Origin of the sequence: Paenibacillus durus ATCC 35681 (assembly GCF_000993825.1) — a bacterium.
GTDB classification, from domain to species: domain Bacteria; phylum Bacillota; class Bacilli; order Paenibacillales; family Paenibacillaceae; genus Paenibacillus_AQ; species Paenibacillus_AQ durus_B.
The window spans coordinates 4,320,614-4,435,956 of record NZ_CP011114.1; the positions used below are offsets into that span (position 1 = coordinate 4,320,614).

Sequence of the window (115,343 nt, forward strand, 5' to 3'; positions counted from 1 at the left end):
CCAAGCTTTGACTGTAGGCTTCCTGCTCCAGATCTCTCATCAGCGACTGTGGACGCTTAAGATCAAGATCGTTGAATACACTGGTCCAATCAGTAAAGAGCTCGGCCGGACGAAGACGGATGGTGAGCTCGGCCGGAATGTATTTCCCCCAAGTGCTTGAATCGATACCGGCTGGCCTCATACTCCCACCTCCATTTTGATCTGGCAAGAATCAGGACGTTATCTTAGAAAATCAAGCAATGACGTCTGCATAATTCTCGCACCGGTTGATAGCGCCGACTGGAGAACGACTTCTTTCATCTTTAAGTCGGTAATAGCCGTCGGCACATCGACATCAGCCACATTCGCCCGCATTTCCTTCAAATTTGCCTGCTCACTCGTGATCCGATTCTCCATCAATTCGAAGCGATTCATGCGCGCCCCGATTTCCGCCCATCCGAGTGAGAAGCGGTCGGCGCTATCGTCGATCTTATCCAAACTGGCGCTAATACCGGCTGAATTGTTAGCGTCCAGCGCCGTAGCCAAATCATCCAGCACTTGAAATGCATTATCTGTTCCCGCTTGACCAAATATTTCTTCTCCCGTAATGCTTACCGGCACCTTTACCGAGGGGCTGACATACAGATAGAACAAGCCGGAGTCCGTTGGTTCTGAAGCTGCATTCGCTACAGTATAGGGAGCCTGATCCGTTTTTTGACCATTGAACAAAAACCGTCCATTGTACGTGCTGTTCCCGATAGTCACAAGCTGTTCTTTAAGCTGCTTAATCTCCAAAGATATAGCCTTTCGCTGCTCAGCATCGTAGTTTCCGTTCGCTGCTTGAAGCGTAAGCGTACGGGCGCGCTTCATAACGTCGGAAGCCTGCTGCAGAAGAGTGTCCATTGTTTTCAGGATTTCCGTCCCGGTCTGAGCGTTGTTCAAAAACTCGTCACTCCGGTCAAGATCGGTGTCGTACCGCATTTGGTAACCAACTCCGATCGGATCGTCACTGGGCCTAGTGATCCTCTGTCCCGTTGCCAGTTGGTTTTGGCCCTGAGTCATACTCTCGTTAATGTTCCGCAAATTACCCAAAAGCTGCATATTTTGCATGGACCCTGTTACGCGCATATCTGTATCCTCCTAATCCTAGCGTCCTACGATCCCCATACTATTAATGACTTTGTCGAGCATTTCGTCTACCGACGTCATAACACGCGCGGAGGCGTTGTAAGCTTGCTGAAACCGAATCATATCCGATAATTCCTCATCCATGGAGACGCCGCTTACAGACTGACGCTGCATCTGCAGGGCGGTTGTCAAATTCGTTTCATTCTCGAAGTTTCGCTCAATGTTTTGGGCGCGAAGTCCGAGATCCGCTGTGAGCGCCCGAAAGAAATCATCCGTCGTCCCCTGAGACAATGAAGTCAGGTTAGCCGGAAATTGGAATACAGCATCCCTTAAACCAACAAGTGCGATTGCGACATCACTGTTTCCACGGATCGTCTTGTTGACGCCACCGACCGTTTCATACTTGGAAGAAGCTGCGATTTTGTCCGTATTATTGGCGATCTCCGGATTCACCGCAATGTTATCGATCGTGAAAGGTCCGCCGCCTGGGGATACAAAGAAGGGGATTCCGGCTGTAGCCGGATCGGACAGTGTATAACCCAGTTCATGTAATCCGTTAAACCCGTCTACCTCAACGGTCATCGGCGAAGTGATCCTGGAGCCTGCCGGAATTGTAGTTCCCGCAAGAATGGTCGCCCCGCCTTCCAGGGTTACGTCATTAAGAGCAGTCATATCTGCCGGCGTGACATATCCGTTGTCAAGTGTGACTTGGACCTGGCCGGTAACGAGCGTCTGAATCATTCCGTTCAATTGGTTGCGGATTGTATCTGTTTCCTGAAGCGATCTGACATATCCATTCAGTTGCCCTGCCGTAGCGGTCTGGGCATTGGCGGCAGTCAGAGCGGTTGTATCGGCGCCGTTCACGACATTAACGCCGGCAGACGTAATACTAACCATCCCTTCGGTATCCTCCACTACTTGAACATCAACAATACTTGACAATTTGTCGATTAACAAATCCCGCTGGTCACGGTAATCGTTAGCATGGTCGCTAAAGCTTTCGTTGTTCCGTATAATCGTGTTCAGCTGGGCAATATTGTTGATCAAATCGTTCGCCTCTATGATCTTCTTATCAATATTGGCGTTCGTATCTGTAGTCACATTTGTAAGAGACTCGCTGATATGCTTAAGGGTATCGGTGAAATTCTGCGCCGTTCCGACCACTGCAACGCGGGCGCTCAGGAGGGAAGGGTCACGGTTGAGTGTTTCCCAAGAGTTCCAGAAGTCGTCCATGACACTGCTAAGGCCGGTGTCCGAGGGCTCATTGACGATATTCTGGATAGCGGTCATGGTTGTGTTCAAGACGTCGTAAGAACCAAGCGTCTGATTCTCCCTTCGATATTGAAGGTCCAGATAGCTGTCTCTTACCCTTGTGATGCTGTCATACTGGACGCCCGTCCCCAATTGTCCGGGGGCCTGGCTCTTCGTCATACCCATCTGCCATATGGGTCTGGAAGCCGAGATATTAACTCTTTGACGGGTGTACCCTTCCGTATTGGCATTTGAGATATTGTGACCCATCGTCTGCATGCTTGCTGTATTAACTAATAATGATCTTTTACTGGTCTCCAGACCATGGAATGTAGATGTCATGTGTTAAACAACTCCTTTATGGGTCTAGCTCTATCTATATCATTAAGCTCTGGCATCAAAGATACCGTTGCGTTTAGGAGTCCGAACGGTCGGGGACTGATCCGGCCGGGTATAGGTTGACTCTTCCTCCCCGACTAGGAGATTGAGGGAGAAATCAATAAAAGATAGGGACTGGGAAACCAGATTCTGATTCAAATCATTTGCGCGCTTAAGCTCCCTCAAGGTGCTAACCAGCATCTTCTGTGCGTTCAGCAGACGGGCCTTCTCTTCGGGTTCGAATACAAGCCGTGAAATTTCCGATATGGTAAGGTCTAAATGAGATTTGATCCCTTTCTCCCGCATAAATGCATGTGCCATTTCCTGCCGAACCGCTTCCTGATTCTTAATCGCTTTAAGAAGTCCGGATTCGCCCATAGTCGTACGCGTCAGCTCATCGAAGTCGTTGTTGAGAATCGCCTGCTTTTTATGCTCGGAAAGTTGAAGAAGTTTCTCATTGAGCTCATTTAACGATTCCAAAGAGTTAATCAAGTTCTGAAGGGACATTGTCACTATCCTCTAGTCTTGTGAAGACTTCTTGAAATATGGGAGCAATTTCTCGGCAAGATCCCGGGCCTCTACATGATAAGTGCCGGAAGATACGCGGTTCTTCAGGTCCTCAATCTTCTGCGCCCGTTCCGCATTGCTTGTCTGCTGAGCGCGCAGCATCTCAAGAGCTTCTGTGGATATGGAGACTTCATCTTTCTTCCGCGCTTTCCTTACGTTATCAATCGTGCCCGACTCCACAGCTTTCTGATAAGAATTTATCCCGTTAATTCTGCCAGTATCGTTGATTTTCATAAATATCAGTTCCACCTTCCTTGCATAAAATAAAAAAACCGATAACCTTTAATAAGTTTATCGGGCAGGGTTGAAACATTCTTTATAGCTGTAAAATTATATTTTGAAAGCTTATATATTCCGGTGCTTTTCTACAGCGTGATATGCACCCCCCGGTTTCTTAGCGGAAGGGTCATCTGCTTTGCTCTTCTGGGACGAATTCATTAAATCCTTCGTTAGCCGGCTCCGGCAGCTATCGCACATATGACCCTCGCGGATCAACGTACCACATACTTCGCATGGATACATCATATTCGGTGCGTTGGCGATGGAGATTCGCCCTTCCTTAATGAAACGGGTGATTTCCTTAATAGATACCTCTGTAGCATCAGACAGTTCCTGAATGTCGGCTTCTTTATTTTCCCGAAGATACTTCGCACAAGCCTCATACTGATGCTCCAGTTCTTTAATACAAGGCTGACACAGCTCCATGACATTCTTGACATACAGCCGGCCGCACCGAGGACAATTGTCGAGATTCATAATAGGTGCCGCCCCTTTCCTACATTATGCACCGTAAAATAATTCCTATACACCTTAGATTACATGATTTAGTGAAATTAGTCCATCATCTTCATGTATGACCTCACGTTGTCCTGCAGCGTTTGGCCAATATTGCCAGCATTATGCCATAAAACTGAGTTGAAATGGTACTGATCTCGATCTATGAGCTGTCTGAGATTGCGCGATTCGCTTGAATTTCCGTTAAGAGCGCGCCCAGGTCAAGCTGTATATTTCAGCGGGGCGGCCGCTCTCCCCCATCGCTTGACGTATAACTTCGGCACATGCACGTATTGTGCTGCCTGTCGTATAAATATCATCCACAATGATGATCCGAAACGGCCGGCAAGCAGATGTTCTTCGGTTGCTGCCATAAATAAGATAGGATGAGGTAAATAGGAGGGGGGAAACTCCCTTGTCCAGACGTTTCGGCGGCTGCAGCAGATGCTTGAGAGCCCCCCTTGCGTCAGGGTTGACCCCAAAAGCTTCTCTCATGGAAATCAGCCGCTCCGCTCTCCCCTTAAAGCTCTGCTTACCGGTATGATGCGCGCGGACAAGCAGCTCCACAACAGGGATTTTGCGGTGAGCCGATATGTACTGGGCCAGTCTTTCTGCCTGATTGAAGCCGCGTTCGGCGAGCCGGAGACCGCTGACAGGAACGGGAACAAGCAGATCCGCACTCCACTTAAGCTTCGCTTCAGCCTCGATTTCGGCCTTAAGCATACTGTAGGCGTTGTCCAGCATCCGCGAAAGCGGCTCGGCATATTTTTCGTCGCCCCGGTATTTATACTGGCTGAGCCATTGACGCATCTCGCTGCTGTAGGCGACCGCGCTTCGGTTGCGGATAAGTAAAGAACCGTCTGCCCCGCGGGCGCAGTCCGGACAGCCCACATGGCGGCCGCACTTCCGGCAGCGGGGCTTGCGTATCCAAGGAATAGTTCGCGTACACACTTCACAGATTCCGGGGAGCACGGTTGACAGGTGTCCCAAACGTCCGCATGATAGGCATTGCTCCTGTCTAGGGGCCAGCAGGGAATGGGCGGCGCGCAGCCAGCGGTCCATATTAACCAGAAATCTCGCCATTTAAAGACCCTCCTTATGAAGATAGCCTTTACTTCGGGCAATCCGGTTCATTGTCCGAATCTGCGCGCATGCGCCCCGCTGCGAACGGTTCCACTGCGCGGAAGCGAACACAACCCGGCCCTTGGGGTCGTCCTTGGAGCGGCCTGCCCGGCCTGCCATCTGCACCAGAGAAGCCTCATCAAAGAGCCGGTTGTCCGCATCCAGCACGAAGACATCGCTTCTCGGCACGGTAACTCCCCGCTCCAGAATGGTTGTTGTTACGAGCAGGGAAATTTCCCGGCGGCGGAATGCGGTCACCTTTCCGGCCCTTTCGGGGTCCTGCGATGAGGTTCCTTCAATAACGACGTCTGGCATAGCGCGGCGCAGGAGCTGCAGCAGCGGGTCAATCTGCGCGATGCGGGCGGCAAACAGAAAAATCTGCGCCTTCCGTTCAAGTGACTGTCTTAGCGTCCTTAATAGCTTTAGCGGCAGCCGTCCGCGCTTCAGGCAGTCGGCAACTGAGGGCATCTTCAAATGAGCCGGCACCGGAAGGGGAAACCCGTGGAATCGGACGGGAACTCTGGCATGCGCCAGCCTTCCCCGGCGGACTTCCCGCTGCATTTGCGGCGGCGGCGTAGCCGACAAGTAGATGAAGCTTCCTCCGGGCTTACTGGCCCCCTCGGCGGCAAACGCGAGCATGGGATCGTTATGGTAAGGAAAGGCGTCCAGCTCGTCGATAATGACAAGATCGAAGGCCTGATGAAACCGCAGCAGCTGATGCGTGGTCGCGAGGGCCAGCCGGCCCTCCGCCCAGCGGTCTTGGCTGCCGCCGTAGAGCACGGCGATGCTCTCCGCCGGGAATGCCTTGGCGAGCCGAGGCGCAAGCTCCAGCACGACGTCGCGCCGCGGCGTCGCTACGAGCGCCCGCCCGCCTGCGGCGAGCACTGCCTCAAGGAGCGGGAAGATCATTTCTGTCTTCCCCGCTCCCGTCACCGCCCAGAGCAGGAACCGCTCGGGGCGGCGGGCGGCGGAGCCCGCGCGCGGCTCCGCCAGAAACCCCAGCGCAGCGCCGGCAGCCTCTGCCTGCGCCGCGCTTAGCCCCCACCGGCGCATAAGCCCGGCGGGGTCCATGGCGGCCGTGCCCCGCACGGCCGGAAGCGCTGCACCGCGCAGCAGCAGCGCGCAAGCCCGGCTGCGCCCGAGCGCGAGGCAGGCCTCGCAGTAGGCGCAGCCGGCAAGGCCGCACGCGGCGCAGGCCGTGCGGCCCGTGGCGGCGCTGCCGCAGCGCAGGCAGCGCGGGGGCGCGGCGGCTTCGGTGCGCCGCGCGGAGCGGACGAGCCGGGCTGCCCAGCCTGCGGCCCGGGCAAGCACGCCTCCCGCTCCTTTCGCTCTCACCATTTGCCGGATACTCGCTCCGTGCACCTCACGGCCCGCTCCCTTCGCTCTCACGATTTGCCGCTTACTCACTCCGTACACCTCACGGCCCGCTCCTTTCGCTCTCACGATTTGCCGCTTATTCACTCCGTACACCTCACGGCCCGCTCCTTTCGCTCTCACGACTTGCCGCTTATTCACTCCGTGCACCTCACGGCCCGCTTCCTTCGCTCTCACGATTTGCCGCTTACTCACTCCGTGCACCTCACGGCCCGCTTCCTTCGCTCTCACGATTTGCCGCTTACTTACTCCATGCACCTCACGGCCCGCTCCCTTCGCTCTCACGATTTGCCGCTTACTTACTCCGTACACCTCACGGCCCGCTCCCTCCGCTCTCACGATTTGCCGCTTACTCACTCCGTGCACCTCACGGCCCGCCCCCTCCGCTCTCACCATTTGCCGCATACTCGCTCCTTGCACCTCACCGCTGGCTCCATTCCCTCTTACGATCCCCCGCCAACCTGCACCATGTGCCTCGCTCCCCGCTTTTCTATGCGGAAGCTGGCCGACAGCCGCCTCCAAGTGAAGCCGTCCCTGCAAATACGCCAGCTGGGCCGCGCTTCTCCAGTGGCCCAATAGCCCGGGATAGCGCTCAGTAAGCAGCGCCGCCATCTCGGATTCGAGCAAGGAGCGGCCCGGCAGCGTCTTGGCGATCCAATCTGCATCCTGCAGCAGTTTCTGAGGGGAAGGGAGATCCTGAAGGTCCGTTCGAGCCTTCGCTGACTCTTTTTCCAATATGCTTGTATACATGTCCCCGCTTCCCCGCAAACCGCGCTTCTCATTTTCCAGCTCCGGTTCAAGAATTGTCCGCGCATAGCGCTTCCAATCCGTTTCCTTCCACCGCTCCATTTCTTCTGCGTAACAGAAGCTTGTCCGAAGCTTAACCGCTAGACCCAGAGGCAGGGAAGTCCCGAGGAGAATCCATTTTTCCGCCTCACTCGCTTCCCGGTTTCCCCCGCCGTATAAATGTCCCTCCCACCACAAAGCATCGACTCTTAGATCGATAGATATGCGTAGGCTCCAGCCACCTCTTTGTTTTAACGCGTATACTGCCGCCTTCATGACCACACCTCTTTTTTAAATAAATCGTTCTATCGCTCTCACTTCACTCCAAAACGTTCTTGAACTTATACCGTTACATCCGGCCCATCTTGCATTCTCCCTAAACCTATACTCCTTGTTCCTTCCCCCTTCAGCCCACACAAAAAAGCACACTCTCCCTTATTCGGAAAGTGTGCTTCACCTATAACCCTCATATTGAATTGTATCCATAACCGGATATATTACTATAAACCGCCGCCTCTTGATTGACATCCCCTGCTTCCTACAGCCCGCATGAACGGCAGGGGAATTGGCTGCTCCGGGAACCGCAAGTCAATCACAGTTTCTTTATCCTGCTCCGCTGACTGCGCTTTCCTATCTTCTTGAGAATAACTGTCCTTGTACTCCATCATCCGCAAATCCAGAGAACAACCGCCATCCCGCAGCCCGGAAACGATCCAATTCGTCCCGTCACTCGAGCCATCATCCATAAAGGTTACCCGCAGCCGTTTTCCCGTTAGGAAGGATTGGAGCACCATCGCGCGGATTACCCCCTCGATCACAGATTCATGATTGCGGGCGATCAAAATATAGTGGATCCATTTTCCCGACTCACGGGCGGTTTCTCTCATTCCCCGGGACTTTAGCGCATGCACACACACTACCGCAGATGCATATACAGCTCCGATCCAAATCAACTGGGCTATCATGGGGATGCACCTCCTCTTATACCAACACTATATGCCGGTAAAAAAGAAGAGGTGACTGGCGCCGATTCTCGAATACTCCGCTGTAACCAGGCAGGAATATGCAGGCTGCTGCCCTTGGTAACCCGCTCTTTTCAAACAGAAATTTGTAAGCTCTGGGGTCCGCGCAAAACTCCTGAGTTTACCTCGCAGCAACCCCTTATTTTAGGGTACTATTTACAGCGTTACCCAGCCATATTTGATCGAATTGATAACGGCCTGTGTCCGGTCGTCGACTTCCATTTTTTGCAGAATGCTGCTGACATGGTTCTTAACCGTCTTTTCGCTGATAAATAAATATTCGCCAATCATCTTATTGCTCTTACCTTCGGCCATTAAACGCAGCACTTCGGCTTCACGGCGTGTCAGCGGATTGTTGTCCCCCGCCACAAACTTGACGCCTGCTTCCTTCACGGAAGTCTCCGCCATCGCGCCCGCTTCATTCAAATAGGTCATGCGCCGCAGTTGATTAATCAGTTTGCCTGTCACTTTAGGATGAATAAACGCATGCCCTTCGAAGACCGAACGGATGGCATTGATCAGCGACTCGGCTTCCATATCCTTGAGAAGATAACCGTTGGCGCCTTTGCGCAGCGTCTCAAATACGTAACTTTCATCATCATGGATGGACAAAATAATCACTTTAACGTCAGGGAACATTTCCCTCAGCTTTTCCGTTGCCTCCACACCATTCTCGACCGGCATGTTAATATCCATCAGCACGATATCCGGCTTGGTCTGGTTGCAGAACTCCAGCACCTGAATGCCGTCGCCGCACTCGCCAATGACCTCAATGTCTTCCTCCATGTTTAAAATGCGCTTAAGTCCTTCTCTAAACAACTGATGATCGTCCGCCAAAAGTACTTTAATGGGTGTCTTGCCGGAATTCTGATTCTCCATTATTTTACTCCTTTCCCTTCTCCACATTCGTCGGAATATGGATAATGATGGTTGTGCCTTGATTCTCGGCAGATTGAATTTCCATTCTTCCTTCCAGCAGTTCTACGCGTTCGCGCATTCCAACCAGTCCGAAGCTCTCTCTGTTGACCTGTTCCGCTTTCATTTCTTGCACGTTAAAGCCTATTCCGTTGTCCTTGACGACAATCTTGATCAACTGTGCCTGATATGTAATTTCCACCAATACGTAACTGGCACAAGCATGCTTCGCGACATTGGACAGCGCCTCTTGAATCAGCCGGTAAACGGCTGCTTCCATTGCTGACGAAAGACGATGCTCCTTGCCTCGCGTTTCAAAAGAGGTTCGGATCTTGTTCTTCTCCTCATAATCATGAACATACTTGCGCAGCGTGGGGATAAGTCCTAAATCGTCCAGTGCCATCGGTCGCAAATTAAAAATGACTTTACGCATTTCTTCCAGGCTTGAACGTACTTGCCCTTTTAAATCTATTATTTCGTCCTGCACCAGTCCAAATTCCTGCTTTACGAGCATTCTTTCTACAATTTCTGTTCTGAGTACCAAATTTGCCAACATTTGAGCGGGTCCATCATGAATTTCACGGGCAATCCGCTTGCGTTCCTCTTCTTGAGCCAAAATAATTTTTAGCCCAATGATTTGACGGTTCTTTGCCGATTCAACAATCCGCGTTACATGTCCGAGTTCGCCGGACAAATACTTTAGGACCACACTCATTTGCGAGCCGATCGATTCCGCCCGTTCCACCGAGTTCTCAACGCTCCGGGCTCTTTTCTGCAACTCGTCGCGTCTGTTCCGTAAATAGGCTTCTCTTTCCCTTGCCATCATAAGCTCAAGCTGCAGTTCCGTCGCCTTTTCGTATGCGATTCGGATATCCCGTTCTGTATAACGAACAAAATCACGGCTGACTTCGGTCAAGCGGATACGGGACCGGCGGTAATCCACCTCCAGCTTGTCAACCTTTTGCAAGGTTTCATCCGTCTCCTCCCGGACCCGCTGCAGCTCACTGGTGAGATTTGCCAGTTCTTCACGGGCAGTCTGCAAAATCTCAAAAATCTGGTACTTGCTGTCTTCCATTACATTGATCGTATTCTTGATGACTCGGTCAATGGCATCGGTTTGGAATTCCACGGACAATTGCCCCATTTCTGTCGAATCATATAAAGGCGAACCTTTATATTAACATATCATGATTCGATAAGAACGGTCTTCGTTTTTTGTTCCCATTTTACGGTTAATCCAAGCTGCTCCGAAACTAAACGAAGAGGGACTAAAGTCCTGCCTTGTAGGAGTATAGGCGCTACTTCGGCGCTTTGCCGTTTTCCGTTTAGGATAAACTCCTTTTTATTTACTGTAAGGTCAAGCGCTTTGGAGCCTCGAAGCACCATGATCTTACGGGTTGCCGGATCCCAGGACGCGCTGCCGCCAAAAGCATCCAGCACATAACGGATCGGCACATAAGTCGTTCCATTCTTCACCAGCGGCGCCGAGTCGATGGCCTTCTTCGTCCCGTTTACCGTTAATGTCTTTTGTCCGATTACCATGACCGCCGTTCCTGACGGCAATCCCGCTTCACTGGAAAGCGAAGGCATCGTGAAAGCAATGTTATCAAATGCCACAGTGCCGGTCTTGGCCCGCTCATCCTGCCCTTCCTCGACATTAACGACATACAGCCTTTTTAGTGTTGCCGGGAATTTCATGTTTGAGCCCGAAAGGTCAATGTTCAATGTCTTCCATCCGGTCCAATCAATGGTTTTAGCCAGGTCCACATAAACCGTCGCTCCGCCATTGTCCGTAAATTCGGCCCGCAGCCAGTTCAGACTCTTGTCCCCCATTACATCAAGCGTCATCGAGGTGGCCGCTGCTGGTACCGGTTTCCCCGTTGTGCCGTTGAGCTGGGCGTAAGCATACATCTTGCCCGTACCCGCTGTCATGTCGTAACCAAGCGACAGCACTTTCGAGCCCGCGTGATTGTCGCTGCCGTCCGTAATGGCCGCCGATCCCTGCACGCCCGATGCATTGGTTGTAAAGGCAATCGGATAGGTAACATTTTCAAAATCCTCCCATGGGATAGCCGCTGCCTTCGTCAACACCATTACCGTGCTGAATCCGTCATAACGCGCGATGGCATAACCGGTCGTGACTCCCGGGTTCACCGTATTCACCGTCAGCTTTCCATCCTGTACGCTGCCCTGAAAGCCGACAAACTCCCATTTCAAGGCAGAGCTCGGCACGCTAATCGAAGCGCCGCTGTTCGTGACTGCGGTTACCGGTACCGCAATGACGGTTCCTTCCTTCAATGGAGCGCTTGCTGTTCCCGCCTTTAGACTGGACAGGTCGTCACTTCCCAGAACAGTAACAGTCGTAGAGGCACTTACTGATCCGCTAGCCGCTGTCAAAGTCGCTGTTCCCGGCTTCACCGCCGTCGCTTCGCCTCCGTTAACGCTCACGCTGCCGCTGCTTGACTTCCAGGAAGGATTGGCTGAAGCGACGTTGACCGGATTATAATACGTGTCGTAGCCTTTCAACGTAAAAGCCGCCGTCTGCCCGATCAGCAGGACGCTGCTGCCGCTGATTTTAATCCCCTTTAATTCCCCCTGCGGCGCGTTCGTATAGACGCCTAGACCGTTCACAACGCTGCGTTGTTCCGTACCGTACTCCGTATCGAATGTCAGTGTGGTCTCCGTTTCAGCCAGAGGACGGTCAACCATTGTCGTCGAGCCGCCGCCGTCGAGGTTCAGCCCTTTATATACACCAATAGTTGTCATAAACGATTGCAGCTCTGATAGCGACATGCCTGAGCTGGCATCATTTTTCTCCGCCGCGATGATGTACACGTAACGTCCATCCTCGGAGTATCCAAGCGCGGTTCGTGCGCGATAACCGCCAATACTGCTGACTGAACGGGAAAACGCCGTCGCTTTGCCCTTATCGACCAGAATCGTATGCCCTCCAATCAGCATTTTGAGGCTGGCCGGATCAATGGTCTCTCCAGTCGCTTTCGATTGCAGCGAATAGGTCGCCGTCAATGGCTGGCCAATTGCCAAATGATCGGCTACGAACTTTGCTGCTGTCCCGTGTGTCCGCAAAATATATGCCCCCGTCGGCACAGCCATTGGCAAAGCGGTATTTTTGTCAGAAATTTGTGTAATGATTCCATTTTCGACAAGCACCTCTGTCGGGGAAGTCGAACTGTTCTTCGGCCGATCCTGCGCCGTCCAAGCATCCGTATAAATGTAGGCTGCGTTGGCATGGCTGTAAGTGGACGTTCCGCCCTCTGGGCTGTAAGCTCCCTTGTTAACCCCGGATAAGGCAAACTGTGCCCCATCTGCCGCCGTTATCGTTCCTGTGAACGCAAAATCATCGATTACCGGCTTATTATCCGTCGTTAGGGCAAAAGCATAGAGACCGTTCAACTGTGATGGTGTCGATACCAGCGTTCCTCCGGACACTTCACCTCCAATCGGCGCTCCTTCGCCTCCAGTATTGAAATAATCCCCATTTACTGCCGCCACCGCCCCTGTCTCTCTGGCCATCCCGCCTGTACTCTGGCGCGTAGTCAGCTTTCCGTTCTTGCCGGTCATTACATCAATAGAGACATATGGATTGTTCAGATCCACGCGAATGACATCCGCCAGACCGGATGCCTTGCTGCCGGAGCGCGTCACGGTATATTTATATTTTAGCTTTGTGGCGCCCGAGGTAATGATTTCTTCGCTCACTTTAGCAGCCGTAAAAGAAGAAGCGGCCACCGCAATCGAAGCATTCCCTTGTTCAAGCAGCGGCAGCTCGCCGCCGATCACCGGCATAATCCACAGCACACCCGCGAGTGAAGCCGCTATCCATTTGGGAGCTGAGTGTCCCTTATTATTCCTTTCCTTACCCGTACTTGCCTGATCTGATGAGCAACTACTGTTCATTCCAAGTAACTCTCCCATCCCTTGTATTCCCATTACTTTCTCCCGGCCTGAGAGGAACCGGCTGCGATATTGCTTTCAGGGGAGGCACCCCATTTTTTAGTCTACACTCTTAATAGACTAGATTCTGCTGAAAAAGTTACGAAATTGATAGAAAATCTCTGAACTTCGTTGTTTCCGGCAAGAAAAAAGCCTTCTGTAGAGACAGTTCAATAAGACTTGTCCGTACAAAAGGCCTTTTTGTTCACTATTCGTAGGCGCTGCCGCCTGATTATTAAATTATAAACCCGCCTGCTCCCTAAGCAGCGCTGCTTTGTCGACGCGTTCCCAAGGCAAATCCAAATCCGTACGTCCGAAATGTCCGTATGCAGCCGTCTGCTTATAAATCGGTCTGCGCAGATCCAGCATGGAAATAATTCCGGCAGGACGCAGGTCAAAGTTATCGCGTACCAATTTCACGAGCTGATCTTCACCGATTTTGCCAGTGCCGTATGTATCGACATTGATGGAGACCGGATTGGCTACGCCAATCGCATACGCCAGCTGAATTTCGCATTTGTCGGCCAGGCCGGCAGCGACAAGATTTTTGGCCACATAACGCGCGGCATAGGCAGCGGAGCGGTCGACTTTCGTCGGATCTTTACCGGAAAAAGCGCCGCCGCCGTGACGGGCATATCCGCCATACGTATCCACAATAATTTTCCGTCCGGTTAACCCTGCATCTCCTTGCGGGCCGCCGATGACAAACCGTCCCGTTGGATTGATAAAATACTTGGTCTCGCTATCCAGCAGCCCTTCCGGCACTACCGGCAAAATCACATGCTCCTTGATATCCGCCTGGATCTGTTCCAGCGTAATTTCCTCCGCATGCTGTGTGGATACTACGATCGTATCTACCCGTACAGGCTTTTCATCCTGATATTCGATCGTAACCTGGGTTTTGCCATCCGGTCTCAAATAATCCAGTGTACCGTTTTTGCGCACTTCAGCTAAGCGGCGGGCAATGCGGTGCGACAAAGCAATGGGCAGCGGCATCAGTTCAGGTGTCTCATTGGTTGCAAAGCCGAACATTAACCCCTGATCTCCCGCGCCAATATTTGCGGTTTCTTCAGCAACCTGAGCAGGATCACGATCTTCAAGAGCTGCATTAACGCCTTGAGCAATATCTGCGGATTGTTCGTTTAACGAGGTCAGTACGGCACAAGTATTGAAATCGAAGCCATATTTGGCTCGTACATATCCGATGTCTTTAACCGTACTGCGGACAATGGAAGGAATATCCACATACTCGGACTTTGTGCTAATTTCTCCAATTACGAGGACAAGGCCGGTAGCTACCGATACCTCACAAGCTACGCGTGCATAGGGATCGTTGGCGAGGAACGCATCCAGAACCGCATCCGAGATCTGATCGCAAATTTTGTCCGGATGTCCCTCCGTTACCGATTCTGAAGTAAACAAATGACGTCCTTTTACAGGCATGAATTCAACCTCCTATTTAATAGGTAGAAACTGCTTGGTCATTCCTCATTTTTATTCTTCTTGAGTAATAATTCATATAAGTTCAAGGTTTAACCCTGCAAAAAAATCAACCTTTTCCACATGGAAAAGGTCGGTTTTCCTCAAAAGTCATATTAACTTATTTACGTGTGAGTGTCAAACAATGCCCGATCATCTGCACCAGATTTATATTATGAGAAAAGGGCTTGCTCGGCCTGTATAACAAGCCGCTTCGTAATTTCACCGCCAACAGAACCGTTATCCCGAGAAGTGAGATGTCCGAGATATGGAGTCTGTGAGCTCAAAGGAACTCCTTCCAGAGCACCCAACTCGGAAGCGAATTCCGTATCCGCTCCTGCTCCGTACACAGGACCGTAAAGACCAAATTCGGCTGCAATTTCAAACTTCATCTGCTTCAGCATTTCCCGGCTTTCCGGAACAACTGTGCGATTGCTGCGTGCCATAAACTGCACCTCCTGTATTTTGTATAGATTACAGAAGTATTGTGCGCAGCCCGTCTTACTTGCAGCCGCTGTAATGTTTGTTGGTTCTGGCAAAGGAGGCCTTACTTTCAAGTGTATCCCTCAAAGGAATGTTATGCTGGAGTTTATAAAGAGCAGATGTACATGTATAAAAGATAACCAAAAAGCCAATCCTTAAATTAACTTTCCTCTAAGGCGGCCAAGGGATTACTGTAACGTGTAGCCTCCTCGAACCATTACAACAAGACCGAGGGTCTGCCCGGATTGAACTGTAATTCCTCGTCCCTTTCTAGGAAAAGACAATAAGTGATTCGATGGCGCTGGCTGGCCTTTCGCCAGATCTTGGCCGTCCGTCAAATCGGCTACACCGTTTGAATCCAAAGAATAGATAACGGCCTTGCCTGCTCTGACAATAAACTCAGCTCCGGCTGATGCGATTAAGGTCTGACCCGGCTTAACATCGACTATGACGCTCTGATTGCCGCTGTCTCCCGTCCCTGTTGCCGGAGAGGCTGTGGGAGTCGCAGTTGGTTTAGCAGTTACTTGCGATGGAGTGGCAGCCGGCGATTTGGTAGCGACCGGAGACGCAGCTAAACCGCCTTGCAGCGCCTTTTGAATCTGCTGATCGACATAACTCTTGGTTACCACAGGATCGTCTGCAGTTCCGGGCTGATTCCCGACATCAGCTCCCTGCGCCGTATTGCTCACAATCGAGCCAGCCCAGACACCACCTGCAAGCAGTACAGCAGCAAAGGTTATTTTCCATAGCGGCTTCATGGAGTTCCTCCTTCTAATGTAGGTATAAAAAAAGAATAGCCTCCGAAGAGGCTATTCTTGCTTCGGTGAGGAAGCTTATTTTGCGGATACTTCAGTTCCAGTTGTAATATTGTTTCCTTCGATGTCCTTAACTTTATTTTGATAGTTAAGTACAGCGTCGTCTTCTCTAACTTTAACAGTAATTGTATTAATGGTATTACCGTTAAGGTCTTGAGTACCAGCAGTTTTGTCAATTTTGTCGAATGTAACGTACCACTTGTCAGTGCTGGATCCAACATTAGTGAAGGTCTTTGCAGCAACTTTATCACCGTTGATACGGAACTCTAAGTCAGAAGCGGCAATGTCCTTAACGTTTTCAGAGAAGGTCACGATCAATACTGCAGAGTCAGATGTTGATACAGCAGCAGATGTAAGTTTAGGAGCTACTCTGTCATAGAGTTTAACCGCAACTTCGTTTTGGGACTCAACACCGTTACCTGCGGTATCGGCAATACCATTAGCAAGGAATTTGTAATCCTTAGTTTCGTCAATAGAAGATCTTGGGATATTGATATATGCAATTCTTGTTGTAGCATTATCAGCAGCTGGTTCCAAAGTGATGTAAGTACCAGTTGGCAATGCCTTACTATCTACAGTGTAGCTATTGTTATCACGAAGAGTAGAAGCATTAATACCAGTATTATCGGAAACTGTTACCGCAACAACAAAGTCGGTTTTAGTTTCTTCTTTGTACACAATGCTAACCACTTTTGGTCTTTCAGAATCAGTAGAAGTTGCACTTCCAGTTACAGCAAGAACTGTTGCAGCCAATTTGTTTTTCGCAAAGCTGGCATCAGTAACCAATCCTGCAGGGAGACGAAGCGTGTGCGCTCCAACTACTGCTCCGGCTGTAGCATAAGTCAATGATTTACCATCTTTTGATCTTACTGTAGGAACCGAGCTAAGCGTTCTTCCCACACCAGTAGTATCATTAATCAGTGTAAGTCCACCTACAGAACTATCTGCGTTCACTTCTTCAGAGAACTTAACAACCAAACCAGCACCGCTCTTGTATGTGGCACTTACTACTGTTGGTGCTACTGTATCTTTAGTGAATGTGATTGGTTGTGTTACAGCAGTTCCCAGGTTGTTGCCAATGGTATCACGTACAGTTGCACCGAATACGATGCTTCCTGTAAATGTTCCAGTAGATGGCAAGGAAGTTAATGGAGATCCCAGCTTGAATACTTTAGGATCGCTGGTCGTATTGATTGTGAATACACCTTTGCCTTCGCCGTTAGCATCAAGCAAACGAACATTACCAACCAATGAATTGTAGTCAACTGCTTTGTTGAATACAACTTCAACCGCTTTGTCACCAATAGCTGTTACTTTTTGAACTACAGGCGCCTGTACATCGGAAGAAACTGTCACAGATGTTTTTACAGGGTTTGGAGTTGCCAAGTTACCAGCATAGTCAGACAGATTGGTCAAAGATACGTCATAAGTTGTTCCGCTGTTAAGCGTACCAGCAGTAAGCGTCACTTCATCCAATGGTTGGTAAGTGTCGCGGCTTACGCTTGCAGAAGAACCGTTGACATAAGCGATCAATCCCGCAGTTTTAACAGGCTCGCTCAATTTAACATATACTTTATTAGTAGTTGTCTTCGCAACGGAAGATACAGAAACTACAGTAGGAGCAGTTGTGTCGGCAACAGGCAGCAGCGTAGTGTAAGCAGGGATTGCTTCGCCAGCAGTTGTTTTCACCGCGTCACTTACTACTACAGTATATTGGCCTTTAAGGAAGTCATTATTAGCCAAAGTCAGAGTAGCTTGTGTTCCATCATCGCTAAGGACAACTTTAGCGTCTTTGGCTGAATCTTTTTGCTCGCCTACTTTAGTAATTTTAACTACACCGTCAATTACAACGTTGCTTTCAACCAGCGTGTCAATATCTACCGCACGATTAAATTTAACAACTACTTGCTTAGCGTTAGGAGCCGCTACGGAAACGACTTTCGGCGCTTGCAGCGTTACTTTAGTTGTGTAAGCAGTATTGTTGTAAGTAAAGTTGATTGTTGTTTCAACACCAGCTACCAGTGCAGTAGTCAGTGTTACAGTTGTCGTAGTTTTATCGGCAAAAGTTACAACTACGCTAGTCGGGCTTACAGCTTCAGCCGAAACAATTGCCGGAGCAGTAGTTGCAGTAGCGACAGCATAAGCAGTTTCTACTACCAAGGAACGAGTAGCGTTAGCTTTGAAGTTTTGGGTTGCAGCGATGTAGCCTTTATCGATTACGGCTTGAGCGTAACCTTTGGCCCATGCGGATGCGTTGTTGTTGGTAGTAGCAGGGGCTTCCAGTTTCAGAGCGCGGAACAATACTGTTGCCACTTCTTCAACTGTTACTTTACCGTTGTAGTCGAAGATACGTTTTACATTGTCTTTACCTTGCATCAGGTTAGCTGCAGTAACAGCTTCGATGTAAGGAACTGCCCAGTTCTTAGCGTTGTATCCTTTGTCTTTGTAAGACAGTTTGTTGGAAACTTCGCTCAGGTTGAACAGCTTAGTAACGATCTTCGCGAACTCAGCGCGAGTCAGATCTCTTTCCAGATGAGCTTGGCCGTCAGGGTATCCGTTCAGGATGCCTTTAGCTGCCAGAGCGTCGAATTTAGATTGCGGGGTTGTTGCTGTTTCACCAAATGCTACAGAGGCAAACATCGAGAATGCCATTGCTGTAGACAGTGCTACGGACAAAATTTTCTTCATAACCTTTTTTTCTCCTCCTTGAACATTCATGAACTGAGATTCTTGTTTAGTTGGGTAGCTCATGTCACTCATTAGCCGATGCACCCCCTTTCCCGAGTTGAGCAAGTTAAGTATAAATAATGTCTGTGACGGGTATCACAGAAACTGGTAAACCAATTCAAGACACAACAAGACTAGATTCCTAATCCACCTTAGTATTATACAATGTGCCTAAAGTCACGTAAAGCTAATTTTTCCAATTGGTCTAAGTAGCTTTACAGCCATCCAAATATCCTCTGTTCGAATGGCTCTACATCTTTAACGCGTGAGTTTCGTAAAAGTTGCGGTTCATACAAAAAATAATTCAGAAAATTTATTTCCCGCGCCATGCCAATAGATGAACCAACTGTATGTAATTAAAACGATTATTAATCTTGGTTAAACTACCGGCAATCGGTATATCGCGGGTTCCTTTTAGGTGGTCATTAAGTAATGCTAATTTCTTTAAATGCTATGTAGGCTCAATCCGCTTCAAGCTTCTAGATGTTATTAAAGTAAAAAGAGTGCCGAAACCGGCACTCCAGTCATCACCAAAGTTATCTGATCTTCATGGAAAGCTGAATCAGCTCTTGCCGCTTCTCCGGGCTGGAATTTACGTTATTATATAAGGCGTCAATCGCATCGCGATTCTCACGATAAGTTTTCTCGTGCTTGATTGTAGAATGAGACCAGTCGATCAGCGCATTTTCCGCAATAACAAGGTCATTGTATGCATCGTGGAATCCGGTCGCTTGAACCAGTTCCTCCATGACCTCCTGAGTGATTTCCTGCAGAGCGCGTTTCGCCGCGATTTCCTTTTCCATTACTTTTGCTGTATTCTCAAACTTGTTCTTAGCTTTCATGTAATCGAGCTGAGCTTTTGATAAAATCGGTTTCATCTAGCGTTCTCCTTCTTGCTTGAGTGTGTTCTTGCACCTTCTTACGTCATTGTATCGTAAAGTAAGCCATATTTCAAAGAATTGTAATTGGAAATTGCATAACAGAAGCCCCCTCCCCAAATCGGGGAACGGGGGCTTCCTTCACTTCGAACGTAATCCGGGTAGTTGCAGCTTATAATTTCTTCATTTTAACCATCATGCGCTGTGCCATTACCGCTGCGTCGGCGCGTGTGAAATTCGCCTGCGGGTCAAAGCGGTAAGTCGCCTTCTTCTGACCGGCTACCAGTTTATTGGCAATACCAGAAATAATGCCCGCCTTGTTCACCGCCAAAATGGACGGAATGGAATAAGAAGATTGAATAGAACCCGTGTCCGTGAACAGCTTCTGTAAGGCTGCTCGGTCCTTATCTATGGTACCCAGCTTGAGATTCATGACTCTTGCGATCATTACTGCCGCATCCTCCCTGGATAGCGTAGCATTAGGCGAGAAGAGTCTCGGTGCCGTGCCCTTGATAATTCCTTTACGGACAGCTGTTTCAATATAGCGGTAATCCCAATGATAGTCACTGTATTTGATTACATCAGAGAAAGTTAATTTATCGGGTTCATAATCCAACTGAATACCCATTATTTTGACCAGCATCGTCGCAAATTCTCCACGAGTGATATTTTCATAAACACCGAACTCATTGGAATCCTTTGCGTTCATGATCCCTTTAGCCATCATGGTCTCAAGTTCAGTACGCGCGTACGGATGCGAGACAATATCATCGTAGCTGTAGCGGAGACTCAAGACTGCATAGTAGCCGAAACCATCAAATGTCGCAGTAATTGTCTTGCTGCTTGTATTAATCTTTCCGCCCATGTTATACCAAGTGCCGTCAACATTTTTCCAGACGGAAACATTAGACGTAGCAGCGTTAGCCAGATTTGAATCGTATTTCAGCGTAATAGTTCCCTGCTGAGTCGGTTCAAGCCATTTCCCCATATGACCAAGGTAAAATTCATTCCCGGTCTTGTACGGATGCGAGGAAACCACGGTATCATAATCATTAATAGAAGTATTGTTCACAAAATAACCCGGATCGATCCAGTATAGATTGGACGCATAACCGTAATGCAGCTTGGGAGTCAAATAAGTGGTCGCCAACGAGTTGGCGCTGACTTCTTTCAGCTTACCATCCAGAACATTCCCACTGCTATCGGTTTCTCCTACCGGATTATACTGTTTGACAGTACGTCCATCCTGCTTGTCAGCAATACCCAACAAAATATATTGTTGATTAAAGAGATTGATTTGACGGGTATTGGTTGTTCCTGGGGCCGGCGTCGCATCCCGCAGCAGTGTACCTTTCGGGAAGTTGAGCGTTACAGCATTCTGGAATGCGCTCAGTTTGCCCGATGTATTCAGCGTTGTTTTGAGCTGCGCTCCTTGAAGAACTTCATCCGAATAAGTAACACTAATCGAGCCGTTCGTTTTTTGATTACCTGTAGTAACTGTAAACTTAATAGTATTTAAACCCTTCTTCAAGCCCCTTAATTCTGTACGGAAAATATCATGCTCGCCTTTGACCAATGCCGTCTTGCCAATTACAATGCTGTCTGCACCTTCGGCTTGAATGCTGACATCAAGGAAATTCTGCTTAATCACACTTTCATTCGGGAGCTTGGGTGACAAAATGGTGTATGGCGGTACTTCACGCGTAATTTGCAGCGTCTGAGATACCGTCGAAGTCTGCAGACGTGCGGTTACTGTAATGGTTCGCAGACCGGTTGTCGGAAGACTCTGCCCCCGCAGTGTAAATGTTCCGTTCTCACCTGCAGGTACTGACAAGTTTACAGTTGAAGGAGCATAAGTCCAGGTTGAACCGCTTCTACTCGCTACAACTTTCTGCGTACCGTCTACCATGATGACAATCTGCTCGGCATTGCTGGCCACAAACTGAATATCAGCGCTCGTCTGATTGGTTGTGTACTGAAGATTAGCAGTCTTTACAAACAATTGATCCGGATCGGTCGTCTCGTTAACCGGAAGCGGAACAAGTCCCGCCAGAGACGGCAAATTATCCGGGAACAGATACACGGTTACGCTTGTGGATACCGGTACCCCGTTAGCCAAACCAGTGATGGTGATTTTGTTAGGTCCGGAAACGAGTGCGTTACCCGATGTACTGAAACTAAATTGGTTATCAGAAACGTTCATGGGCAGTGCGCTGGTCGATCCGTTAATCGTAATTTTGGCTGACCCCAAATCCCCTGTAGGAAAATTGACCAGTTGTCCTGTTACGGCTGTGAAGTCATTAGCGTTCTTGAAAACCTGGTTATTATACAGATTCGTTAACTCGATGTATGGGGCGGATACATAATTAACCGTATAAATTTTAGAATCAAGGATATTACCGCTGCCGTCCTTCAAATCAATATGAAGCGTCTGTTCTCCGGTAGGTAGACTATTGATTTGATATACTCTGTAGCCGTCAGGGGTTTTATGAGAAGTCTGGCTGAACGCTGAGCTGATAACCGGGCTCCCATTCTGATACGTCGTAATTGAAAGTTTACTCACAACATTCGAGTCGTCAGTGCTGCTCGTCTTAACAAGCAGCCATAGAGGCATTTGGAACAAACTCGAATTATCACTAAACGCTCCGGAAGACATATAGGTAACAGTGGTATTAGGTGCAGTTCCACTTACACTAGGACTGTAAATCTGCTGTACATCCGTAATATACGCTGTTGCGGAGTTTCGGAAATCAAACTTGACCGGTGTAATGCTTTTGCCGTCATAGCTGCCGTTAAAAATAATGGTGTATGCGCCATTGGCTGAAAGAGCCGGGACAGCCGCATCAGAGGTATAATTAAAGGTAATAAAGCTCCCTGTTGTCGATGGAGTCGATGATACAGTCGCGGTTCCCGTGAACACATCGCTGCTGTTGGTTGTATTGCGAACGGTAAAAGTCAGTGCCGAAAGATTCGGAACACTAGAGGTGTCAGGCACTTTAAACGTGATGGAACCGCTAAGATTTCCACTTGCCGATGTTACCACATTACCGGTATCCACCGCCGTAGTACCAATTTTCGTATTATGAGGCGTACCTGATCCAACCGGAGCATAGATTACTTCGCGCGAAACGGAATAGGTACGTGTGCCGCCATCTGTCGTAGCCACAAAGGTCAGCTTGTTATATCCCACCGAGAGCGGATAATCGGCAATAACAAAAGTAGTGCTGCCGCCATTGTACATTTTAGAGGAGTTAATCATAACCTCAGAAGCGTTCGGCGCTTCAAGTGTCAGTGTCAACCCTGGAGTGTTGACCAGTGTAGGAGTACCCTCGCTCAACTGCTTGCCGTCCGGCAGTGCAATATTATAAATCGCGGGTACGTTGGAGAAATTAACATAGGCCTCGCCGCTGGCAAGACTGCCGTCCGAAGTTACGCCGTAAACCGTAATGCGGTTAAGTCCTTGGCTCAGCTTGACGTTCGGAAATGTAAAGAATTTTTCATTTGTGATATTCGGCTTCACGTCTGCGCCGCTCGCGCCGGGAACTTCCGTTCCATTCACAATACTGTCCACCTTATAATAGATACTGTCCGGGGATACACCATTAAATGTACCCTCAACATCAACTGTACTTGTGTTCACATTGGTTGGAGAGCTTTGGCTCGTACTGAATTTGGTAAAAGTAAAATATTGCCCTACCGCGGCATACGCCGCTCCTGTTGCCGAAAGAGTCGACAGCAAGATTACAGCCGCCAAGATAAAATTGCCTATCGACCTGATTCTTTTTTTCACGTTTGAAACCTCCCACTGCTATTTTGATTTTCGATCCAGGAAGTGACACTTACGCGCTAGTCCACCCTCTTACTTTTTATCGGCCAGTCTCAACCTAATAATTAGCAAATATTTAGCATAAATAAAAAAACCTCATTCCAATGAATGAGGTTCATCACTATATTAAGTTAAAAGCCACGCTGTACTCCGAAAAATCAGGATTTCGATCCCTTCTCCGCGCTCACTTTCATAAACACCCGGGAAAGGAAATTCAGCAGCGGTTTTTTCGTTTGCCCAACCAAGCCAATAATCTCGGCGCCGATCTGCAGAACGAAGAGCATGATACAAATAACTACAAAAGTGACCCAGTTCGCTTCGTACAGAGCGGATGAGGATTGAATGACAGCCAAAATACCGAAAAAGGCAGCAATTCCGTATATGATAAGCACCGTCTGCCGATGGCTGAATCCAAGCTCCCGGAGACAATGATGGAGATGACCTTTGTCCGGAGCAAAAATCGGCTTCTTCTGCAGCTTGCGACGCACAATTGCGAAGAATGTGTCCGAAAGCGGCACACCGATAATAAGCAACGGAGTAATAAAGGAAACGACCGCAATTTGCTTAAACCCGAGAAGCGCCAGCATCGCCAGACAGAATCCGAGGAACAGCGAGCCCGCGTCGCCCATAAAGATTTTGGCCGGATGGAAGTTGAAAAAGAGGAATCCCACAATGCTGCCGAGAAGCAGCAAGCAAAGCATGGCAACCATTACATTTCCCATTAAAAAGGCCATCGTTGCAATAGTAGCTATAGCAATACCCGAAACGCCGGCGGCAAGCCCGTCCAATCCGTCGATCAAATTAACAGCGTTCGTTACGCCAACAATCCAGAAAATCGTAAGCGGGACGGCGATCCAGCTTTCCAGCGATGAATAAGTATTGTTAAAAGGAATATTTACAAAGTCCACGGTAATATTAAAGCCGAACACTACGATACAAGCGGCGGCAATTTGACCGAGCAGCTTTATTTTGGCCGATAGCTCAAATCTGTCGTCAAGGCTGCCAAGGAGCACAATAAGTCCGCCGCCGCTAAGCAGCGCCTTAATGAAATTAACATCCCGAGTGGAAAAATCGTAAGGAACAAACGGCGATATGGCAAGCAGTCCTAACACAAACGCCAGAAAAATGCCCAAACCGCCAAGGCGCGGCATAATTCTCGTGTGCACTTTGCGGGCATTCGGAACGTCCGTGGCGCCAATGGCAAGAGCGAATTTCTTGACAAGCGGCGTCAAGCATAGTGCCAGTCCCATGCAAACGATAAATCCGGCGATGTATATGATTAACATTGGTTCAGTCAACCCCCATTTCTCTACCGCATTGAATTATACTCTGTTCCAAAAACAAATTCCAATTCCGTTTTCAGGCGATTTTCGATATATATTCGGGGAAAAACCGTGTTTTATCTATTATTTGTTACTCTATCTCTTTCCCGCATCACTTTTACTGCGAATTTCGGGAGCGCAAGCATTCTTTTGTATCTCGTCGGCTCTTTAAGAAGACGGTAAAACCACTCCAAACGGAGTTTTTGGAATGCTAGTGGCGCACGCTTCGTTCTGCCGGAAATAACATCAAAGCTTCCGCCGACCCCCATCATGACCGGAATGGCAAGACGTGATTTGTGCTTCGCAATCCAAGGTTCCTGGGTATCCGCGCCGCGGGCGACAAATAAAAGGTCGGGCTCTGTTTCCAAAATCCCGGTGATGACCTCTTCATCCTCCTCCGGACCGAAAAAGCCGTCACGAAATCCGGCGATGATCATTCCCGGATATTGCCTTTGCAGCCGGCTGGCCGTTTCCTGAATTACTTCCGGGGTTGAGCCAAGCAGATACACTCTCCAGTGATAGCTTTCTCCAACTCTCATCAATTCATGTAACAAATCGAACCCTGCCACACGCTCCTTAACGGGGCTTCCGCCGCGTTCGGCTGCCCAAACCACTCCTGTCCCGTCGGGAACAACCAGCTCAGCGGAGGTCATAATATCCATATAGGTCGGATTTTCCAAAGCGGTCATGACCATGATCGGATTCGCTGTTATGACCTGATGCGGCGTCCTGGAACGAACGGCTTCAATTAAATAGGAGACCGTTTCCTTCATATCCATTTTGGACACCGGTATACCGAAAATGGTTACCGTAGGCAAAGCGCCTGCGTCTTTCACTGTAGATCACCCTTTATGCCGTAAATATTCAACAATTTGCCGAGCGGGAGCTTCCGCTTCGAAGATTAATGAGTCAATCAGCGTTTCCTTTTCCCGCCGCCAGACCTCCCCATCCTTTAAGAGCCGGATTATTTCCTTTCCAAGTGCTGCACTGTCCAAGGAAGCCGTTGTGCCGACGGGGAGGCAGTTGATGCGGTCTAAAAAGTGGTCAATCTTAGGATCATACGATATCCCGATTAGCGGCACGCGGCGTCCTGCGGCGTAAATAAGACTGTGCAGCCGCATTCCGAGCAGCACACTGCATGCTCCAACTTCCCTCAGCATCTTCTGCGGATGATCGGCGTCTTCGCAAAGGCTAACGACACTCCCGGTAGCAGCGATGTCGCCCCCAAGCTTGTCCATACAATACTGCGACGCTTCCGTGTCGGAGGGAAGATGGAACGGCAGAAACCTCAGATGGACCGGAAGGGCGCGGCAGACCTGCCGCAAGCCCTCTACGATGGCATCCAGCTCCCGGCGGTCCTTCTCCCAATAGCGAACGGAAATGCCGACGACCGGAAGATCCGGGCTTACAGAGCCTGAATTAGTGACAGATACGGGTTCAGCTCCGTACGTCTCAGCAGGTTGTCCCACTAAATCGCTGCCGGCAGCCATTTCCTCGGGCAAGGTCAGGCCCATCACAGGATCAGGAACGACATGCACATCAGACTGGCGAAGCCCCATAGTCATAAGCAGCTGCCTGGATTGTTCGTCACGCACGGATACGTAGGCGCATTTACGGAATACCGATTTGATCATAGGATGGAACCATCTCCGCTGCACCGGTCCGATTCCTTGCGCATATACGAATGTCGGCTTACCCATCCATTGGGCAAGCTTGATAACACCGAGATAATACGGAATGGATTTGGCGCTGGTTACATCCTGCAGCAGGCTCCCTCCACCGCTGATTAGCCCCGCGCTCTCTCTGATGACCCGGCAGACATCAGCCAGCTTCATACGGTGGACGGCTTCGACGCCGTAGGTGGCGGAGGTCCATTCCGGATCGATGGACAACACTATCGGTTCAATGGCAATGCCCAAAAGCTCGGATTGGCGCTTTAGAGCATTAAGAATGGATTGAAGCACCGCTTCATCACCACTGTTGCGGAAGCCATAGTAACCGGATAACACTATTTTTTGAGCAGGGGCGACCATCGTTTCCAACATCCTTCCACAATTTGCCACACGATTACCGCAATCACACCCAGGATGAGCCCCAGCCCAAGTCCCAATAGACCACGGACAAGCGAAATCAGAACAGGCGAGTGAATATGGGCGAACGTATCCACCATCGATAATTGGCCAATAACGGCGACTATCATGAGATAGGCTGCATTCCGATATTTAAGAGCCAGGAAGACGCCAAGAATAAACAATGGATGAGCGAGCATAAACTCCTTGCTGCGCGGACGAACGCCGAAGGTACTTTCCATGAAGTTTCGGAATACCAGTTCATAAGAGCTTGCGGTGCCGCTGTTGCCGGTGCGGCTTAAATAGTACAACCCGACCACGCCAAGCACCGCAGCCGCAATAACCATCGCCAGCGTGACTGGTGTTCTTAGAAGCTTACCCGTTTTATTAAGAGCAAAATCACCACGGTATAGGAGCACATAAACGGCCACCAGCCCGATCGGCGCAATATGCAGCAGACTGACGCCGCGGAACTGGTTCAGTACCAGACTGTAAGTAATATTATTCAGCAGCGCGATCACGAATGGCACCGCACTGAGCGAGATGACAGACGTCCTTACGTACAAAGCAAGACTTTGGATCAGGCGGCGCTGCGGGTTCATAGGTGCGGAGCCCGAAAAACCTCCCGAAGCGGCAGCATTGTCCTTTCCGGCGGTCGTCAGCTGTGGACCCCACTTATTGATTTTACGGACCGCGAGAACCGTAGCAACTGTAGGTGCGCTGATGGCTACCGCTAACGCGAGCGCCTGCTCAAACAGCGTAGGTTTCACCAGCAGCAGTCCCGCGCTTCCGACCAGACCAAGCACCCATGCGAGCAGCGTCAGCCATGGAATGAAGTAGGAAATCGTCAGCGCAACCATTGCCACGGCTCCAATAACGGCGACCAGCTTGAAATAACGCTGGAATGGCGAATCAACGACATCAAAAGCGGTAGCCTGACCTAACGTAAAGCCGTTCTCCTTGATCTTCTCTACTGCTCCGCCCGGCTCACTCAAGCTGGTAATCAAATTCTCCAAAGAATCGTCGATCTGCGCCTTGTCAGTATTTCTCGTCGGTGCGGTATTCAGGTAGAGCATGCGGATTTTGCGGTCCTTTGTGGCAAGCGCGAAGCGGTCGATAATAACATCCGGCTTCAGCGTTGAGTCCTTCTCACTTAGCGAATACAGCCGGACTACATTGTAATCAAGCATATAGGCGAGCTTGTTGAACCCTTTTTGCTGCTGTTTGAGATTCTCAATGGTCGCTATGCCAATACCATGCTGTCTCAGCAGCTCAGCGAAGGAATTAAGGCTATTTTTATCCTCGTTATCGTTGAATCCTTTGACCGAATCGCCCTCAAACAGGATGCGTTTAACATTAAGGCTTTCAAATCGTTCGATCAACTGCTTCATCGCTTCTTCATTATAAGGAAGTGTATCCACAAGACGGGGGACGATTTGAAATCCCTTGTTATGCAAACTGGTAAGTACAGCCTCGTCCGGAGCCATTGGCTTCAGGAGCGCATCCTCCAGCGGAGTCTTTATGATCAAACCTTGCTGCCCGCGAAAGCTCCAGTCTTCCGTCGCAATTCCAAGGCTGCCAAACGTACTCTGGATTGTGGGCTTGAGCTCATCACTGTTAGCTTTGCTAGTAAAAAGCACATACGTATAATTTTCGTTCTCCGGTATGACGCCGTCCGTTAAGTTGGCAATATCCTGAGCGCCCCATAACATAACGCGGCGGGCTTTGCGGTAATCCCCGAGCGTACTTTCATATACAGCCATACTCTGTACGCCGGCTTCTTTAAGCCGATCCAATTGCTGGGATATATAGTCCTGCGGATTGGCCCGGTAGCTTGCGGCATCCACAAGATCCCGGTAGTCGAACACGATCTCCACCGTCTTGGATGATTTCTCTGTCTGCAGACGGTCGTAGACGACCGGTAAAGCCGCAATCAGGCCCATCACCACGATAATCCATAGCCACTTTCGGGAATTTAAGTTCCAATGCTGCCATTTTTGCTGCACCAAAAGCTCCTCCTCTTTACATAACGAATCTCCATTACAAAAGACAACCCCACAAAGTGAGGACTTGGCTTCGAAGCCTGCTCAGGTACTTTGCGGGGTCCCCGAAAAAAGAAACGGCTTCGCCCTCCATATGGAAGGGCAGCACCCGTTTCCCGTAAAAGAGATTCAAATCATCCTGTTAATTGCTGCCGCCGTCGACTCTCCCCATAACTTCCCGGGTAAGTGCGGCAATCTTAGATTTGGCATCTTCAAGTGACTCACCGCGTACGGCAAAATACACTTTGATCTTAGGCTCAGTGCCCGAAGGACGCAGGCAGAACCAGGAACCGTCGGCGAGCAAATATTTTAGCACATTCTCCTTCGGAAGCCCAGCCAAACCAAGAGAGTAATCCTGCACTTCGCTTACGGTAATGCCCGCGATTTCCTGCGGCGGGCTTTGCCGCCAATCACTCATGATGCCCTGGATTTGGGCAACCCCGTCTTTGCCTTTGAGTGTACGGGATTCCAAGCTTTCGAGGAAATAGCCGAACTGCTCATACAGCTCTTGAAGCACCTCGTAGAGGGTCTTTCCTTGAGCTTTGTAATAGGCGCCTGCTTCTGCGATCAGCATCGAAGCCAGCACGGCATCCTTGTCCCGGGCATAGTTGCCGGCAAGATAGCCATAGCTTTCCTCATAGCCAAACAGATATGTGTAATCGCCTGAGGCTTCGAACTGGGTCATTTTTTCACCGATATATTTGAAGCCCGTCAGCGTGTTAAACACGGTCGCTCCGTAGTGGCTGGCGACGGCAGCGCCCATCTCACTGGTCACGATCGTCTTGACTACGGCGCCATTGCTTGGCAGCTTGCCCAGTTCCTGCAGCCGGCTCAGATAGTAGTGGATCATCAATGCGCCGGACTGGTTCCCCGACAGCACGACGAATTTGCCCTCATGGTCGCGTACGACGGCGCCCATCCGGTCCGCGTCCGGATCTGTACCGATGAGCAGATCAGCACCTAATTCCTCGCCAAGCTTTATCGCCAGCGTAAAGGCTTCCCGCTCTTCCGGATTCGGCGATTTCACCGTGGAGAATTCGGAATCCGGCTGTTCCTGCTCCGGCACGACAAGCACATCGGTGAAACCGATCTTTTTCAATACGCTGCGCACCGGCAGATTGCCTGTTCCATGCAGCGGCGTATAAACGATTTTGAATTTACTTCCAAGGCCCCCGGCGATTTCCGACCGGCCGACACTGACTGCCGCCACCGTATCGGTATAGGCCTCGTCTTCCTTCTCGCCCAGCCAATGCAGGAGCCCGGCAGCTTTCGCTTCTTCTTTAACGGCGCGCTTGACCGCGCTGAAGGAATCTACTTTGAATATGTAGTTGATCACCTTCTCAGCTTCATCCGGTACAAGCTGACCGCCTTGAGCATTGTATACTTTGTACCCGTTATATTCCGGAGGATTATGACTCGCCGTAATGACGACACCGCCTGTTGCTCCCAAATGGCGAACACTGAAAGACAGCTGCGGCGTAGAGCGAAGGGAAGGATATAAATAGGCTTCAATCCCGTTGCCGGCCAGAACCAGTGCCGTTTCCAGCGCAAACTCCGGGGAGAATCGGCGGGAATCATGAGCAATAACGACAGATGGCCGGCCTTCGCCCTTATGCTGGTCCAAAATAAAATTAGCAAAACCCTGGGTCGCTCTTGCAATGGTGTACCGGTTCATCCGGTTACTGCCTGCGCCGATTACGCCGCGCAAACCGCCTGTCCCAAATTCCAAATCCCGGTAGAAGCGTTCTTCAAGCTCCTGCGGATCATTGTTCAGTCCGCGAAGCTCCTGCTTGGTGGTCTCGTCTACGGATGGGTCTTGCAGCCAGCGTTCCAGGGTTTCTGCAGCTTTTGGACTCAATTGGGTCATAGAAAATCTCTCCTTCTCAGGTATGATTTAATTAAGCGCAAACATTATTTCGCCTTCGGCCACAACCTTGTCTTCGACTTTAGCAACAGCTTTTCCTTTGCCAATGCTTCCTTTAAGCCGCGTAATCTCCACTTCCAGCTTAAGGGTGTCTCCCGGCACAACCTGTCCGCGGAAACGGAACCCGTCCAACCCCGCCAAAAAGCCGATCTTGCCGCGGTTGGCTTCAACCCCTAAAATCGCTGCTGCCCCAACCTGCGCGAGAGCCTCGGTAATCAGTACACCAGGCATAACGGGGTAGCCTGGAAAGTGCCCTGTAAAAAAGGGCTCGTTCACCGTGACATTTTTAATGCCTACCGCCCGTTTCCCCATTTCGATTTCGATAATTTTGTCCACCAGCAGGAAAGGCGGACGATGGGGGATAATTTCCTGAATTTGATTGACATCCAGCATATGGCTTGCTCCTTCCAGTTCGAGAGAAAGGCCTCGAAAAAACAGCCCCTCGCTATAAAAGCACTTTATTTTTGCCGGAGTGCATAAATATAGATGCTTTTGGCAAAAACTATACTTATCCTTCACCGGCTGCAGAAGTGGAGGTTGAGATAAGGGGCTTCTCCCGCTGTAAAGCGGAGAGGGCCCTTTTTGATCTCGAAAGCCCCCCATCATTATACATTTTCCAGTATAAAAAAGAAAACTCCCTCATACAAGGGAGTTTCGCATAGCGGTTCTTGCGCCATTATGGGGCAAAGACCAGATCGTATACATGCTTCCACGTGCTCCAGTGAAACACATCGCTCAGTTCCTTTTTGCCGAGGACAACGTAGCCCACTGCCAAACCGCCGCCAAGGGCAAGCAGCAGCAGCAAAGGAATCAGAAACCACCTAACGACTGTCCATTTCGATCGTTTGCGCTTGATCGGCACGTTATCTTCTGTCAGTTGTTCTTGTGTCAAACGATCTTCTTTCTGACGGCTCATCGCTTCACCTACCCGCGCATGTTATTTGCCAGGCCAAGCATTTGATCGCTGGAGGAAAAAGCCCGGGCGACAAGCTGATACGTCCGCTGAATCTGCATCATCTCCGTCATTTCCTTGTTCAGATCAACGTTGGACTGCTCAAGCCAGCCGGAGCGTACCGCCACTTCGCGGCGCTCGCCCGCCGTCCGCTGCACGAAGGCTTGTCCAGCCGTCACACCGTCCTTAAGGACAAATCTTCCGCCGTCAACTGCCTGAAGCACCTCGCTGTTCTTCGGTTCCACAAGCATCAGCCGGCCAGCGACTGTCGGCTGATCGTTCTCATTCCTCTTCATCAGGACGGCTCCGGTCTCATCAAAGGCTACGCTTACTCCGGCCGGTACGGTCAGCGGGTTGCCCTGCGCGTTCAGCACCGGATGGTTCTCATTGTCCACCAATATCATTTTACCCTGATTCGCTGTATCAGGCGTGAAATGAAAATCGCCCTGACGCGTATAGGAAGTGACGCCATTAACCTGTACAGCGAACAACCCGCTGCCCTGCAGCGCCAAATCGCCGGCATTGCCAGTCTCCTTAAGCGCTCCCTGTTCCCAACTGGTAGTAACCTGGGGAATCCGCATCCCAAAGCCGATATCAAAGCCCAAAGGCATGCTGCGCCCCTCAAGCTTATACTCCCTCGACTGCTGCTGTACCCGGGTCAGCACATCTTCAAAGGCTCCGTCTTTGCTCTTGTAGCCTGCCGTATTAATATTGGCAATATTATCGGCGATAAGATCAAGGCGCTGCTGGAGACTGACCATCGAGACGGCCGCGCCGATTGTCGAATTGTTCATCGGTCATCCCTCCTATACTCTGCCGACATCATTTACAGCCTTTTGCAAGCTGCTGTCGTAGAATTGGATCACTTTCTGGTTCGCTTCATACGCCCGGTAAGCCGCGTTCAAATCGACGGTAACCTGCGTTACATCCACATTGGAGCCTTCAATATATCCCTGGCGGACCTGCATATTATCTCCCGCAGCCGCATACCGGATTCCCGCCGCCTGCGGATCTTCTACGTGGAATACGCCATTGCCGTCACGCACCAGGTTCTGCGGCTTGGTCACAATGCTGATTCCAAGACGGACGCCGGTTTGAGCGCCGGTTGCATTAAGAAGATTGCCTTCCGCATCAACCTTGAGGTTGTCCACCGTACCGTTTAACACTACCGGTCTGCCATCGGCGCCAAGCACCTTATATCCTCCGGAACTCAGCAGTTCACCGGCAGGACTTACAGTAAAGCCGCCGTTGCGCGTAAAAAGTGTATTTCCATCATTATCCTGAACGGTGAAAAAAGCCTGCGGCTGGTGAATAATCTCACCAGTATCACTTATATACTTACCCGATGCGTCAAAAGGTATATTGGCGCCCGTTGCGGGATCAGCCAGACGCAAGTCGGCCGATAGCGCAAAATCGGTTGTCTTGCCGCTTTCGACCAGATCGCCTTGCACAAATTTGGACATCGACTGCTCGGCGAATACCCCTGTGTTTATTCTGCCAACCGGCTTCACCATCCCGCCCTGCATGGCGGAGATCAGCACATTCGGAAATGAATGGTTGATGCTTTCAACCTGCTTATACCCTGTCGTATTCAGATTGGCGATATTTTGCGTTGCCGTGTCATGTCTGCGTTGCTCCGTAACCATACCGGCAGCAGCCGTATATAAACCTCTTATCATAAAGGCTTTTCCCCTTCCTAAACCGCAGAAGTCTGAACTCCAACTTACAAACCTTTATTTATATATCGGCTGCTCAGAACTTTTTCTTAACTACCTTGTCCAAATGATCCAGCAAAATGCCCGTTCCTTTCACGACGCAGTGCATCGGGTCTTCCGCCACCCATACGGGCACATGCAGCTCTTCGGAGAGCAGCTCGCTCAGTCCGCTCAGCAGCGCTCCTCCTCCGGTCAGCACGACGCCGCGGTCAATGATATCAGCCGACAGCTCCGGAGGCGTCCGTTCCAATACCGTCTTCGCCGCAGCCACAATGGACGACACCGGGTCCCAAAGCGCCTCCCGCGCTTCGATCGAGGTGATCGTCAGGGTCTGCGGAAGCCCGCTTACCATATCACGGCCGCGAATATCCATTTCGGCCTGTATGCCGCCAGGACGCACATTCCCGATGGCCAGCTTGATATCTTCAGCCGTCCGTTCACCGATGAGCAGTTTATATTTCTGCTTGATATATTTTAAAATGGATTCGTCGAACTTGTCCCCCGCCACTTTGATGGAGGAGGCGGTAACGACGTCGCCCATGGACAATACGGCTACATCCGTCGTTCCGCCGCCGATGTCGACGACCATATTTCCGCTAGGTTGATAAATATCCATGCCCGCTCCGATTGCTGCGGCCTTCGGCTCCTCTTCCATGAAGACTTCCTTCGCCCCGCTGCGCTCCGCCGCTTCACGGATCGATTTCTGTTCGACAGAGGTAATATTCGTAGGGGCGCAGATCAAAATGCGAGGACGCGCATACCAGGTACGGCCTCCCACGCGGTCGATGAAGTATTTCAGCATCGTCTCCGTAATTTCAAAATCGGCGATAACGCCGTCCCGGAGCGGACGAATCGTTGAGATGTTTCCCGGGGTGCGGCCGACCATACGGCGCGCCTGTTCTCCCACCGCAAGGACCTTCTTCGTGTCGCTTTCAAGCGTGACCACGGAAGGTTCATCCAGAACGACTCCTTTTCCTTTAACATGAATCAGCACATTGGCTGTGCCGAGATCGATTCCGATGTCCTTGCTAAGCATAATGAAAGAGCCCCCAAAGTAATTATTTTAGATGAGAGAGATGAGTTAGTACCAAATTTAAAATTACCATACTTTAGGGGAAGACTTCAATGATATTTTATGGTTTTATCGCTACGGCCACCTCCCGCTTCTTCCCCGTGTTTTTCTTATATTTGATTTTTGTGGCCTCGCCCCCCCGGAGATGACGGATGGATTTGTGGTATTCAAGAATGTGCTTCACCTGATCAGCCAGATCAGGATTGATTTCCGGCAACCGCTCGGTTAAATCTTTATGCACCGTGCTTTTGGAAACGCCGAATTCTTTGGCTATGGTCCGGACCGTATGCCTGGTTTCCACGATGCAGCGTCCGATTTTGATGGTGCGTTCCTTGATGTAATCGTGCACGCTCCCGCCTCCCAACTGTGGATAGTTTGGTACATTATATGAGTGGCGGGCCTATATATTCGCGCTTTAGCGGGATGACAAGCCGGGGCAGGCTCATTTTATTTGCGGGACAACCGTAAAATAGCCCTAGAAAGCAGGGACTATGCTCCTATGCCGGAAGACGTAACATTAAGAAGAAACGCCTAACGGCGTCTTTTTAAGACGCAGGTACGTTTCTCGTAAAAATATAAGACCAAACGATAAGCGCGAAGCTTATAAAGTCTTATATTTGAAAAAAACAGGAGGACGAGCGTCCCCCTGTCTTGCGTTAAACTATGATCTTGCTTATTTATTTTGTGCTTTTTGCGGAAGCAGTTCCGCAGGATTGACGGGCTTACCGTCCTGGTGCACCTCAAAATGCAAGTGGTTGCCCAGATCCTTCTCGATTTCATTGCGACCGGCTGCAGCGATCGTGTCACCCTGCTTCACCTGATCGCCCTGCTTCACTTTGGCTTCGCCGAGACTTTGGTAGACCGTCTTCAGGCTGCCTTGGGTCACCTCAATCACTGTGCCGAGCGTAGCCACGTCTTCAACCCGGGTTACTTCGCCGCTGATAGCCGCCTTAACGTCAAATGTCTTCTTGTCTTCGCGGGCAAAATCGATGCCGGTATTGGGCGTAAAGGTATCGCCGTTCTGCACCATAGCCTCGACGTGATTCTGTTCCGTGCCATTCTCGTCATAGTACGGCTTGACGACTTGCACATCGCTTGGGTTGGCCACTGGCCAAGCCAGGCTCTCCGCCGAAGCGGTAACCTCCAGCGCATTCGGATCTTTTCCTGCATCCGCAGCCCCGGCCGTATCGCCGGAACCTCCGACATCCTCAGAGACAACGGCGGCGGTGTCTGTCGAAAGCGGCTTTTGGCCGGCATCCTGATAGACCCACACCAAGGTTAGTATAATTGCCGCTGCCGCTGTATAGACTGCCGGAAATACCCAACGTTTAGAGAACAGTTTGTTCAACGAAGAAGGCTGGCTGCCGGCTTCTCCCGGTTTGGTTTTGAGAGAATCCTCATTGGACGGTTTGTTTTTGTCTTGTTCATTCATTTGCTATCACCTCAGTAACCAGTGTTACCGGGCGATTCGCTTTTATACGTTTCTTTCACTTTATTTTTTCAAAAGAGTTGAGACTTGCGTAAACGATATTCCGCTGTAATAGTGTTTGAGAATCTGCGTTGCCGTGTTGCCCTGCTTCGCCATTCCATTCGCTCCCCATTGGCTCATGCCGACGCCGTGACCGCTGCCATAGGTGGTAATGGCAATCTTGCCGTTACCCATCGTCCAAGTGAACTGGCTGGAGCGCAGCCCGAGCTTCTCCCGCACTTCGCGTCCCGTAAATACCTGGCCGTCAATCGAAATCTCTTTAACCCGGTGGCCTGCGGTAACGGACAGCACCTCTATCCGCGGCGCGTCCGTGAAGGTTCGTTCTGCGGAGACCGGCATGACCTTGCCCGCCGCAGCGCCCGAAGGGGCGAATACTTTCTGCGCGCCTGGTCCGAAGCCCCCCTTGATTCCCAGCTTCGCTTTCAACTCGGAAACGCTGAAGGTCGCGGTAACCTTAAGCCCCGGCGTTACTTCCTTGTCCCAGGGACTCGCCACGCTGCGTAAGTAAGGAACGGCCGCCTTCCAATAATCCTCCGAGTTCTCCGTGTACCCTCCGCTCGAGGCGAAAAAAGAGGCCGTAATCGGCTCTCCCTTGTACGTCATCACGATGCCGCGCGTCTCCAAGGCGGCTTGACGGAGCTTGGCCAGGTCGGCGCTGCGGCCGGCCTGCGCCCAGTCCCGCTGCAGCACAGCGGACGAGACGTAAGCCTGATGGCTTACGGTGTCGGTCACATCCGCGGCCGCTGCGGGAACCCCGCTTCTGTCGCCGGCCAGCAGGCGGCGGACGATAAAGGTGCGGGCCGCGACGGCCTGCGCTTTGAGCGCTTCGAGCTCAAAGCCGGACGGCATTTCGGCCGCGATCACGCCGGTGACGTAGTCCTCCAGCGGCAGGGTCTCGATTTGTCGGGTGCGCGACAAATACACGGACACCTTCGGCTGCGGGGCTTCCGCCGCAGCCGGTTCCGGCGCCGCCGGAGCGGCGGTGCGCTGCGGCGCGTTCGGCGCAGCCGGCGGCGCCGGGTCGTGCTGGCGCTGCTGCACGACCGCAAGCGGCAGCAGCAGCGCCGCCAGCAGCGGCGCTGCCAGCCAGGCGGCGGGCACAAGCCGCCCGGTCCACACGCGGGCCGATAGCTTGAATCTCCGGCGCCCGGGTCTCCACCGCGCCGCTCTGCGGCGCCAAAGGCGGAAATCTTTCATCTCTTCCGTCTCCCTTCTCGTTTGTCCTCATACTTCATATTATGAGTCTCGGACAATTGCTAGAACGAAGCATTCGAGAGAAAGAAGAGTTATATCCATGGCAGAGACTTAGGCAGAGACTTAAGCAGTGGCCTAAACATAATAAAGAGACCCGGCCGCAACGGACAGGTCTTTTCTCATTGTAATCTTCAATTTATTTTTGTCAGAGAGTTAGACCCAGGTCGGTTGAATCTGAACCTGAAATCTTGGCTTCGTCTCCTCGCTCTTCAGAGCGGCGTTCCTTGCCGTTTCCGGTTTGAGCGATTCTTCTTTGGCTGCTTCCACTGAGCTTTCATCCAGCGTAACGCGCCAAATGTCCGCACCCAGGCCAGAGAGCTTCTCTGCCAGATGCACATAGCCGCGGTCGATATGATGCGTGCCGCCCACTTCCGTCGTTCCCTCTGCAACCAAGCCGGCCAGGATCAGCGCAGCGCCCGCGCGCAGGTCCGTTGCGCAGACCTTCGCTCCAACCAGTCGGGCATTGCCGGTAACGATGGCGGAACGTCCTTCGATCTTGATTTCCGCGTTCATGAGGTGGAATTCATCCACATGCATAAAGCGATTCTCAAAGACCGTCTCCGTAATCACGCTCGTTCCTTCTGAACGAAGCAGCAGCGCCATCATCTGGGACTGCATGTCGGTAGGAAAGCCCGGATAAGGCAAAGTCTTCACATCCACAGCCTTCAGCGGCTTGTCACTGATAACACGGACGCCGTTCTCATCCGGAATAATCGTCACGCCCATCTCTTCCATCTTGGCAATAACCGGACCGAGATGATCGGCAATGGCGCCTTCCACATACACATCACCGCCCGTAATCGCCGCAGCCACCATATATGTGCCCGCTTCAATCCGGTCAGGAATGACATGATGTCTTACGCCGTGCAGACGCTCTACCCCTTCAATACGGATAACGCCTGTGCCCGCACCGCGAACGACAGCGCCCATACTGTTCAGGTAATTGGCCAAATCGACAATCTCCGGTTCCTTCGCGGCATTCTCGATCGTCGTCACGCCTTCGGCCAAAGCCGCGGCCATCATGATATTCTCGGTTGCGCCTACGCTGGCAACGTCCAGATAGATCTTTGCCCCGCGCAGCCGGCCATTGCTCTTGGCTTCGATATAGCCCTGCCCCAAGCTAATTTCGGCACCAAGTGCTTCAAAGCCCTTCAGATGCTGGTCGATGGGGCGCGTTCCGATTGCGCAGCCGCCCGGCAGAGAAATACGCGTATGACCAAGCCGGGATAAAAGAGGTCCCATCACCAAAAAAGAAGCCCGCATTTTGCGCACCCACTCGTAGGGCGCTTCACAAGTCGAGAGCTTTCGGGCATCCACCTGAATAATATCATTCTGATATGTAACTCCCGCCCCCAGAGATTCCAATACTTTACTGATTGTTAATACATCATCTAGCGGAGGAGCGTCAACAATAACGCTGTCTCCTTCTTCAGCCAATAAAGAGGCGGCTATGATCGGTAGTACGGAATTTTTCGCGCCGCTTACTTTTACGCTCCCGGTCAATCTTTTGCCACCGCGGACGATAAATTTACTCATTTTTCATTTCCCTCCGCGTCCATTATTTTCTCTGACATTGATATCATTCTCCATATCCTTGCTTGTTTGAGTACAATTACATGTAATAGTCATTTGTAAAATACTTCGATTCCGCTGCTTGGCCCCGGATTAGCGCGGGACGCTTGTTTAGATTAAGTTTTAACATAAAAAAATGTTATTATGCGGACCGCCTGTTCAATAAAGCATATGGCGAATTTGAGCGCTATATCCCAAATAGTCCAGCAGAAAACCCGCTACAAAATGTCCCAGTACGATAGCCAGCAGCAAATGAAGCAGCCGCCCTTGCGGGCTCTTGGGATATCTTATGATCAAATCCAGCTTAAGGTTCTGCAAGGCCCACCAGGATATTGCAACACACAATAACGACACAACCATCGACATCAAACCGCTAATCCCTATAGAACCGGTAAGTTCGGCTGTCATCCTTTCATCCATCCTAAACCCCCAACCTATGCTTGCTCGGAAATCGACTCTTACATCATACTTGCGTAATGAAAAAGAATCCAGTACTTTTGCAACTTTTTTAGTTAAAAGTCTTGAGGAAAACGCTCTTATTTTTAATGTCCACTCAGAAATTACAAAATGACATCAATCGTTAAATTATTGTCACCTTATATCACTGGAATTTCAAGTAAAAAAGCAGCCCGGCGCAAGGCCAGACTGCTTCTCATGTTATTTTTGTCCTTTTTTGGTGGACACTTTAATCCGTGTAACCGCACGCTGCAGTGCAAGCTCAGCGCGGCGATGGTCAATCTCGTCCTGCTTGCCATTGGACTGCAAACGGCGCTGTGCGCGTTCTTTGGCCGCCTCGGCGCGTTCAAGATCGATATCGCTGGGCAGCTCAGCACTCTCAGCCAGCACGGTCACTTTATCCTTATGCACTTCGATAAAACCGCCATGCACGGCGACTGTCGTCGTACCGTCGTCCGATTTGATGATCATCGGCGCAACCTGAAGCGGAGTTACAAGCGGAACATGTCCCGGCAAAATGCCCAGATCGCCATCTGCCCCCCGTACGGTCAAGCTGTGAACCTGCTTGGCGTATACGAGGTGATCCGGCGTGACAATTTCCAATAAAAAAGTGTTCACTTCGAATTCCTCCTCAAACCTTCAGGTTACAGCGTCTTGGCCTTCTCTACAGCTTCTTCGATCGTACCTACGAACAGGAATGCCGCTTCCGGAAGATCATCATGCTTGCCTTCCAGGATCTCCTTGAAGCTGCGGACCGTTTCATTGACTGGTACATATGCACCTTTGAAGCCGGTAAACTGCTCTGCCACGTGGAAAGGCTGCGACAGGAAGCGTTCCACCTTACGGGCGCGGGCCACGATCAGCTTATCTTCCTCGCTCAGCTCATCCATACCAAGGATGGCGATAATATCTTGAAGCTCGGTATAGCGCTGCAGCAATTGCTTAACGCCCTGAGCCACATTATAATGCTCTTCGCCTACGATTTCCGGATTCAGCATACGCGAGCTGGATGCCAGCGGGTCTACCGCCGGGAAAATACCTTTTTCGGAGATTTTACGCTCCAGGTTCGTCGTCGCGTCCAAGTGGGCAAACGCTGTTGCCGGAGCGGGGTCAGTGTAGTCATCCGCCGGCACGTAGATCGCTTGAATGGAAGTAACGGAGCCTTTTTTGGTGGAAGTGATCCGTTCCTGCAATTGGCCCATTTCCGTAGCCAGCGTAGGCTGGTAACCTACCGCCGACGGCATGCGGCCCAGCAGAGCGGATACTTCGGAGCCCGCTTGCGTGAAGCGGAAGATGTTATCGATAAAGAGCAGCGTGTCGCGGCCTTCCACATCGCGGAAATATTCCGCCATCGTCAGACCCGTCAGCGCCACGCGCAGCCGCGCGCCCGGCGGTTCGTTCATCTGTCCGAACACCATCGCCGTCTTCTTAATAACGCCGGAATCCGTCATCTCATGGTACAGGTCGTTACCTTCGCGTGTGCGTTCGCCGACGCCCGCAAATACGGAAATACCGCCATGCTCCTGAGCAATGTTGTTGATCAGTTCCTGAATCGTTACCGTTTTACCAACACCCGCGCCGCCAAACAGGCCGATTTTACCGCCCTTGGCATAAGGGGCGAGCAGGTCGATAACCTTGATCCCGGTCTCCAGAATTTCCGCTTGTGTCGACAGCTCGTCGAACGTCGGTGCAGTCCGGTGGATCGGGTTCTTTTGCGAAGCGCCAATTACCTCTCCATTGTCAATCGTATTGCCCAGCACGTTGAATACCCGGCCAAGCGTTACATCTCCGACAGGAACCGAAATTGGGGCTCCTTGGTCTACTGCATCCAATCCGCGAACAAGTCCGTCCGTCGAGGACATGGCAATACAGCGCACCAGATTGTCGCCGAGATGATTGGATACTTCAAGTGTCAGCTCGTTCTGGCGTCCTTGTGCTGCGTCGGCGCCGATCTTGATCGCATTGAAGATTTCGGGCAGTTGGCCGCGTTCAAATTCAATATCGACAACCGGACCCATAATACTTACTACGCGTCCTACGTTCATCTATGTTTCCCTCCTTGAAAACTGTTACCCAAGAAGAAACGGCTGCGCCGTCCTTTTATAGGTCGGTATCGCTTTCTCATAAAATACAAGACAAGAATAAGCGCTCAGCTTATGCCTACCTTATATTTTAAGACTGCGCGTTCGCACCCGCTACGATCTCGGTAATTTCCTGCGTAATTGCCGCCTGACGGGCACGGTTGTACGTAAGCGTCAGATTTCCGATCATTTTCGAGGCATTCTTGGTCGCACTGCCCATTGCCGTCATCTTGGCGCCCAGTTCACTGGCTTTCGCGTCAAGAATGGCGCTGTAAATCAAAGTCTCCGCATATTTCGGCAGCAGAACCTCTAGTACGCCTTCCGGCGACGGTTCATATTCATAGCCCGCTTTAAGCTCATGACTTTGAGACTCCTCCACCTGTCCTACTCCGTCCATCGGCAGCAGCCGCACTACAGTCGGAACCTGGCTGATCGGATTCACAAACACGTTATAACAGATATAGATCTCGTCGAACACGCCTTCCTCGAATTGTCCCACCGCCGCATAGGCGATCTCCTTGATATCGGCAAAAGACGGAGTGTCGGAAAGCTCAGTGACTTCCTCGACAATCGGATAGTTGCGCCGGCGCAGGAAATCCCGCCCCTTGCGGCCGATCACAAACAGGCCGTATTCATCCTTAGAGCTGTGACGCTCCTGAATAAGCGTCGTCACCTTACGCAAGACGTTGGCATTCGAGCCTCCGGTTAGGCCGCGGTCTGAAGTAACGACAATATATCCGGTCTTCTTGACGGGACGGCTTACCAGCATGGGATGCTGGATTCCTTTTGTGCCGGCAGCGATATTCGACACGACTTCTTTCAGCTTCTGCGAATACGGTCGGGCCGCTTCCGCCTTCTCCTGTGCTTTTCTCAGCTTGGCGGCGGCGACCATTTCCATAGCTTTGGTGATTTGTCTGGTGTTCTGAACGCTTTTGATTTGCCGTTTAATATCACGCATGCTTCTTGCCATGATTTCACCACCTATAAGCTTTGGCGAAGCCAAAGCTGGCTTCGTAAGCATAATCTTTTTTGCTTTGGCGAAGCCAAAGCCGGCTTCGTAAGCATATGCCAAGCTTAAGAGAAATCCTCAAGCCCGGCATACTCTTAATCTTTTCTAATTAATTTGCGTCCAAGGTTAATCCTTAGCTGGCCGCAAAGCCTTTTTTGAATTTCTCGATAGCAGCCTTCAAAGCAGCTTCGTTATCAGCCGTCAGGTCCTTCGTTTCCGTGATGGATGCGGCCACTTCCGGCACATTGCTGTCCATATAGGAAAGGAATTCTTTTTCAAAGCGTCTTACATCCTTAACCGGAATCTCATCCAGATATCCTTTGACCGCCGTGTACAAGCTGATAACCTGATGCTCAACGGAAAGAGGCTGGTTGACTCCCTGCTTCAGAATTTCCATCATCCGCGCACCGCGGTTCAGACGGGCTTGAGTCGATTTATCGAGGTCGGAGCCAAATTGGGCAAAAGCCTGCAGCTCACGGTATTGGGCAAGATCCAGACGGAGCGAACCGGCAACCTTCTTCATCGCTTTAATCTGCGCCGATCCGCCTACGCGGGAGACGGAGATACCGACGTTAATCGCCGGACGCTGGCCGGAGTAGAACAAGTCCGATTCCAGGAAGATCTGGCCGTCAGTAATGGAAATAACGTTCGTCGGGATGTATGCCGAAACGTCGGAAGCCTGTGTCTCAATGAACGGCAGAGCGGTCAGTGAGCCGCCGCCAAGCTCGTCGCTCAGCTTCGCGGCGCGTTCCAGCAGCCGGGAATGGAGATAGAATACGTCGCCAGGGAACGCCTCGCGGCCCGGAGGGCGGCGGAGCAGCAGGGACAGTTCGCGGTAAGCGGCGGCCTGTTTCGACAGGTCGTCATAGATTACCAGAACGTGTTCGCCTTTGTACATGAAGTATTCGCCCATCGCGCAGCCCGCATATGGAGCGATATACAGCAGCGGCGACGGTTCGGAAGCCGACGCGGTAACAACGATCGTATAGTCCAGCGCGCCGTGGCGGCGCAGTGTTTCCACGACCTGTGCCACTGTGGATTGTTTTTGTCCGATAGCAACGTAAATACATTTCATGCCGTTGCCCTTTTGGTTGATAATGGCGTCTATGGCGATTGCCGTCTTACCGGTCTGACGGTCGCCGATGATCAGCTCGCGCTGACCGCGGCCGATCGGAACCATGGAGTCGATGGCCTTGAGGCCGGTCTGCATCGGCTCATGAACCGATTTACGCTCAATAACGCCCGGAGCGTTGTTCTCGACAGGACGGAATTCCGTCGTCTCGATCGGTCCCTTGCCGTCCAGCGGCTGGCCGAGCGGGTTAACGACACGGCCGAGCAGAGCTTCGCCAACGGGAACCTGCATAATGCGGCCCGTACGCTTAACTTGGTCGCCTTCGCGGATTTCCGTATACTCACCAAGGATAACGACACCGACGTTGCTTTCTTCCAGATTGAGCGCCATGCCTACTACGCCGTTGGAGAACTCGAGCAGTTCGCCCGCCATCGCATTTTCCAGACCGTATACGCGGGCGATCCCGTCGCCGACTTGAATAACGGTTCCGATTTCGGTTACTTCAATATCGGATTTATATTGTTCGATTTGACTTTTAATCAAAGTGCTGATTTCTTCAGGTCTGATGCTCAAGTACGCTCACCCCTATCTTCTGTGCTTATCGTTAAAGGATTTTTCCAGACGTTCCAGCTTGCCGGCAAGGCTGCCGTCGTACAGCGTATCGCCGATGACTACTTTAAGTCCGCCCAGCAAGCTTTTGTCGACTACATTGCTAACACGAATCTTGCGGTCGGTCAAAGCCCCGAATTCTTCCGCGACAGCTTTCTTCTCCTGCTCGTCCAGCTCATACATGGAATACACGGTAGCGTCGGCAAGACCCAGGCTCTCGCCTTCGATCTTGACGTAGCTGTCCAGCAGTTCGGAAAGGATGCTCATTCTCCCGCGCTCTACGAGAAGTTCAAGCGTGTTGATTACAACATTCGACAGCTTGCCTTCAAGGGTTTGCTTGAGCACCGCCAGCTTGTCCTCCCCCGAAATTTTCGGAGTGCTGATGAATCTTTGAAGATCGTTATTCGAAGCCAGCGCGGAAACCAGGGCTTTCAGCTCTTGCTCGACTTCCAGCGTCTTCTTCTCTTCAACAGCCACCTCGAACAATGCCTTCGCGTATCTTTTGGCAACTACCGTATCCTGGCTCATGATCTGCCCCCAACCTCTTTGAGGTACTTATCAACGAGCTCCTCCTGCGCAGCATCCGAGCTGACTTCCTTCTCAAGCAGCTTGGATGCGATTTTTACGGATGCCGAACCAAGCTCGCTGCGCAGCGCCTCGACGGCCTTGTTTTTTTCGTTCTGAATGTCGCGGACAGCCTCATCCTTGATTCGGGCTGCTTCTACCTTGGCCTGCTCAAGCAATTGTTCGGTTTGCTTGCTGCTTGTCTGTCTGGACTGCTCGATAATGTCATAAGCTTCTTTGCGGGCTTCTTGGAGAGCCTGCTTCTGTTCCTCAACGTAAGCGACCGCCTGCTCCCGCGTCTGCGAAGCTTCACTCATTTGCTGCAATACCAGCTCGCGCCGTTTCTCCATAACGGAGAACAGTGGACCGAAGGCATACTTATTAAGCAGAAAATACAAAATCAGAAATGCAATCAGCGCCAGGACGAGCGATGTGATTGAAAAATGCACTTAAGGTCACTCCTTTCCGGTAACGTTCGTTAAACAACTCCATGGACAAGGCCCCTGAGCCAAAAAGAAAGCGCGGAGGGCCGTGGCCTTCCCCGCCAATAGTATAAAGCTTGTTTTAGGCGCCCGCATAGAAAATGAAGGCCAAAACGACACCGATAATCGGCAGGGCTTCTACCAGAGCCACACCAATGTACATTGTTGTTTGAAGCGTTCCTCTAGCCTCAGGCTGACGGGCAATACCTTCAACCGTCTTGCTGACAATCAGACCGTTACCAATACCTGCGCCAAGTGCGCCCAAACCTATCGCGATTGCTGCTGCGATATATGCCATAACTCCCATTTAATGAATCCTCCTTAAAATTGTGTGAAATTTATATTTAAAGATCAGACGTACTTGCGTGCGCCTTGATTGAAACTAATGATCCTCATGCGTGGCTATCGCCTGTGATATGTACAGGAATGTCAGCATGGTAAAGACAAAAGCCTGGATTGAACCAACGAAGATACTGAAGCCCTGCCACACCATAAGCAGCGGGATGGAGGCGACAAAGCCGAAAATCCCGAGAGAGCCCAGCTTGACGAGCTGCGCAATCAGCACTTCCCCGGCGAAGATATTGCCGAAAAGACGCATACCGTGTGTCAGCAGCTTGGAGAACTGCTCAATCAGGTTAATCGGCAGGAAGACTGGGAACGGTTGAAGATAATGCTTGAAATACGCTTTCGTGTTGCGAGTAATTCCGAGAAAATGGACAATAAGGAAAATTAATCCAGCCAGTCCCAAGGATACGGCAGGATCGGCTGTAGGCGATTTCCACCAGCTTACTCCGACTTCTGCTTCCCCTGCCGGATTAGCGGCATGGACCTTATGGAGTTCCTCTACAACATTTACAAGCGGTTGGTTAAAGAACGTCGCTTTGCTGGCATCGTGGTACTCGGTAACGATACCGAACGGCAAGCCAAGCATATTTCCGACAAAAATAAACAGGATCAGCGTAAGTCCAAGACTGAGGAAAGGCTTGCCTTTCTTCAAATCCATGGTGCTGGACATCATCCCTTGTACAAATTCAACGAGCCATTCCATGAAGTTTTGCATTTTGCCAGGGTTCTCCACGGAAAGATTTCGCGTCCCCAAACGAGCAATAATCAAGACGATTGCACAAGTAACGATCAGCATCAGCACGATGGACAGATCAAATTCAAATCCACCCAGTTCAATATTTGGTGATAAATGCATGTTTCTCACCCCTTTCCGTCAGTATGTTTGCGTTCCTCAATTTGCAGCAAAATAAAGCCCATGATGGGAAGTACGAAATAACCGGTTGCAAGACTGGCGCATACCGCGATTTCATTGAAGTAATGAGGAAATTCAAGCGCAAGTACAACCGCCAATATGGAGGTGGCTATTCTCCACCCGAAACCCAGTGAAGCCCGGGCTTTGCTTTCACCGGAGGCGGATTTTGCAATTCCTTTCACTTTGTGCGCCATGTAAAAAACATTAAGACAGCTTACGCTAGCGCCAAGCACGATACCATGAAGGACGGTGCGGCGATGGGGCATCAATTCGGCGATGATAGCACAAACCACGATAATTCCCGCGATGGTCATAAACATCAGTTTGTTCATTCTGGCTGCATCATTCATCGCTATCCCTCGTCACTTTTTTAATAAGACTCACAATAGCTGCGGCTCCTGACAACATGCCGAAAAGAACACCTAGACCAACCCACAAACCTTGGTTACCCCACATGCTCCCAAGCCATTTTCCGAAAAAATATCCGCCTATGGTACAGCCGGCAAGATCTACACCGATGGCACTGACAAGACCCATAGCCTGTAAGGATTTGCGCAATTTTCGGTTCTCGTCATTCGGTTGTTCAGGCTGTTTCATAGCACCCCACCCTTGGAATTCCAATTCATTTTACTGAATGTAACAAGAGTTTGTCAACGTGTCATAAACAGGCTTGAAAAACAGCTGGAAGTATGAAAAAAATCACAGTAAATCATTCCAAAACCATATCAACCGTACAGTTGTACTGTATGCTTACAAAAATATTTTCAAAACTAAACCTCTTCTGATTCCAAACCATTTGTGAACATTCTGTGAAATGGGTCAGGGCGCTCTTCAATAACTCCGAAGTGGTGCAAAATCGCATTGACAATACGTTGCGACGCTTTGCCGTCTCCGTACGGGTTGGCGGCCCGGCTCATGGATTGATAGAGGTCTTGATCCGTCAGCAAAGCATGTGTCCGTTGATACACCTTCTCCTCGTCCGTACCTACCAGTTCCAGCGTTCCAGCCTCGATGCCTTCCGGGCGCTCCGTTGTGTCGCGCAGCACGAGAACAGGAACTCCGAAGGAGGGAGCTTCTTCCTGTAAGCCGCCTGAATCGGTCAAAATCAAGTGGGTATGCGGATAAAAATTGTGCAAGTCCACGACATCCAGCGGATCGATCAGCTTAATTCTGGGATGCCCGCCTAAAATCTCGTATGCCGGTTCCTTAACCGCAGGACTCGGATGCACGGGATAGCAGATGGCGACATCTTCAAATTCATCAGCAATCCTTTTGACGGCACGGAAAATATGACGGTGCGGTTCGCCTTGAGATTCCCTGCGGTGCGCCGTCATCAGAATAAGTCTTTTTCCTGCAGCCCATTCCAGTACCGGATGCCGGTAGCCCGGCTGTACGGTATATTGAAACACATCGGTCACCGTATTGCCTGTGATATAAACACTTGATTCTTTTTTGTTTTCATGTCTCAAATTCCCCGCCGACCAGTCGGTCGGAGCAAAGTGGAGATCGGCGATCACACCGGTCAATTGACGGTTCATTTCTTCAGGATACGGAGAGAGCTTGTTCCAGGTTCTAAGCCCCGCTTCCACATGCCCTACCTGTATTTGCTGCAAAAAGGAAGCATAGCTCGCTAGAAATGTCGTCAGCGTGTCTCCGTGGACAAGCACCAAATCCGGCTTAGCTTCCCGCAGCACGGGTTCCAGCCCCGCAAGAACACGAATGGAAATCTCGTTCAGCGTCTGCCGGTCCTTCATGACGTCCAAATCGTAGTCGGGCACAATGTTAAATACTTCAAGCACCTGATCAAGCAGCTGCCGATGCTGCGCCGTGACGCAAACGAGCGATTCGATATGCTCGGGATGCTTTTGAAGCTCAAGAACCAGAGGAGCCATCTTGATCGCCTCGGGACGGACGCCGAAAATCGTCATAACTTTAATCTTGGACATAATCCATATCCTTTCTTCTGCTGCTTCTATTTGTTACTTCGTTCCGTACAGCCGGTCTCCGGCATCACCAAGACCCGGTACGATATAGCCATGATCGTTCAGATGATCGTCAAGCGCGGCGACATAAATGTCGACATCGGGATGAGCTTCCTGAACGGCGGCAACGCCTTCGGGAGCGGCGATCAGATTCATCATCTTGATCTGCGTACAGCCGCGGTTCTTGAGCGAAGTGATGGCCGCGATCGCGGACCCGCCAGTCGCCAGCATCGGATCGATGACAATCAGTTCACGCTCCTGCACATCCGTAGGCAGCTTGATGTAATATTCGACGGGCTGAAGCGTTTCCGGATCACGGAACAGGCCGACATGGCCCACCTTCGCCGCCGGAAGCAGCTTTAGAACGCCCTCAAGCATCCCAAGGCCGGCGCGCAGGATCGGGATAAGTCCCAGCATTCTGCCGGAGATCACCTTGCTTTCGGTTTCAGCAACCGGAGTCTGCACAGTAATTGTTTCCAAAGGAATATCTCGCGTAATCTCATAGGCCATCAAAGTTGCTACTTCATCTACATGCTCTCTAAATTCCTTCGTATTGGTTCGCACATCGCGTATAAAAGTCAGTTTGTGCTGAATCAAAGGATGATCGCAAATCACCAGTTTTCCCATTCGTTTGTCCCTCCGGTAGCAGTAAGTTTTGTCCAGGCGAGCCCGGGCTAACTCTTTCTCAGCTAAATCCTGTATATTATATCATCACTGATGGCGCATTTCATCTAGCAAAGGAGGGATTGCCGGTCCGGGAAAATCGGAGTTTCAGCTTTTAGTCTTTCATCGTTTATTTACATTTCCCATTTTCAGGTTTTGCATACTTTTCACATTTTTTTCACGATATTTCATGAAAATTAGTTGAACATTCTCATTCACTTTCTGCAACTTTCATATATTTACCACGCGTTTCTGTGAACATTCTGTCAAAAAAAGCCCCGGCAAGCCGAAATCCGGACATGCAGGGGCTGTAAACGAATCGCCGGTCGGCAGTGGACCGCACCGCGTTTCAGTGATTAGTACTGCAAAGAAGGGTAAATTGGAAAGCGATCCGTCAGCGCGGCGACCCGGCGGGCAGCGTCTTGCAGCGTGGCCTCATCTTTAGGATTCTTCAGCACAGCGGCGATGAGCTTGCCGATCTCGGTCATCGCCTGCTCATCCATGCCGCGCGAGGTAACCGCTGGCGTACCGATCCGGATGCCGCTTGTAACGAACGGGCTGGTCGGATCGAACGGAATCGCATTTTTGTTAACGGTGATGCCAATGGAATCGAGCACTTTTTCCGCATCCTTGCCGGTAATGTTCAGATTACGCGTATCAACCAGCATCAGATGGTTGTCGGTTCCGCCAGAGACGATATTGACGCCTTCGCCGATCAGAGTTTCTGCCAGCACCTTAGCATTCTTCACCACATTCTCCGCATAAGTCTTAAAAGACGGCTGAAGGGCTTCGCCGAAGGATACGGCTTTGGCCGCGATGACATGCATCAGCGGACCGCCTTGCGAGCCCGGGAATACGGCCTTGTCAATCGCCGCAGCCCACGGCTGTTTGCAGAGAATCATGCCGCCCCGCGGACCGCGCAGCGTCTTGTGGGTCGTCGTGGTCACGAAATGGGCATGCGGAACAGGGCTCGGGTGTAGTCCCGCAGCTACCAGACCGGCGATATGCGCCATATCGACCATAAACAGCGATCCGACGTCGCTTGCGATCGAAGCCAGAGCTTCGAAGTCAATCGTGCGCGGATAGGCGCTTGCGCCGGCGACGATCAGCTTCGGACGATGCTTGAAAGCGGCTTTGCGCACTTCGTCGTAGTCGATAAGGAAGGTATCTTCCTGAACGCCGTATGCGACAAAGTTATAGAGAAGGCCGGAAGCGTTAACCGGGCTGCCGTGCGTCAGGTGTCCGCCGTGAGCCAGGTTCATGCCGAGCACCGTATCTCCAGGGTTGAGCGCGGCGAGGTACACAGCCATGTTCGCCTGCGCGCCGGAGTGCGGCTGCACGTTGGCATGGTCGGCGCCGAACAGCTGCTTGGCGCGGTCACGGGCCAGATTCTCCACGATGTCCACATCTTCACAGCCGCCGTAGTAACGTTTACCCGGGTAACCTTCGGCATATTTATTCGTCAGCACGGAGCCCATGGCCTCAATGACAGCCTCGCTCACGATATTCTCCGAAGCAATCAGCTCGATATTGGCTTTCTGACGCTGAAGTTCCAGTCCCATCGCTTTCAATACTTCCGGGTCACTCTTGCGCAATTGTTCCATTTTTGTTGTTTCCTCCCTGAATTTAGTTTATGAGGTGGGGTTATTCTTCCCTAATCACACAGCTTCGACCCGCCGTCCTCCTGCCGCCGGTACACCGCGCGTTCGCCGCCGATCAGCGGCGGTCTGGTGTAGGCCGAGTTAACGCGGGCTTCTCCGATATAGCGCAGCGATGTCCGGAAAGGCACCGCGACGCGCCGAAGATGCATTCCAATAAGAGTCTCACCGATATCGACGCCGGCATGCGCCTGCACCGTTTCAGCCAGCACAGGATCGGTCATCGAGCGGTATGCCGCTGCGCCAAGAGACCCTCCCGCTCCGGGAACCGGCACTGCCGATACCTCGGTCAGACCGAACTGCTCCAGCAGTCTTCGTTCCATCACAATCGCCCGGTTCAGATGCTCGCAGCACTGATATACGGGTGAGAAGCCAAACTCCTCGGCAGCCCGGCGGACGCCGGACAGCAGCTGCTGCGCTACCTCAAGCGCACCTCCGGTGCCGATCCGCACGCCGGCTACCTCGCTCGTGCTGGCGCCGACAATGAGCACTTTGCCTTGTCCAATTCCGCCGGCTTCCGCCAGTTCCCGCAGCACGAGATAAGTCTGTTCGGCAATAGACGGATCTGCCTTGGCAGCGTGTCCGCTCCCGGACAAATCCTTGGCCGAAGGAATAAGTTCCTTCGCCCGATCTTCGTAATGTTTCACCGCTTTACCTCCTAAAAGAGAACCAATGTTGTCTTATACAGATCAGGATGATATGCGCGACTCTTATCAATTTCAAACATTCAAACAAAAAAGAGCAGTCCGCAGACAGCTGCGGAATTGCTCTTTCGCCCAGGCGACCGGCCGTCTACTCCGGTGCTCCATCGTGGTTTATCCACACTTGTCGCCAGTTACACCGGAACCGATATATTTGTCTATATCTTAAATCATCATGCTCGGAAAATCAACCATCTCAAGAAGAAAGGGGCTTGCCGTCCGTTCGGGGAGACATTTTACAAACGGCGTAAGGCTTCAAGCTTATCCAGCAGCCTGTGAAGCGACGAACGGATTTCAGCGGCCGCATATTCATAGTCCTCGCGGCTTCCGCCGAACGGGTCCATGATATCCGCACTCGGAATCCGCTGGCGGATCTCGATGATCCGCTGCAGGTCGGCAGCCTTCGGTTCTTGCCCCAGCGAAGCGGCCAACTCCGTTCCGGCATAGAGACTGTCCAGCTCTTCCAGGTCCCTGCGCACGGTTTCCTCATCCTGCACATATTCCTTGAGCGTATGCGTCTTGGATACGGCGTTCGGAAAATAATGCAGCACATGCCTTTTATGGCTCTGGGTAAGGGTCAGCACCAGATCGGCCCAAGTGAGGAGTTCACCCGAAAGCTGGGAGGAAGTAATATGATCATTGATACCCTCATCCCGCAATATAGCCGCCGCATGCCTTGACATCGACGTTCCGGCGATCGCGGACACCCCGGCTGACCGCACCTCCAGATCAAATCCCCGCTCCGCCGCCAGTTTGCGCAGAAGCCCTTCAGCCATCGGACTGCGGCATGTATTGCCGGTGCAGACGAACAAAATATGAAGCATGCAGATCACCTCCATGGGATAACTCTTTTGCCGCTATTGTATCAGAAGATGAACAGCAAGCCAAACCCAAGCAAAATCGCCCCGCCGAGCGCCTCCCCGTATTCTCCGAGTCCACGACTCACATGCCGTCCAAGCAGCAGTCCGGTGATCGACATCAGCCCCCCGCAGGCCCCGAAGGCCAGCACGGTCAGCAAGACATTGCTCACAAATACGCCAAGCGAAACGCCGACCGAGAACGAATCGATGCTAACGCTGAGAGAAATGAGCAGCATTCCCCACAGTGTGCGGTGGTCCACCCCTCTCATTCCGGCTCCCTCTCCAGTGCGGAACGAACCGAGCATCATGTGCCCGCCTAGCGCAACAAGCAGCACCCCAGCGGCAATCCCCGCAACCCGACCCAGTAAATGCCCAACATAGCTCCCGGTAACAAGTCCCAGCAGAGGCATCAGCACATGAAAAAAAGCAATGAGCAAGCTCATTTGCAGCACATGAAGAAGACGGATGCCCTTCATCCCGATTCCTACGCCAAGCGAAAAGGCATCCATTCCCAGAGCGAGCGCCATGATTGCAATGGTTACGATCTGGCCCCATCCGGCCGGTACCTCTCCCATGCCCATCACCATTACCCCCAAGTCCGAATATCTTGTACAATCACAATATGCGGACAAGAAGGCAATCATGCTGTCATCTTAAAAATAGCAGGGCTATTCGGCGTCGATCACGCGGCCTGCCGCAGCTTTCATCAGCCGATTCATGATCGCGGAGCCGAGACCCGTCTCCGGGCAGGCCTCGGCTAAGATATATGTCGCCCCCGCTTCATCGAAGCGCCGCAGCGCGGCATAAAGGGAGCGGGCAGCCGTCTCCGGCGAGGCCAGCGGGCCAAGCGAGACGACGCAGTCGGCGGCGCCGGCGGGATACAGGGGCAAATGCTCCTCGAAGAGGAGCATCCCCGTCGTCTCGCCGCGCTCGCGGGCCGACGCGAGAAGGCCCGCCGCCGTCTTCGCCGCGCCCGCCGGCGAAGCGCCGCGCACAACGCCGAGCCAGCCCTGCGGCGCGTAGTGCGCGTACTTCATGCCCGGCGCGCGCGGAGCCGGGCTGCTCTTCCCCGCCGCGTCCGGGGCGGCGGGGTGGGCCATAGCCTCCGCAGCTTCCTGCGGAGGCGTGAAATCGGGCGCCGCCGAAGCGCCCGTGACGGCGGCGTCTCCGGCAACGGCGGCGAGCTGCGCCGCCGTGATGCCGCCGGGCCGGAGCACGGCGACGGAGCCGTCCGGCTGCACCTGCACGACGGTCGACTCCAGGCCGACGCCTGCGGCTCCGCCGTCCAGCACGCCGCCGATCTTGCCGGCAAGATCGTCCAGCACATGGCCGGCTAGCGTCGGGCTCGGCCGCCCCGAGCGGTTGGCGCTGGGAGCGGCAACCGGACAGCCTGCCGCCGCCAGCAGCGCCAGCGCCACCGGATGGTCCGGCATCCGCACGCCGACCGTGTCCAGGCCCGCCGTTACGCGTGGCGACAGCATGCCCGGACGAAGCGGCAGCACCACAGTCAGCGGACCAGGCCAGTAGGCGTCCATTAAGGCCGCCGCCGCTGCGGGCACATCCGTCACAAGCTCTTTAAGCGCCGCCCGGTCGGCGATATGGACGATGAGCGGATTGTCCGAAGGACGCCCTTTTGCCTGGAAAATCGCCTCGACCGCCTCCGTATTACGCGCGTCCGCTCCCAGGCCGTACACCGTCTCGGTCGGAAAAGCGACCGTATTCCCCGCCCTCAGCATCTCTGCCGCTTCCGTAATCGCCGCAAGGTCCGCCGCGCTATCGCTCCGCTCCCGTCCGGCTTCCCTCTCCGCGCAGCTCAGCTTCCAATATTTTGTCTCCATGTTCATAAGCCCCCGTTGCAAGACAGTCCCGCATCATGAAACCTTCGGTTTAAAGCCTGCTTTAGATGCTTTGCGGGACTGTGAAATAGTTGATTCTCTTGATATCCCAAAAATAACGGCCCCACCGCGTGGGGCCGCTTATCTATATGAAAATAGTAACATATCCGGCCGCAAAACAATAGAACCTATGCCCACAAGCCCCTGATCCAGCTTCCGATTTTGAGCAGCAGCTCCCAGACAAAGAACCTTACTTTTGGCTGCTCTGCGGGAGCTTCAGCTTGGACCGCACCATCCGGCTGCCGATCCGGCGACAGATCTGCCTGTGCCGCCTTCGTTTTTGCAGCAGCGCCTTTTCCATTCGCGGATACCTTCACGGACTTGGCCTTGGCATCGTTGGCAGGCTTGGCTGCCGCATCGCCCGATCCTGCGTCGATAAAGCAAAGCGGAGGGAACAGTACGCACCACCAGTTTTGTCCTTCTCCTTTTCCAAGTGTTACACGAAGTGCTTCATATTCTCCGGCGGGATATACCGTCCCTCCGTACAGCTTGGTCGGGAACGGAACGACACCCAGCTCCACCTTATAACCGTAGCCGATGCCTCGCTTGTCCAGTTCATTGCCCACCAGCTTATTCAGCTCCGGCAAATGCTCGCGTATTACGCCACGCGCCTGATCGAGACTCTGCGGGTCCTCTAGTTCGGCCACCCATCCATTCATCTGCGCCACAATTTTATCGCGGAGCTGCCGCTTCATTAGTTGATCCTGCGCCCCGTCCGAATTAGCGAGAATCCGCAGACGGATCGACTCCTTCGGAATCGGGCCGCCGCTAACGGCGGCATCCGTTTTTTGCCCTTCCCAGGCCATCACGACAAACATAAGGATGCAAATTAAAATAGCAGTATACGTAAAGGTCTTACGCAGCGAATCCCCGTCGATTCCTTTTTTGGCGTTCATGTTGGGATACCCCTCTCCACTCGGCTTCATGTCAGTCAGTATCCCCGGAAAGCGGAGTCCGCAAACCTATGAATCTATTTATTTTTGCAGTGCTCATGTACTCGGTTTATAGAGTATGAACACTACTTCGAGGAGGTCAAGCGCGAACTCGGCGTCCCGGTTGTATACAACGCCGACATTGGTCATGTACCGCCGCAGCTGACGCTCGTTAACGGAGCCTTGACGGCAGTGGACGCCGATAGCAAAACAACCGCCAGACCCCTTGCAAGGGAGTTCTGACGGTTGTTTATTTTTTCATACAAGTAGTTTGGGGAATCACGCCTCATCCTTGTTTGGCCGGTGCCGAATAAGACGCCTTTGGCAAATCTTCTTCTTCCTCTTGCCCGTGCAGCTTCACGCTCATCACAAGCCCGATACTCGCCATATTGATCAACAGCGAGGTGCCGCCGTAGCTGATAAAAGGCAGCGTAATGCCGGTCAGCGGCATAAGTCCGATAAAAGCTCCGATATTCTCAAAAATCTGGTATAGCATCATGGCAACGACGCCGACGATAAGGAACGGTCCGCCTCTGTCCTTGCATTCTAGCGCGATCAGAATCATCCGATGGATCAGTATAAAGTATAAGAGCAGCAGGACGGCGGAACCCACAAAGCCGAACTCCTCGGCAATCTGAACAAATATCGAATCGGCATATGTGTAAGGCACCCGATTGGCCTGAACGGTACTTCCTTTCAAATACCCTTCGCCGCTCATGCCTCCTGAAGCAATGGCCAGCATTGCATTTTTAGTTTGATAGCTGGCATCGGATGAAGCGAGTTCAGGCATAAGCCAAGGATCGAAACGGCTTACCAGATGCTCCCTGCCGATCACCTTTTCAATAAAAGCCACGGATTGGTCGTGATAATGAGTATAACTCCAAATTCCGCCCACCGTCGTTGCGGCAATCAACAGAATACCGATAAGGGCATGGGTAAATTTAATATTGCCGATCCATAGCAAGCCGAACAAAATGATAATGTAGCTCAATGCGTTGCCCAAGTCGTTCTGGGAAATCACTATACCGAATGGAAGGAGCGTCAACAGGCCAAGAGGGATCACATCGCGCCAAAACCGCAGCTTCTGCTTGTTCTTCAGCACTAGTACGGACGCCAGAAACAGAATCAGGATCAGTTTAAACAATTCAGCCGGCTGAATGCTCAGCTGGCCTATTCCAAGCCAACCTTGCGCCCCGTTGTGGGATGTGCCGATAAAGCTGACCAGAATCAGCACTCCGATTCCGAAAAGGTAGATATAAATTCCGTATTTGACCAGCAGCCGATAATCCAGGAACGCCAGGCCGAAAAAAGCGACAAATCCAAGGATGTAGTATCTAAGCATTTGGATCTGAAAACCATCGGTACTCCGGCCGTGAGTGACGCTGTATATCGACATAATGCAGATGACCATAAGCGAGATTAGAATAAAGACGATGACCCCGTCAATTTTTTTTAGCTTTTGCAGCATTTCCTGCCTCCTTGCAGTGTGTTCGGCCTGTACAGCGGAGTTTAGGGGCAGTTAGCCCCCTCTTTTAACATTGTAATGGGATCGGCAAAAGAAATCCAATCATCGCAAGGATGCTTGGATGGACAGCCGGCGGCTGGCCTATATCCGCCCCCATGACCGCTTATCGCGCAATGCCGATCACATGGCGCGGAATTCCCGCGAGATCGGGTATGGTCACGATCTCGTTCCAATGCCCGGCCGCCGCCAGCAAGGCGGCCACCTGCTCCGCCTGCCCGAGCCCGAGCTCGAAGCCGACGAGGCGCGGCGTAGCCGGGAGCAGCGGCAGCTGCTCCATCATGCGGCGGTACGGGTCAAGCCCGTCCTCGCCGCCGTCTAGCGCGGTGCGCGGCTCATGGTCGCGCACTTCGCGCTGCAGCCCGGCGATGTCTCCGCCGGGAATATAGGGCGGGTTGGAGACGAGAATATCCGTCTCCACGCCCTTGAACGGCTCGAGCAAGTCGCCGAGCCGCAGCTCCACCGCCGCGCCGAGACGCTCCGCGTTGTGGCCGGCCACGGCCAGGGCCGCCGGCGAGATGTCGCCGGCGAGCACCCGCCACGCCGGCGCTTCGGCCGCCAGCGTGACGGAGATCGCGCCGCTGCCCGCGCCGATGTCGATCGCGGTCAGGCGGCGCCCCGGGCGCGCCGCAGCGTATTCGCCACCTGCTGCCCGCTCGCCCGCATCGCCCGTCGTTTCGCCCGGCTCACCCGCATCGCTCGCGCTCGCTGCCCGCTCGCCCGCATCGCCCGTCGTTCCGCCCGGCTCACCTGCACCGCTCACGCCCGCTGCCCGTTCGCCTGCATCGCCCGTCGCTCCGCCCGGCTCACCTGCACCGCTCACGTCCGCTGCCCGCTTACTCACACCGCCCGTCGCTCCGCCCGTCTCACCTGCACCGCTCACGCCCACTGCCCGCTCACTCACACCGCCCGTCGCTCCACCCGGCTCACCTGCACCGCTCACGCCCGCTGCCCGCTCACTCACACCGCCCGTCGCTCCGCCCGGCTCACCTGCTCCGCTCACGCCTGCGGCACGTTCACCTTCATGCTCCGCCGCTCCCTGCGGCCACAGCTCCGCCGCATACCGCAGCACGGCTTCGACGAGCAGTTCCGTCTCCGGCCGGGGGATCAGCACATCCGGCGTTACCTCGAAGGAACGGCCGTAGAACTCCTGCTCCCCGGTAATGTACTGCACCGGCTCGCCGCTTCCCCTACGGGTCACGGCGGTCTCCCACTTCTCCCGCTTATCCGCAGGAAAGGGGTCGGCCATAGCCATATAGTATGCGGCGCCGGATAATCCCAGCACATGCTCCAGCAGAAGCTGGGCGCTACGCTGCGGCTCGCTGACGCCAAGGCCGCTCAAAAAAGAAGAAGCCTCCGCAAAGGCTTCCCGGATGCTTTGCACCTGCGGCATAACATAGTCGCTCCGTTTCAAAGCATTATTCTCCTTTTTCCATCAGCTCGGCCTGCTCCGCAATGGAGAGCGCCGAAATAATCTCTTCAATCTCACCGTTCATGACCGAATCCAGACGGTGCAGGGTCAGGCCGATCCGGTGATCGGTCACCCGGCTCTGCGGGAAGTTATAGGTCCGGATGCGTTCACTGCGGTCACCGGTGCCGACCTTGCTCTTCCGTTCGCCAGCGTACTTGGCTTCTTCTTCCTGACGCATCATGTCGGAGATGCGGGCGCGCAGCACTTGAAGAGCCTTCTCCTTGTTGGAGTTCTGCGACTTGCCGTCCTGACAGGTCGCCACGATTCCCGTAGGAATATGCGTTACGCGCACAGCGGACTTGGTCGTATTGACCGACTGGCCGCCCGCGCCGCTGGAACAGAACGTATCCACGCGGATATCCTTGTCAAGAATTTCGATGTCGATTTCTTCAGCTTCGGGCATTACCGCCACAGTGGAGGTGGAGGTATGAATCCGTCCGCCGGATTCCGTTGTCGGGATGCGCTGCACGCGGTGCGCGCCGCTCTCGTACTTCATTTTGCTGTAAGCGCCCCGGCCGTTAATCATAAAGATAACCTCTTTGAAGCCGCCCAGGTCATTCGTGTTGGCGTCCATCAGTTCCACGCGCCAGCCTTGGGTATCCGCAAAACGGGTGTACATACGGTACAGGTCGGATGCGAACAGTGCCGCTTCGTCACCGCCAGCAGCCCCCCGAATTTCCACAATGACGTTCTTGTCGTCGTTCGGGTCCTTCGGCAGCAGCAGGATGCGGATTGTCTCCTCAAGCTCGGTCTGCCGTTTCGACAATTCCTCGATTTCCATCTTCACCATTTCGCGCATTTCGTCGTCGAGCTTCTCGCCGAGCATCGCTTTGGCGGCGCCCAGTTCTTCCATTACATTTTTATATTCGGTATAAGCCTCATAGGCGGGCTGCAGATCGGATTGTTCTTTGGAATAGTCCCTCAGTTTCTTACTATCGCTTGCAACATCCGGATCGCAAAGCAGTTCACTGAGTTTCTCATAGCGGTCCGCCAGAGATTGCAATCGGTCCAACAAGGGAATTCACCTCTCCTAATTAAGGTTTACAAATTTAAGGTCTGATGCATTGTAGAGTTTTATGGTAAAAAAAACGTCTATACCTTATAACCGTAAAGGGTATACACGACTTTATATTATATCACGAATCTGCCGATTTGGCTACATTACGTCCTCTTCATGCCCGCACCCCAAGGCAGGGTCCCAAATCGTAAAAAAAGCCATTCCGCGTTAATGACAATATCCCCGCGAAATGGCCTTCGTCCGCTCCCGCCAGAAGATAGCTTCGCTCCATCCGCGAAGGTTCTCCGCCCGTCAGAGGCAAACATTATAACCGACAAGCTTTATACGTTAAACCGGAAATGCATAACGTCGCCGTCCTGCACGACATAATCCTTGCCTTCGAGACGCAGCTGGCCTTTTTCTTTGGCTCCATTCATAGAACCGGCGGCGACCAGATCGTCATAGGCCACTACTTCCGCCCGGATAAAACCGCGCTCGAAATCAGAGTGAATCACGCCCGCCGCGCCCGGCGCTTTCGTTCCTTTGCGGATGGTCCAGGCGCGAACCTCCTGCACGCCCGCCGTAAAGTACGTATACAGACCAAGCAGCTTGTAAGCCGCTTTGATCAGACGGTTGAGGCCTGACTCCGCGAGGCCAAGCTCTTCGAGGAACATCACCTTGTCGTCGCCTTCCAGCTCGGCGATTTCCGCCTCCACCTTCGCGCTGATCGGCACCACCTCGGCGTTCTCGGCGGCGGCGAATTCGCGCACCTGCTTCACGTACGGATTCTCTTCCGCCGTTGCAACCTCATCCTCGCCCACATTAGCCGCGTACAGCACCGGCTTCAGGGTCAGCAGATGGAGATCGCGCACAATCAGCAGTTCTTCATCTGACAGCTCCACGCTTCTCGCGGGCATATCGTTATACAGCGCTTCTTTGACGCGCTCCAACACTTCTACTTCCTGGGCGTATTGCTTGTTGCCGCCCTTCATGTTTTTGCGGGAACGGTCGATCCGCTTCTCCACGCTCTCTACATCGGCCAGAATCAGCTCCAGGTTAATCGTCTGGATGTCGCTGATCGGATTTACTTTTCCGTCGACATGAGTCACATTCTCGTCCTCGAAGCAGCGCACGACATGGACAATGGCGTCCACCTCGCGGATATGCGCCAGGAACTTATTGCCCAGCCCCTCGCCTTTGCTCGCCCCGCGCACCAGTCCGGCAATGTCAACGAACTCAAATGCGGTCGGCACTGTTTTGTTCGGCACAACCAACTCGGTCAGCTTATCCAGACGCTCGTCCGGCACTTCCACTACCCCGACATTCGGGTCGATCGTACAAAAAGGATAATTAGCCGACTCCGCGCCCGCCTGTGTAATTGCGTTAAACAGCGTCGATTTTCCGACATTTGGAAGACCAACAATACCCGCTTTCAAAGCCATTTATATGACAACTCCTATTTTCCGTTAATTGACCAATAATCCCAGTGATCTAAACTATTATATATTAGAACAAACGCCCCAGCAATACCGGAGAGACTTACGGGAGACGAGAAACAACACGGCCCGCCCGGAATAAGGAACCGTTCGAACCCAGACGATGAACCTTCCGAAAATACACACTCAAGTAACGGACCTCTCATACCGGACAACAGGCCTCCATGCTGCGATAACGAATCTTTTTTGGAAACGCTATACTCCGCCGATGTTCCATCCGCAGACTGAACATTGTGATAACGAACCTTTACCCGGTGGAACGAACCCTCGTATCAAAATAACGGACTAGCCGCATCCATTCAGGCCGACAGATCCTTCACACAGAAGCGTGTTTTTATTCTGGCAGCGCCGAAACCTTCTTAATCATCATAGCTTATGTCCTTACCACGAAGACTTATCAGCAAAATGTCTTTCAAAGCGTGGACACTCCCGCCAAATCGACATATACGTGACTCAGCAGCGTTCATGCAGAATTTCGCCTATATATTGAGTAGATTAGATTACTACCATCAATATATTGAATCTCGCTGCGGAAGTGTCAACCTATTGCCCATGTCCACCTTTTAAAAGACACCGCGCTAAAAATGTCCTCACCGAAAGGACACCGCATTTAAGCACTCATAAAATACCATCCGCTGCTCCCTTGGACAAGCACCACACCACGCGATGAAGGCGGATTTCAAGCGGCAAATATGCCGCACATGAATGTTGGATGGCAGACCACAGACAATAACCGGATCAGCTTCAAAAACTATGAGCCGGCCAGTTCCAGCACTTTTTTTACAGCGGGATCGCCCATTAAAAAGGACCTCCACTTGGAGATCCTTCGTTCCATCCTGCGATTATAGGCGGTGCCGATCGCGGCAATCATTCATCTACAGCTCTTTCGACATCGTAATGTCGGTTACGCCGTAGCCCATTTTTTTGTACAGCTCGAATGCGCGGTGGTTCTGGCCGAATACATGCAGTCCGATTTTGCGGACATTCATGCTGCGGGCCTCTTCGTCGAGCGCCTGCATGGCCTGCTTACCGTAACCTTTGCCCTGAAACGGTTCAAAAATATAAATGTCGTAAATAAATGCTTCGCGGCCGCGGCTTCCTTCAGTAACGTTGAACCAGATGTATCCAACAGGGGTATCGCTCTCTTCCTCGACGACCGAGTATAGATAAGCGCCTTCGGTATTCAGTCCGGCGGGCAAAAAGCGCGTCATCGCCTCTTTGGACTGCTTCAGCGCGTTATCCGGTTCCCAGGCTCCCGATTTTACCTTCTCCTCGGCAAAGTCGCTGGTCGATTGACTGAGGAAAAATTGAAACGTCGCTTCGTCCATTTGAACCAGTTTTATCATGATTAGACCTTCCTTATTTCGGTATTCATGCCCTTGTTACGGGCATCTGAATTAACATTCGCCTTTCGCTTGGGAGGCCGGAATGAACAGCACTCCGCACCCGGAAGAGCCGGCCGGCGCTCCCGCTACGCGCGCTAAATGCGTATAAGCCTCGGCGTGCCGCGAAGGGCACCCACGGAGGAGACGCCGATGCCGAACATCGCCGTCCTCAGCTCCAGCTCGGCCTGCTCAAGCGCCGCCTCCAGCGCCGCCTCGGATTCCACCGCCGGGCCGAGCAGACTCCGGCCGAAGCCGGCCAGATCCGCGCCGAGTGCCAGCGCTTTGGCGGCGTCGACGCCGCTCTGTAATCCCCCGCTGCCGATCAATGCGCCTTCAGGAGCAGCGGCGCGCACGTCCGCAATGCAGTCAGCGGTCGGGATACCCCAATCCGCAAACGCCTCGGCGGCGGCGCGCCTCACCGGATCAGCGCTGCGGAACTTTTCAACCTGGCTCCATGACGTTCCACCCGCTCCGCTCACGTCGATGAACGACACCCCGGCGCCGTACAGCTTAAGCGCCTTCTCGCCGTCGATGCCCCAGCCGACTTCCTTGACGCCGACCGGAACCTCCAGACTGTGGCATACCTGCTCGATCTTCCGCAGCAGCGAGCCGAAGCCTGTGTTCCCTTCCGGCTGGAACACCTCCTGAAGGCCGTTCAGATGCAGCACCAGCCAATCGGCTTCGGCGATTTCCACCGCCCGGCGGCAGTCGCCTGCATCAAAACCGTAAGACAGCTGAACCGCTCCAAGGTTCGCGATGACAGGAACGTCCGGGGCGTGTTCCCGCACCCGGAACGTAGATTCAAGCTCCGGGCGCTCCAATGCGGCCCGGATCGAACCTACACCCAGCGTCCAGCCCCGCCGCTGGGCCGCCTCGGCGAGTCGCGCGTTAATCTCTCCGGTGGCGGCGCTGCCGCCGGTCATCGAGCTGATCAGCAGCGGGGTCCGCAGACTCCGGCCGAGAAACAATGTGTCCAGCGTTATATCGTCAAAGTTCAGTTCCGGCAGCGCATTGTGCCGGAACCGGTAACGTTCAAAACCTGTAGTAACTCCTCTGCCGCCTACGTCTTCATTCAAGCACAGGCGTACATGCTCGATCTTACGCTCCCCCGTCTTTCCTTCGAGAAGATGCGGACGGGAGCCCGAAGCCTTGGCTGTCGTCTTCATTTCGTCATTCATTGTATTCGGCACTTGGCCTTTCCTCGATATATTTGTTGCCGCGGTCATATTATAACACAATTGGCGGCTCGGCCAACTTAACGCCAGCACAATTTGGGCGATTATCCCCTTACAGCAGCGGCGACATCAGCCTTGCGGCCGATTCCAGCAGCCGCACCAGCAGCCGCTTGTCCATAAACTTCTCGTGGACAATCTGCGATGTGGACAGCAGATCGCGCTCGAAATCGGAGACGATGCGTTTGACGCTCTCGGTCTGCAGCAGCAGCGCGTTCACTTCGAAGTTCAAATGGAAGCTGCGCATATCCATGTTGGCCGTGCCGATGGTGGCGATTTCGCCGTCGATGATCAGCAGCTTGGAATGAATAAACCCTTTTTCATACTCAAAAATCTTGACGCCCGCTTCCAGCAGAGCCGGGAAATAGGAATGAGACGCAAGAAACGGCAGCCATTTGTCCGGCTTGGCGGGGAACAGCAGGCGCACATCCAGCCCCGAAAGAGCGGCCACTTGCAGCGCCGTGTAGATGTCCTCGTCGGGGATAAAATACGGCGTGGCGATCCACACCGACTTCTTGGCCGAGGTGATCATGGAAAAGAAAATATTTTTGAGCGTCTGCCTCTCATTGTCCGGGCCGCTCGCGATAATCTGCACCGCCCCGCCGTCCCCGGTGTACCGAAGCTGCGGCGACAAATAATCCTGCTCCAAAATCCGCTCGCCGGTGGTGTGCATCCAGTCCAGCAGAAATATAATCTGCATCGTCCGCACCGCCTCGCCCCGCACAAGCATATGCGTGTCGCGCCAGAAGCCGTATGTTTTGCTGCGGCTTAAGTACTCATCCCCCACGTTGAGCCCGCCCATAAAGCCGACATCGCCGTCGATGACCACTATTTTGCGGTGATTCCGGTAGTTGACCCGGCTGGAAAAAAAGCTCTTGGATCTGCCGTACGCCGCCACCTGCACCCCCGCGTCGCTCAAAGCCTTCAGGAAGCTCCGGGACAACTGGATGCTGCCCACGGCATCATACATGAAGCGGACCTTGACGCCGGCGCGGGCTTTTTCAATGAGAATCTGCTGAATTCTGGTCCCGATCTCGTCAGCGCGGAAAATATAATACTCCATGTGGATATGGTGCTTCGCCTGGCGCAGCTCCAGCAGGAGCGTCCCGAACGTCTCCTCGCCATTCGTCAGCACCCGCGTCTCCGAAGAGAAAGAGATCGGCGAACGTGCCAGACGCTGCGACAGGCCAAGCAGCTTGCGCTGCGTGGCGTTAAACATCGACCAATCCTGATGCAGGCGCAGGGCGTCGTTCTCAATCCGCTCATAGGCCATCAGGTCGCGTTGGGCCTTTTTGTCGTATTTGCGGCGCTTGAACACATTTTGCCCGAATAGGAAATAGAACACGAGTCCCACCACCGGAATCAGCGCAAGCAGCAGAATCCAGGCCATCGTCGTCGACGGGTTGCGGTTCTCCATAAAAATGGCAAGTCCGATCGAAACGACCGTCAATGTGGAAAAAATACTGATGATCGTGCCGCCGGTGCTGCCGAAAAAGCCAAAGCCAAAATAATAAAAGGCGAGCAAAGCTCCTATGATGATCGTTGACTGTATTCCTCTTCTCATTGACACCCTACCTCTGCAATTGATCACAACAGCTATGGAATACCATCATACATTTTACATGATAGATGACTTTCTTCCTATCATCATCGACATAAAAACTATAAATACGACAAAACTGTAACCTGATCCATGCGTTTTCATCATAAAAATCAAAGAGCGGGCGAGCCCGCTGCCGTACTTGACGCAGATACGCTTCAGCATTGTCGTCCGGGCCGCAGCAGCCGCATAACCGGCAAAAAGCCATCCTTCGCTTTAACGATGAGGATGGCTTTTATTTTGGTGCACACGGCCTTGCATTGAGGCCGACTCAAAAAATGCCCGGAATCTCCAGGCATTCATCTCATAAATTATCGCTGGCAGAGACCAGCGCTACCTCGCCGCCGCTGCGCTCTCCAGATAAGCTTTCCAGGACTCTAGCATATGTAGATCATAAGGAAGAAACTCCTCCAACATGCGGGATAATCCCCGGTACAGCGGGCTGTCGGTCGCCGAATTCAATCTTTCGCAGAATTCAGGCACCCAGAGCAGCAAATGCTCCCTGAGGAAATTCTCCTGGGTGCTCAGCTGTTCCATCGCGCTTCGGGCGGAAAAGCTGTTATACAGCATACGATCGTGAAGCACGGCCATAAACTCCAGCTCGATGGCAATGTGATCGTCGGCTTCGTCGCCGCATTTTTTGAACACGATGCCTGCTGACGCATACACATCGGAAATGACGTTGCAGAATTCCTCCGCTTCTCCAAGCAGGGCCGCTTCTCTCGGCTTAAAGCCGATCACGGTTTCGTCACGCATCAACCGGTCGTATTCCGCAGCCTCTTTCTCGCAGACCTTAAGAAGATCATGCGGATTCTGGCTGTGCAAGTAGCGCTTCAGCTCACGCCCTCCCTCCGACATCTCCGCAGCAGCGCCGATTTGCCGGTTGCTGCTCCACTGCGCGATTCGCGACAGAGTCGGTCTTCTTCCGAAAAAATCAGTAAACAGCTGGTATATCAATCCCCTGCATTCCAGCCAATGGTTGAAGGCTTCCGAAACGTTAAGGGGAGGAACGGTCACTGTGGTCATTTACAAAATGCCTCCTTTTAATAATCCGTCACCGCACATTCTGCGGCTCGATAATGAAAAGTTATCACGGCTTTATATTTTTATTATAGCCCAGGTTGAAAACGCTTTTCGTGAGCATTCTATGGCGATTGGGTTGAATTGTCGCATTCCTGTCAAATTTACTCCTCTTCTTGTACTTCCTTATGCTACTATTTAAAAAATTGCCAAAGAGTCTGCATTGACGGCATTACTGATAATCTTTAAAATTTGAAATATTATACCGAACGACGAAAGGGGAAAAATCCCGCTATGGAACTGCTGACAGACCCTTTTGGACGCGTACACGATTATATGCGCATTTCGGTTACAGACCGCTGCAATCTGCGCTGTATTTATTGTATGCCTGCGGAAGGAATGCATTTCCAGCCGCATGACGAGATCATGAGCTATGAAGAAATCACCGCTGTCGTGAAGGCGCTCGCTCCGGCCGGACTCCGCAAAGTGCGCCTTACCGGCGGTGAGCCGCTGGTACGCAAAGAATTAGAGCGGCTGGTCGCCATGCTGTCCTCCATTCCGGGCATTGAGGATATTTCACTTACCACCAACGGCCTGCTGCTGCCCGCCAAAGCGGCGGCGCTCAAGGCAGCCGGTCTTTCGAGGGTAAATATCAGCCTCGACTCCCTGCGGCAGGAGCGCTACTCGATGATTACGCGCGGCGGCGATGTAGCCAAGGTGCTGAAAGGAATCGAGGCGGCGCAAGCCGCGGGGCTCTCGCCCATTAAGCTTAATGTGGTACTCATGAAGGGCATCAACGATGACGAAATCAAGGATTTTATCGCCCTTACTCTAAATCATCCGCTGAATGTGCGGTTTATCGAATATATGCCGATCGGCAGCGCGACCGACGCCTGGCGGCAGTCGTACCTGCCTCTGGAAAGAGTGCTCGAAGCCTGCCGCGAAGCCGGATGGGAGACTGAGAAAGCCCATGCGCCTGCCGGAAACGGCCCGTCCCAAGACAGCCGTGTCGTCGGCGCTAAAGGCACATTCGGTCTGATTCATCCGGTAAGCGAGCATTTCTGCGACAACTGCAACCGGCTGCGCCTTACGGCAGACGGCCATATCAAAGCCTGCCTGTACTGGTCCGACGAATACAACGTGCGGCCGCTGACGAATGATCCGGAGGCCGTCCGCGGTTTATTCCGCAAGGCACTCGGAGGCAAGCCCCATAACCACGAAATGGCGCTGGCGCTGGAGAAGAAAGCCCAGAGCCATACGCCTACGAGCCGCCGCATGTCGCAAATCGGCGGTTAAGCCGCAAGCAGGCTCCACAGCTGCCGGGCCATATATCCGGCCATCGCCCACAGCAGCAGCGCCGAGGCAATGTTCAGCGCCCGAACCAGCCTGCCGGAGGGGTCGGCCTTGCCGAGCGCGCTTCCGGCGGCGGCTAAGGCCATGAACCACAGCCAGGACACCCCGGCGGCGGCTGCGGCGAACGCCCAGCGCTCCGCGCCGCCGTACTGCAGGGAGCTTGTGCCGATCACGCCCACTGTATCCATCAGAGCATGCGGATTCAGCAGCGATACCGACAGCGCAAAGGCGATCTGCTCTTTTGAAGGGAGAATAACGGCGCGTTCACCCGCCCGGCTCCCCCGCAGGATTTTCCAGCCCATCACGGCCAAAAAGACGACTCCCGCCCCGTAAATGAAAGGCGTCAGCCAAGTTAGCGACAGTACAGCCAGGGACACTCCCCCTACGGCTGCGAAGATCAGCAGCGTGTCGCACAGCGCCGCCGTTATTATAGCGGGAAGCGCCCCTTTGTATCGCGGTTGCAGCGCCCCTTGGTTAAACACAAAGATATTCTGCGCTCCAAGCGGCAGAATAAGGCCAATAGCCAATACCATTCCATGAATGACCGCTTCCATCAACAACTTCCTCCCTTATGCAAGGCAATTCGCCGCGTTCGCTGCGGGCCTTTAACGAATATTACATCCTTTCCGGCCTTCCGAGACCATCCAAATGCCGGGCAGTCAACCCAACCAAATGAAACATCTGCTGTCAATCATGCTATACTGTGGTCAACTTACCGGAACAAGCGAGTAAATTCTTTAATCAGGGAGGTTCTTTTCATGCAGACCCGGGCACCGCTGCCTTGCAGCAGCCTCGATCAGCGCAGCGCCAGCGCTTCTTTAGCGGATTGGCGTCCGGACCGGGACTCGCCGCTGCCGATATACGCGCAAATTGCCGGATATTTCCGGGCCAAAATCGGCGGCGGTGACTGGCCTGAAGGCATGAAGCTGCCGCCGCAGCGCGAGTTGGCCCGTCAGCTTGGCGTCAACCGCAGTACGGTTGTTGCCGCACTCGGCCAGCTGGCTGCGCTCGGGCTCATTGAAGGAAGACAAGGAGGAGGCACAAGGGTAGCGGGGAAAGAGGGAACGCAGAAGACGGCGGGAAGCTGGAACGATTACGTGGAGGAAGGCATCCATTATCCCAATTTGCCGGCCGTCCAGGTGATCAACCGTCTGGAATTTAGGCCGGAGCTGCTTCGGCTCGGAACCGGGGAGCTCGCCCCCGAGTTGCTGCCGGACGAGCAGATGCGCTCCATTCTCGCGGAGCTGACCCGTGAAGAGCTGCCGCTGGCGTATGAGGAGCCGCTCGGCAGTCTAAGGCTTCGGCGGGCGGTCAGCAAAGAGCTCGGGAGAACCGGCATTCAGGCGGAGCCGTCCTCGATTCTGATCCTCTCCGGGGCGCTTCAGGGCATTCAGCTTATCTCTCTCGGGCTGCTGCCGAAAGGGGCGGCCGTTCTATTGGAGAAGCCCTCTTATTTGTATTCCATTCATTCTTTCCAGTCGGCGGGGGTCAAGCTGTACGGCCTGCCCATGGACGATCGGGGTCTCGTAACGGAAGGGCTGGAAGCCCAGGCAGCCCAAGCCAAGGCGGCGCTGCTGTATACGATACCGTCCTTTCATAACCCGACCGGTATTCTTATGGACGCGGAGCGGCGGCGGGAACTGATGGAGAAGACGGCGGCGCTGGGACTACCCGTGCTGGAGGATGGCGCCTATCAGGACCTGTGGCTGGATGCGCCGCCGCCGCTGCCGCTCAAAGCGCTCGACCGGAATGGACAGGTGCTCCATCTGGTCACCCTGTCGAAATCCGCCAGTCCCGGACTGCGGATCGGCTGGGTGACCGGGCCCGAGCAGGTGATCCGGCGTCTCGCGGATATCAAAATGCAAACGGATTACGGCGCAAGCTCTCTCTCGCAGCTTGCGGCGGCCAAGTGGCTGGAGGACGGCTGCCACGAACGGCATACAGGCGCCCTGCGTCTTATGCTGCGCCAGCGCCGTGATCTGATGCTGGAGCTGCTGGAGCGTTATTTTGCTGGACTGGCGGAGTGGAGCAAGCCTTCCGGCGGCTTCTATGTATGGCTGCGTCTGAGCAAGTCCCTCCCGCTGCCGAAGCTGTTCCGCGCAGCGCTTGCGGAAGGGCTGCTGCTGAACACCGGCGATCTGTACGACCGTTCGGACGCAAGGCATCTGCGCCTTTCTTACGCCTATGCCTCACCATCAGGACTGGAACAGGGGATTGCCAAGCTGGCTGAGCTTGTCCGCCGGATGGAGCGGCTATCCTGAGACCGAGAGAACAGCCGGAACCTGTGCGATCCGGACTTTCGCGGCTTCTTCCTTCACCGCAGCAGCATTTTGTATGGGGGTTACTCCCGCTCCCGTTCTTCCTTCACAGACAGCGGCAGCGTCACGATAATCTCAGTCCCCTCGCCAAGGCGGCTCTCGGCGCGGACTTCTCCAAGGTGAAGATCGACAATCTTCTTCACCAGCGACAGTCCCAGTCCGCTGCCTCCGGCACCCGCGCTTCTTGCTTTGTCCGCCTTGTAGAACCGCTCGAAGATGCGGGGCAGGTCCTCCTTGGAGATGCCCGCTCCGGTATCAGAGACAACAACCTCCGCTTCCGTTCCAATCAGGCGCGCCGTTATCATGACCTTCCCGCCCGGCGGAGTAAACTTGATGCTGTTATGCAGGAGGTTGTTCCAGACCTGGCTGAGCAGGTCTTCGGCCCCTGTCACCGTTACTTCAGCAAGCTCCGCCTCCACTTCGATTCCTTTGCCCATCCACTGCGGCTCGCAGGCCAGCAGGATGTTCCGGAGCTGCTTGTCAAGACGGTAGGGCTTCGCTTCTAACGGAAAGCTGCCGGACTCCAGCACCGACAGCTTGAGCAGGCTGTCGCTAAGGCCCGACAGCCGGGCGCTCTCGGCCTCGATAATATCCAAGTAGTGCTCCCGGGTTTCCCGGCTGAGATCTTCGCGGCGCAGTGCGCGGGCGAAGCCGCGAATGGAAGTGAGCGGCGACTGAATCTCATGCGATACATTCGAGATGAAGTCCTGCCGCATCGTCTCCATCCGGCTCAGCTCGCTGGCCATTTCATTGATTCCTTCCACGAGTTCGCCCATTCGTCCGTAGCGTTCGACATCTTCCACCTTGGCCGTAAAATCCCCTTTGGAAATCCGCCGGACGGCATTCAGAATCGGGGAATAAAATTTGTTCTGCTTCCCATACGTAATCAGGGAGATCAGTCCGCCAATGCAGAACAGAATGAGAAATCCGAGCAGCATGCCCAGCAGCTGTGACACATAGACGGATGAAGGAGCGCCAAATCTCTGGAACAGTACTCTCAAGATGAAGTAGGAAGCCGTCCACGAGATGATGAGGGACGAAAAGCCCGCCAGCATTCCGAGGAATCCCCGGACGGCTCTCCCCAGCCGCTTCATTCCACGCCCTCCGGCCGGCTGCCGGGACCGTTCCTGGCGCGGACGGCGGTTCCGGACCGCCCGCTCCGGAGCCGCCCGCTCTGACGCTCGCTTCCGCCGCTTCATTCCGCACTCTCCAGCCGGTAGCCGAGACCGCGCACGGTGCGGATGGCGAATCCGTACCGCTCGCTCGGGAAGCGTTCGCGCAGCCGATTGATATGCACATCCAGCGTGCGTTCATTGCCCTCGAAGTCATAGCCCCAGATCTCCTCGATCAACCGCTCGCGCGCCAGCGTCTGTCCGGGGTAGCTCGCCAGCCTGAACAGCAGCTCGTATTCTTTCAGGGGCAGCGTCAGATCGCCGTCATTGGATTGAATCTCGTAGGTTCTGCGGTTCATCTTCAGCCTGCCGACGGTTACGCTCTGGGCGGCGGAAATCTGATACCTTTTCAGCAGCGCCTTGACGCGGGCGATCAACACGGGCGGCTCAAACGGTTTGACGAGATAATCGTCGGTCCCAAGCTCGAAGCCCTTCACAATCTGCGACGTTTCGCCTTTGGCCGTGAGCATGAGCAGCGGAAAATCGTAATCCTTCCGCAGTTCGCGGCAGAGCTGCCAGCCATCCATGTTCGGCATCATGACATCGAGAATCACCATGTCGGCGGTGTGATCCGCGAGAAAATCCAGCGCTGCTTTCCCATCGGAAGCCTCGGACACTTCCATGCCTTCAGCTTTCAAAAATACGGCTACCAACTCGCGGATGTGCGGATCGTCGTCCACCACCAGTATTTTGGCCATGTCCGGCACTCTCCTCTCCTTCGCCGTGTTCCCGTGATTCCGTATTGGCCGTCTGAAGCTGCTGCTGCGCAAATTCGCGGTAGAGGCTGTGCTCCCGCAGCAGTTCTTCGTGTCTTCCCCTGCCGGTAATCTCGCCCTTTTCCATAAAAAGAATCTGATCGGCATTCACCACCGTGGACAGCCGATGCGCGATAACAATAGTCGTCCGGCCTTTCATCAGATTGGACAGTGCCTTCTGCACGACCGCTTCGGATTTGCTGTCTAGACTTGAGGTGGCTTCGTCCAGCATCAGGATTTTCGGATCTCTCAGCAGCGCCCGGGCAATCGCAATCCGCTGCCGCTGTCCGCCCGACAGCTTCACGCCGCGCTCGCCGACTTCGGTGTCGTAACCATCCGGCAGCTCGTCGATGAAGGTGTCGGCATACGCCATCGCCGCTGCCTGCCGCATTTCCGCCAAATCAACCTCCCGGTCCAGCCCGTAGCGGAGATTGTCGGCAATCGTTCCGGCCAGCAGCGGGCTTTCCTGGGAGACGTAGCCGATTCCTCTGCGCCAGGAGGACAGCGAGAAATCCGTAATCGGCTTGCCGTCCAGCCGGATTACGCCTTCCTGCGGCTGATAGAACCGTTCAAGCAGGGAGAACAGCGTCGTCTTCCCGCCGCCGCTCGGGCCGACAATCGCAGTCACCTCTCCCGGCGTTATGGAGCAGCTTACCCTATTCAGCACTGGCTCTCCCGCCTTGTATCCGAAGGAGACATTTTCAAGCGTAATCGGCAGCCGCGACCCTCCGGCCATCTCTTCCCCTTCGTAATTCTCTTCTTCATGCATCAGCATCTCCATCAGCCGCTCCGAAGCGCCCATCGCTTTCTGAATTTGGGTGAAGAAGGTGGTTAGTTGGGTCAGCGGCATAATGATCTGGATCAGATAGAGGATAAAAGCGACCAGTTCCCCCGCCGTCAGCGCGCCGCTCGACACCTGCATTCCGCCGTAGCCGATAATGACCACCAGCAGCATCATAAAAATGAGCGAGACAAGCGGAGTGATCCATGCGCTGACCTTGCCTTCGCGTATGCCGTAGGAGAGCAGTTTCGTAATGACGCTTTTTCCGGATTCGTATTCCCGGCGTTCCGCTCCGGACGCCTTGACCAGCCGAATTTCCGACAGCACACCGCTGAGCACCGCCGTAAAGGAAGCCGTCTCATCCTGCATGCCTTTGGAAATCTTGTACATCATCCGCCCGAGCGGCACAAGGACAAGCGCCGAAAGAGGCAGCACGGTGAACAGGACCAGCGTCATTTTCCAATTCAGATAAAATAGCACTGAGATCGAACCGACAATGGAAATGATGCCGGTGAACAGGCTGGCGGCATGTTCCGATACCAGCGTCTTGATAATTCCCGTATCGCTTGTCATGCGGCTGACGCTTTCGCCTGTCCGGATGTCGTTATAATAGGTGACAGGCAGCAGAAGGAGCTTGCGCCATAGACGTTCCCTTAAGCCGGCAACCATTTTCTGGCCCGCATAGTTCAGCAGGTAGACGGATATGCCCGCGGCGGCGGTCTGGGCGATGAAAGCGCCGGCGATTCCGGCGATCTGCAGCCAGCTTACCGAAGCCAGCGAAAATCCGTCGACCAGCCCTTTGGTAAACATCGGGATGACCAGCGACACCAGCGTGGAAATGACGCTGAGCGTAATAGCCAGGGCAAGCAGACCATACGGCGGTTTCGTTTCTTTAAGCAATTTGAGAAATGGACGGAGGTTCTTTCCGCCCCTAGGCTTTGTTGAGGTTGTCATTGATAATCCTTCCCTTCATGGCGAATAATCACAAAATACTCCCTCTTTGTAAACAGAAGTTAAACTCGCCACTCTGCGGCCGCACGGTAATCCTCCGGAGTATTGATATTCAGCAGCGGGGACGGCCCTCCATCCAAGGCGCCCGTAAAGCCCGCTTCCGGTACATACAGAACCTCCATACTTTCCAGCCATTCCATGACCTTTAACCTTCCGTGCAGCAGGGCATTTTCCAAGCCGGGAAGGACATCCTTATGGTACAGCCCCAGCAGCGGCTGCGCTTTGCCTGACTGTGACACCGGCACCACCACAAGCGGCCCGGAGCCTTCCCCCGCTGAATCTGCGTCCACACGCTTTTCGTCCCGCTTCAAAGTGTCCACAATGTACCGCATAAACGCCGCGGAGGCAAACGGCAAATCGCAGGGGGCGGTCAAATACCATTCCGCGTCCAAAGCGGTCATCCCCGCATGAAGCCCCGCCAGTGGACCGCACCCCGGGAAGCGGTCCACAGCCTGCGGAAGCCCCAGGAAGCGGTAACCCTCCCGCTCCTCCGGCCCGCAGGCGATCGTGATCGGCTCCGCGACTTCCCCGAGCGCGGCGGCAACCCGGGCAATAGCGGGAATGCCCCCGAAATCCAGAAGAGACTTATCGGCGCCCATCCGTCTGGAGCGGCCTCCGGCGATCAGAATACCGGCAATATGCATAACGTCACCGCCTTTTTTTTGACAAAAGTATCTTACTAAATGGAAGTATAATCCTTAAAATCCTATAGATTTAGCAAAATAAGAAAATGCTGGTTTGTACACCTTTTCAACAAATGTTACGATGATAGCAGCGGCTATGACCGGCTCTTATTTATCATACACGGCATTTACGGGAGGAGAGCACCCAAGTTGCGGAAGAATACTGGAAATCCATCAACCTTCACATCCTTGAAATGGTTCAACTTTTTCCTATACGGAACAATGGTTCTATTCACCAGTTTCTTCCAGCTGTATCTGCAGGACGTAGGGATAAATAAGCTGGAAATCGGTGTCTTAATGTCGATCGGACCGCTCGTGTCGGTCCTCGCCAACCCGTTCTGGGGAATATGGACCGGCCGATATCAGAATAACAGAGGCGTCGTATTGCTGATGCTGGCAGGGACGCTTGTGTTCTCTCAGATTATTTTTCAGGCAAATACATATGAAACGGTCTATACTGCGATAATTCTGTTCTATTTCTGCCAGACCCCGCTGTTCGCGCAGAGCAATACGCTCGTCTTAAGCTATATCGAGGGAACGCCTCTACGCTTCGGCTCCTTTCGTCTCTTCGGATCGCTTGGCTGGGCACTGACGGCTATAGCCGCGGGCCCGGTTATTCAGTATGGCGGCGTCTCGGTGCTGCCCTACCTGTTCGCGGTCCTGCTGGGCTTATCCATCGTATCGCTCGCCGCCATGCCTAAGCTGCGCAGCTCAATCGGACCAGCGCCTTTGCCGCTTAGAGGGTTCGGCCTGCTGTTCAGGAATCCTTATTTCCTGTTTTTTATCTTTTTCGGCATGCTGGTAGCCATTCCGAACACCATAAATAATACGTTCATGTCGCTCTATATCAATGATATGGGCGGCTCCAAGACGATGATCGGCCTGGCCGTGTTCCTCTCCTCCATCCTTGAAGCGGGGGTGTTCATGCTGTGCAAACGCTATTTGCGGCGCAAAATTTCCGTTCTCACCGGCTGGCTGGCGCTGGTCAGCGTTCTGTTCGTGCTGCGGTGGTGGCTGATGTCTCAGGCAACGCTTCCGCTTGAGGTGGCCTTTATTCAAATTTTACATTCCATAACGTTCGGCGGCTTCTTCTACGTAGGGACAGAGTTGACGATGCTGCTTATTCCTGCACCGTACCGCTCCTGCGGGCAGGCTCTCTACACCTTGTCCTGGGGCGGAATTTCCGGCATGATCGGCGGTATTCTTGGCGGATGGCTGTTTCAGTATCTCGGCGCCCAGAGCATGTACGAATTCTGTGTCTTCCTGTCACTCATCGGCGCGCTGGGGTACGGAGGAATGTGGCTTTTTGTCAACAGAGGCGGTTACCGGCATACCTCGGCGATCCATGATGAACTTGAAGAGGGCAGCGTTTAGCGTGCATTTATTAAGAATTTCCCGTCATTTTTTTGTCCAGCTGCTCCAAGACGAAAGGCCATGCCTGCTCGTGCGCGTTTCTGGAATCCTCATTATAAAATCCCGTATGTGTAAGACTTAGCAGCGTCCCGCTGTTCCGGGGAACCAGCTCGACTGTGACAATAGTCTCGGCTCCCCCGGTCCCCCCTTCTCCCGTAACCCATGTCAGTTCAACAAGACGGTCTTGTTCGAGCCTAATAAACCGGCCGTAGTGGGGATGCCTCCGCTCCACGCCGTCCGTCCCGCCGGGGGAAGTGGTCTCAAAAAAGAAGACGGTATTGACTTGACCCTGCATGATCACCGAACCAGGGGCTGCAAACCAACGGTCGAACTGCTTGGTCCACGCTTGAAAAAGAACTTCAGGCGCTGCATCCATCTGCCGCTCCACTTTTAAAGAAAAAGCCATCGAATCCTCATTCCTTTCTCTTCAAGTTATTAAACGATTAAACACTTTGGATTGCAAAAAAACGGCTGACACGCTTTCGGGCGGCAGCCGTTTCTCTTATGATCTGAACTTTAGCCCTGCTTCGGCGGCTGATACGAGCTCTTGAGCGAAACAATCAGGTTGAAGACAGGTTGACCAGGCTCGGAGTACCGGCTGTCCACGTTAAAGTAACCATGCCGGAAAAATTGGAACTTGTCCTGCGGTTTGCTGTCCTTCAGCTCGGGCTCCACGAAGCCGTGCAGGATTTCAAGCGATTTCGGGTTCAATTGGTCAAGGAAGGACCCCGTCCCCTTATCAGCGGCTTCCTGTCCTTCGGCCTCCCCTTCATTTTCGGTTTCCTCCGCCAGAATCAGCGGCTCATACAGGCGGAATTCCGCAGCAGCCGCGTGGCTCGCCTCCACCCAGTGCAGCGTTCCTTTCACCTTGCGGCCGGTAAAGCCGCTGCCGCTCTTCGTTTCCGGATCGTAGGTGCAGTGCAGCTCGGTTACTTCGCCGTTCTCATCCTTGATTACTTCGTTGCATTTGATGAAATAGGCATGCTTCAGGCGCACCTCATTGCCCGGGAACAACCGGAAATATTTGCTCGGCGGATTCTCCATAAAATCGTCGCGTTCAATGTAAATCTCGCGGGAGAACGGAATTTGCCGGCTGCCCATTTCCTCGTTCTCACTGTTATTTTCCGCTTCCAGCCATTCGACCTGACCCTCTGGATAGTTGGTAATGACGACCTTGAGCGGACGAAGCACGGCCATCGTGCGCGGCGCCTTCAGCTTCAGATCCTCGCGGATAAAATGCTCCAGCATTTGCAGATCAACCAGGCCTTGGCTCTTGGAGATGCCCGTCTCGTATACGAAGGCGCGGATCGCATCCGGCGTGTACCCGCGGCGGCGAAGACCCGATATCGTCGGCATCCGCGGATCGTCCCAACCGTCGACATGCCCTTCATCCACCAGCAGCCTCAGCTTCCGCTTGCTCGTCACGGTCTGCGCCAGATTCAGGCGGCCGAATTCATATTGATGCGGCGAGGCAGGCATTTCGCATTCAGCGATAACCCAGTCATAGAAAGGGCGCTGATCCTCGAACTCCAGGGAACAGAGGGAATGCGTCACGTTCTCGATGGCATCCTCAATCGGATGCGCGTACGCGTACATCGGGTAAATGCACCATTTGTCGCCCGTGTTGTGGTGATGGGCATGGGTAATGCGGTAAATGACCGGGTCGCGGAGATTGATGTTGGGCGAAGCCATATCGATCTTGGCGCGCAGCACCTTTTCGCCGTCCTTGAACTCGCCAGCACGCATGCGGCGGAATAGATCGAGATTCTCTTCGACGCTGCGGTCGCGGTACGGGCTATTCTTCCCCGGTTCGGTCAGCGTGCCGCGAAGCTCGCGGATTTGGTCCGCGCTGAGATCGTCGACGTAAGCCTTGCCCTTGTTAATTAATAGCTCCGCCCGCTCGTACATCTCTTCGAAATAGTTGGAAGCGAAGCGCAGATTCTCCCAATCATAACCGAGCCATTTCACATCTTCCTCGATCGATTTGACATACTCCGTATCTTCCTTCAGCGGATTCGTGTCGTCAAACCGCAGGTTCGTCTTGCCGCCGAACTCGTCGGCCAGCGTGAAATTGATCCAAATCGCCTTGGCATGTCCGATGTGGAGATAGCCGTTCGGTTCCGGGGGGAACCGGGTGACGACTTCATTCACTTTGCCGGAGCGGAGATCTTCGGTAATGACATTTTTAATGAAATTGGAGGGGGTGCTTCGGTTCTCCACAGCAATCAACCTTTCATTCTATAGTTCTTGTCCTTGTTCTTGTATAAACATGTTTCCTCTTAATATACCCGTTACGCCGGGATTGTTCAATAAAATGGCATACCCGCCCAGGGCGCCGGTTCCCTTTGACTTCCCGCCGGTCCATGGAGTAGCATGAGGTTCAGAAGGAGGCGAGCGGATGAAACCGATTAAAATGCCACAAGAGCATCGGGAAGCGATGCTTGATCATATTCAGGAATTTTTCGAGCTTGAACGCGGCGAAAGCATCGGACGCCTCGCGGCGGACAACCTGCTGGAATTTTTCTTAAAGGAGCTTGGACCTACCGTCTATAACCAGGCGCTGAGCGACTGCCGCACCCTGACGGCGCAGCGGATGCAGGGGCTGGAAGAGGATATTTATGCCCTGGAATGGAAAGAAGGGCGGTAATAACCGGGATTCATGGTTTGCAAAGAGCACGGCAGAAAAAAAGGGAGGCTGCAGTTTGTTCCATTTTGTTATTGATGATGAGCTTGTGCTTAAGCCGCTGGCGGCTGAGCATGCCCTGCCCATGTTTGAGCTGGTCGACCTCTCAAGGGTCCGTCTTAGCCAGTGGCTGCCTTGGGTAGACAGCGTGACGGAGCATGCTCATATCACAAGCTATATTAAGAACGCCGTTAAGCAAGGCAGCGAGAACGGCGGCTTCACCGCGGGCCTGTGGGTGGGCGGCGAATTCGCCGGCGTTATCGGATTTCATGAAATCGATTGGCATAACCGGTCAGTCGGCATCGGCTATTGGCTTGGCGAGGGCTATTGCGGCAAGGGATACATGACGAGTGCCTGCCGGGTATTTATCGACCATGCCCTGATGGAGATGGAGCTGAACCGGGTAGAAATCCGCTGCGCAACGGGTAATACGCCAAGCCGGGCTATTCCCCAGCGCCTGGGTTTCGTGCTGGAAGGGGTAATCCGGGAAGCCGAGCTGCTGCCGTCAGGCTATGTCAATCATGCCGTGTACGGCATGCTGCGCAGCGAGTGGAAGATGCTGAGATAGCCTCCTGGGGTAAGGCTGTCGCCGACAGAAGAAGCCCCGTAAAAACGCGGGGTCGAACGCTCATATTGGTAAATCAGGCTTTCGCCTATTATTCAGCCGCGTCCAGCCACGTCTGAAACTTCAACCGGACGACGGATGAAAGGCTGCTTAGCCTGACCAGCTCTTCAAGGCCTTGCTTGTCCCCGCGCCCGGCTTCCATCATATGCAGCACGCGCGACACCGGCACGCCGCCGTCACCGGAGGAAATCTTCACGACCCCCGAGCCGGATGCCAGTTCCCCTTCGCGCAGCACCCGGAAATAGAAGCCGCTGAAGCCCGTCTTCAGCACCTGCGCGGGCATATCCGCCGGACCGTGCTTTTGCGAGAGCTTAAAGCAGGGGTAGCGGGGCTGGCTCACCTGAAGAAGCGCGCCGCCGATCTCGTAGATGTCCCCGATGCACACCTCCGTTTCGAGCAGCCCGACGGTTGTCGCATTTTCCCCGAAGGCGGCGTAGTCCAGCTTCTTGCCCAGCCACTCTTCCCAGTAGGCGTAATGCTCCGACGGATACACGCAGACGGCTTTGTCCGGTCCTCCGTGATTGACCAGATCGGCTTGTCCATCCCCGGTCAGCCCGCCGGCGGACACATGCACAGGCCCCTCCACAGGCGATTTGTAGATGCCCGTCTCCAGCGATTTTCCGCGATAAAGGGCCGTAACCGGCATCCCCACATTCAATGATATGATCTTCATGACCATCCCCGCTTTCATTTCGTTTCATCGGTGGCTATCCGAGACGGCAGCTCATAAATACCTCGTCCACATAGCGGCCTGCAAGATAAAATTCCTCCCGCAACCGCCCTTCTTCATCGAACCCGCATTGCTCATAAAATGCCAGGGCCGCAGCGTTGCAGGACAGCGCGCGCAGCCGAAGCTTGCGGATGCCGCGCGCAGCCGCCAGCTCCTTAACGGCTTCGATCAGGCTTCGGCCGATTCCGAGTCGCTGCCAACCTGGATGGACAGCGATATGAATCTCATAGACATGCCGGTTGCTCTTCATTCCGGTAGGGCAGCCGAAGCCGACATAACCGCACAGCGTGTCCCCTTTCACCGCCACAAGCTGGGAACCAGGAGGCGCATGCAGCAAATAGTCCTCGCTCGACCGCCATGACAAGGCCGCAGGAGCCGTATCCTCCGTCCATATCAGATGATCCAGCATAATCAGCTCCCGAACGTCGCGAAACTCCGAGAACCGGATGAACAGTGTCTCTCTGTCTATGTGAAGCATTTTGGTATCCCCCTTGCTTATAAACGGCGCATAGAATAAACGCCGATTTATTGAAGCTTCCCTCTCTCCCTGCGGTTAAGCCGACTTCGACGATCCTGCGGATTCCGCAAGCAGCGCACGGCGGTTGCCATGCGCATGAATCAGGAAAAATCCCGCCGACAGCGCCGCCATCCCGCACGCCAGCCAAGCGGTAGGGGCCAGTCCCCCTTCATCGTACAGGCTGCCCATGAAGAAAGGCCCCAGCACTCTGCCGACCGCGCCGATTCCGCCGGTCAGCCCAAGATAGAACGGAGCGCCCCGGTCGGCATGCTCCGAGATGAATGCCGGCATGGCCGGAGAAATGAGCATCTCCCCAAGCGTGGTCAGCAGCATCGCCAGCACCATGCCGCTGTAGCTTGGCAGCGTCAGAATGACGGCATAGCCGCTAAGGTAGAAAAAAGCGCTCGCCGTCATTTGCGCCGCCGCTTCGGCCGCGAACCAGCGCCTGATCAGGCTCACCAGCGGCTGCGCCGCGAAGATCAGGATGCCGTTAAGCGTCCACAGGAAGCCGTAATATTTCTTCGGCAGATCTTCCGAAATAATGAACGGCGACACGCCCGTATTCCAGATGGAGTTGCCGATCAGCAGAAACAGCGACCCGAGAGCCATGAACAGATAAATCCGGGTGTTGCCCAGCAGCTTCCAATTGGATACTGGCCGTGACTGCGCCTTCTTGGACTCAGCCGGAACGGTTTCTTGCACGCCGCCTGCTTTTCTCAGGTAAACAAAGAAAAAGACGGCAAATAGAGCGGAAGTCGCGCCATTCATCACGAAGCTCAGCATATAGGAAATATCGGCCAGAAATCCGCTCAGCGCCGTTCCGACTGCGACTCCGATATTGTTCGCGACATAGACGATATTGAACAGCTCGGCCCGCCGCCCGGCGAACCGGAAGCCGATGAATGCCTGAATAGCCGGCATGGACAGCGCATTGAACAGACCGACGAGGCCCATTGCAATCATGAACGCCGTCCAATTGGCGCTTGCCGCAGGGAGGGCGAACAGGGCCAGCGCATTTAGGGCCAGCGCGCCGACAATCAGCTTGTTCACCCCGACCTTATGATACAGTGAGCCGCCGAGCAGCTGCCCGGCAATGCCGCCAAGCGATTGAATCAGAATAACGAGTCCGGCGTCCTTCATGCTCCGTCCGAGCTCGTCAAATACATACATCGTAACAAGCGGCCACATCAGCGCGCTGCCGGTCGCGTTAATCAAGCTTGCGATCAAGAATACCTTGACTTCTCTAGGATAGTTGTCCAAAAACCTCATTTGCCTATACATCCCCTGTAATCTACATGTCAGTTAATGCTATCTAGTATTACGCCTAACTGACGCTTAGGGCAAGCCTGTGCATTGACGCTTTAACGCAGCTCAACTTGGACCGTTGCGGAGAAAAAGGTCGCTCCCTTCCCCATATCGCTCAGCCGGTCCGGGGTAAGCACATTGCTTCGCTGCGAACGGTCTTTTCCTTCCCACCATAGCCCCTGGCTGATGACGATGCCGGGCAGCATCCGGTCGGTTACCGCCGCCCAAATCTGTATCATGCCGCGGTCGTTATACACTTTGACCTCATCCCCTTCGGCAATTCCCCGCTCCGCCGCATCCGTGGGATGAATTTGCAGCGTGGGCCTCTTCTCCAGACTTTGATGCTTCCCGATGTTGGAGAAGGTGGAATTGAGGAAATTATGGTTCGGCGGCGATATGAACATAAGCGGATATTTATCCCCTTCATCCGGACGCCGGATGCCGTCAAAGCCTTCGACAAGCGGAGTATAGGTTGGCAGCGGCGGCAGTCCCGCATTCTCGAGCGCCCGGGAGTACAGCTCAATTTTGCCGGATGGCGTGGGCAGGTTATCCAGATACCGTTCTTTAGGCGTCATATCCAGTTTGACGTGCCGCTCGGCCTTCAGCCGCTCCAGCGTCACTCCGTTCAGATACGGATTGCGCGGATAGTCCAGCGCCTCGCGGATCATGTCTTCCTCGCTTTGCCCGAAGGCTTCCTCGTCAAAGCCCAGGGCCTTTCCCAGCAGTGAGAACAGTTCGACATTGCTCTTGCACTCTCCCGGGGCTTGTAACACCGGCTCCTGAAGCTGGATATAATGATGCCAGTAAGAACTGTATAAATCGGTATTCTCAAAAGTCGACGTTGCGGGCAGCACAATGTCAGCGTATTTGGCTGTATCCGTCAGAAAAAGATCATGCACGACCGTGAACAGGTCTTCGCGCGCGAATCCGCGCCGCACCCGGTCCGCGTCCGGCGCGACGACGAGCGGATTGCTGCAGTAGACGAACAGCCCCTTGATCGGCTGCTCCGTCATTTCCAGCGCTTCGCCGATCCGGTTCATATTAATGCTGCGCACCCGCGGGTTCGGGCGAAGATCAGGACGCTCCAGCGCCCGGGAATTCATCCCGGCATACCCGCCGTTGCCCTTGGTCGCGCCTCCCCCCTTCTTCAGCCACTGTCCGGTCAGCGCCGGCAGACAGGCGATGCTGCGCACCGCCATGCCTCCGTTGTCGTGATGCTGAAGCCCGTTGCCGATGCGGATAAAAGACACCGCCGCCTCTCCGTACAGTTTACCCAACCGTTCAATGTCTTCAACTGGGATGCCCGTAATGGCCGCCACGGCCTCCGGCGTATACTCTTCCGCCTGCTTCCGCAGTTCTTCATGCCCCACCGTGTAAGTCTTGAGGAAATTCGCGTCCGTCATCCCGTCGCGGAACAAAATATGCATGATGCCGAGCGCCAGCGCCGCATCCGTCCCCGGATAGAGCGGCAGGAACCAGTCGGCCCACTGCGCCGTGCGGTTCTTATGAACGTCGATGACGATGATCTTGGCGCCCTTCTTCCGGGCCTGCTCGGCCAGCACAACCTGATGCATATTAGTGCTGACGATATTTCCGCCCCAGACGATGATCAGATCGGCGTTCACTGTATCCTCCGGGCTTGTCCCGCCGTTGAAGCCCATTGTATATTTCCAGCCCGCACTTCCGGCGGCATTGCAGATCGTCTGCTCCAGGCGGCTTGCTCCAAGCGCGTTGAAGAACCGGCGATCCATGCCCTCCACACTGAGAACGCCCATATTGCCGTAGAAGCTGTAAGGCAGAATGCTCTCCGGCCCGTATTCTTCTGACAGGCTGCGGAATTTGCCGGTAATCTCGGCAATCGCCTCATCCCAGCCGATCGGTTCGAATAGGGCCTCCCCTTTGCGTCCCACGCGCCGAAGCGGGGTTGTCAGCCGATCGGGATGATGGACGCGCTGCGCCATATTCCTGACTTTATTGCAGATGGCCCCCCTCGTATCCGGATGCTCGGGATTTCCTTCGACTTTTACAATTTTTCCATCTTTCTTATGCACAAGAAGCCCGCAAGTGTCGGGACAATCCAGCGGGCATACCGCCGAAAATACACCGTTCTCCAATTTCTCCATACCCGCAGCCCTCCTTATTTTCACTGTTGTTATTGTATAATTTAACGTTCTCTTGCGTAAAGGCGAATTGTGCAGGGAAACTGATTCATTCCGGCAATTGCCGGGTAATAGAAAGCATGAAATACTCCCTATTGACTTCGCCGTAAGCATCGGTTTCGTTCCCCCGGACCGTTGGCTGTTACGGCGAACTTTGTTTTGTCGTAATTGTCTGCCGCATACGGACATAAAAAGGCACCGCTCCACTGGGAACGGTACCTTATTTAGCCGGATATTCTTATAATTTAAAGTCGACTATTGCCGTAAAATCTCAGGAATTATGCGTGTTTCTTCACACCTGCAGACGCTACGCTGTCCAGCGGTTGAACCGCTGCAGGGGATTTGCGCAGGTAGGCGTTCCAGTAGGCGCCAGCTACAAAGAGGGCTCCGCCTGCCAGGTTGCCCAGCCAAACCGGCACGAAATTGCCAAGGTACTGTCCCCAAGAAAAATGGCCTTCGAAAATGGCCGCCGGAATCAGGAACATGTTGGCGACAACGTGCTGGAATCCAATGGCGACGAAAGCCATGGTCGGGAACCAGATACCGAAAATTTTGCCGCTGAAATTGTCGGCGCCGTAGGACAGCCAGACCGCCAGCGCGACGAGCCAGTTACAACCGATACCCGAGATGAAAGCCTGAAGGAACGTAGCGTCCAGTTTGTGTTCCGCCAGTTCAACCAGCTTGTCAAGGTAGACGCCGTCGGCGGTCAGACCAACGACATGGCCGAAGAAATAAGCCACAAACAGTGCTCCCACAAAATTGCTCAGCGTAATCAGAATCAGATTCTTAATCGTCTCTCCGAACGTAATCTTCTTGGAAAACAATGCGAGCGGCACAGCCATCATATTGCCGGTCAGCAGTTCGCCCCCTGCCAGAAGCACGAGAATGAGTCCGACCGGGAACACCGCCGCCCCGATAAAGCTGGCGATAGATCCCCATTCCTTCGGCGCGCTGGCAATGACGCGAATATCAAGCAAATACCCTAGAGCGATGAATGCTCCTCCCAAAAAGCCAAGGATAAGCACGGTGAGCAGAGGGTTGTGAGCCTTCTTGATTCCGTTTTCCACCGTCACTTCGGCTATTTGCTGCGGTTTGTTATAAGCCATGTTTCCTGTCCCCTTCTAAAATTTACTTTAAATTTTTGCTTTAGGTCTCATTGTAGCGCTTCGCCCCTCACATTTACGTGATAATTATCACTTGAGAAAACTAACAAGTGAAAATTTTCACTTCCGTGTCAAAATTTAAATCGCTTCCGGCAATTGGAAAAATCATGCATGCAGATACGCGTTTATTCCTGCGGATAAGCAAAAAACCGGGGCCGCCGGGCTCCGGTTTTCAAGCGATATTTTCAGTAGCATGTATTTAAATAAGGAAATTTACCCGTTATACTCTGACCGGCTGTCTGCTCTCTATAGTCTTCGGCAGCGCCTGAAGGCCGACGGTGTTCAAGAAGTTCCATGGCTTGTTGTAATGCGGCTGGAAGAAGAAATCGATGAAGGCAAGCTGGTCGACCGTCATGCCGTTCTGAATGCAGACCGAAATCGTATTGATCGATTGTGTCAGATCCGCCTTGGACATGATCTGCGCTCCCAGAATACGGCGTGTGCAGCGCTCAAAGACTACCTTGAGCTGAACCGCCTCGAAGGTAGGCATGAATTCCGGACGGTAGTTGTCCGTAATCATCACTGCTTCGGCGTCGATTCCCTCGTTCTTTGCGGCGGTTTCGGTTAAGCCGGTTCCGGCAATGTTGTCCTCGTAAATTTTGATGCCCGAAGTACCCTGGGTACCCATATATGGAATTGTGTTGTTCACCAGATTGCGGGCAACCAGCGTACCCATCCGTACGGCGTTAGTCGCCAGCGGGATATAGGCTTTTTTACCAGTTGGATTGTAGTGAATCGCGCAGCTGTCTCCTGCTGCAAACACATCCGGCGCGCTGGTACGCATATACTCGTTCACGATAATCGCTCCGTTGCCGAGCATATCGACCTGCCCCTTCAGCAGTTCCGTATTCGGACGGAAACCGATGCAGAGGATGACCAGATCGGCTTTGTATTCGCCTTTGTCGGTAACGATGGTCGTGACTTTACCGTTCTCGCCTTTGAAGGAGCTGACCTTTTCGCCCAGCGCCAGTTCAATGCCGTGATCCTTTAGAGACTGTTCAATCGGATTCGTAAACTCGGGGTCAAGATATTTGCTCAGAATGCGCGTCTCGGCGTCGATCAATGTAACCTTTTTACCGTTAAGCTGGAATGCCTCGACCAGTTCGACGCCGATGTAGCCTGCTCCAACAACTGCGATATGCTTAGCGTGCTGCGCTTTTTCGATAATCGTGTTGGAATGTTGGAAGTTTTTCGAAAGCACAATGTTATCAAGTTCAATTCCCTCAAGCTTCGGCATAATCGGCCAAGACCCTGTCGTTACAATCAGCTTGTCGTAGGTGTCGTCGAATTCCTTGCCTGTGCTTAGGTCGCGGGCGCGCAGCGTTTTGTTCTTCGTATCAACGGAGACTACCTCATGGCGCATTTTGGTCTTGACTCCAAGCTCGGCCAGCTTCTCCGGGGAGGAATAGAACAGCCCCTGCGGGTCCTTCACCACGCCTCCGACATAAAGAGCGATGCCGCAGGACAAGAACGAAATGTTGTCGTTTCGCTCATACACGGTAATCTCGGCCTCCGGATACAGCTGGGCAGTGTTGACAATCGCGGCGGTTCCTGCGTGGGTACAACCGATAACAGCTACTTTCATGATTTCTTCCTCCTCCAATTTTGAAAATTCTCTTTTTTATGGGATATTAAGTGAGTGTGACTTATTTCACTTAATGTCATCATTATATTGTGATAATTATCACGTTTCAACCCTTTTTCGCTTTTTTAACAAATCGTTCACATTTAAACAATATTAGGCAGTTCCAAAAAAGTTTGTTTTAGTTTGCCCGCTTGCCCGCACATTATGTCAGTGACAGGTTAAGCAGCCAGTCTCTCGGTACACCGTATCATCAAGCGATTTGCCGGCGGTAAGGGAGGAATTTCAATTTTTCTGTAAAAAAACCCCCGGATTCGCTGGCGAACCCGGAGGTTTAAATTTTATACAAAATGTCAAAAAATTCACATTATAAAAGGCCGATCAGTGTACCTTCTCTGTCAATCTGTATACCCTCGGCAGCAGGCTTGGCCGGCAGTCCCGGCATCGTCACAATGCTGCCGGTAATCACAACGGCAAATCCCGCCCCCAGCGAGAGCGTTATGTCGCGAACCTGAACCGTGAAGCCCTCGGGCGCTCCAAGCAGGCGCGGCTGGTCGGAGAAGGAATACGGCGTCTTGGCCATGCACACCTGCAAATGGCTTAAGCCCAGCCTTTCGATCAGCGCCAGACTGCGTTTGGCCGCCGGACTGAAGGCGACATCGGCGCCGTGGTATATTTCTTTGACAATTTTTCCAATCTTAGATGGGATATCCAGATCGTCCTTGTACAGCGGCGCATAGGCGGATGTATCCGAGCCGGACAACAGCTTCTTGAGCGCGGTGGCCAATTCCAGCCCCCCGGCGCCGCCCTCGGCCCATGCCTTGGAAATGGCGACAGGCACATTTAGACGGCGGCAGGCCGCCAGCACTTCCTGAATTTCCGCTTGGCTGTCGCCTTCAAAATGATTGAGAGCCACCAGCACCGGAACGCCGAATTTCCGCAGATTCTTAATATGCCGCTGTATATTGGCAAGTCCGGCAATCAGCGCCGCCCGGTTCCCGGCATACAGCTCACTTTTAGGGACACCGCCGTTATACTTCAGCGATTTCACCGTAACGACCAATACGGCCGCAGAAGGCTTAAGGCCTGCCTGGCGGCATTTGATGTCCATGAATTTCTCCGCTCCAAGATCGGCGCCGAAGCCTGCTTCCGTCACGACAACTTCGCCCAGCTTCAGCGCGTAACGGGTGCCGATCACACTGCTGCAGCCATGCGCGATATTGGCAAACGGTCCGCCATGCACGATGACCGGCGTACCCTCCAGCGTCTGCACCAGATTCGGTTTAATCGCCTCTTTCAGCAGGGCGGTCATGGCGTCCACCGCTTTCAGACTGCCCGCCGTCACCGGCTGCCCTTCGCGGTCATAGCCGATCAGCATCCGGCCAAGGCGTTCCCGCAAATCGGCCAGATTATCGCATAGGCATAGCACGGCCATGATTTCGGAGGCGGTGGTGATCAGAAATCCGCTCTCCCGGACCGTCCCGTTGCCGTCGCCAAGCCCTGTCACGATGCTGCGCAGACTGCGGTCGTTCATATCCATAACCCGTTTCCATACGATCTTCTGCGGGTCCAGCCCGAGCTCATTGCCCTGGAAGATATGATTGTCAATCATGGCCGACAGCAAATTATGGGCGGATGTCACCGCATGGATATCACCCGTAAAATGCAGGTTGATCTCATCCGCCGGAATAATCTGCGCTTTTCCGCTGCCTGTCGCCCCGCCCTTCATGCCAAGACAAGGACCAAGCGACGGTTCCCGCAGCGCAGCCACTGTCTTGACGCCTGCTTTGTTCATGGCCTGCGCCAGGCCAATGGTCGTCAGCGTCTTGCCTTCCCCCGCAGGGGTTGGATTCATTGCGGTGACCAGCACCAGCTTGCCGTCCGGACGGCCCTTGATCTCATCCCACAGGGATGGAGCCAGCTTGGCCTTATATTTGCCGTACAATTCCAGATGATCTTCATGAATTCCCGTCTCTGCCGCAACTTCCGTAATTAACTTCATGCCCGTATACTAACCCCCTGAAACATAATTTCCTAAACCTGTCCGCCAGCCATCGTATTTCATCAGCATGCCGTACATTAAGCTTCTTATTACAGGATACAAGGTCCTCGAGAAGCGTCAAGCCTTATTTTCAGGCTTTATCCCGTTATCTAATTAACTCCATACGACAAGAAGAAACGGCTGCGCCGTCCTGTTAGCAGCTTAAGCTTCCGAAGTAGCGATACGAGTATCGCTTTTAGGTATCGTTTCTCGTAGAAATATAAGGCAAATGATAAGCGCGAAGCTTATACTTTCTTATATTTTGAAAAAAGCCTTCCGGAAAGGGAAAAACCGAGTTCCGGAAGGCTTCGATGCGAGTTCACAATTACCGACCGCGATGCTTGTCCTTCGCTTTCTTGCGGGCGATCTCGCGTTTGCTTTCGACAAGCTCTTCCTTGCGGGCTTTATTCATCCGGGATGAATCCAGCTTGCGCTTCGTAAGTTCCAGCCTGACGGCTTCCTGGCTTAATGTGCCGCTGCCCCGGCCTCGGGACTCCCTGGCCGCTTCCCTCGCACGCCGCTTCGGATTGCTGACGCGCAGGGCCGGCTTGGGGACGGCCACTCCGCAGGATAGACCATCCGTTACCTCTTGAAGCCGGTAAAGAACGAATTCCCAAATTTCCTGCGGCGTTGGCTCCGCGCCAAAGACGTACCGCCCGGCCTTGACGACTCCGTTCTCTTCAATTTCAACAATTCCGACCCAAAAAGGATCCTCGAAAAATACCGTCAATTTCATCGGTATTCCCCCTCTTTTCAAAAATACGAAACGAGGGACATCCCGAGGGGGAAGGTTACTGACACGGAGGTATTGGCGGTGGGGGGCAGCGGATATGCATACCTCCCGCCGCGCCGCCTCCATGCGTCCGGACTACCGACCGGAGCTGTGTTTTTACGTTTCCCTTTCATCTTACCTTATCCCCGGCGAATTTCAAACGCGGTTATTGACAAATGTCAGAACGAAGACATACGCGGGGTTAACCCGCAGGCTTCCGCAATGAGCTGATACGATTTCAGCTTGTCCGAAAAGCGGTGCATGACACTTCCGATCATCACTTCCTCGCACCCGAACCGGTCGCAGAGGTCATGCAGCTGATTTCTGATCTCTTCCGGCGAGCCGACCAGCATGGACCTGCGGCTCTCCTGAACGATATGCTTTTCGTAAGGCGTGTACGGATAAGACAGCGCGTACTCGATGGAGGGGGTCGGCGCAGACACATGCGTCTTGTCCAGCAGAACCGCCGAGAGGTCCATACTGGAGGCCAGCCGGTCGGCCTCTTCCGCTGTCTCCGCGCAGGCCACGAACACGGCGACCATTCCTTTGGGCTTAAGCGACAACGGCGATGGGCAAAAACGGCTGCGGTAGGCTGCCATCGCCTCTTCCCCATCATGAGCGTTAATAAAGCGGGCAAAAGCGAATCCCGTTCCAAGCCCTGCGGCCAATAATGCGCTGTCCTTGCTTGAACCGAGCAGCCAAATTTCCGGCGCCGAACTGCCGGTTGGCATCGCTTGCAGCCCCGCGAAGCGGTGATGCAGATCCGCCCCGTTATGCAGATAGGCTATCAGATCCTTGACTTGCTCGGAAAAATTGTCCGGGTCCGCCTTTCCATATTCCTGCAAGGCCCGGACGGCAAGAGCGCCTCCGCCGGCGGCCCGGCCGATCCCCAGATCAATCCGCCCGGGATATAGAGCCTCCAGCACGCGAAAATTCTCCGCGACCTTATACGCGCTGTAGTGCGGCAGCAGGATACCGCCCGAGCCGATCCGGATAGAGGAGGTAACGGCTGCCAAATGCGCAATAAGCACCTCCGGACTTGACCCGGCAAGACCGGGCGCAAAATGATGCTCGGCCACCCAGAAGCGGGAATAGCCGAGCTTTTCGGCCTCCTGAGCCAAAATGGCGGTCTGCGCAAGCGCCTCGGCCGGCGTGCTGCCCTCCGATACCGGCGACTGGTCAAGCATACTGAGCTTAATCATAGGCAGACTCCCTTTCCATGAAAAAGACGACGGACTCCTTGCAAAAGGCTGCTGTCATCTTTTTCTTCAAATTCGCTTGTTTATGTATTATAGCTTCCGGTCCATAACCTCAAAAAACCCTCCCGGCAAGCCGGAGAGGGTTGAACGCTTGATTCTCCTTTTCCTTAGACCCGTTCGGACAACGCCAGCTTAACCAGCATGGAGGCAAGCTTGCTGCGCTCCTCTTTGCTTCCGACCCTCCACAGCTCCAGAAGCAGCATCTCCTCACTGTTGCGCGGTTCCTCATGAGCCGCCAGGTAATCCGCCACCTTCTCCGCCGCCTGAGCTAACTGCGCCTCGCCGAAGCCGATTTTTCTAGCCAATTGAATCCGCTTGCTTAAGTAAGTGCGGAATGCGTCGAAATTACTCAAGATTTCTTCCCTTTGCCCGGGTTCGATCCGATTGAGTGTCTCCTTCACCAGTCCGATTGCCACGCCACCGTCTTTGCTCACAACATGGTTATGCTCGGACATGTCGCCAGCCTCCTTTAGCGCTAATAGCGGTTTTACACTATTTAACCGGACCGGGTAAAGGTGAATCAAGGTCAAACCTTATTTGGATACCGGCACAACGTTATAATATTCCTCCAGCGTAATGCCTCGTTCCGCGATGGAACGGGCGGCTTCCTTACCCACATACCGAACATGCCAAGGCTCGTACATATAGCCCGTGGAGGCTTCCTTGCCTTCCGGATAACGGATGATATAACCATACTCCGGCGCATGCCGCGCCAGCCAGTCCGCTTCCTTCGTTCCGGCAAAACAGCTCTCCGCCGCGCATGTGCCGTCCTTGCCGGAAAGGTCGATCGCCAGGCCCGTCTGATGCTCGCTGTATCCGGGAACGGCGCTGTAGGTACGCGCTTTATCCTCTCCGTCCCGCTCCGCATAGGCGTTGAACAGGCCCTGCTGCGTCTTCTCGGAGCGATAGGCGGAGACCCCCGCCAAATACACGCCGTCCCGCTTCGCGCCCGCGAACATCTCCTCAAGCGCATGAGCCGCTTCCTTGCGCATCATCCGCTTTTCGATCTTTTCCTTAAATATAAACGGAACGTTGGGATATACCAGATCGGCCGGCTTGTAATTATCGGGCAGCCCGTACTGCTTGTTCACCATGACGCCGATGCTGTCCGGCTCCGTCGCTGCAAGCTGGGCCTCGCCGCCGCCCTGCGTCGCCGGGGAGGCTGACGGGGCGGGCGATTCGCCAGCAGGCTGCGTCCCTCCACCGCCCTGCGCCGCCGGGGAGGCTGACGGGGACGGCGATTCGCTAGCAGGCTGCGTCCCTCCGCTGCCCTGCGTGTCCGCCGGGGAGGCCGACGGGGACGGCGATTCGCCCGGGGGCTGCGCCGCCGCGCCATTCAGGCCAGGCTGATTCACGGATGCGGCCCCTCCGCCAATAGATCTTGCCGGTGATGTATATTTCCCTATTCCCCAGCCGACGGCGATAACGGCCAGGAACAGGAGGGGAATCCATAAGTTTTTGCGCATGATGCTTTCCTCCTTCATAACCGGTAAAGCTGAAGTATAACTATATAGACAGGCCTAGGGCGGCAAATGTTGCAGCCGCCCCCAGTGCAATTCCTGCCAGGTTGTCGTTATCCTGGCCCCGCTTAACGGCCGCGTCTGCCGCCTTTGCGGCCCGCTTCGCCGCTGCGTCCGCTGCCCCGGCCGCTAGGACCGGAGGCGGCTGTGCCGGCGCCGCCGTGCCTGCCGCCGCTCCGGGCCTGTCCGCCGCCAGAGGACGGCTTACCCTGCGACGGCCCGCGCCCGCCGTGCGCGGCGCGTTTGTCCGGCGCCGCGCCATCCTGGCGGCTCCGGCGTCCCGCTCGGCGTCCCGGCTCCGGCCGCCCGCGTCCTTGCCGCGGCCGCTCGTCCGCGAGCCGCCAGCGAACGGCCCGCGCCCGGTCCGCCCGGCCTCGCGGGCCTCGCCCGCACGGGCGCCGCCGCCCGTGCCCGTGGCGAATTTGGCCTCGCCGAATTCGCCCTTCTCAAAGCGGCGGCGCTCCAGCCGCTGCGAAATGCCGCGCTCGATCATCTCAAGCCCGGCGCGGTCGCGCGGCGAGGCGAAGGTGATCGCGAGCCCCTTGCCCCCAGCCCGGCCGGTCCGGCCGATGCGGTGGATGTAGCTGTCCACGTCCAGCGGCATGTCGTAGTTGAAGACATGGGTTACGCCTTCCACATCAAGGCCGCGGGCAGCGACGTCCGTTGCGACGAGAAGCTGAAGCTTCGCCTCCCGGAACGTCTTCATGACCGCCTCCCGCTTATTCTGCGACAGGTCGCCGTGCAGCTCGTCGCAGTCATAACCTGCTTCCCGCAGAGCGTCGCTCAGCTTCGACACCCGGCGCTTCGTCCGGCAGAAGATAATGGCCAAATACGGCCGGTCCCGTTCGATCAGCGCCTTAAGCGCCTCTTCCTTGGTTCGGTCGGTACATTCGATGACCTGCTGGCGGATATTGTCCAGCGGAATCGGAGAACCGCTCTTGATCACAATGTCGAGCGGCTGTTTCATATAGCTGGCCGCAAGCTGCTTGATCGGCTCCGGCATGGTCGCCGAGAACAGCATCGTCTGCCGCCGCGAAGGGATTGCCGTAATCACGCTCTCTACCTCGTCCAAAAAGCCCATATGCAGCATCTGATCCGCTTCATCGAGCACCAGCATATTTACTCCGCCCAAAGCCAGTGTCCCCCGGCGCATATGGTCCAGCAGCCTGCCCGGCGTGCCGATAATGAGATGCCTGCCGCCTTCCAGCTTGCGCAGCTGCTTCTCCACATCCTGTCCACCGTACACCGCCAGAATCTTGATATCGCTCTGGCGCGTAAGCTTCCGCGCTTCCTCCGTAATCTGGAGCGCCAGCTCCCGCGTCGGCGCCATGATCAGCGCCTGCGGAACAGGACGGTCCGGCCTGATTTTATCCAATATCGGCAGCAGAAAAGCCAGCGTCTTGCCCGTGCCCGTCTTTGCTCTTGCTATAACATCCAGCCCCTGCACGAGCGGCGGAATCGCCTCCGCCTGCACCGGGGTAGCCTGTACAATGCCATTCCCTTTAAGAAGCGCGGTCAGCGCCTCTGAAACTCCCAATTCTTTAAAGCCCGGCAATTTCATCACCTCGTCATTTTCAAATATATTACAGCGCGTGAATTCGCTTCTGAAGCATCCTCCCGGCACCCTGAAACACCATTTACATTAAAATCGGAAGAACTCCGGCAGGAGCTCTTCCGTCCTTGGTTCTTCCTATTTTAACCGTAATTCCCGCCGCCTTAATCCTCTTGCTCTAAAACCGCCCCGATTTAAAAATCGAGTACAGCAGCCAGATGAACATCAACAGCGCAACCACCGAGCCGATCTCGACGGTAGGAAAATTCCACAGCACGGACGGTTCCCGGCGCAGCGATGAACCGATAATCAGCCCGACCATAATAATGCTGAAGGCCAGCAGCACAATGCTGAAGGAGAGCCGGTTGCCAATCCGGTCCAGCTTGCGCAGCAGGCTTTGCAGTTCGGGCACGCCGACCTCCACCTTCAGCCTGCCCTTGCTGATCAGCGCCGACAGCTGTCGGGCTTGTCCAGGCAGCTCTACAAGGCTTTCGGCAAGCTCCGCAACTCCGCCCCACAGCTTGCGCTGCAGGCGGCTGCTGCTGAAGCGCTGCTTCACAAGCTGCCTGCCAAAAGGCTCCGCCATTTGAATGATGCTGAAGGAAGGGTCCAAATTGCCCACGACCCCTTCCAGAGTCAGCATCGTCTTCCCCAGCATCGCCAGATCGGGCGGAATCGCCAGACGATGGCGCCGGGCCACCGCGAACAGATCATTCAGCGCTTTCCCAATGCTGACCTGGCTGAACGGGACGTCATAGTATTCCTCTCTCAGCCGGTCCATGTCCTCGTAGAGCGCAGATTGATCCGCATCTTCCGGAATGACGCCAAGGCGCAAAATCGCCCGTACCATAGCTTCCGTATTTTTGCGCATCAGGGCGATGATGAGGCTCGACAAATGGTCCCTTGTCTCCTCGCTCAGCCTGCCGACCATGCCGAAATCTATCAGCGCAAGCTTTCCGCTGTCCGTCACCATCACGTTCCCGGGATGGGGGTCGGCATGAAAGAAGCCGTCGATAAAAATCTGCCTCAGCATAATATCCACCAGACGCTCTGCGGTATCCTTAAGGTTGACCCCCCTGCTCAGCAGCGCTTCGCGCCGATTCAGCGTAATCCCCTCGACAAACTCCATCGTCAGCACGCGAGAGGAAGAGTAATCCCAGTAAATCGCCGGAATATAGACCGATTTATTATCTTCAAGCTGCTGCGCGATTCTCTCGGCGCTCCTGCCCTCCTGGCTGTAGTCCAGCTCGTTCATCAGCGATCTGGAGAATTCCTCCGCCATCCGGGAGAGACTGTACTGCCTTGCCCAACCCAGCCGCCTCTCGGCAAGCGCCGTCAGATCGCGGAGAATTTCCAGATCGCGGCTCATCATGCGCATCACGCCGGGCCGCTGAATTTTGATGGCCACCGGCTGCCCGCCAAGCAGAACGCCGCGGTGGACCTGCCCGATGGAGGCGGCGGCGAGCGGCGTCTCTTCAAAAGAGTCGAAGATCTCACTGAGCGGCTGATCCAGCTCCTGTTCCAGGATATTCATGGCCGTTTCCGCCGGAAAAGGCGGCACATCATCCTGGAGCTTGACCAATTCATTAATGATCGATTCCGGAAGCAGGTCCGATCGTGTGCTGGCAACCTGGCCCAGCTTGACAAAGGTCGGCCCCAAATCCTCCAGCACCAGCCGGATTCGCTCTCCCAGCGTCCGGCTGGGGTGCTGGACTTCCTGCGTTACCAGCCGGCGCGGAAGCGACAACACGCGGTACAACCCCAGTTCTTCCACCATAAAGCCGAAGCCATGGCGCATCAGCGCCATGGCGATGGAACGGTAACGTCCGGCATGTCTAATCCGGACCATTTTAATCGGTATGCGTATCCGGCGCGATTTCTTCCACCGGCACCGGCTGCGTTCCTTCTCGGGATAGGCCCTCCAGTTCAGCCAAACGCTGCTCCAGAACGGCTATCCGTTCCTCCAAAGCGGAGATGTCGCTTTTTGCCGGAACGTTCAAGTCTTTAAGCACGCGCTGCACCTGTTCCTGAACCGCCGATTTTAACGCGCTTCGTTCTTCTTCGCCCCGCTCAATCAGCCGCTCAACGAGCGCCTTGGATTCCGAGGGAGCCACTTCCCCCCGCTTGACCAGCTCATCAACGGCTTTCTCCACCTTTTCCTTGCTGACAACGGTGAGTCCCACTCCTAAAGAGATCGCTTTTTTTAACAAATCGCTCATAGTCTCTTCCTCCTTGGATTCCGTCTTGCTGTAGGTCTCAGGCAACGATTAGATTATACCTTACCGGGCGGGGGCGCACAAAAGGAAGATTTTCTACTTCCGAAGCGGAATGCGGGCCGCCCATGTGGCTGCTTGCAGCAGCAGGGTATGCACCGCCGGATGGCGGAACGTCGGCTCATGATGTCCCGGCATCAGATAGACGACCCGTCCAAGGCCATAGCTGTGGCACCAGCCTGCCGGCCACCACTGTCCGCCCGCCTCGAACTCGAGCAGCACCGTCTTCTCCGTAAACGGGTCGAATTCGTAGCGGTACGGCTCTTCTTCCAGCGCAAAGCTCCCGACCCCTTCCGTTATATCATGCTCGCGCGTGCGGAATTCAAGCGGTCCGTATGGCGGATGCCCGGCAAATCTGGCGCCGATCAATTGGGCAAGCTCATTCCGGTTCGCAAGGGACACACCTGTATGCAGAACAATGAGTCCGCCGCCGCCGGCGACATAGCTCAGCAGTCCGGCCGTCTGCTGCGGAGAGACCGATTCATTCCACAGCTCGTTATATGCGATGCACAAATCGTAGCTGCTCAAATTTTCGCTCAGCAGCATTTTTTTATTTTCCGTACACTGGACGGTCATCAAATCGTTTAATATATGGCTGATTTGCTTATCCACACCCTGAAGCGGATGGAACCTCGGATGCGTGTATTCGCCGATTAGCAGACATTTTCTTTTATCCATAGGGGCCTCCCCGTTTAAGTATCGTCGTCGATCCATTCATACTGCCTATATTTTAAGGAAAATGATGCCGAATGTCCATTCAAGGAAACGGCATACCGCTTCCGCCGGACCCGTCAGGGCGATATAAAAAGAGCATTCCCGCCGGGTTTGGGTGCGGAAATGCTCTTTATTCGCATTGGCATAGCAGACTGCCGGACTAGCTCCGGGCAGCTAAATAGCGGCCAAGCTCCACGATCATGCTGCCCATCCGTTCCTGCTCCGGCATGATGATCCGCTTCACCCCCGCCTCCTTCAGCGCATCGGACGTAATCCGGCCCACCGAAACCGCAAGTACTCCGGTCTCAAAAGTGTGAAGCATCGCCTGCAGCTTGCCGCAGCTTAGTGCGTATTCAGCCAGAAAGCGTATCTGCGGAGCGCTGGTGAACGCAACGGCATCGACCTTCTCCTCCGTTATCTCAGTCAATAACCGCTCAAGATCCTCCTGCTGCGGAGGCATATGCCGATACGGCAGCACCTGCCGAACCGCTGCGCCGGCTTCTTCGAGCCAGGCGTTCAGCCGTGGGGCGGGATCGCCGTGCAGCTGAAGAATAACCTCCTTGCCCCGCAGATCGAAGGGCGCAAGGCCGCGGATGAGACCGGTCGTACTTCCATCATCGTCGCGGACATCCGGAACAAGCCCTCTTTTCTTCAGCGCGTTCACTGTCTTGTAGCCCCGGGCCGCGATCATCGAGCCTGCCAGAGCTTCTTGCAGACGCTCCTCGATTCCCATGTCTTCCGCCGCCTTGAACAGCGCATCCAGTCCCATGCCGGTTGTCAGAATCGTCCAGTCGGGAGGATTACTCGTCCAAGACTCCAGCCCTTGACGGAGCTCTTCGCCGTCCAGAAACACGGTGCCCTGAGCGGGCCGCAGCAGTGCGGTGCCTCCCATGTTGCTTACCAGCTTCGCCAGCTCCTCCGATTTGCGCGGACCGGCAAGGGCGACGGTGATGCCTGTTAATTGATCTGCCATGATGCTGCCTCCCTTTTTCTCTCCTTGCTTCTTGCCTAACAGTATACTTGCAAGGAGACTCAAAAAGAAAGCTCTAGCTGGCTATCCCGGCTTGACTTCCCCCATCCGCCGAATCATTCCCGGGCTCCACCGGTTCTTCGTTAAGCTTATCGGCGGCAGCGGAATCATACAACTTGAAGCGGCTGACCAGATTTTGCAATTCGTCGGCCAGACGGCTGAGATCCGACGATGACGAAGCGATTTCCTCAACCGAGGCGAGCTGCTGCTGCGCTGCGGCCGAAATCGTCTCCGTGTTCGCGGAGGTTTCTTGGGAAATGATGCGGAGAACTTCCATCGCCTGTTCCATACCGTCCGCTTCCTGTGACAGGGTGCGAACCCCTTTGCCCATCACTTCGATTTTTTCCGCCGCACCCTTGACCGCTCTGCGGATCCGCGAGAAGGAACGACCGGTCGTATCGACGGCCATAATTCCTTCAGAAACCTTCTCTTTGGCATTGTTCATCGTTTCTATAGCTATCTTCACTTCGCTGTGAATGGAAGAAATAACCTCCGAAATTTGACTGGCCGATTTCTCCGATTCCTCGGCCAGCTTGCGGACCTCCGCAGCGACGACTGCGAAGCCGCGGCCTTGCTCCCCGGCTCTTGCCGCCTCGATGGAAGCGTTAAGCGCCAGCAGGTTCGTCTGCCGGGCAATACCCGTAATGATGCCAACGATGCCTACGATGCGGCCGCTGCGTTCATTCAGCTTGTCGATGACTGCTCCCAGTTCCTCAACCGTCTCGTGGATGGCATTGATTTTGTCGACGACCTGAATGACTGAATCGTTGCCCTCCGCCGCTGAGCGGGTAGTTTTATCCATCATCACCGTTACTTCATCCATATTGGCGGAAATGCTCTTTACCTCTGCGGTAGTCGCGATCGTGCCTTCCATCCCTTGGTTTATACTCTTAACCTGCTGCTCGCTGCCGGAAGCTACTTCCTGAATCGCAATGGTCACATGCTCGATCGCCTGGGTCGTCTGCTCGGCACCGGCCGTCAGTTCGGCCGCCGAGGACGATACATTGTCGGTCATTTCCCGAACGCCAAGTATCATCTCCCTGAGACTTGCGACCATCGTTTTGAAGTTGGAGGCCAGTTGACCGATTTCGTCCTTTCCGAAGGAACCGATATCCTGGGACAAATCCCCCTTGCTGATCACTTCCGTCGCTTTGCTGAGTCTGCTCAGAGGCAAGAGCAAGGAACGTAGAATAAAGAAAATCGGAACCAGCCCAAGCAGCAGGGAGGCTAAAATGACAATAAGGGCAGTCGTACGGATACCATCGGACGCGCCGGTAATTTCACTGGTGTTGATTGTGCCGGCGATTCTCCATCCGGTCAGCTTATTAACCATGTAGGTGAGGCTTTTCTTCCCTCCATTAAAGGCATATTCGAACGTGCCGGAATCCTTCTTGAACATTCTTGTTACAAAATCCCGGGAAGATACCTCGCCAAGAGGCTCCGTGGGATGCATCACGAACCTTTTGCCGCCGTCCATAATCATGATATAACCTTTCTTGCCGACCTTAAGATCGACCAGACCCGCGAGCTGCTTCAAATTCAATTGAAGAACAAATACACCGCTTCTATCTTTAAGCATAGAGGATAAGGAGACAACCGTCTCCTTATTTGTGTTAGTAAAAACCGGTGAGATCACTACACCCTTTCCTTTTTTGACGGCGCTCACATAAGCGTCCTCAAGGCGAGGGTCGTATCCGCTGGGCGGAGTGGTATCGGAGGCTTTTATAACTTGGCCCGTTTTTGTCGTTACGTATACCTCCAGCACATCGGGGTGTAACGCCGCGTATTCCTTCACTCTTTCTTTCAATTCGGCGTAACCTTCCTCGATCGTCTCGCTATTGGTCCCGATTGAGGAGATGGCATCGATAAAATAATCTACGTCGTTTATTTTGGACTGAATATTCGAATTAATGATCTCATTGACAGCCTCGACGCTTTCCTGCGCATTAATGATAAGCTGATCCGATACAGCGTTTCTGGCTGTCCAAAAAGTGATCGTTCCGATGATGATGCTTGGTACCATCAATACAATCAGATAAGTGGCAATTAATCTTGTGCGCAGAGTCAAGCCGGCCTTGACTTTCTTTGGCATTTTGTCTGTTCCCCCATTCAACTGGATAAATTAGGCAGCAAAGAGTTGAGTAATATTATGATATATCGGCAATCATTAGCCATAATTCTACTGTTTCTCCGGGATTCCCTCATAAAAATATCCAGTTGATCCATAAACGGACACAAATAGGGCTTCTCGGCCTGACAGACCGGAAAGCCCTATTTAAACTTTGCCCTGGCATTAGGGCGGACATTTAGCGGTTGGTTCATCGGTTCAGTTAATAGCCTTATTTCGGCAGGCAGAACAGATGCCTCCAAAGACGACATGCGCATGTGCGATCGTATAACCGGTTTCTTTCGCAACGGCCTCCATCCAGGGCTCCGGCACATGACTCATCACTTCATCCACCGCTCCGCACCGCTCGCAGATAATATGCTGGTGGTCGTCCATTCTCGCATCGTAACGGCTGGCGGCCTCTCCCAGCTTCAGTTCTCGGATCAATTGTTTATCCGCGAGATAGCGGAGCGAATTGTAGACTGTGCCATAGGCAAGATTATGCCCCTTCTCTACCAGACGGTTCATAACCTCCGCCGCGGTCGGATGGTCATGCGATTCGCGGACAATATCGTAGACGGCTTGGCGTTGGGAAGTCAGATTAAGATGTCTCACTTCGATCATCCTTACTTTATTTTTAGATCAAGTATAAATCGTTGGCGTATTCCGGTCAATATTCCGATCTCAAGCCCGAAAAAGACTTCCCGGTTGCTTGAGGACCGTAATTGTTGCTAAAAATTCGATTGTTTTCGACAATTTTCCGCAACATTCTTCAGCATTTTTCAGATAAAATAAGCGAGAGCCGCAATTGGAAACGGCCACTTCATCCAAGGAGCTCCTGATACTGTCATGATGATAATAAAAATGATCAATAGCCTATTTGCCAACTTTTGCATACTTGTTACTTTCCTCTTCCTGTCAGGCATGTTGTCCAAAAAGTATACCGTCATCGGCCGCTCCAGCAGCAGGGCCTCCAGCATCGTCATCGGACTGCTCTTCGGATTGTTCGGCATGATTCTGATGGAGTATTCCTTTCCGGTCGGGCCGGGAATCTATGCCAATCTCCGTCATTTAACAATTGTTATTGTATCCGCCTATATCGGCTGGCTCCCCGCCATAATTTGTGCGGCGGTCTTAGCCGTAAGCCGGGTACTTATCTATGGCTTGGTCGATACTTCGGTATCGGCGTTCGTCTCCCTGGTGCTTATCGGTCTCTGCTGCAGCTGGATTTCCGTACTCCGCTGGTCGCGCATGCGCAAGGTAATGGCCGGAAATTTGATTAGTATGGCGATCTGCCTCGCAGGATTTATTTTCACTCTGAAAGACCTCAAAATCATTATGGAGTTCTTTCCGCTGCAGCTTGGCGTCACTCTTGCCGCCGGACTGGCCGTTTATTATGTAGCCGAATATATTCAACGTTCCAACGATCTGTATGCCCAGCTTGAAGTGCGGGCCGCTACGGACTATCTGACCAATCTCAATAATTTGCACCAGTTCCACCGCCATTTGGATACAGAGATGGCCCGGGCAGAACGGCATGGGGAAAGTCTGTCGCTGCTCCTTATCGATATCGACCATTTCAAGAATATTAACGACACCTACGGCCATCCGGCGGGAGACGCCGTTCTGAAGCAGTTGGCCCGCCGTCTCTGTAATCATTCCCGGTCTTACGATATCGTATCCCGCAACGGCGGTGAAGAGTTTACGATCCTGCTCCCCGACTGCCCACTCTATCAGGCGCAAAAGGCCGGAGAACGCATCCGGTCCGCCGTGGAGAATGACCGTTTCTTGCTGCCTTCGGGCATTAAAATCCATCTCACCGTATCCATCGGGGCCGCATCCTATCCGGAAAATATACAGGATGCGGACGGCGACCTGCTTAGCCAATACGCAGACAAAGCACTCTATGCAGCCAAGAACTCGGGGAGAAACAAGGTTTGTGCCGCCGACACATACTTTGAAGGCTGAGGAAAGCGCCATTTGATGATTTGCATGACCTCCTACCGTCGCAGCTGCCGGGCCGATTTCTGCATGAATGCGCTCCGCAGCGAAGTTTCTTTTACCTATTTAGTGGTAATAACTGAAACGACGACTGTATAATTAGGGAGGAATACGTGATGGACCCAGAAAATAAATGGCCAGAAAATCTGCCCAAGCTTCCGGAGTCGCTATGGAGAGGAACGACGGAGCTGCCCTCTTTTCCCCGGCTCACCGAGGACCATGCCACCGACATCGCCGTAGTAGGCGGCGGCATAACAGGTATTACCACGGCTTATCTGCTGGCGGACGCCGACTACAAGGTCACGCTGCTGGAAGGAAGCGAGCTGCTCACCGGCACAACGGGCTTCACAACCGCCAAGATTACGGCGCAGCATGGCCTGATCTACAGCGATCTGACGAAGAGCTTTGGCGAGGACAAGGCCATAGCCTATTTCCGCTCCAACAGCGAGAGCCTGGAATGGATCGTCGAGACGGCGGAGAAGCTCGGCATATCCTGCGGCTTGGAACGCGAGGATGCTTATGTGTACGGCTACCCGGACGACAAGAAGACGTTGAATCAGTTGGAGGCCGAATTTGAGGCTTACCGCAAGCTGGGACTGCCGGGGGAATGGGTGGATGATGTATCGCTACCTATGCGTATTGGAGGCGGAATCAAGCTTCCGGGACAGGCCCGCTTCCATCCTCTTGCGTATCTAAAGGGGCTGCTTGAGGCTTTTCTGGACAAGGGCGGGATCGTCTATGAGCACACCACGATCAGCAGAGACGTGGAGAATGAGGAGGGCCTGACGCTCTTTACCGAACGGGGACAGCACCGCATCAAGTGCCGCCACGCGGTATCGGCCTCCCACTATCCCTTCTATGACGGGGGAGAGATGTATTTTGCGCGCCTGCATGCGGACCGCGCGTACTGTCTGGCTTTCGAGCCCGAAACCGGCTACGAAGGTGGTATGTACTTAAGTGTCGGCCAGCCCCGGCGGTCCCTTCGCGCGGTTGAGTGGGAAGGCAAACGGCTGGTCATTGCCGCCGGCGAGAGCCATAAGGGGGGACAGAGCGGCTGTACGATCAAGCATTATGAGAATCTGGAGGTCTTCGCCAGAGAGCTGCTGGGCATCCGCCGAATTCCATACCGCTGGTCCACACAGGATCTGATTACGGTCGACCAGGTCCCTTACATCGGCAAAATGTCGAAGGACAAGGAAATTTATGTCGCCACCGGCTTTGCCAAATGGGGAATGACGAGCGGCACGCTGGCGGCGCGGATGATTGCCGATCAGATTCAGCGTAAAAGCAGTCCCTATACGGAGCTTTACGATCCGTCCCGGTTGAATCCAAATCCGGGAATCAAGAATCTTCTAGTGCAGAACGCCAATGTCGTCAATGAGCTTATCACGGGCAAGCTGGAGTTCACGTTTAAGAAGATTGACGATCTGGGACTGGACGAAGGCGGAGTCGTCCGCCATGATGGAAAGCGGGTCGGAGCGTACAGGGACTCCGAAGGCGGGGTTCATCTCGTAGACAGAACCTGCACGCATATGGGCTGCGAATGTCAATGGAACGAGAGCGAACGCTCCTGGGACTGCCCGTGCCACGGCTCCCGTTACTCCTATGACGGTGAAGTAATCGAAGGACCGGCGACCCTGCCGCTGGACAAACCGGACCTCTGATGTTTATTGGACACCCCGGTTAACCGGGACAGAGACAAGAAACTTATTAGAGTTAAAGGAGAGGAAGAAAACAGATGGAACTTAGAGGAAAAACCGCAGTCATTACCGGCGCCGGCAAAGGCATCGGCAAAGCCCTGGCGCTGACGCTTGCCAAAGAAGGCGCCAATCTGGGATTGATCTCCCGGACCGCCGCCGATTTGGAGGCTCTGAAAGCCGCCATCGCCGAAGCATACGATGTGAAAGTGAGCATCGCCGTCGCCGATGTATCGGTCCGTGAAGAGGCAGAGCGCGCGGTGGCCGCCATTCAGAACGATCTTGGCACGTTTGATGTCCTGATCAACAACGCCGGCGTCGCCAACTTCGGCACGCTGGTAGACATGGACCCGGAAGAGTGGAAGCGTCACATCGACATCAATCTGTTCGGCGTCTACTACGTTACCCGCGCCGCGCTGCCTTCCATGATCGAGAAGAAAGCAGGCAGCATCATCAACATCTCGTCCACGGCGGGAGAGCGCGGCTTCGCCACCGGCTCCGCCTACTGCGCGTCCAAATTCGCGCTGATGGGCATGACCGAGGCGCTCTTCCAAGAGGTGCGCAAGTTCAACATCCGTGTTACCGCGCTGACGCCAAGCACGGTCAATACCCCTCTAGCGGTGAATGCCGGTCTGCCGATCGGCGACGAGGACCGGATGATGCAGCCCGAAGATGTCGCCGAGCTTGCGCTGACGGCGCTGAAGCTGCCGGACCGCGTATTCATCAAGACGGCGGGCATCTGGACAACCAATCCGCAATAAGCTCTTGCCTTAAGGCCCTTCATCCATTCTTAACGGGAGGTTTGAAGCTATGCTCGTAGTTACGAATACGATTAAGGTCAAGGAAGGCGCCGGAACAGCGCTGGCCCAGCGGTTCACCTACGCCGGCGGCGTGCAGGATATGCCGGGCTTTGTCCGCATGGAGGTATGGCATGGCAGCGCCAAAGAGGGCGTGGAAGAACTGAAAATCTGTACGGTGTGGGAGAATGAGGAAGCATTCAAAGGCTGGACATCCAGCGAAGCCTTCCGGCAGTCCCACCGGGGCGCAGGCGGCCACGAGTCTATTCTCGGCGCTTCGCTCGACAAATACGAGTTGCTGTTCAGCCGCACTCCCGGCCAGTAAGCCGGGGCAGCTAAGGCCCGGCAAAAATAAACAAGCGCAGAACCGCTTTCCCTGACAGGGATGAGCGTTTCTGCGCTTGTTTTTTTATGAACGCTTAAACAGCATCCGACAGCTCGCCGTCCGAGAACTGGCTGTTATACAGATCGGCGTAGAATCCGCCTTGCGCCAGCAGCTCTTCGTGTGAACCCTGCTCGATGACGGTGCCGTGGTTCATCACGAGAATCAAATCGGCGTCGCGGATAGTCGATAGGCGGTGGGCAATAACAAAGCTGGTTCTGCCCCGCATCAGTGTGTTCATCGCCGTTTGAATTTGCACCTCCGTCCGGGTGTCGACGCTGCTTGTAGCTTCGTCCAGAATCAGGATCGACGGGTCTGCCAGAATGGCGCGGGCAATAGTCAGTAGCTGTTTTTGCCCCTGCGAAATATTGGAGGCCTCTTCATTCAGCACGGTGTCATAGCCCATCGGCAGCGTGCGGATGAAATGGTCGGCATGCGCCGCCTTGGCCGCCCGCACCACATCCGCCTCGGTCGCGCCTTCGCGTCCGTACGCAATATTGTCGCGGATCGTACCGTTGAAGAGCCACGTATCCTGCAGCACCATGCCGAACCGGGCGCGGAGCTCGCTGCGCTTCATGTCCGTAATATCCACTCCGTCGATCAGGATCTGGCCGCCGTTCAGCTCGTAGAACCGCATCAGCAGGTTGATGAGCGTCGTCTTGCCCGCTCCGGTTGGCCCTACAATCGCGATAGTCTGTCCCGGCTTAACCTTAATGTTCATATCTTCGATCAGTATGGCGTCTTCCTTGTAGCCGAATTTCACATGGCGGAACTCAACCGCTCCCTCTTCAGGCCCAGTCTTCCCGGCCATGACTGCTGACGTTTCGGGGACTTCCTCTTCCTCGTCCAGCAGTTCAAATACGCGTTCCGCGGAAGCGATAGTGGACTGAATAATATTGGCGATGTTGGCCGTTTGAGTAATCGGCATCATGAACTGGCGCGAATATTGGATGAACGCCTGGATGTCGCCGACCTCGATCATTTTTTTGGTGACAAAAATCCCGCCGACCACACAGACCAGCACATAGCCCAGGTTGCCGATGAACATCATCAGCGGCATAATGATGCCGGACATAAACTGCGCGCGCCAGCCGGAATCGTAAAGCTGCTCATTGATCTGGTCAAATTCCTTGAGCGATTCCCGCTCCTGTCCGAACGCCTTCACGATCCGGTGACCCGTGTACATCTCCTCGACATGGCCATTCAGCTGGCCGAGCGATTTCTGCTGTCCGACGAAGTACGTTTGGGAACGCTTGGTGATGCCCACAATCGCCACAAAGCTGAGCGGCAGCGTAATGATCGTGATGAGCGTCAGCCACGGGCTGATGGTCAGCATCATGACAATGACGCCGATAATCGTAATAATCGATGTTATAAGCTGAGTCAAGCTCTGCTGCAGCGTCGTGCTGATATTGTCGACGTCGTTGGTTGCGCGGCTTAAGATTTCCCCATGCGTCCGGGAGTCGAAATATTTCAGCGGTAGCCGTTCCAGCTTGCTGTTGATCTCTTCACGCATGTTGAATACGATGCTCTGCGCCACGCCGGCCATAACATACTGCTGCACGTAGCCGAAGATGGCGCTCAGCAGATACAAACCGGCCAAAATAAGCAAAATTTCATTAATATAGCCAAAATCAATGCTTGCTCCCGGCACACCCTTCATTCTGCCAAAGACACCTTCGAACAGCTTCGTTGTCGCCTTGCCCATAAGCTTCGGGCTCAAGATGCTGAATACCGTACTTAGGATGGCCGTAATCAGCACAACCAGCAACAGCATTTGCTTCGGGCGCAGATACCCGGCCAGCCGCCGCAGCGTTTTTTTGAAATCCTTGGCTTTTTCCGGCGGCAGCATCATGCCGCCGCCTCCGAACCCTCCAGGTCCTCCTCTCCGTGCCGGCGGCTGGGCGGGACGCTTATATTCCTGTTGGTTGTCACTCATGCGATTTCCTCCTCTGACAGCTGCGAAGCCACGATTTCACGATAGACATCGCTGCTTGCAAGCAGTTCGCTGTGGCTGCCGATACCGGCAATTCGGCCTTCTTCCAGCACGATAATCCGGTCCGCATCCATAACGGTGCTGACCCGCTGGGCGACGATCAGCACAGTCGATTCAAGCGTCTCCCCTCGGAGAGCGGCGCGGAGCTTGGCGTCGGTCTTGAAGTCAAGCGCGGAGAAGCTGTCGTCGAACAAATAGATTTCCGGCTTCCGTACGAGCGCCCGCGCGATCGAAAGCCGCTGCTTCTGTCCGCCGGAGACATTGCCGCCCCCTTGGGCGATTTCCGAATCGAAGCCTTCTTTCATCTCGGATACAAACTCCAGCGCCTGAGCAACTTCAGTCGCATGCCGGACCTCTTCATCCGTAGCCTCTTTCATACCGTGCCTGATATTCTCTTTCACAGTGCCGGTGAACAGTACTGCCTTCTGCGGCACATAGCCGATCTTGGCGCGAAGCTCTTCTTGGGTCAGGTTCCGTACATCAACCCCGTCGACCAGCACCTCGCCTTCAACCACATCGTAGAAGCGGGGAATAAGGCTGAGCAAGGTTGATTTGCCGGAGCCCGTCCCGCCGATAATCGCCGTCACCTCTCCCGGGCGGGCGCTGAAGCTGATATCCGATAAGGCTGGCTGTTCCGCACCCGGGTAGGAGAACGAAACGTTCTTGAATTCCACACAGCCGTGAAGAACCGGTTGGCCCTCCAGAGAGGTCTTGCCTTCGGGATCGGTGATTTCCGGCACCATATCAAGCACCTCATTGATACGAATGGCGGAAGCCGAAGCGCGCGGAATGAGCACGAACATCATGGAAACCATAATAAGCGAGAACATGATCTGCATGGCATATTGAATGAATGCCATAAGCGAGCCGACCTGAAGTTCGCCGCTATCAATCCGCATGCCGCCGAAGTACAGAATGGCGAGCATGGAGAAGTTCATGACGAACATCATCATCGGCATTAGCAGAGCCATAATCTTGTTGACCTTAATAGCCGTATCCGTTAAATCTCTATTGGCCGCGTTGAAGCGCTTCTGCTCATGCTGAATCCGGTTGAAGGAGCGGATGACGCGAATACCGATCAGATGCTCGCGCAGCACCAGATTCAGCTTATCCAGCTTGAGCTGGTTCGCCTTAAAGAGAGGCAGCCCTTTTAAGCCCACGTAAGAAATCGCCAGGGCAAGCACCGGTATGACGACGACAAAAACGAGCGAAAGCTTGGCATTCTCGGACACTGCCATAATAATGCCGCCGATCATCATCATCGGAGCGCCGATCATCATCCGCAGCAGCATCATCAGCACCGTCTGCACCTGGGTAATGTCGTTCGTCGTCCGCGTAATGAGGGAAGCGGTCCCCAGTTGATCAAATTCGGTCAGCGTAAAATTTTCTACATGACTGAACACCCGCGAACGCGTGTTACGCCCGAATCCCATAGCTACTTTAGCCGACAAATAGCTAGCAATGATGGAACAAAGCGCGCCGCCGCCCGCCACCAGCAGCATAAATCCGCCGATTTTCCAAATATAAGCCTGGTCCTGCTGCACAATCCCCTTATCAACGATGTCGGACATCAAGTTAGGGAGGTACAGATCGCCCATCGACTGCAAAAATACAAGCAGAAGAATGACGGCAATCGGCAGCGAAAAAGGCTTTAATTGTTTGAATAGCTTAATCATTGCTCTCATCTCCGTTCGTTGGTAACCGTTCAAGGTCACATCTATTCTCCTGGGTGAAGGTGTGAACTTTCATAAGAAGGTCCGCCAGCCGGTTGCTGTCTTCTTCGCCCAGATAATCCACGAGCTTGCTTAAGATCGCGTCCCTATGCTTTTTCGCCTTTATCGCAACCTCGCAGCCGCGTTCGGTCAAATTGACGCGCACCACTCTCCGGTCCTCCGGATCGGCCTGCCTGAATACCAATTCCTTTGCTTCGAGGCTGTTGATGAGCTGGGTAACTGTCGGCGGCATCAGCCCCAGCAAGCGGCTAATTTCCGACACCTTGAGCCCTTGTTTTCCAAAATGGGTATTTCGCGCGATGCACATCATTAATGTAGTCTCACTGGGTTTATTCCCTTCGGCGGCATGCCTCCAATGCGCCTTATGCAACTGCTGCAAAGCGAACAGCAGCTTACGAGGCACTTTGCTGTTATCATCTTCTTCTATCCCAATGTTGTCCCTCCCATGCGGGTATTCCCGTTTGATTTAATTAGCACATCTAATAATTATATAGTTTATTATTTAGGCATACTAATTATATTTTCGCCTATGTCCGTTGTCAAACCTTGAAATCGCTATTATTTATTACAATTTGGCGCATTCAAAGCTAAGCGGTTAATTCCTCTATTTAAAAAAGACCCTCCCGCCGTTCTGGCGAAAAGGTCTGGAATTATTGGTATTGATGAAGCTAATTCATCGTTCTCCTCGAATTGGAGCCATCACTCCTATGGCGACTGCTGCTCTTGCGCGTGCGAAGATTTTCCATCATTTTGTTCTGCGCAAGCAAGATATAGCTGTCGAGGCGTTCGCTTAGCTCAACAACAGTACGGTCGCTGAGACTCCGCTCTTGGGCAACCTCCAGCAGTTCGCATCTGAGGCTCTCTATAGTTATAGACAATTCTTCTTCCCTGAATTCTCTCAGCACTGCGTCACCTTCTCTCTATTACCTTTAAACTCTATTATAATTCATGATGCCAAAAAAGCATATTTTGCAGAAAAAGAAAAATATGTCGATGATCCAACTTTTTCATGATAATCGTTTAACCGTCCGTGCAAAGTTACCTCTCCTTCAGCAAGCCCTGGGCAAAAGCGATCCACTCGCGGGCGGCAAAGGACAAGTAACGGTCTCTTCGCCAGATCATGCCAAGCTGCCACGGGATGGCCGGCTCGGTCATTGTGATTACGGAGATGCGCGAACGGTCCATGTCGCGGCAGATCGTCTGCGGCAGCAGCGCGATGCCGAGCCCGGCGGCCACCATCTGGGCGATCAGATCCCACTGGGCACTCTCGTAGACAACCATCGGCTGAAATCCCGATTTGACGCATTCGGCAATCACGCGGTCATGCAGGGCGAAGTCCTCGCGGAACAGCACAAACTCCTCATCCTTCAGCTCTACCAGAGGAACCGAGCTTCGCCCGGCCAGCCGATGTCCGAAAGGGACCAGCAGCTCCAGTCTTTCTTCGGCAAAGGAGAAAATATGAAATCGGTCTTCGCTGACGGGAAGAACAACGACACCGATATCGAGCACGCCGGTCTCCACATCATTTTCCACTTTCTTCGCCCCGTCCTCGTACAGCCGGATTGAGACGTCCGGATATTTATGGTGAAATCGGCCGATCACCGACGGAAAAAAGTTGGCCCCCACCATGGGCGGCAGCCCGATGCGGATATGGCCCTGCTTCAGGCTGCGCAGGCTGTCCAGCTCGGAGGAGAGACTGTGGAAGGATTCAACGATATTCTGGGCTTTGGCGAGCAGAATCTCGCCCGCGTCGGTCAGCTTAATGCTCTTGCCTTCCCGGTAGAACAAATCCGCCCCGAGCTCTTCCTCGATCTGCCGAATCATCTTGCTGACAGTGGGCTGAGTTATATATAATGATTTGGCCGCTTTGGAGAAGCTGTTCAGACGGGCCGCCTCCACAAAATACTGCAACTGCCTGATGTCCAAAAGTCAATCCTCCTGTATAGACAAAATGAATATCATCCATTCGATATATTCATTTTACCTATGAAAATAAATGTTGTAAAATTTCAATATAGCTTGAAAGGGGCGGCCTTATGAGAAAACTAATGATTGGAATGCTGCAAGTAGGTGCGCTGACCGTATTCTCCCTATTAATGGGCAATCTTAGCTCTTGGTTGCATCTTCCGATTCCCGGAAGCATTATTGGCATGGTGCTGTTATTCATCCTGCTGGAAACCGGCGTCATCCGGCTTGGCTGGGTGGAAGTAGGGGCATCCTGGCTGCTGGCCGAGCTGCTGCTATTCTTCGTTCCCTCCGCTATCGGTGTTATGAAATACACATCATTGCTTGAGACCGACGGTCTTAGCTTACTGGCGATTATACTAGCGGGAACTTTTATCGTTATGACCAGTTCGGGACTGCTTACAGCCCTTATCTTCAAAGTCAAGGAGGGAAGACATCATGCTGACCGGACTTCTGTGTCTGATTCTGACTCTCGGAGTTTATCTGATCTCCAAACGGATTTACGCGGCCAAGACAAAAATGTACTTGTCACCGCTGATCATTACGCCGCTGCTAATTATCAGCTTCCTGCTGATGACGGGCGTATCCTTTGATTCCTACAATGCGGGAGGCAAATGGCTTACCGACCTGCTTCAGCCTGCAACAATTGCCTTTGCCATCCCTTTGCATAAGAACTTCAAGGTGCTCAAAAAGCATGCCGCCGAGATTGCGGCAGGCGTGCTGTCAGGTACGGTAATGGCGGTTATATCCTCCGTTCTCCTGGCCAATTGGCTGCATCTCAGCAGCAATCTGGCAACAAGCCTGGTGCCCCGGTCGGTAACTACACCGATTGCCATGAATATCTCGCAGAGCATTGGGGGCATACCAAGCATTACGGCGGTATTCGTCATTATGACCGGCATACTTGGCACGCTGATGGGACCGACGGTCCTTCGCCTCTTCCGCATTGATAATGAAGTTGCGCGCGGAGTATCGCTGGGAACCGCCGCGCACGGTATGGGCACTTCCAAAGCCTTTGAGCTGAGTTCGCTGACCGGAACCATTTCCAGTATCGCGATGATCCTGACCGCGCTGTTTACGCTCAGCGTAACGCCTGCTCTACTCGCGGTCTTCCTCCGCTAGGCCGCCCCGGCTTGGGCCGCAGACACCCGCTTCGAGCTATAGCTCCCGAGCGAGTGTCTTTTTTTATTCAAGCACCCGGTAGTCTCTCCACTCCTCCGGCAGCAGCCATAAATACGGGGGCTGCAAAAAGCGGTCATCTGCCAGCAAAATCACGCCGGTATCGCTTTCACTGCGAATGAGGCGCCCTCCCGCCTGCAGCACCTTGCACATTCCCGGATACACGTAGGCGTAATCAAATCCGTTCTTGCCCTGGGCGCTGAAGTATTCCCTTAGCAGGTTGCGCTCCAGCCCAAGCTGGGGCAGGCCGACGCCGACAACCATCACCCCGCCTAGCCGGTCTCCCGGCAAATCGACCCCCTCCGAGAAAATCCCGCCCAGCACGGCAAATCCAAGCAGCGTCTCCTCGTTGCCAGGGCGAAAAGCTCCAAGAAACCTCTCCCGTTCCTCTTCACTCATTCCGCTGCCCTGCACCAGCGTTCGGACCTCGGGCAATGCGGCGGCAAAAGCATCGTATACTTTCTGCAAATACTGGTACGACGGAAAAAAGACGAGATAGTTCCCTTTGCGGGCAACCATCGCCGCAAGCGCCTCCGAGAGCGGCCCAAGCGAGCCATCCCGGTCGCGAAACCGCGTCGACACCGGCAGGATGCCGACCTCCCACTGCTCCTTACGGAAGGGAGAAGGAATCGTGAGGCTGTAATCGTCCTCGCCCGCGCCGAGCATTTCCCGGTAATAATGGAGAGGTGACAGTGTCGCCGAGAAGAAAATCCGGCTGCGAAAACCCTTGGAGGACTGGGTCAATAAATGCGACGGGTCCAGATTGAACAGCTTCAGGAAGACGTCTCCTTTTTCCGTTTCCGCATAAGTGATGTAGCGCTCGTCATACATCTTGCAAGCGCGCAGCATCGCCTGGGCGTCATAATAGGCGTCAAGCAGCCCGTCCTCCTGCTCCTCTTCCGGGAGCAGCGCCGGAGCAGGGCCGAGCAGTTCACGCTCCGCCTCCTGCACGAACGCTTCCAGCAGGCCTGGCAGCTCCCCGGGATATAGGCTCCATTTGCCCGAGCCAGCCGGTTCGCACTCTTTGCGCAGAGCAATGAACAAGGCGTTCACGTTCCCCGCCGCGGCGCTGAGCGCGCGGTTCGGTTCCTTATAACGGCGCTTCAGCGCAAGGAACGGCGCTTTGCGCAGGCCCGCCGAGAACATCTCTCGGCCCCGGTCAACCAGATTATGGGCTTCGTCGACCAGCAGTGCCGTATCCTTCTTCCGTTCTTCCGGGAGCCGCTTGAGGCCGATACGCGGATCGAAAATATAATTGTAATCGCAAATGACGGCGTCGCCTGCATACGCCGCGTCCAGCGACAGCTCGAACGGGCATACCGAATGCTTGCGGGCGTATTGTTCCAGAACATGGCGGTCCATCAGCGTTTCGCTGCCGAGCATATCCATCAGCGCTCCGTTGATCCGGTCATAATACCCGTCTGCAAACGGGCAATAGTCCGGCCCGCAGAGCCCCTCTTCGCGGAGACAGGCCTTTTCTTTGGCCGTAATCGTGACCACATGCAGATGAAGGCCGCAGGAGGCCATCAAGGCAAAGGCATCCTGCGCGGCTATCCGCGTGATGGTCTTGGCTGTTAAGTAGAACAGGCCGCGAAGCAGGCCCTCTCCCATCGCCTTGACCGCCGGAAATAGGACGGACATCGTCTTTCCGATGCCCGTCGGCGCCTGAGCGAACAGGTTCACACCGTCCGCGACGGACTTATAGACAGCGCCGGCCAAACGCCGCTGCCCTTCCCGATAGGCCGGGAACGGAAACTCCAGCCTGCGGATGCTTTCGGTCCTGCGCTCCCCATGCTGAAGCAGCAGGGCCGCATAGGGGGCGTACGCCGCCGCCGTAGCACCCGCAAAGGCCGCCGCCTCTGCGGCGGACACGAGCCGCTCGAAGCTCCGCTGCTGCCCCGCCCTGCTGTGCACATAGGTAAGCCTGACCGTGATATCTGAAAGATCCTGTTCCAAAATAATCATATGCGCATACATTAAAGCCTGGGCCCAGTGCACCTCACGGCCTTCCTCCGGCAGCTCGGGCGCTCCGGTCGACTTGATCTCCTCGACGGTAAAGCTCCCGTCCGCAGACAGCAGCAGTCCGTCGCAGCGCCCGAAGACGGCGATAATCAGTTCATCGCAGGGAATTTCCGCGCTGAGGTACACTTCCTTACGGTCGTCCTCTTTATACTGCTGCTGGATCTGCTGGTGTATGCGCGTTCCCTCTGCAAGAGAAGCGGAGCTGCGGAAGCCCGATTCAAGGCTGCCGCTGCGGTACACATACTCCACAAGCGTTCTTACTGAAATCGTTACGACGGAAGTCAAGGCGAGTCCCTCCTTTCCACAACTTTCCGGCTGTTTCTTACTGCGATTTTCTCCGATTTTGGCGTTTCTCTTCTTCTGCGGCTCCATTTCTCGCCGAAAAAGCGAATAGCGCCGCCAAGCATACCGCTTTACACTTTTAACGCATTATTTCTAGTTTTGACATTCCATTTACATAACGGCATAATAAATTTTGTTACGATGGTAGCATCCAGAAAGAAGGCGGTGCCGTGTCATTTATTAACGTTAGACGGTGGTTGACCAAACCTTTTATCTTCTTCACCATCATGCTTATTCTTAAGAGCTATTTGGCCTGGGCGGTGATCTTCGGTAATCTGCTGCCGTGGAAGTCGCTGCTGACAGAGATTCCCTTTGCCTGGGCGTTATTCTGCATTATCGAGCGTTTCGCGTCAAAGCGCAAGCTCGGCTATTATATGACGGTTAACCTGCTGGTAACGGGGATTTTTTTCGCGGCTATTATGTATTTCAAATATTATGGCGTCATCGTAACCTATCATGCGGCTGAACAGGTCAATCAGGTGGCTGCCGTCAGCGACAGCGTATTTTCACTGATGGACCCTTATTTTCTGCTTATTTTCGCTGATGTGATCGTGCTGGGATATTATTTTCTTTTTAACCGGAACGGCCGGATTTACAAAAAAGAGCAAATTAACCGGGGACGCGGCAGCCGGAAATTCTCGGCTCTGTTCGCCGCGTCGCTGGCGCTGTGTCTGTTCAATGTGCTGCCGAACAAAGCCAGCATGAACGAAATCAAGAAAGCGCAGGAGATGGGCATCCTCAATTATGAGGCCTATACCCTCTTCGCTCAAGAAAAAATCGACCTGGTGAAAGCCAGCGACATCACACAGAAATCCATCGATTCGGCCAAGGGAATCAGCGCTCCCGCAAATCCGAAACTTCAGGGAGCGGCCAAGGGCAAGAACCTGATTATCCTGCAGATGGAATCGCTGCAGAACTTTCTGATTGGCCTTAAGATCGACGGCAAAGAGATCACGCCGAATATAAATGCCGTGATGAAGCAAAGCCTGTATTTCCCGAACTTCTATCAAATGGTTGGCCAGGGTAACACCTCGGATGCGGAGTTCGTCGTCAATACGTCTTTTTACATCCCTCCCCGGGGCGCGGCCACCCAAATGTACGTCGACAAGGTGCTGCCGAGCCTGCCGCGTCTAATGGAGAAGAACGGCTACCAGACGGCCACCTTCCATACAAATGATGTTGAGTTCTGGAACCGGGGGGAGCTGTACAGTTCGCTCGGCTGGGGCAAATATTACGATCACAAGTTCTTTGGCGACGAGGACGTCTTCTTCTTCGGGGCTTCCGATGAGGTGCTGTACCGCAAAACGACAGCCAAGCTGAAGGAAATGAGCGCAAGCGGTCAGCCGTTCTATGCCCAGATCATTTCCATGTCGTCGCATCATCCGTTTACGATTCCCGAGGAAAAATACAAGATGAAGCTGCCGGAGCGTTATGAAGGCACCTTTGTCGGCGACTATATTCGGGCGCAGAACTACGCCGACTACGCTTTTGGCCAGTTGGTCCAGGAGCTTAAAGAGACCGGACTTTGGGACAACAGCTTGATTATAATCTATGGCGATCACATGGGCCTGCCGATATACTCTCTTGATCATGACGACAAAGAGCTGATGACCGAGATTTACGGCCATGAATACGGATATGCGAATATGACCAATATTCCGCTGATCATTCACGGCGCGGGCAGCGCGCAGCCGCAGACTCTGGAGCAGGTAGGCGGAGAGATTGACATTTTGCCGACCGCCGCCAATCTGCTGGGCATTTCTCTGAAGGATCATCTGCATTTCGGCCAGGATATCATTAATCAGAACTATAACCTTCTGCCCGAGCGTTATTATTTGCCTACAGGCTCGTTCATTGCAAGCTCCGGATTGCTTATTCCCGGCAATAGCTTCGAGGA

Annotated in this window: 101 protein-coding genes, 3 pseudogenes and 1 riboswitch (2 of these 105 running past the window's edge); of the genes and pseudogenes, 13 read left to right on the forward strand and 91 right to left on the reverse strand. The window is 53.6% G+C overall.

Annotated elements, in window-relative coordinates:
- The 51 genes from VK70_RS20230 to spoIIR form a co-directional block, all read right to left on the reverse strand.
- Positions 1–181, reverse strand: the start of a protein-coding gene (locus VK70_RS20230) for a DUF6470 family protein (RefSeq protein ID WP_025695509.1). Its footprint begins 215 nt before the window's first position; only the first 181 of its 396 coding nucleotides appear in the window; its start codon is at positions 179–181; its stop codon lies beyond the left edge, outside the window.
- Positions 182–219: 38 nt separating this feature from the next.
- Positions 220–1,107, reverse strand: coding sequence for a flagellar hook-associated protein FlgL (gene flgL / locus VK70_RS20235; protein WP_025695510.1), 888 nt, complete (start codon positions 1,105–1,107; stop codon positions 220–222).
- Between the two features lie 18 nt (positions 1,108–1,125).
- Positions 1,126–2,700 (reverse strand): flagellar hook-associated protein FlgK, encoded by a 1,575-nt coding sequence (gene flgK / locus VK70_RS20240; protein WP_025695511.1) that lies wholly within the window; start codon positions 2,698–2,700, stop codon positions 1,126–1,128.
- 42 nt (positions 2,701–2,742) lie between these two features.
- The gene (locus VK70_RS20245; protein WP_025695512.1) at positions 2,743–3,243 is read right to left on the reverse strand and encodes a flagellar protein FlgN; all 501 of its coding nucleotides are present in this window, start codon (positions 3,241–3,243) and stop codon (positions 2,743–2,745) included.
- 12 nt (positions 3,244–3,255) lie between these two features.
- Entirely contained in the window at positions 3,256–3,537 is a 282-nt protein-coding gene (locus tag VK70_RS20250) for a flagellar biosynthesis anti-sigma factor FlgM (protein ID WP_025695513.1), read from the reverse strand.
- A gap of 111 nt (positions 3,538–3,648) precedes the next feature.
- Positions 3,649–4,059: a TIGR03826 family flagellar region protein gene (locus tag VK70_RS20255; protein WP_025695514.1), complete on the reverse strand. Its 411-nt coding sequence runs from the start codon at positions 4,057–4,059 to the stop codon at positions 3,649–3,651.
- 222 nt (positions 4,060–4,281) lie between these two features.
- On the reverse strand, positions 4,282–5,160 hold the full coding sequence (locus VK70_RS20260) for a ComFC family protein (protein ID WP_025695515.1): 879 nt from the start codon (positions 5,158–5,160) through the stop codon (positions 4,282–4,284).
- Positions 5,161–7,635 (reverse strand): ATP-dependent helicase ComFA, encoded by a 2,475-nt coding sequence (locus VK70_RS20265; RefSeq protein WP_233277718.1) that lies wholly within the window; start codon positions 7,633–7,635, stop codon positions 5,161–5,163.
- Between the two features lie 224 nt (positions 7,636–7,859).
- Positions 7,860–8,324, reverse strand: a complete 465-nt coding sequence (locus VK70_RS26715; RefSeq protein ID WP_025695283.1) for a glycosyltransferase family protein — start codon at positions 8,322–8,324, stop codon at positions 7,860–7,862.
- Positions 8,325–8,537: 213 nt separating this feature from the next.
- Positions 8,538–9,260, reverse strand: coding sequence for a response regulator transcription factor (locus VK70_RS20275; protein WP_025695284.1), 723 nt, complete (start codon positions 9,258–9,260; stop codon positions 8,538–8,540).
- Positions 9,261–9,264: 4 nt separating this feature from the next.
- On the reverse strand, positions 9,265–10,425 hold the full coding sequence (locus VK70_RS20280) for a sensor histidine kinase (RefSeq protein ID WP_025695285.1): 1,161 nt from the start codon (positions 10,423–10,425) through the stop codon (positions 9,265–9,267).
- 56 nt (positions 10,426–10,481) lie between these two features.
- Positions 10,482–13,214, reverse strand: a complete 2,733-nt coding sequence (locus tag VK70_RS20285) for a stalk domain-containing protein (protein WP_036639996.1) — start codon at positions 13,212–13,214, stop codon at positions 10,482–10,484.
- 276 nt (positions 13,215–13,490) lie between these two features.
- On the reverse strand, positions 13,491–14,693 hold the full coding sequence (gene metK, locus VK70_RS20290) for a methionine adenosyltransferase (protein WP_025695287.1): 1,203 nt from the start codon (positions 14,691–14,693) through the stop codon (positions 13,491–13,493).
- A gap of 209 nt (positions 14,694–14,902) precedes the next feature.
- Positions 14,903–15,175 carry an alpha/beta-type small acid-soluble spore protein gene (locus tag VK70_RS20295; protein WP_025695288.1) on the reverse strand — a complete coding sequence of 91 codons (273 nt, stop codon included), beginning with the start codon at positions 15,173–15,175 and terminating at the stop codon, positions 14,903–14,905.
- A gap of 225 nt (positions 15,176–15,400) precedes the next feature.
- A complete protein-coding gene (locus VK70_RS20300; protein ID WP_025695289.1) occupies positions 15,401–15,970 on the reverse strand; it encodes a hypothetical protein in 570 nt (189 codons plus the stop codon).
- A gap of 75 nt (positions 15,971–16,045) precedes the next feature.
- A complete protein-coding gene (locus VK70_RS20305) occupies positions 16,046–18,787 on the reverse strand; it encodes an S-layer homology domain-containing protein (protein WP_025695290.1) in 2,742 nt (913 codons plus the stop codon).
- Positions 18,788–19,290: 503 nt separating this feature from the next.
- Positions 19,291–19,632, reverse strand: coding sequence for a hypothetical protein (locus VK70_RS20310; protein WP_025695291.1), 342 nt, complete (start codon positions 19,630–19,632; stop codon positions 19,291–19,293).
- A 172-nt stretch (positions 19,633–19,804) separates the two neighbouring features.
- Positions 19,805–23,422, reverse strand: a complete 3,618-nt coding sequence (locus tag VK70_RS20315) for an S-layer homology domain-containing protein (RefSeq protein WP_025695292.1) — start codon at positions 23,420–23,422, stop codon at positions 19,805–19,807.
- A gap of 194 nt (positions 23,423–23,616) precedes the next feature.
- Positions 23,617–24,744, reverse strand: a complete 1,128-nt coding sequence (locus tag VK70_RS20320; protein WP_025695293.1) for a glycosyltransferase family 4 protein — start codon at positions 24,742–24,744, stop codon at positions 23,617–23,619.
- A gap of 113 nt (positions 24,745–24,857) precedes the next feature.
- A complete protein-coding gene (locus tag VK70_RS20325) occupies positions 24,858–25,559 on the reverse strand; it encodes a WecB/TagA/CpsF family glycosyltransferase (protein WP_081754815.1) in 702 nt (233 codons plus the stop codon).
- A gap of 63 nt (positions 25,560–25,622) precedes the next feature.
- Entirely contained in the window at positions 25,623–26,813 is a 1,191-nt protein-coding gene (gene csaB, locus VK70_RS20330; protein WP_025695295.1) for a polysaccharide pyruvyl transferase CsaB, read from the reverse strand.
- Positions 26,789–28,855: a DUF5693 family protein gene (locus VK70_RS20335; RefSeq protein ID WP_025695296.1), complete on the reverse strand. Its 2,067-nt coding sequence runs from the start codon at positions 28,853–28,855 to the stop codon at positions 26,789–26,791. Before VK70_RS20335 ends, csaB begins: the two co-directional genes overlap by 25 nt.
- A 178-nt stretch (positions 28,856–29,033) precedes the next feature.
- Positions 29,034–30,758, reverse strand: coding sequence for a phospho-sugar mutase (locus tag VK70_RS20340; RefSeq protein WP_025695297.1), 1,725 nt, complete (start codon positions 30,756–30,758; stop codon positions 29,034–29,036).
- A 27-nt stretch (positions 30,759–30,785) separates the two neighbouring features.
- Entirely contained in the window at positions 30,786–31,208 is a 423-nt protein-coding gene (gene fabZ / locus VK70_RS20345; RefSeq protein ID WP_025695298.1) for a 3-hydroxyacyl-ACP dehydratase FabZ, read from the reverse strand.
- A 283-nt stretch (positions 31,209–31,491) separates the two neighbouring features.
- Positions 31,492–31,731, reverse strand: a complete 240-nt coding sequence (locus VK70_RS20350; protein ID WP_046723669.1) for a DNA-directed RNA polymerase subunit beta — start codon at positions 31,729–31,731, stop codon at positions 31,492–31,494.
- A gap of 8 nt (positions 31,732–31,739) precedes the next feature.
- Positions 31,740–32,561, reverse strand: coding sequence for a flagellar hook-basal body protein (locus VK70_RS20355; protein ID WP_025695300.1), 822 nt, complete (start codon positions 32,559–32,561; stop codon positions 31,740–31,742).
- Positions 32,562–32,573: 12 nt separating this feature from the next.
- Positions 32,574–33,446 carry a flagellar hook-basal body protein gene (locus VK70_RS20360; protein WP_025695301.1) on the reverse strand — a complete coding sequence of 291 codons (873 nt, stop codon included), beginning with the start codon at positions 33,444–33,446 and terminating at the stop codon, positions 32,574–32,576.
- A 73-nt stretch (positions 33,447–33,519) separates the two neighbouring features.
- Positions 33,520–34,518, reverse strand: coding sequence for a rod shape-determining protein MreB (gene mreB / locus VK70_RS20365; protein WP_169774235.1), 999 nt, complete (start codon positions 34,516–34,518; stop codon positions 33,520–33,522).
- 97 nt (positions 34,519–34,615) lie between these two features.
- The gene (gene spoIIID / locus VK70_RS20370; RefSeq protein WP_025692425.1) at positions 34,616–34,903 is read right to left on the reverse strand and encodes a sporulation transcriptional regulator SpoIIID; all 288 of its coding nucleotides are present in this window, start codon (positions 34,901–34,903) and stop codon (positions 34,616–34,618) included.
- Positions 34,904–35,227: 324 nt separating this feature from the next.
- Entirely contained in the window at positions 35,228–35,986 is a 759-nt protein-coding gene (locus VK70_RS20375; protein ID WP_025695051.1) for a M23 family metallopeptidase, read from the reverse strand.
- Positions 35,987–36,046: 60 nt separating this feature from the next.
- On the reverse strand, positions 36,047–37,240 hold the full coding sequence (gene spoIID, locus VK70_RS20380) for a stage II sporulation protein D (RefSeq protein ID WP_082210247.1): 1,194 nt from the start codon (positions 37,238–37,240) through the stop codon (positions 36,047–36,049).
- A gap of 210 nt (positions 37,241–37,450) precedes the next feature.
- Positions 37,451–38,833, reverse strand: a complete 1,383-nt coding sequence (murA, locus tag VK70_RS20385) for a UDP-N-acetylglucosamine 1-carboxyvinyltransferase (protein WP_025698211.1) — start codon at positions 38,831–38,833, stop codon at positions 37,451–37,453.
- A gap of 195 nt (positions 38,834–39,028) precedes the next feature.
- Positions 39,029–39,277 carry a DUF1146 family protein gene (locus tag VK70_RS20390; RefSeq protein WP_025688598.1) on the reverse strand — a complete coding sequence of 83 codons (249 nt, stop codon included), beginning with the start codon at positions 39,275–39,277 and terminating at the stop codon, positions 39,029–39,031.
- Positions 39,278–39,526: 249 nt separating this feature from the next.
- Positions 39,527–39,943 (reverse strand): F0F1 ATP synthase subunit epsilon, encoded by a 417-nt coding sequence (locus tag VK70_RS20395; RefSeq protein WP_025698213.1) that lies wholly within the window; start codon positions 39,941–39,943, stop codon positions 39,527–39,529.
- Between the two features lie 26 nt (positions 39,944–39,969).
- The gene (atpD, locus tag VK70_RS20400) at positions 39,970–41,370 is read right to left on the reverse strand and encodes a F0F1 ATP synthase subunit beta (protein WP_025698215.1); all 1,401 of its coding nucleotides are present in this window, start codon (positions 41,368–41,370) and stop codon (positions 39,970–39,972) included.
- Between the two features lie 127 nt (positions 41,371–41,497).
- The gene (gene atpG / locus VK70_RS20405; RefSeq protein ID WP_025698217.1) at positions 41,498–42,376 is read right to left on the reverse strand and encodes an ATP synthase F1 subunit gamma; all 879 of its coding nucleotides are present in this window, start codon (positions 42,374–42,376) and stop codon (positions 41,498–41,500) included.
- A gap of 172 nt (positions 42,377–42,548) precedes the next feature.
- The gene (gene atpA, locus VK70_RS20410) at positions 42,549–44,060 is read right to left on the reverse strand and encodes a F0F1 ATP synthase subunit alpha (RefSeq protein ID WP_025698219.1); all 1,512 of its coding nucleotides are present in this window, start codon (positions 44,058–44,060) and stop codon (positions 42,549–42,551) included.
- A 12-nt stretch (positions 44,061–44,072) separates the two neighbouring features.
- On the reverse strand, positions 44,073–44,624 hold the full coding sequence (locus VK70_RS20415) for a F0F1 ATP synthase subunit delta (RefSeq protein ID WP_025698220.1): 552 nt from the start codon (positions 44,622–44,624) through the stop codon (positions 44,073–44,075).
- On the reverse strand, positions 44,621–45,109 hold the full coding sequence (gene atpF, locus VK70_RS20420) for a F0F1 ATP synthase subunit B (RefSeq protein ID WP_025698221.1): 489 nt from the start codon (positions 45,107–45,109) through the stop codon (positions 44,621–44,623). Before atpF ends, VK70_RS20415 begins: the two co-directional genes overlap by 4 nt.
- Positions 45,110–45,224: 115 nt before the next feature.
- Positions 45,225–45,449 (reverse strand): F0F1 ATP synthase subunit C, encoded by a 225-nt coding sequence (gene atpE, locus VK70_RS20425; RefSeq protein WP_025698224.1) that lies wholly within the window; start codon positions 45,447–45,449, stop codon positions 45,225–45,227.
- Between the two features lie 75 nt (positions 45,450–45,524).
- Positions 45,525–46,343, reverse strand: a complete 819-nt coding sequence (gene atpB / locus VK70_RS20430; RefSeq protein ID WP_046723673.1) for a F0F1 ATP synthase subunit A — start codon at positions 46,341–46,343, stop codon at positions 45,525–45,527.
- Positions 46,344–46,348: 5 nt separating this feature from the next.
- Positions 46,349–46,750 (reverse strand): ATP synthase subunit I, encoded by a 402-nt coding sequence (locus VK70_RS20435; protein WP_025699807.1) that lies wholly within the window; start codon positions 46,748–46,750, stop codon positions 46,349–46,351.
- Entirely contained in the window at positions 46,743–46,997 is a 255-nt protein-coding gene (locus tag VK70_RS20440; RefSeq protein ID WP_025699805.1) for an AtpZ/AtpI family protein, read from the reverse strand. The genes VK70_RS20435 and VK70_RS20440 overlap by 8 nt, the downstream gene beginning before the upstream one ends.
- 173 nt (positions 46,998–47,170) lie before the next feature.
- The gene (gene wecB / locus VK70_RS20445; RefSeq protein ID WP_025699803.1) at positions 47,171–48,346 is read right to left on the reverse strand and encodes a non-hydrolyzing UDP-N-acetylglucosamine 2-epimerase; all 1,176 of its coding nucleotides are present in this window, start codon (positions 48,344–48,346) and stop codon (positions 47,171–47,173) included.
- A gap of 33 nt (positions 48,347–48,379) precedes the next feature.
- On the reverse strand, positions 48,380–49,009 hold the full coding sequence (upp, locus tag VK70_RS20450; RefSeq protein WP_025688634.1) for a uracil phosphoribosyltransferase: 630 nt from the start codon (positions 49,007–49,009) through the stop codon (positions 48,380–48,382).
- Between the two features lie 392 nt (positions 49,010–49,401).
- Positions 49,402–50,649 carry a serine hydroxymethyltransferase gene (locus VK70_RS20455; RefSeq protein WP_025699801.1) on the reverse strand — a complete coding sequence of 416 codons (1,248 nt, stop codon included), beginning with the start codon at positions 50,647–50,649 and terminating at the stop codon, positions 49,402–49,404.
- A gap of 50 nt (positions 50,650–50,699) precedes the next feature.
- A complete protein-coding gene (locus tag VK70_RS20460; protein WP_036642844.1) occupies positions 50,700–51,299 on the reverse strand; it encodes a TIGR01440 family protein in 600 nt (199 codons plus the stop codon).
- Positions 51,300–51,470: 171 nt separating this feature from the next.
- Positions 51,471–51,552: riboswitch (ZMP/ZTP riboswitch) on the reverse strand.
- Positions 51,553–51,640: 88 nt separating this feature from the next.
- Entirely contained in the window at positions 51,641–52,228 is a 588-nt protein-coding gene (locus VK70_RS20465; RefSeq protein ID WP_025699799.1) for a low molecular weight protein arginine phosphatase, read from the reverse strand.
- A 41-nt stretch (positions 52,229–52,269) separates the two neighbouring features.
- On the reverse strand, positions 52,270–52,839 hold the full coding sequence (locus VK70_RS20470; RefSeq protein ID WP_025699798.1) for a manganese efflux pump MntP: 570 nt from the start codon (positions 52,837–52,839) through the stop codon (positions 52,270–52,272).
- 93 nt (positions 52,840–52,932) lie between these two features.
- Complete coding sequence (locus VK70_RS20475; protein WP_082210248.1) at positions 52,933–54,102, reverse strand: L-threonylcarbamoyladenylate synthase; 1,170 nt, start codon at positions 54,100–54,102, stop codon at positions 52,933–52,935.
- Positions 54,103–54,287: 185 nt separating this feature from the next.
- Positions 54,288–55,055: a stage II sporulation protein R gene (spoIIR, locus tag VK70_RS20480; RefSeq protein ID WP_046723674.1), complete on the reverse strand. Its 768-nt coding sequence runs from the start codon at positions 55,053–55,055 to the stop codon at positions 54,288–54,290.
- A gap of 84 nt (positions 55,056–55,139) precedes the next feature.
- Between spoIIR and VK70_RS27405 the strand changes: the two genes are divergently transcribed.
- Positions 55,140–55,334, forward strand: coding sequence for a hypothetical protein (locus VK70_RS27405; RefSeq protein ID WP_081754716.1), 195 nt, complete (start codon positions 55,140–55,142; stop codon positions 55,332–55,334).
- A gap of 43 nt (positions 55,335–55,377) precedes the next feature.
- On the opposite strand, the gene VK70_RS20485 is transcribed toward VK70_RS27405, so the two are convergent.
- From VK70_RS20485 to VK70_RS20520, 9 genes and pseudogenes are all read right to left on the reverse strand, one after another.
- Positions 55,378–56,559, reverse strand: a complete 1,182-nt coding sequence (locus tag VK70_RS20485) for an FtsW/RodA/SpoVE family cell cycle protein (protein ID WP_046723676.1) — start codon at positions 56,557–56,559, stop codon at positions 55,378–55,380.
- A gap of 160 nt (positions 56,560–56,719) precedes the next feature.
- Positions 56,720–57,217 (reverse strand): annotated as a pseudogene (locus VK70_RS27410) (N5-glutamine methyltransferase family protein); the annotation flags it as partial.
- 564 nt (positions 57,218–57,781) lie between these two features.
- Positions 57,782–58,006: pseudogene (locus tag VK70_RS29590) on the reverse strand (protein-(glutamine-N5) methyltransferase, release factor-specific); the annotation flags it as partial.
- A gap of 25 nt (positions 58,007–58,031) precedes the next feature.
- Positions 58,032–59,099, reverse strand: a complete 1,068-nt coding sequence (prfA, locus tag VK70_RS20495; RefSeq protein WP_025700586.1) for a peptide chain release factor 1 — start codon at positions 59,097–59,099, stop codon at positions 58,032–58,034.
- Positions 59,100–59,422: 323 nt separating this feature from the next.
- A complete protein-coding gene (gene ychF, locus VK70_RS20500) occupies positions 59,423–60,523 on the reverse strand; it encodes a redox-regulated ATPase YchF (protein WP_025700588.1) in 1,101 nt (366 codons plus the stop codon).
- Between the two features lie 929 nt (positions 60,524–61,452).
- Entirely contained in the window at positions 61,453–61,923 is a 471-nt protein-coding gene (locus tag VK70_RS20505) for a GNAT family N-acetyltransferase (protein WP_025700591.1), read from the reverse strand.
- A gap of 134 nt (positions 61,924–62,057) precedes the next feature.
- Positions 62,058–63,128: a type 2 isopentenyl-diphosphate Delta-isomerase gene (gene fni, locus VK70_RS20510; RefSeq protein ID WP_046724444.1), complete on the reverse strand. Its 1,071-nt coding sequence runs from the start codon at positions 63,126–63,128 to the stop codon at positions 62,058–62,060.
- A gap of 121 nt (positions 63,129–63,249) precedes the next feature.
- Positions 63,250–64,758 carry a cardiolipin synthase gene (gene cls, locus VK70_RS20515; protein WP_025695241.1) on the reverse strand — a complete coding sequence of 503 codons (1,509 nt, stop codon included), beginning with the start codon at positions 64,756–64,758 and terminating at the stop codon, positions 63,250–63,252.
- Between the two features lie 369 nt (positions 64,759–65,127).
- On the reverse strand, positions 65,128–65,820 hold the full coding sequence (locus tag VK70_RS20520; RefSeq protein ID WP_025695242.1) for a TorD/DmsD family molecular chaperone: 693 nt from the start codon (positions 65,818–65,820) through the stop codon (positions 65,128–65,130).
- Positions 65,821–66,108: 288 nt separating this feature from the next.
- On the opposite strand from VK70_RS20520, the gene moaA reads away from it, so the two are divergent.
- Complete coding sequence (gene moaA, locus VK70_RS20525; protein WP_046723678.1) at positions 66,109–67,110, forward strand: GTP 3',8-cyclase MoaA; 1,002 nt, start codon at positions 66,109–66,111, stop codon at positions 67,108–67,110.
- On the opposite strand, the gene VK70_RS20530 is transcribed toward moaA, so the two are convergent.
- Positions 67,107–67,724: a LysE/ArgO family amino acid transporter gene (locus VK70_RS20530; RefSeq protein ID WP_025695979.1), complete on the reverse strand. Its 618-nt coding sequence runs from the start codon at positions 67,722–67,724 to the stop codon at positions 67,107–67,109. The two genes, moaA and VK70_RS20530, sit on opposite strands and share 4 nt — an antisense overlap.
- A gap of 201 nt (positions 67,725–67,925) precedes the next feature.
- On the opposite strand from VK70_RS20530, the gene VK70_RS20535 reads away from it, so the two are divergent.
- The gene (locus VK70_RS20535) at positions 67,926–69,428 is read left to right on the forward strand and encodes an aminotransferase-like domain-containing protein (protein ID WP_082210249.1); all 1,503 of its coding nucleotides are present in this window, start codon (positions 67,926–67,928) and stop codon (positions 69,426–69,428) included.
- Between the two features lie 80 nt (positions 69,429–69,508).
- Here the strand turns inward: VK70_RS20535 and VK70_RS20540 are convergent, their stop codons facing one another.
- From VK70_RS20540 to mobA, 4 genes are read right to left on the reverse strand one after another with little or no spacing between them, the layout of a single operon-like run.
- Positions 69,509–70,684 carry a sensor histidine kinase gene (locus VK70_RS20540; RefSeq protein ID WP_324607958.1) on the reverse strand — a complete coding sequence of 392 codons (1,176 nt, stop codon included), beginning with the start codon at positions 70,682–70,684 and terminating at the stop codon, positions 69,509–69,511.
- A complete protein-coding gene (locus VK70_RS20545; protein WP_025700380.1) occupies positions 70,681–71,355 on the reverse strand; it encodes a response regulator transcription factor in 675 nt (224 codons plus the stop codon). Before VK70_RS20545 ends, VK70_RS20540 begins: the two co-directional genes overlap by 4 nt.
- On the reverse strand, positions 71,285–73,147 hold the full coding sequence (locus VK70_RS20550) for an ABC transporter ATP-binding protein (RefSeq protein WP_025700382.1): 1,863 nt from the start codon (positions 73,145–73,147) through the stop codon (positions 71,285–71,287). Before VK70_RS20550 ends, VK70_RS20545 begins: the two co-directional genes overlap by 71 nt.
- A gap of 59 nt (positions 73,148–73,206) precedes the next feature.
- Entirely contained in the window at positions 73,207–73,848 is a 642-nt protein-coding gene (gene mobA, locus VK70_RS20555; RefSeq protein ID WP_025700384.1) for a molybdenum cofactor guanylyltransferase, read from the reverse strand.
- Between the two features lie 189 nt (positions 73,849–74,037).
- Here mobA and VK70_RS20560 point away from each other — a divergent pair, with 189 nt between their 5' ends.
- Entirely contained in the window at positions 74,038–75,261 is a 1,224-nt protein-coding gene (locus VK70_RS20560; protein ID WP_025700386.1) for an MFS transporter, read from the forward strand.
- Positions 75,262–75,271: 10 nt separating this feature from the next.
- Here the strand turns inward: VK70_RS20560 and VK70_RS20565 are convergent, their stop codons facing one another.
- Together VK70_RS20565 and VK70_RS20570 are read right to left on the reverse strand one after the other, a co-directional pair.
- A complete protein-coding gene (locus tag VK70_RS20565; RefSeq protein WP_046723679.1) occupies positions 75,272–75,706 on the reverse strand; it encodes an SRPBCC family protein in 435 nt (144 codons plus the stop codon).
- Between the two features lie 110 nt (positions 75,707–75,816).
- On the reverse strand, positions 75,817–77,520 hold the full coding sequence (locus VK70_RS20570) for a glutamine--tRNA ligase/YqeY domain fusion protein (RefSeq protein WP_025700390.1): 1,704 nt from the start codon (positions 77,518–77,520) through the stop codon (positions 75,817–75,819).
- A gap of 178 nt (positions 77,521–77,698) precedes the next feature.
- Here VK70_RS20570 and VK70_RS20575 point away from each other — a divergent pair, with 178 nt between their 5' ends.
- Both VK70_RS20575 and VK70_RS20580 read left to right on the forward strand, forming a co-directional pair.
- Positions 77,699–77,947, forward strand: coding sequence for a DUF2164 domain-containing protein (locus VK70_RS20575; RefSeq protein ID WP_025700391.1), 249 nt, complete (start codon positions 77,699–77,701; stop codon positions 77,945–77,947).
- Between the two features lie 55 nt (positions 77,948–78,002).
- Positions 78,003–78,551: a GNAT family N-acetyltransferase gene (locus VK70_RS20580; protein WP_025700393.1), complete on the forward strand. Its 549-nt coding sequence runs from the start codon at positions 78,003–78,005 to the stop codon at positions 78,549–78,551.
- Between the two features lie 88 nt (positions 78,552–78,639).
- Here the strand turns inward: VK70_RS20580 and VK70_RS20585 are convergent, their stop codons facing one another.
- The 18 genes from VK70_RS20585 to VK70_RS20670 form a co-directional block, all read right to left on the reverse strand.
- On the reverse strand, positions 78,640–79,281 hold the full coding sequence (locus VK70_RS20585; RefSeq protein ID WP_081755030.1) for an MOSC domain-containing protein: 642 nt from the start codon (positions 79,279–79,281) through the stop codon (positions 78,640–78,642).
- A gap of 34 nt (positions 79,282–79,315) precedes the next feature.
- Complete coding sequence (locus VK70_RS20590) at positions 79,316–79,816, reverse strand: GNAT family N-acetyltransferase (RefSeq protein ID WP_046723681.1); 501 nt, start codon at positions 79,814–79,816, stop codon at positions 79,316–79,318.
- Between the two features lie 75 nt (positions 79,817–79,891).
- Positions 79,892–81,124, reverse strand: coding sequence for an MFS transporter (locus tag VK70_RS20595; protein WP_046723682.1), 1,233 nt, complete (start codon positions 81,122–81,124; stop codon positions 79,892–79,894).
- A 92-nt stretch (positions 81,125–81,216) separates the two neighbouring features.
- Positions 81,217–83,283: a molybdopterin-containing oxidoreductase family protein gene (locus tag VK70_RS20600; protein WP_025694984.1), complete on the reverse strand. Its 2,067-nt coding sequence runs from the start codon at positions 83,281–83,283 to the stop codon at positions 81,217–81,219.
- A gap of 314 nt (positions 83,284–83,597) precedes the next feature.
- Positions 83,598–84,425: a formate/nitrite transporter family protein gene (locus VK70_RS20605; protein ID WP_025694985.1), complete on the reverse strand. Its 828-nt coding sequence runs from the start codon at positions 84,423–84,425 to the stop codon at positions 83,598–83,600.
- Between the two features lie 277 nt (positions 84,426–84,702).
- Positions 84,703–86,067 (reverse strand): FAD-dependent oxidoreductase, encoded by a 1,365-nt coding sequence (locus tag VK70_RS20610; RefSeq protein ID WP_025694986.1) that lies wholly within the window; start codon positions 86,065–86,067, stop codon positions 84,703–84,705.
- A gap of 364 nt (positions 86,068–86,431) precedes the next feature.
- Positions 86,432–88,066: a formate--tetrahydrofolate ligase gene (locus tag VK70_RS20615; protein ID WP_025694987.1), complete on the reverse strand. Its 1,635-nt coding sequence runs from the start codon at positions 88,064–88,066 to the stop codon at positions 86,432–86,434.
- 364 nt (positions 88,067–88,430) lie between these two features.
- Positions 88,431–88,841, reverse strand: coding sequence for a YjdF family protein (locus tag VK70_RS20620; protein WP_025694988.1), 411 nt, complete (start codon positions 88,839–88,841; stop codon positions 88,431–88,433).
- A gap of 215 nt (positions 88,842–89,056) precedes the next feature.
- Positions 89,057–90,079, reverse strand: a complete 1,023-nt coding sequence (locus tag VK70_RS20625; RefSeq protein ID WP_046723683.1) for an LLM class flavin-dependent oxidoreductase — start codon at positions 90,077–90,079, stop codon at positions 89,057–89,059.
- 164 nt (positions 90,080–90,243) lie between these two features.
- Positions 90,244–90,591 carry a DUF3243 domain-containing protein gene (locus VK70_RS20630; RefSeq protein ID WP_025693271.1) on the reverse strand — a complete coding sequence of 116 codons (348 nt, stop codon included), beginning with the start codon at positions 90,589–90,591 and terminating at the stop codon, positions 90,244–90,246.
- Positions 90,592–90,669: 78 nt separating this feature from the next.
- A complete protein-coding gene (locus VK70_RS20635) occupies positions 90,670–91,602 on the reverse strand; it encodes a M15 family metallopeptidase (protein WP_052756019.1) in 933 nt (310 codons plus the stop codon).
- A 40-nt stretch (positions 91,603–91,642) separates the two neighbouring features.
- The gene (locus tag VK70_RS20640; protein ID WP_233277719.1) at positions 91,643–93,211 is read right to left on the reverse strand and encodes a DEAD/DEAH box helicase; all 1,569 of its coding nucleotides are present in this window, start codon (positions 93,209–93,211) and stop codon (positions 91,643–91,645) included.
- 175 nt (positions 93,212–93,386) lie between these two features.
- Positions 93,387–95,057, reverse strand: a complete 1,671-nt coding sequence (locus tag VK70_RS20645; protein WP_036643269.1) for an ABC1 kinase family protein — start codon at positions 95,055–95,057, stop codon at positions 93,387–93,389.
- A 1-nt stretch (position 95,058) separates the two neighbouring features.
- Entirely contained in the window at positions 95,059–95,427 is a 369-nt protein-coding gene (locus VK70_RS20650; protein WP_025700736.1) for a phasin family protein, read from the reverse strand.
- A 93-nt stretch (positions 95,428–95,520) separates the two neighbouring features.
- A complete protein-coding gene (locus tag VK70_RS20655) occupies positions 95,521–96,159 on the reverse strand; it encodes a ThuA domain-containing protein (RefSeq protein ID WP_025700734.1) in 639 nt (212 codons plus the stop codon).
- Between the two features lie 196 nt (positions 96,160–96,355).
- Positions 96,356–97,168, reverse strand: a complete 813-nt coding sequence (locus VK70_RS20660) for a uroporphyrinogen-III synthase (RefSeq protein WP_046723691.1) — start codon at positions 97,166–97,168, stop codon at positions 96,356–96,358.
- Between the two features lie 73 nt (positions 97,169–97,241).
- Positions 97,242–99,317 carry a methyl-accepting chemotaxis protein gene (locus VK70_RS20665; RefSeq protein WP_025697284.1) on the reverse strand — a complete coding sequence of 692 codons (2,076 nt, stop codon included), beginning with the start codon at positions 99,315–99,317 and terminating at the stop codon, positions 97,242–97,244.
- Positions 99,318–99,551: 234 nt separating this feature from the next.
- Complete coding sequence (locus tag VK70_RS20670; RefSeq protein ID WP_025697286.1) at positions 99,552–99,947, reverse strand: Fur family transcriptional regulator; 396 nt, start codon at positions 99,945–99,947, stop codon at positions 99,552–99,554.
- 234 nt (positions 99,948–100,181) lie between these two features.
- Here VK70_RS20670 and VK70_RS20675 point away from each other — a divergent pair, with 234 nt between their 5' ends.
- From VK70_RS20675 to VK70_RS20690, 4 genes are all read left to right on the forward strand, one after another.
- A complete protein-coding gene (locus tag VK70_RS20675; protein ID WP_052756020.1) occupies positions 100,182–101,300 on the forward strand; it encodes a diguanylate cyclase in 1,119 nt (372 codons plus the stop codon).
- Between the two features lie 149 nt (positions 101,301–101,449).
- Positions 101,450–102,997, forward strand: coding sequence for an FAD-dependent oxidoreductase (locus tag VK70_RS20680; protein WP_025697410.1), 1,548 nt, complete (start codon positions 101,450–101,452; stop codon positions 102,995–102,997).
- A gap of 74 nt (positions 102,998–103,071) precedes the next feature.
- On the forward strand, positions 103,072–103,791 hold the full coding sequence (locus tag VK70_RS20685; protein WP_025697411.1) for a 3-ketoacyl-ACP reductase: 720 nt from the start codon (positions 103,072–103,074) through the stop codon (positions 103,789–103,791).
- A gap of 49 nt (positions 103,792–103,840) precedes the next feature.
- On the forward strand, positions 103,841–104,152 hold the full coding sequence (locus VK70_RS20690) for an antibiotic biosynthesis monooxygenase (protein WP_025697414.1): 312 nt from the start codon (positions 103,841–103,843) through the stop codon (positions 104,150–104,152).
- A 94-nt stretch (positions 104,153–104,246) separates the two neighbouring features.
- On the opposite strand, the gene VK70_RS20695 is transcribed toward VK70_RS20690, so the two are convergent.
- From VK70_RS20695 to cidR, 5 genes are all read right to left on the reverse strand, one after another.
- Positions 104,247–106,148 carry an ABC transporter ATP-binding protein gene (locus tag VK70_RS20695; RefSeq protein WP_025697416.1) on the reverse strand — a complete coding sequence of 634 codons (1,902 nt, stop codon included), beginning with the start codon at positions 106,146–106,148 and terminating at the stop codon, positions 104,247–104,249.
- Positions 106,145–107,881 (reverse strand): ABC transporter ATP-binding protein, encoded by a 1,737-nt coding sequence (locus VK70_RS20700; protein ID WP_025697418.1) that lies wholly within the window; start codon positions 107,879–107,881, stop codon positions 106,145–106,147. Before VK70_RS20700 ends, VK70_RS20695 begins: the two co-directional genes overlap by 4 nt.
- Positions 107,874–108,341, reverse strand: a complete 468-nt coding sequence (locus VK70_RS20705) for a MarR family winged helix-turn-helix transcriptional regulator (RefSeq protein ID WP_025697419.1) — start codon at positions 108,339–108,341, stop codon at positions 107,874–107,876. The genes VK70_RS20700 and VK70_RS20705 overlap by 8 nt, the downstream gene beginning before the upstream one ends.
- A gap of 265 nt (positions 108,342–108,606) precedes the next feature.
- Complete coding sequence (locus tag VK70_RS20710; protein ID WP_025697420.1) at positions 108,607–108,843, reverse strand: aspartyl-phosphate phosphatase Spo0E family protein; 237 nt, start codon at positions 108,841–108,843, stop codon at positions 108,607–108,609.
- Between the two features lie 133 nt (positions 108,844–108,976).
- A complete protein-coding gene (gene cidR, locus VK70_RS20715) occupies positions 108,977–109,864 on the reverse strand; it encodes a cidABC operon transcriptional activator CidR (RefSeq protein WP_025697422.1) in 888 nt (295 codons plus the stop codon).
- A gap of 110 nt (positions 109,865–109,974) precedes the next feature.
- Here cidR and VK70_RS20720 point away from each other — a divergent pair.
- Both VK70_RS20720 and VK70_RS20725 read left to right on the forward strand, forming a co-directional pair.
- Positions 109,975–110,331, forward strand: a pseudogene (locus tag VK70_RS20720) (CidA/LrgA family protein); the annotation flags it as partial.
- 10 nt (positions 110,332–110,341) lie between these two features.
- A complete protein-coding gene (locus VK70_RS20725) occupies positions 110,342–111,025 on the forward strand; it encodes a CidB/LrgB family autolysis modulator (RefSeq protein WP_411431683.1) in 684 nt (227 codons plus the stop codon).
- Between the two features lie 63 nt (positions 111,026–111,088).
- Here VK70_RS20725 and VK70_RS20730 read toward each other — a convergent pair whose 3' ends face one another.
- The gene (locus VK70_RS20730; RefSeq protein WP_025697426.1) at positions 111,089–113,389 is read right to left on the reverse strand and encodes an ATP-dependent DNA helicase; all 2,301 of its coding nucleotides are present in this window, start codon (positions 113,387–113,389) and stop codon (positions 111,089–111,091) included.
- A gap of 284 nt (positions 113,390–113,673) precedes the next feature.
- Between VK70_RS20730 and VK70_RS20735 the strand changes: the two genes are divergently transcribed.
- Positions 113,674–115,343 carry the 5' portion of an LTA synthase family protein gene (locus VK70_RS20735; protein ID WP_046724458.1) on the forward strand. Its footprint extends 133 nt past the window's final position, so the window shows 1,670 of its 1,803 coding nt (coding positions 1–1,670); the start codon lies at positions 113,674–113,676; its stop codon lies off the right edge, out of view.

Bases quoted from the DNA above. Each gene is read 5' to 3' on its own strand.
- VK70_RS20475 (WP_082210248.1), bottom strand. From the start codon at position 54,102: ATGGAGACAAAATATTGGAAGCTGAGCTGCGCGGAGAGGGAAGCCGGA.
- VK70_RS20610 (WP_025694986.1), bottom strand. From the start codon at position 86,067: ATGAAAGTAGCTGTTATCGGTTGTACCCACGCAGGAACCGCCGCGATT.
- VK70_RS20545 (WP_025700380.1), bottom strand. From the start codon at position 71,355: ATGGCCAAAATACTGGTGGTGGACGACGATCCGCACATCCGCGAGTTG.
- VK70_RS20295 (WP_025695288.1), bottom strand. From the start codon at position 15,175: ATGGCACGCAGCAATCGCACAGTTGTTCCGGAAAGCCGGGAAATGCTG.
- csaB (WP_025695295.1), bottom strand. From the start codon at position 26,813: ATGGTCGCCCCTGCTCAAAAAATAGTGTTATCCGGTTACTATGGCTTC.
- VK70_RS20355 (WP_025695300.1), bottom strand. From the start codon at position 32,561: ATGAACAATTCGACAATCGGCGCGGCCGTCTCGATGGTCAGTCTCCAG.
- VK70_RS20615 (WP_025694987.1), bottom strand. From the start codon at position 88,066: ATGAAGTTAATTACGGAAGTTGCGGCAGAGACGGGAATTCATGAAGAT.
- VK70_RS20590 (WP_046723681.1), bottom strand. From the start codon at position 79,816: ATGCTTCACATAGACAGAGAGACACTGTTCATCCGGTTCTCGGAGTTT.
- VK70_RS20675 (WP_052756020.1), top strand. From the start codon at position 100,182: ATGATGATAATAAAAATGATCAATAGCCTATTTGCCAACTTTTGCATA.
- spoIIR (WP_046723674.1), bottom strand. From the start codon at position 55,055: ATGAACGCCAAAAAAGGAATCGACGGGGATTCGCTGCGTAAGACCTTT.
- metK (WP_025695287.1), bottom strand. From the start codon at position 14,693: ATGCCTGTAAAAGGACGTCATTTGTTTACTTCAGAATCGGTAACGGAG.
- VK70_RS20320 (WP_025695293.1), bottom strand. From the start codon at position 24,744: ATGTTAATCATATACATCGCCGGATTTATCGTTTGCATGGGACTGGCA.
- VK70_RS20650 (WP_025700736.1), bottom strand. From the start codon at position 95,427: ATGAGCGATTTGTTAAAAAAAGCGATCTCTTTAGGAGTGGGACTCACC.
- VK70_RS20390 (WP_025688598.1), bottom strand. From the start codon at position 39,277: ATGACAGCCGAACTTACCGGTTCTATAGGGATTAGCGGTTTGATGTCG.
- VK70_RS20485 (WP_046723676.1), bottom strand. From the start codon at position 56,559: ATGCTGCAAAAGCTAAAAAAAATTGACGGGGTCATCGTCTTTATTCTA.
- VK70_RS20275 (WP_025695284.1), bottom strand. From the start codon at position 9,260: ATGGAGAATCAGAATTCCGGCAAGACACCCATTAAAGTACTTTTGGCG.
- VK70_RS20470 (WP_025699798.1), bottom strand. From the start codon at position 52,839: ATGGGAGAGGTACCGGCCGGATGGGGCCAGATCGTAACCATTGCAATC.
- flgL (WP_025695510.1), bottom strand. From the start codon at position 1,107: ATGCGCGTAACAGGGTCCATGCAAAATATGCAGCTTTTGGGTAATTTG.
- VK70_RS20325 (WP_081754815.1), bottom strand. From the start codon at position 25,559: ATGGATATGAAGGAAACGGTCTCCTATTTAATTGAAGCCGTTCGTTCC.
- VK70_RS20600 (WP_025694984.1), bottom strand. From the start codon at position 83,283: ATGGAGAAATTGGAGAACGGTGTATTTTCGGCGGTATGCCCGCTGGAT.
- ychF (WP_025700588.1), bottom strand. From the start codon at position 60,523: ATGGCTTTGAAAGCGGGTATTGTTGGTCTTCCAAATGTCGGAAAATCG.
- VK70_RS20505 (WP_025700591.1), bottom strand. From the start codon at position 61,923: ATGATAAAACTGGTTCAAATGGACGAAGCGACGTTTCAATTTTTCCTC.
- spoIID (WP_082210247.1), bottom strand. From the start codon at position 37,240: ATGAAAGATTTCCGCCTTTGGCGCCGCAGAGCGGCGCGGTGGAGACCC.
- VK70_RS20645 (WP_036643269.1), bottom strand. From the start codon at position 95,057: ATGGTCCGGATTAGACATGCCGGACGTTACCGTTCCATCGCCATGGCG.
- VK70_RS20575 (WP_025700391.1), top strand. From the start codon at position 77,699: ATGAAACCGATTAAAATGCCACAAGAGCATCGGGAAGCGATGCTTGAT.
- VK70_RS20350 (WP_046723669.1), bottom strand. From the start codon at position 31,731: ATGAGCCGTCAGAAAGAAGATCGTTTGACACAAGAACAACTGACAGAA.
- mreB (WP_169774235.1), bottom strand. From the start codon at position 34,518: ATGCTTAGCAAGGACATCGGAATCGATCTCGGCACAGCCAATGTGCTG.
- VK70_RS20595 (WP_046723682.1), bottom strand. From the start codon at position 81,124: ATGAGGTTTTTGGACAACTATCCTAGAGAAGTCAAGGTATTCTTGATC.
- moaA (WP_046723678.1), top strand. From the start codon at position 66,109: ATGGAACTGCTGACAGACCCTTTTGGACGCGTACACGATTATATGCGC.
- VK70_RS20725 (WP_411431683.1), top strand. From the start codon at position 110,342: ATGCTGACCGGACTTCTGTGTCTGATTCTGACTCTCGGAGTTTATCTG.
- mobA (WP_025700384.1), bottom strand. From the start codon at position 73,848: ATGCATATTGCCGGTATTCTGATCGCCGGAGGCCGCTCCAGACGGATG.
- VK70_RS20455 (WP_025699801.1), bottom strand. From the start codon at position 50,649: ATGGAACAATTGCGCAAGAGTGACCCGGAAGTATTGAAAGCGATGGGA.
- flgK (WP_025695511.1), bottom strand. From the start codon at position 2,700: ATGACATCTACATTCCATGGTCTGGAGACCAGTAAAAGATCATTATTA.
- VK70_RS20655 (WP_025700734.1), bottom strand. From the start codon at position 96,159: ATGGATAAAAGAAAATGTCTGCTAATCGGCGAATACACGCATCCGAGG.
- VK70_RS20305 (WP_025695290.1), bottom strand. From the start codon at position 18,787: ATGAGTGACATGAGCTACCCAACTAAACAAGAATCTCAGTTCATGAAT.
- VK70_RS20375 (WP_025695051.1), bottom strand. From the start codon at position 35,986: ATGAATGAACAAGACAAAAACAAACCGTCCAATGAGGATTCTCTCAAA.
- fni (WP_046724444.1), bottom strand. From the start codon at position 63,128: ATGAAGACGACAGCCAAGGCTTCGGGCTCCCGTCCGCATCTTCTCGAA.
- fabZ (WP_025695298.1), bottom strand. From the start codon at position 31,208: ATGCTGGATGTCAATCAAATTCAGGAAATTATCCCCCATCGTCCGCCT.
- VK70_RS20310 (WP_025695291.1), bottom strand. From the start codon at position 19,632: ATGAAACCGATTTTATCAAAAGCTCAGCTCGATTACATGAAAGCTAAG.
- VK70_RS20260 (WP_025695515.1), bottom strand. From the start codon at position 5,160: ATGGCGAGATTTCTGGTTAATATGGACCGCTGGCTGCGCGCCGCCCAT.
- VK70_RS20440 (WP_025699805.1), bottom strand. From the start codon at position 46,997: ATGAAACAGCCTGAACAACCGAATGACGAGAACCGAAAATTGCGCAAA.
- VK70_RS20680 (WP_025697410.1), top strand. From the start codon at position 101,450: ATGGACCCAGAAAATAAATGGCCAGAAAATCTGCCCAAGCTTCCGGAG.
- atpB (WP_046723673.1), bottom strand. From the start codon at position 46,343: ATGCATTTATCACCAAATATTGAACTGGGTGGATTTGAATTTGATCTG.
- VK70_RS20605 (WP_025694985.1), bottom strand. From the start codon at position 84,425: ATGGCTTATAACAAACCGCAGCAAATAGCCGAAGTGACGGTGGAAAAC.
- VK70_RS20625 (WP_046723683.1), bottom strand. From the start codon at position 90,079: ATGATTAAGCTCAGTATGCTTGACCAGTCGCCGGTATCGGAGGGCAGC.
- VK70_RS26715 (WP_025695283.1), bottom strand. From the start codon at position 8,324: ATGATAGCCCAGTTGATTTGGATCGGAGCTGTATATGCATCTGCGGTA.
- VK70_RS20620 (WP_025694988.1), bottom strand. From the start codon at position 88,841: ATGAAATTGACGGTATTTTTCGAGGATCCTTTTTGGGTCGGAATTGTT.
- VK70_RS20415 (WP_025698220.1), bottom strand. From the start codon at position 44,624: ATGAGCCAGGATACGGTAGTTGCCAAAAGATACGCGAAGGCATTGTTC.
- atpE (WP_025698224.1), bottom strand. From the start codon at position 45,449: ATGGGAGTTATGGCATATATCGCAGCAGCAATCGCGATAGGTTTGGGC.
- VK70_RS20360 (WP_025695301.1), bottom strand. From the start codon at position 33,446: ATGATAAGAGGTTTATATACGGCTGCTGCCGGTATGGTTACGGAGCAA.
- cls (WP_025695241.1), bottom strand. From the start codon at position 64,758: ATGAGAAGAGGAATACAGTCAACGATCATCATAGGAGCTTTGCTCGCC.
- murA (WP_025698211.1), bottom strand. From the start codon at position 38,833: ATGAGTAAATTTATCGTCCGCGGTGGCAAAAGATTGACCGGGAGCGTA.
- VK70_RS20685 (WP_025697411.1), top strand. From the start codon at position 103,072: ATGGAACTTAGAGGAAAAACCGCAGTCATTACCGGCGCCGGCAAAGGC.
- VK70_RS20245 (WP_025695512.1), bottom strand. From the start codon at position 3,243: ATGTCCCTTCAGAACTTGATTAACTCTTTGGAATCGTTAAATGAGCTC.
- VK70_RS20535 (WP_082210249.1), top strand. From the start codon at position 67,926: ATGCAGACCCGGGCACCGCTGCCTTGCAGCAGCCTCGATCAGCGCAGC.
- VK70_RS20565 (WP_046723679.1), bottom strand. From the start codon at position 75,706: ATGGCTTTTTCTTTAAAAGTGGAGCGGCAGATGGATGCAGCGCCTGAA.
- wecB (WP_025699803.1), bottom strand. From the start codon at position 48,346: ATGTCCAAGATTAAAGTTATGACGATTTTCGGCGTCCGTCCCGAGGCG.
- VK70_RS20340 (WP_025695297.1), bottom strand. From the start codon at position 30,758: ATGACCCAATTGAGTCCAAAAGCTGCAGAAACCCTGGAACGCTGGCTG.
- upp (WP_025688634.1), bottom strand. From the start codon at position 49,009: ATGGGAAAACTGGTGATTTGCGATCATCCTTTGATTCAGCACAAACTG.
- VK70_RS20265 (WP_233277718.1), bottom strand. From the start codon at position 7,635: ATGAAGGCGGCAGTATACGCGTTAAAACAAAGAGGTGGCTGGAGCCTA.
- VK70_RS20665 (WP_025697284.1), bottom strand. From the start codon at position 99,317: ATGCCAAAGAAAGTCAAGGCCGGCTTGACTCTGCGCACAAGATTAATT.
- VK70_RS20285 (WP_036639996.1), bottom strand. From the start codon at position 13,214: ATGAACAGTAGTTGCTCATCAGATCAGGCAAGTACGGGTAAGGAAAGG.
- VK70_RS20585 (WP_081755030.1), bottom strand. From the start codon at position 79,281: ATGAAGATCATATCATTGAATGTGGGGATGCCGGTTACGGCCCTTTAT.
- VK70_RS20300 (WP_025695289.1), bottom strand. From the start codon at position 15,970: ATGAAGCCGCTATGGAAAATAACCTTTGCTGCTGTACTGCTTGCAGGT.
- VK70_RS20255 (WP_025695514.1), bottom strand. From the start codon at position 4,059: ATGAATCTCGACAATTGTCCTCGGTGCGGCCGGCTGTATGTCAAGAAT.
- VK70_RS20520 (WP_025695242.1), bottom strand. From the start codon at position 65,820: ATGACCACAGTGACCGTTCCTCCCCTTAACGTTTCGGAAGCCTTCAAC.
- atpG (WP_025698217.1), bottom strand. From the start codon at position 42,376: ATGGCAAGAAGCATGCGTGATATTAAACGGCAAATCAAAAGCGTTCAG.
- VK70_RS20630 (WP_025693271.1), bottom strand. From the start codon at position 90,591: ATGTCCGAGCATAACCATGTTGTGAGCAAAGACGGTGGCGTGGCAATC.
- VK70_RS20695 (WP_025697416.1), bottom strand. From the start codon at position 106,148: ATGAGTGACAACCAACAGGAATATAAGCGTCCCGCCCAGCCGCCGGCA.
- VK70_RS20700 (WP_025697418.1), bottom strand. From the start codon at position 107,881: ATGATTAAGCTATTCAAACAATTAAAGCCTTTTTCGCTGCCGATTGCC.
- VK70_RS20250 (WP_025695513.1), bottom strand. From the start codon at position 3,537: ATGAAAATCAACGATACTGGCAGAATTAACGGGATAAATTCTTATCAG.
- VK70_RS20550 (WP_025700382.1), bottom strand. From the start codon at position 73,147: ATGACAACCTCAACAAAGCCTAGGGGCGGAAAGAACCTCCGTCCATTT.
- VK70_RS20635 (WP_052756019.1), bottom strand. From the start codon at position 91,602: ATGCGCAAAAACTTATGGATTCCCCTCCTGTTCCTGGCCGTTATCGCC.
- VK70_RS20660 (WP_046723691.1), bottom strand. From the start codon at position 97,168: ATGGCAGATCAATTAACAGGCATCACCGTCGCCCTTGCCGGTCCGCGC.
- atpD (WP_025698215.1), bottom strand. From the start codon at position 41,370: ATGAACGTAGGACGCGTAGTAAGTATTATGGGTCCGGTTGTCGATATT.
- VK70_RS20465 (WP_025699799.1), bottom strand. From the start codon at position 52,228: ATGCTTCATATTTTGTTCGTCTGCACCGGCAATACATGCCGCAGTCCG.
- VK70_RS20690 (WP_025697414.1), top strand. From the start codon at position 103,841: ATGCTCGTAGTTACGAATACGATTAAGGTCAAGGAAGGCGCCGGAACA.
- VK70_RS20435 (WP_025699807.1), bottom strand. From the start codon at position 46,750: ATGAATGATGCAGCCAGAATGAACAAACTGATGTTTATGACCATCGCG.
- VK70_RS20540 (WP_324607958.1), bottom strand. From the start codon at position 70,684: ATGAAGCGGCGGAAGCGAGCGTCAGAGCGGGCGGCTCCGGAGCGGGCG.